The sequence below is a fragment of the Luteibacter sp. genome (assembly GCF_035539195.1).
GTDB lineage: Bacteria > Pseudomonadota > Gammaproteobacteria > Xanthomonadales > Rhodanobacteraceae > Luteibacter.
Genome location: NZ_DATLIW010000031.1, coordinates 1 through 84,480, shown reverse-complemented (window position 1 = coordinate 84,480; position 84,480 = coordinate 1). Strand labels below are relative to the sequence as shown.

82 protein-coding genes and 2 tRNA genes are annotated in these 84,480 nt (G+C 65.1%); 41 read left to right on the top strand and 43 right to left on the bottom strand.

What is annotated here, in order from left to right; all coding sequences use genetic code 11:
• Positions 1-324: 324 nt before the first annotated feature.
• Both VM621_RS12235 and VM621_RS12230 read right to left on the bottom strand, forming a co-directional pair.
• Positions 325-400, bottom strand: a tRNA-Ala gene (locus tag VM621_RS12235).
• 133 nt (positions 401-533) lie between these two features.
• Positions 534-1,334, bottom strand: a complete 801-nt coding sequence (locus VM621_RS12230; RefSeq protein WP_325469240.1) for an SDR family oxidoreductase — start codon at positions 1,332-1,334, stop codon at positions 534-536.
• A gap of 114 nt (positions 1,335-1,448) precedes the next feature.
• Between VM621_RS12230 and VM621_RS12225 the strand changes: the two genes are divergently transcribed.
• Both VM621_RS12225 and VM621_RS12220 read left to right on the top strand, forming a co-directional pair.
• Positions 1,449-2,003: a MarR family winged helix-turn-helix transcriptional regulator gene (locus VM621_RS12225; protein ID WP_325469239.1), complete on the top strand. Its 555-nt coding sequence runs from the start codon at positions 1,449-1,451 to the stop codon at positions 2,001-2,003.
• A gap of 338 nt (positions 2,004-2,341) precedes the next feature.
• A complete protein-coding gene (locus VM621_RS12220) occupies positions 2,342-4,753 on the top strand; it encodes a TonB-dependent receptor (RefSeq protein WP_325469238.1) in 2,412 nt (803 codons plus the stop codon).
• 776 nt (positions 4,754-5,529) lie between these two features.
• Here the strand turns inward: VM621_RS12220 and rnd are convergent.
• Positions 5,530-6,648, bottom strand: coding sequence for a ribonuclease D (rnd, locus tag VM621_RS12215; RefSeq protein WP_325469237.1), 1,119 nt, complete (start codon positions 6,646-6,648; stop codon positions 5,530-5,532).
• Positions 6,649-6,759: 111 nt separating this feature from the next.
• Here rnd and VM621_RS12210 point away from each other — a divergent pair, with 111 nt between their 5' ends.
• Both VM621_RS12210 and VM621_RS12205 read left to right on the top strand, forming a co-directional pair.
• Positions 6,760-8,715 (top strand): formylglycine-generating enzyme family protein, encoded by a 1,956-nt coding sequence (locus VM621_RS12210; protein WP_325469236.1) that lies wholly within the window; start codon positions 6,760-6,762, stop codon positions 8,713-8,715.
• Between the two features lie 105 nt (positions 8,716-8,820).
• Positions 8,821-9,141, top strand: coding sequence for a hypothetical protein (locus tag VM621_RS12205; protein WP_325469235.1), 321 nt, complete (start codon positions 8,821-8,823; stop codon positions 9,139-9,141).
• Between the two features lie 26 nt (positions 9,142-9,167).
• On the opposite strand, the gene VM621_RS12200 is transcribed toward VM621_RS12205, so the two are convergent.
• A complete protein-coding gene (locus VM621_RS12200; protein ID WP_325469234.1) occupies positions 9,168-10,373 on the bottom strand; it encodes a GAF domain-containing sensor histidine kinase in 1,206 nt (401 codons plus the stop codon).
• An 87-nt stretch (positions 10,374-10,460) separates the two neighbouring features.
• Between VM621_RS12200 and VM621_RS12195 the strand changes: the two genes are divergently transcribed.
• Together VM621_RS12195 and VM621_RS12190 are read left to right on the top strand one after the other, a co-directional pair.
• Positions 10,461-11,042 (top strand): TetR/AcrR family transcriptional regulator, encoded by a 582-nt coding sequence (locus tag VM621_RS12195; protein WP_325469233.1) that lies wholly within the window; start codon positions 10,461-10,463, stop codon positions 11,040-11,042.
• Positions 11,043-11,178: 136 nt separating this feature from the next.
• The gene (locus VM621_RS12190; protein ID WP_325469232.1) at positions 11,179-11,919 is read left to right on the top strand and encodes a 3-oxoacyl-ACP reductase family protein; all 741 of its coding nucleotides are present in this window, start codon (positions 11,179-11,181) and stop codon (positions 11,917-11,919) included.
• 60 nt (positions 11,920-11,979) lie between these two features.
• Here the strand turns inward: VM621_RS12190 and VM621_RS12185 are convergent, their stop codons facing one another.
• The 20 genes from VM621_RS12185 to VM621_RS12090 all read right to left on the bottom strand — a co-directional run bounded on the left by VM621_RS12185 (position 11,980) and on the right by VM621_RS12090 (position 29,380).
• Positions 11,980-12,561 (bottom strand): hypothetical protein, encoded by a 582-nt coding sequence (locus VM621_RS12185; protein WP_325469231.1) that lies wholly within the window; start codon positions 12,559-12,561, stop codon positions 11,980-11,982.
• A gap of 216 nt (positions 12,562-12,777) precedes the next feature.
• A tRNA-Leu gene (locus tag VM621_RS12180) sits at positions 12,778-12,864 on the bottom strand.
• Positions 12,865-12,888: 24 nt separating this feature from the next.
• Positions 12,889-13,467 (bottom strand): cysteine dioxygenase family protein, encoded by a 579-nt coding sequence (locus VM621_RS12175; protein ID WP_325469230.1) that lies wholly within the window; start codon positions 13,465-13,467, stop codon positions 12,889-12,891.
• 124 nt (positions 13,468-13,591) lie between these two features.
• On the bottom strand, positions 13,592-14,695 hold the full coding sequence (gene metX / locus VM621_RS12170) for a homoserine O-acetyltransferase MetX (protein ID WP_325469229.1): 1,104 nt from the start codon (positions 14,693-14,695) through the stop codon (positions 13,592-13,594).
• 40 nt (positions 14,696-14,735) lie between these two features.
• Complete coding sequence (locus VM621_RS12165; protein WP_325469228.1) at positions 14,736-15,398, bottom strand: tetratricopeptide repeat protein; 663 nt, start codon at positions 15,396-15,398, stop codon at positions 14,736-14,738.
• The gene (locus tag VM621_RS12160) at positions 15,395-15,835 is read right to left on the bottom strand and encodes a cytochrome c-type biogenesis protein (RefSeq protein WP_325469227.1); all 441 of its coding nucleotides are present in this window, start codon (positions 15,833-15,835) and stop codon (positions 15,395-15,397) included. Before VM621_RS12160 ends, VM621_RS12165 begins: the two co-directional genes overlap by 4 nt.
• Positions 15,835-16,377, bottom strand: a complete 543-nt coding sequence (locus tag VM621_RS12155; protein ID WP_325469226.1) for a DsbE family thiol:disulfide interchange protein — start codon at positions 16,375-16,377, stop codon at positions 15,835-15,837. The genes VM621_RS12160 and VM621_RS12155 overlap by 1 nt, the downstream gene beginning before the upstream one ends.
• Complete coding sequence (locus VM621_RS12150) at positions 16,374-18,356, bottom strand: heme lyase CcmF/NrfE family subunit (RefSeq protein ID WP_325469225.1); 1,983 nt, start codon at positions 18,354-18,356, stop codon at positions 16,374-16,376. The genes VM621_RS12155 and VM621_RS12150 overlap by 4 nt, the downstream gene beginning before the upstream one ends.
• The gene (gene ccmE, locus VM621_RS12145) at positions 18,353-18,820 is read right to left on the bottom strand and encodes a cytochrome c maturation protein CcmE (RefSeq protein WP_325469224.1); all 468 of its coding nucleotides are present in this window, start codon (positions 18,818-18,820) and stop codon (positions 18,353-18,355) included. The genes VM621_RS12150 and ccmE overlap by 4 nt, the downstream gene beginning before the upstream one ends.
• A complete protein-coding gene (gene ccmD, locus VM621_RS12140; protein WP_325469223.1) occupies positions 18,804-19,004 on the bottom strand; it encodes a heme exporter protein CcmD in 201 nt (66 codons plus the stop codon). The genes ccmE and ccmD overlap by 17 nt, the downstream gene beginning before the upstream one ends.
• Positions 19,001-19,768, bottom strand: coding sequence for a heme ABC transporter permease (locus tag VM621_RS12135; protein WP_325469222.1), 768 nt, complete (start codon positions 19,766-19,768; stop codon positions 19,001-19,003). The genes ccmD and VM621_RS12135 overlap by 4 nt, the downstream gene beginning before the upstream one ends.
• 62 nt (positions 19,769-19,830) lie before the next feature.
• Positions 19,831-20,517 (bottom strand): heme exporter protein CcmB, encoded by a 687-nt coding sequence (gene ccmB, locus VM621_RS12130; RefSeq protein WP_325469221.1) that lies wholly within the window; start codon positions 20,515-20,517, stop codon positions 19,831-19,833.
• Positions 20,514-21,149 (bottom strand): cytochrome c biogenesis heme-transporting ATPase CcmA, encoded by a 636-nt coding sequence (ccmA, locus tag VM621_RS12125; protein ID WP_325469220.1) that lies wholly within the window; start codon positions 21,147-21,149, stop codon positions 20,514-20,516. Before ccmA ends, ccmB begins: the two co-directional genes overlap by 4 nt.
• Before the next feature lie 237 nt (positions 21,150-21,386).
• Entirely contained in the window at positions 21,387-22,766 is a 1,380-nt protein-coding gene (locus VM621_RS12120; protein WP_325469219.1) for an NAD(P)/FAD-dependent oxidoreductase, read from the bottom strand.
• Between the two features lie 91 nt (positions 22,767-22,857).
• Positions 22,858-23,361, bottom strand: a complete 504-nt coding sequence (gene phaR, locus VM621_RS12115) for a polyhydroxyalkanoate synthesis repressor PhaR (protein ID WP_325469218.1) — start codon at positions 23,359-23,361, stop codon at positions 22,858-22,860.
• A gap of 107 nt (positions 23,362-23,468) precedes the next feature.
• On the bottom strand, positions 23,469-25,037 hold the full coding sequence (locus tag VM621_RS12110) for a DHA2 family efflux MFS transporter permease subunit (RefSeq protein WP_325469217.1): 1,569 nt from the start codon (positions 25,035-25,037) through the stop codon (positions 23,469-23,471).
• A complete protein-coding gene (locus VM621_RS12105) occupies positions 25,034-26,233 on the bottom strand; it encodes an efflux RND transporter periplasmic adaptor subunit (protein WP_325469216.1) in 1,200 nt (399 codons plus the stop codon). The genes VM621_RS12110 and VM621_RS12105 overlap by 4 nt, the downstream gene beginning before the upstream one ends.
• A complete protein-coding gene (locus VM621_RS12100) occupies positions 26,230-27,690 on the bottom strand; it encodes an efflux transporter outer membrane subunit (RefSeq protein WP_325469215.1) in 1,461 nt (486 codons plus the stop codon). The genes VM621_RS12105 and VM621_RS12100 overlap by 4 nt, the downstream gene beginning before the upstream one ends.
• A complete protein-coding gene (locus tag VM621_RS12095) occupies positions 27,687-28,214 on the bottom strand; it encodes a MarR family winged helix-turn-helix transcriptional regulator (RefSeq protein ID WP_325469214.1) in 528 nt (175 codons plus the stop codon). The genes VM621_RS12100 and VM621_RS12095 overlap by 4 nt, the downstream gene beginning before the upstream one ends.
• Positions 28,215-28,612: 398 nt before the next feature.
• Positions 28,613-29,380 carry a TatD family hydrolase gene (locus tag VM621_RS12090; protein ID WP_325469213.1) on the bottom strand — a complete coding sequence of 256 codons (768 nt, stop codon included), beginning with the start codon at positions 29,378-29,380 and terminating at the stop codon, positions 28,613-28,615.
• A 142-nt stretch (positions 29,381-29,522) separates the two neighbouring features.
• Between VM621_RS12090 and VM621_RS12085 the strand changes: the two genes are divergently transcribed.
• The gene (locus VM621_RS12085; protein ID WP_325469212.1) at positions 29,523-30,134 is read left to right on the top strand and encodes a glycine zipper 2TM domain-containing protein; all 612 of its coding nucleotides are present in this window, start codon (positions 29,523-29,525) and stop codon (positions 30,132-30,134) included.
• A gap of 26 nt (positions 30,135-30,160) precedes the next feature.
• Positions 30,161-30,628: a glycine zipper 2TM domain-containing protein gene (locus VM621_RS12080; protein ID WP_325469211.1), complete on the top strand. Its 468-nt coding sequence runs from the start codon at positions 30,161-30,163 to the stop codon at positions 30,626-30,628.
• A gap of 214 nt (positions 30,629-30,842) precedes the next feature.
• Here the strand turns inward: VM621_RS12080 and VM621_RS12075 are convergent, their stop codons facing one another.
• Together VM621_RS12075 and VM621_RS12070 are read right to left on the bottom strand one after the other, a co-directional pair.
• Complete coding sequence (locus tag VM621_RS12075) at positions 30,843-31,277, bottom strand: cell wall hydrolase (protein WP_325469210.1); 435 nt, start codon at positions 31,275-31,277, stop codon at positions 30,843-30,845.
• Between the two features lie 490 nt (positions 31,278-31,767).
• Positions 31,768-32,586 (bottom strand): folate-binding protein, encoded by an 819-nt coding sequence (locus VM621_RS12070; RefSeq protein WP_325469209.1) that lies wholly within the window; start codon positions 32,584-32,586, stop codon positions 31,768-31,770.
• A 126-nt stretch (positions 32,587-32,712) separates the two neighbouring features.
• Here VM621_RS12070 and VM621_RS12065 point away from each other — a divergent pair, with 126 nt between their 5' ends.
• From VM621_RS12065 to lolD, 9 genes are all read left to right on the top strand, one after another.
• The gene (locus tag VM621_RS12065; protein ID WP_325469208.1) at positions 32,713-32,880 is read left to right on the top strand and encodes a DUF1674 domain-containing protein; all 168 of its coding nucleotides are present in this window, start codon (positions 32,713-32,715) and stop codon (positions 32,878-32,880) included.
• Positions 32,881-32,939: 59 nt separating this feature from the next.
• On the top strand, positions 32,940-33,332 hold the full coding sequence (gene sdhC / locus VM621_RS12060) for a succinate dehydrogenase, cytochrome b556 subunit (protein ID WP_325469207.1): 393 nt from the start codon (positions 32,940-32,942) through the stop codon (positions 33,330-33,332).
• Positions 33,329-33,715, top strand: a complete 387-nt coding sequence (gene sdhD / locus VM621_RS12055) for a succinate dehydrogenase, hydrophobic membrane anchor protein (protein WP_325469206.1) — start codon at positions 33,329-33,331, stop codon at positions 33,713-33,715. The genes sdhC and sdhD overlap by 4 nt, the downstream gene beginning before the upstream one ends.
• 3 nt (positions 33,716-33,718) lie before the next feature.
• A complete protein-coding gene (gene sdhA / locus VM621_RS12050; RefSeq protein ID WP_325469205.1) occupies positions 33,719-35,503 on the top strand; it encodes a succinate dehydrogenase flavoprotein subunit in 1,785 nt (594 codons plus the stop codon).
• Between the two features lie 21 nt (positions 35,504-35,524).
• Entirely contained in the window at positions 35,525-36,310 is a 786-nt protein-coding gene (locus tag VM621_RS12045; RefSeq protein WP_325469204.1) for a succinate dehydrogenase iron-sulfur subunit, read from the top strand.
• A gap of 196 nt (positions 36,311-36,506) precedes the next feature.
• Entirely contained in the window at positions 36,507-36,755 is a 249-nt protein-coding gene (locus VM621_RS12040) for a succinate dehydrogenase assembly factor 2 (protein ID WP_325469203.1), read from the top strand.
• Entirely contained in the window at positions 36,727-37,137 is a 411-nt protein-coding gene (locus tag VM621_RS12035; protein ID WP_325469202.1) for a hypothetical protein, read from the top strand. The genes VM621_RS12040 and VM621_RS12035 overlap by 29 nt, the downstream gene beginning before the upstream one ends.
• A 99-nt stretch (positions 37,138-37,236) precedes the next feature.
• The gene (locus VM621_RS12030; RefSeq protein ID WP_325469201.1) at positions 37,237-38,478 is read left to right on the top strand and encodes a lipoprotein-releasing ABC transporter permease subunit; all 1,242 of its coding nucleotides are present in this window, start codon (positions 37,237-37,239) and stop codon (positions 38,476-38,478) included.
• On the top strand, positions 38,471-39,163 hold the full coding sequence (gene lolD / locus VM621_RS12025; RefSeq protein WP_325469200.1) for a lipoprotein-releasing ABC transporter ATP-binding protein LolD: 693 nt from the start codon (positions 38,471-38,473) through the stop codon (positions 39,161-39,163). The genes VM621_RS12030 and lolD overlap by 8 nt, the downstream gene beginning before the upstream one ends.
• A gap of 211 nt (positions 39,164-39,374) precedes the next feature.
• On the opposite strand, the gene VM621_RS12020 is transcribed toward lolD, so the two are convergent.
• Both VM621_RS12020 and VM621_RS12015 read right to left on the bottom strand, forming a co-directional pair.
• Positions 39,375-40,136, bottom strand: a complete 762-nt coding sequence (locus VM621_RS12020) for an anti-sigma factor (RefSeq protein ID WP_325469199.1) — start codon at positions 40,134-40,136, stop codon at positions 39,375-39,377.
• The gene (locus VM621_RS12015) at positions 40,133-40,645 is read right to left on the bottom strand and encodes a sigma-70 family RNA polymerase sigma factor (RefSeq protein WP_325469198.1); all 513 of its coding nucleotides are present in this window, start codon (positions 40,643-40,645) and stop codon (positions 40,133-40,135) included. The genes VM621_RS12020 and VM621_RS12015 overlap by 4 nt, the downstream gene beginning before the upstream one ends.
• Before the next feature lie 133 nt (positions 40,646-40,778).
• Between VM621_RS12015 and VM621_RS12010 the strand changes: the two genes are divergently transcribed.
• Genes VM621_RS12010 through VM621_RS12000 form a run of 3 tightly spaced genes read left to right on the top strand, consistent with a single transcriptional unit; the run spans position 40,779 to position 43,448 of the window.
• Complete coding sequence (locus tag VM621_RS12010; RefSeq protein ID WP_325469197.1) at positions 40,779-41,858, top strand: catalase family peroxidase; 1,080 nt, start codon at positions 40,779-40,781, stop codon at positions 41,856-41,858.
• Entirely contained in the window at positions 41,855-42,394 is a 540-nt protein-coding gene (locus VM621_RS12005) for a cytochrome b (protein WP_325469196.1), read from the top strand. Before VM621_RS12010 ends, VM621_RS12005 begins: the two co-directional genes overlap by 4 nt.
• Before the next feature lie 25 nt (positions 42,395-42,419).
• The gene (locus VM621_RS12000; protein WP_325469195.1) at positions 42,420-43,448 is read left to right on the top strand and encodes an aminopeptidase; all 1,029 of its coding nucleotides are present in this window, start codon (positions 42,420-42,422) and stop codon (positions 43,446-43,448) included.
• 268 nt (positions 43,449-43,716) lie between these two features.
• Here the strand turns inward: VM621_RS12000 and VM621_RS11995 are convergent, their stop codons facing one another.
• A complete protein-coding gene (locus VM621_RS11995; RefSeq protein ID WP_325469194.1) occupies positions 43,717-44,523 on the bottom strand; it encodes a cytochrome c in 807 nt (268 codons plus the stop codon).
• Between the two features lie 105 nt (positions 44,524-44,628).
• On the opposite strand from VM621_RS11995, the gene VM621_RS11990 reads away from it, so the two are divergent.
• Both VM621_RS11990 and pncB read left to right on the top strand, forming a co-directional pair.
• Positions 44,629-45,012 (top strand): thioredoxin family protein, encoded by a 384-nt coding sequence (locus VM621_RS11990; protein ID WP_325469193.1) that lies wholly within the window; start codon positions 44,629-44,631, stop codon positions 45,010-45,012.
• The gene (gene pncB / locus VM621_RS11985) at positions 45,009-46,211 is read left to right on the top strand and encodes a nicotinate phosphoribosyltransferase (RefSeq protein WP_325469192.1); all 1,203 of its coding nucleotides are present in this window, start codon (positions 45,009-45,011) and stop codon (positions 46,209-46,211) included. The genes VM621_RS11990 and pncB overlap by 4 nt, the downstream gene beginning before the upstream one ends.
• Here the strand turns inward: pncB and VM621_RS11980 are convergent.
• The 3 genes from VM621_RS11980 to VM621_RS11970 all read right to left on the bottom strand — a co-directional run bounded on the left by VM621_RS11980 (position 46,181) and on the right by VM621_RS11970 (position 48,748).
• Complete coding sequence (locus VM621_RS11980; protein ID WP_325469191.1) at positions 46,181-46,993, bottom strand: MetQ/NlpA family ABC transporter substrate-binding protein; 813 nt, start codon at positions 46,991-46,993, stop codon at positions 46,181-46,183. The two genes, pncB and VM621_RS11980, sit on opposite strands and share 31 nt — an antisense overlap.
• Positions 46,994-47,072: 79 nt before the next feature.
• Complete coding sequence (locus tag VM621_RS11975) at positions 47,073-47,747, bottom strand: methionine ABC transporter permease (RefSeq protein WP_325469190.1); 675 nt, start codon at positions 47,745-47,747, stop codon at positions 47,073-47,075.
• A complete protein-coding gene (locus tag VM621_RS11970; protein WP_325469241.1) occupies positions 47,744-48,748 on the bottom strand; it encodes a methionine ABC transporter ATP-binding protein in 1,005 nt (334 codons plus the stop codon). The genes VM621_RS11975 and VM621_RS11970 overlap by 4 nt, the downstream gene beginning before the upstream one ends.
• Before the next feature lie 104 nt (positions 48,749-48,852).
• Here VM621_RS11970 and VM621_RS11965 point away from each other — a divergent pair, with 104 nt between their 5' ends.
• Positions 48,853-49,335 carry a glutathione peroxidase gene (locus tag VM621_RS11965; protein ID WP_325469189.1) on the top strand — a complete coding sequence of 161 codons (483 nt, stop codon included), beginning with the start codon at positions 48,853-48,855 and terminating at the stop codon, positions 49,333-49,335.
• Positions 49,336-49,345: 10 nt separating this feature from the next.
• Here VM621_RS11965 and VM621_RS11960 read toward each other — a convergent pair whose 3' ends face one another.
• Positions 49,346-50,131, bottom strand: a complete 786-nt coding sequence (locus VM621_RS11960) for an enoyl-CoA hydratase-related protein (RefSeq protein ID WP_325469188.1) — start codon at positions 50,129-50,131, stop codon at positions 49,346-49,348.
• 134 nt (positions 50,132-50,265) lie between these two features.
• On the opposite strand from VM621_RS11960, the gene VM621_RS11955 reads away from it, so the two are divergent.
• The 3 genes from VM621_RS11955 to VM621_RS11945 are packed head-to-tail and all read left to right on the top strand — an operon-like array spanning position 50,266 to position 52,645.
• On the top strand, positions 50,266-50,511 hold the full coding sequence (locus VM621_RS11955) for a FeoA family protein (protein WP_325469187.1): 246 nt from the start codon (positions 50,266-50,268) through the stop codon (positions 50,509-50,511).
• The gene (feoB, locus tag VM621_RS11950) at positions 50,508-52,355 is read left to right on the top strand and encodes a ferrous iron transporter B (RefSeq protein WP_325469186.1); all 1,848 of its coding nucleotides are present in this window, start codon (positions 50,508-50,510) and stop codon (positions 52,353-52,355) included. The genes VM621_RS11955 and feoB overlap by 4 nt, the downstream gene beginning before the upstream one ends.
• Positions 52,352-52,645: a DUF6587 family protein gene (locus VM621_RS11945; RefSeq protein WP_325469185.1), complete on the top strand. Its 294-nt coding sequence runs from the start codon at positions 52,352-52,354 to the stop codon at positions 52,643-52,645. Before feoB ends, VM621_RS11945 begins: the two co-directional genes overlap by 4 nt.
• 53 nt (positions 52,646-52,698) lie before the next feature.
• On the opposite strand, the gene VM621_RS11940 is transcribed toward VM621_RS11945, so the two are convergent.
• Positions 52,699-54,207, bottom strand: a complete 1,509-nt coding sequence (locus VM621_RS11940) for a phospholipase D-like domain-containing protein (RefSeq protein WP_325469184.1) — start codon at positions 54,205-54,207, stop codon at positions 52,699-52,701.
• Positions 54,208-54,531: 324 nt separating this feature from the next.
• Here VM621_RS11940 and ispG point away from each other — a divergent pair, with 324 nt between their 5' ends.
• The gene (gene ispG / locus VM621_RS11935) at positions 54,532-55,791 is read left to right on the top strand and encodes a flavodoxin-dependent (E)-4-hydroxy-3-methylbut-2-enyl-diphosphate synthase (protein ID WP_325469183.1); all 1,260 of its coding nucleotides are present in this window, start codon (positions 54,532-54,534) and stop codon (positions 55,789-55,791) included.
• A 68-nt stretch (positions 55,792-55,859) separates the two neighbouring features.
• The gene (locus tag VM621_RS11930) at positions 55,860-56,690 is read left to right on the top strand and encodes an aldo/keto reductase (RefSeq protein ID WP_325469182.1); all 831 of its coding nucleotides are present in this window, start codon (positions 55,860-55,862) and stop codon (positions 56,688-56,690) included.
• 1 nt (position 56,691) lies between these two features.
• On the opposite strand, the gene VM621_RS11925 is transcribed toward VM621_RS11930, so the two are convergent.
• Entirely contained in the window at positions 56,692-57,057 is a 366-nt protein-coding gene (locus tag VM621_RS11925; RefSeq protein WP_325469181.1) for a peptidase C13, read from the bottom strand.
• A 113-nt stretch (positions 57,058-57,170) separates the two neighbouring features.
• Between VM621_RS11925 and VM621_RS11920 the strand changes: the two genes are divergently transcribed.
• Together VM621_RS11920 and VM621_RS11915 are read left to right on the top strand one after the other, a co-directional pair.
• A complete protein-coding gene (locus VM621_RS11920; RefSeq protein ID WP_325469180.1) occupies positions 57,171-57,503 on the top strand; it encodes a hypothetical protein in 333 nt (110 codons plus the stop codon).
• Positions 57,504-57,589: 86 nt separating this feature from the next.
• Positions 57,590-57,904: a hypothetical protein gene (locus VM621_RS11915; protein WP_325469179.1), complete on the top strand. Its 315-nt coding sequence runs from the start codon at positions 57,590-57,592 to the stop codon at positions 57,902-57,904.
• A 51-nt stretch (positions 57,905-57,955) separates the two neighbouring features.
• On the opposite strand, the gene VM621_RS11910 is transcribed toward VM621_RS11915, so the two are convergent.
• Positions 57,956-58,666, bottom strand: coding sequence for a YdcF family protein (locus tag VM621_RS11910; protein WP_325469178.1), 711 nt, complete (start codon positions 58,664-58,666; stop codon positions 57,956-57,958).
• 154 nt (positions 58,667-58,820) lie between these two features.
• Here VM621_RS11910 and VM621_RS11905 point away from each other — a divergent pair, with 154 nt between their 5' ends.
• The 11 genes from VM621_RS11905 (at position 58,821) to VM621_RS11855 (ending at position 71,046) form a co-directional block, all read left to right on the top strand.
• A complete protein-coding gene (locus tag VM621_RS11905; RefSeq protein ID WP_325469177.1) occupies positions 58,821-59,444 on the top strand; it encodes an XrtA/PEP-CTERM system exopolysaccharide export protein in 624 nt (207 codons plus the stop codon).
• 12 nt (positions 59,445-59,456) lie between these two features.
• Entirely contained in the window at positions 59,457-60,989 is a 1,533-nt protein-coding gene (locus VM621_RS11900; RefSeq protein ID WP_325469176.1) for an XrtA system polysaccharide chain length determinant, read from the top strand.
• 2 nt (positions 60,990-60,991) lie between these two features.
• Positions 60,992-61,774: a polysaccharide biosynthesis protein gene (locus VM621_RS11895; protein WP_325469175.1), complete on the top strand. Its 783-nt coding sequence runs from the start codon at positions 60,992-60,994 to the stop codon at positions 61,772-61,774.
• Between the two features lie 63 nt (positions 61,775-61,837).
• Positions 61,838-63,202, top strand: a complete 1,365-nt coding sequence (locus VM621_RS11890) for an outer membrane beta-barrel protein (RefSeq protein WP_325469174.1) — start codon at positions 61,838-61,840, stop codon at positions 63,200-63,202.
• Positions 63,203-63,204: 2 nt separating this feature from the next.
• On the top strand, positions 63,205-63,981 hold the full coding sequence (locus VM621_RS11885; protein ID WP_325469173.1) for a serine aminopeptidase domain-containing protein: 777 nt from the start codon (positions 63,205-63,207) through the stop codon (positions 63,979-63,981).
• The gene (locus tag VM621_RS11880) at positions 63,978-64,823 is read left to right on the top strand and encodes an alpha/beta hydrolase (protein ID WP_325469172.1); all 846 of its coding nucleotides are present in this window, start codon (positions 63,978-63,980) and stop codon (positions 64,821-64,823) included. The genes VM621_RS11885 and VM621_RS11880 overlap by 4 nt, the downstream gene beginning before the upstream one ends.
• Positions 64,820-65,824, top strand: coding sequence for a UDP-glucose 4-epimerase GalE (gene galE / locus VM621_RS11875; protein WP_325469171.1), 1,005 nt, complete (start codon positions 64,820-64,822; stop codon positions 65,822-65,824). The genes VM621_RS11880 and galE overlap by 4 nt, the downstream gene beginning before the upstream one ends.
• The gene (locus VM621_RS11870) at positions 65,821-67,455 is read left to right on the top strand and encodes a hypothetical protein (RefSeq protein WP_325469170.1); all 1,635 of its coding nucleotides are present in this window, start codon (positions 65,821-65,823) and stop codon (positions 67,453-67,455) included. Before galE ends, VM621_RS11870 begins: the two co-directional genes overlap by 4 nt.
• Positions 67,452-68,999 carry an oligosaccharide flippase family protein gene (locus VM621_RS11865; RefSeq protein ID WP_325469169.1) on the top strand — a complete coding sequence of 516 codons (1,548 nt, stop codon included), beginning with the start codon at positions 67,452-67,454 and terminating at the stop codon, positions 68,997-68,999. Before VM621_RS11870 ends, VM621_RS11865 begins: the two co-directional genes overlap by 4 nt.
• On the top strand, positions 68,996-70,141 hold the full coding sequence (locus VM621_RS11860; protein ID WP_325469168.1) for a GNAT family N-acetyltransferase: 1,146 nt from the start codon (positions 68,996-68,998) through the stop codon (positions 70,139-70,141). The genes VM621_RS11865 and VM621_RS11860 overlap by 4 nt, the downstream gene beginning before the upstream one ends.
• Positions 70,142-70,212: 71 nt before the next feature.
• Positions 70,213-71,046 carry a TIGR04325 family methyltransferase gene (locus VM621_RS11855; protein ID WP_325469167.1) on the top strand — a complete coding sequence of 278 codons (834 nt, stop codon included), beginning with the start codon at positions 70,213-70,215 and terminating at the stop codon, positions 71,044-71,046.
• Positions 71,047-71,062: 16 nt separating this feature from the next.
• Here the strand turns inward: VM621_RS11855 and VM621_RS11850 are convergent, their stop codons facing one another.
• The 7 genes from VM621_RS11850 to VM621_RS11820 form a co-directional block, all read right to left on the bottom strand.
• A complete protein-coding gene (locus VM621_RS11850; protein WP_325469166.1) occupies positions 71,063-71,629 on the bottom strand; it encodes a hypothetical protein in 567 nt (188 codons plus the stop codon).
• 232 nt (positions 71,630-71,861) lie between these two features.
• Entirely contained in the window at positions 71,862-74,972 is a 3,111-nt protein-coding gene (locus tag VM621_RS11845; protein WP_325469165.1) for a CusA/CzcA family heavy metal efflux RND transporter, read from the bottom strand.
• On the bottom strand, positions 74,972-76,105 hold the full coding sequence (locus tag VM621_RS11840) for an efflux RND transporter periplasmic adaptor subunit (protein WP_325469164.1): 1,134 nt from the start codon (positions 76,103-76,105) through the stop codon (positions 74,972-74,974). Before VM621_RS11840 ends, VM621_RS11845 begins: the two co-directional genes overlap by 1 nt.
• Positions 76,102-77,373, bottom strand: a complete 1,272-nt coding sequence (locus VM621_RS11835) for a TolC family protein (protein ID WP_325469163.1) — start codon at positions 77,371-77,373, stop codon at positions 76,102-76,104. The genes VM621_RS11840 and VM621_RS11835 overlap by 4 nt, the downstream gene beginning before the upstream one ends.
• 73 nt (positions 77,374-77,446) lie before the next feature.
• The gene (locus VM621_RS11830; protein WP_325469162.1) at positions 77,447-77,830 is read right to left on the bottom strand and encodes a hypothetical protein; all 384 of its coding nucleotides are present in this window, start codon (positions 77,828-77,830) and stop codon (positions 77,447-77,449) included.
• Positions 77,831-78,174: 344 nt separating this feature from the next.
• Positions 78,175-79,050, bottom strand: coding sequence for a hypothetical protein (locus VM621_RS11825; protein ID WP_325469161.1), 876 nt, complete (start codon positions 79,048-79,050; stop codon positions 78,175-78,177).
• Between the two features lie 914 nt (positions 79,051-79,964).
• Positions 79,965-84,215: an RHS repeat-associated core domain-containing protein gene (locus tag VM621_RS11820; RefSeq protein WP_325469160.1), complete on the bottom strand. Its 4,251-nt coding sequence runs from the start codon at positions 84,213-84,215 to the stop codon at positions 79,965-79,967.
• Positions 84,216-84,480: the final 265 nt, after the last annotated feature.

Sequence of the window (84,480 nt, the reverse complement as noted above, 5' to 3'; positions counted from 1 at the left end):
CGTATCGAATGGCCTTCGGCCAGGATCAGATGCACGGCCTCGTCCCGCTGAGCCTGCGTAATGTCTTTGCGTCCCATGGTTCACCTCGTTCTGGCTGCGAATCCCTTTGGGATGTCCAGAAAAATTAGACCACTTCAGGGCGCCAAGGTCTCCCCGCGAAGCGCCCAAGTGTACAAAGCGATGGCGAAGCCGAGCCCTGGGCGAAGTGCGAGGTGCGAACGAAGGCCCGGCATGCCGAGCGCCAGGCCCCCCGGTAATCCGTGAAGAACCAAAAAAAAAGCCTCGAGGACCGGTGGTCTTCGAGGCTTCAGTTCGTTCGATAAGTGGTGGAGCCTGGGGGGATCGAACCCCCGACCTCGTCATTGCGAACGACGCGCTCTCCCAGCTGAGCTAAGGCCCCACGAGCCGGTGATGTTAGCAGGGGTTTTTGGCCTCGCCAAGAGCCGGGGCCACGCCGCCATCCAGCTCTGGCGGATGCCCCCGGTGTTCCGGCCACGTCGTCGCTGGCGGTCGTCACCGCCGCTGCGATGGCCTTACGCTTTGATATAACGCGGAGCTGGGGTACCCGTCTGGGTGGCGGCGAACAGCGAGGCGCGCGCGTTGTCGTAGGCGGTCCACAAACCTTCGTCGGCGACCGAAGGCCAGGTGACGGTCTCGCCGCTGTCCAGGCCGACGAGCGACGCGTCAACCATATCTTCGGCACTCATGATCGACTCTTGACGCAGCGCGGACAGTGGGATGCCGGAGACCTCTTCGGACCAGATCTCGGTGGCGGTCGACGCCGGCAGGACCAACTGCACCTTGATGCCGGTCTCGGCGAGTTCGGACTGCAGGCCGCGGGTGAAGGCGAGTACATAGGCCTTGGTACCGCTGTAGACGGCGCTGATCGGGAGCGAATGCACGGCGAGCACGGAGGCCACGTTAACGATGGTGCCTTCATTGCGTGCAACGAAGCCCGGCAGGACAGCCTGCGTGAGACGGGTGAGGGCGGTGATGTTCAGGGCCACCTGCGAGTGCGCATCTTCGACGGACGTGTCCTTCAATGGACGGAAGCGTGCCAGGCCTGCATTGTTGACCAGCATTTGCACGCTGCTATCGCTCCCGAGGATGGTTTCGACCTTGGCAATGTCCGCATCCTTCTCGAGATCGGCGGCCAGCACGCGCACGTCGATGCCATGGGCCTTGGTGAGTTTTTCGGCCAGCGAAGCGAGGCGGTCGGCACGTCGGGCGACCAGGACGAGGTCGTAGCCCCGGGCAGCGAGGCGCTGGGCATAGACGGCGCCGATGCCAGAGGAGGCACCGGTGACAAGGGCGGTTTTCTTGGAAGAGGACATGATCGACTGCTCCGGGGATATAGGTTGAGGGCTCAAGCAAAAGGTTGAGTGCTCAGCTTTATAGGGGCGGACGGGTCACTTGTCAATGCTTCGGTGCTCAACCATTCTTGCGCCATGGCGAAGACCTCCAAGAAAGCGAACGCACCGACCACCGTGGTCGACAAGGCGGCGGCGGACGCCAGCGCCTTCCTGGCGCTCGCCTGCACGAACACGGCCCTGCGGCGGGCCGCCCGGCGCCTCGGCAATCTCTACGACGACGCGCTCGCCCCGGTGGGCCTGAAAGCCACCCAGGTCGGCATGCTTGCGGACATCGAGCGTCTCTCCGTCGCCGATGAGGGTCGATCTCCAACACTGCAGGACCTGGCTACCAAGCTCGGCCTGCAAATCTCCGCGGTGACCCATGCCCTGAGACCACTCGTCAGGGATGGACTGATCGTCTTGTCACCTGATGAAGAGGACCGGCGCGCCAAGCGCGCCTCGTTGACCACCAAGGGCGTGACCCTGTTGCATCGGGCGCTCCATCTCTGGGCCGCCGCGAACCGGCAGGTCGAGGACGTGCTCGGCAGCGACTCCGCGAACGCTTTACGGACACTCGCTGACTACGTGTCGTCCGACGCATTCCTTGCCGCCTACAGCGGCGGTGACGATGAAGGCGGCAAGCCGAGCTGAGTCACTGGCGAGTGGGCGATATTAATAGTGCCCCGAATTCGTCCTAATGGCGGCGTTGTAAATATGCTGTAAAATAAGCATGAGAATCTTCTGCGGTGGCGAAGGCGTATCGATTATTTCGTGCGTTTGGCCGCAATAAAAAACTGATTTCGCAACATTCGCCCGGTCAATGTCGACTGGGCTTTTTTATGCCCACGAAACACGTGTGAAATTGCGTGTTTCAGCAAGTATTACGCAGTAATGACAGCAGGAATCGCACTTGCCTTCGATTATCGAAAGATAACGTCGAGTGGGGAAGTGCGGGCAACGATTCAACCCTTGCATCTCAGGAAACTCCAGTGAAAAGAAACCATCTCTCCTTGGCGATCGCGGTCGTCTTTTCCATGACCGCGGCTTCGGTCTGGGCACAGGACGCGGCAAACCAGTCCGACACCACGACGACCGCGCCGGCGCAGCGCAGCGCCTCCAGCACATCGAACACGACGGCCTCGAACGACACCCGTCGCGTGCAGCAGATGAGCAGCGTGCAGGTCCAGGCGGACAGCCTCAGCCTGGGCTCCGGCCTGATGTCGGTGCAGACGGCGGCCAAGGCGGTTTCGACGATCACGCGCGATGCCATCGTCAAGGCTTCGCCAGGCGCGAACTTCACCCAGATGATCGGCTCGATCCCGGGTGTGAATGCCGCGACGGATGACGTCACCGGGCTGGCCAATGGCCACTACACGATCCGCGGCTTCGACTCGTCGGATATCGGCATGACGCTCAATGGCGCCCCGATCACCGATTCGGGCAGCTATTCGGTGTACGCCACCGAATACGGCGACAGCGAGAACATGGGCGACATCACGGTGTTGCAGGGTATCCCGGATATCGACATGCCCGATTCCGGCGCCAGCGGTGGCCATATCGGCTGGGCGACGATCGACCCCTCGCACAAGGCCGGCGTGGACTTCACCCAGAGCCTGGGCAGCAACGATTACCGCCGCACCTTCATCCGCCTGAACACCGGCGACACCGGCCCGGTGCGTTCGTGGATCTCGTACTCGCGCAACACGGCCGACAAGTGGCGCGGTCCGGGCGACATGGAAGTGACCAAGGTCGATGGCAAGTCGGTGTGGACGATCGACGACAACAACTCGATCAGCGCCTCGCTGCAGTACAACCGCGAGAACAATATCAACTACCGCTCGCTGACCAAGGCGCAGGTGGCCCAGAACGGCTATCACTACGACTATCTCAATACCTGGATGCCTGGTAGCTCGACCGCCGCGATCAACAACAATACGTACTACTACGGCCTTCGCACCAACCCGTTCAAGAGCTACCTGGCCAGCCTCGACGGCGAGTTCAAGTTCAGCGACAGCCTGCGCCTCTCCGTCGTGCCTTACTTCTGGTACGGCAATGGCGGCGGCGGTGCCGGCGCCACGGTGAACGAGAGCCCGACGGGCGCGGATCGCTTCGGCTACGCCAACCAGGACGTCAACAACAACGGTGTGGTCTCCGCCAACGACAAGGGCGTGGTCTATTCGTATTCGGCCGCGCTCACGTATCGTCCGGGCATCATCGCCAAGTTCAACCAGGACCTGGGCCAGGACAACAGCCTCGAATACGGTGTGTGGTATGAGCGTTCGCGCAAGAGCCAGTCGGACCTCTACGGCCTGGTGAACGGCGAAGGCACCCCGGCGTCCATCTGGGGCGACGACAGCTTCGTGACCTATCCCGGCAGCGGCCTCGGCCAGAAGGTGTACAACGAGTACACCAACACCGAGATCAAGAAGGGCTTCGTCACCGACAACTGGACACCGAACGACTTCTGGACCTTCACCGCGGGCGTGAGCTACCTGTGGACGAACCGTACGGGCTTCGCGCAGGAATACCCGGGTTCGATCGCCGGTGCCGTGACCAAGCGGCAGTTCACCACGGACGTGGACAAGAACTGGCACAAGGTATTGCCGACCGCCGGCGTCAAGTTCCAGATGGACGAGCGCAACCAGTTCTACATCGGCAGCGGCAAGACCTTCCGCGCGCCGCCGAACACGGTCCTCCTGTTGAATTCGCTGGCCAACCAGGAAGCTGCGAACAAGCCGGAAACGGCGTGGAATACCGATCTTGGCTGGCGTTTCTACGGCGATGCGCTCTCGGTCAGCGCCGATGTCTACCGCAGCAACTACAACAACAAGCAGGAAAGCGCGTTCGACGAGACGACGGGGTACACGTATTACACGTCGATCCACCGCATGCACATGCAGGGCTTCAGTTCCGAGGCGAGCTACAAGCTGAGCCAGGACTGGACGGCGTATGCGTCGTATACGTACACCCAGGCCAAGATCGTCGGCAACATCGATGGTGGCGGCGACGGTATCTATCCGGCCAACGGCAAGACCATGCCCGATACCGCCCGCAACATCGGCAACGTCAGCATCGGCTACGACGATAACGCTCACCTTTGGGCCACGTTGTCGGCGCGCGTCACCAGCTCGCTTTACGGTGACTACCTCAACACCGAGCGCGTCGGTGGCTTCACCCAGTTCAACCTGGCCGGCGGCTATCGCTTCGGTGACTGGGATGCGCTGAAGTCGCCATACATCAAGGTCAACGTGAGCAACCTGACCGATCGCAAGGCGTTCTCGTATGTCAGCTCGGCACAGTTCCTCGCCACGACCCAGGGCTCGCTATACACCAGCTCGCCGACCTACGGTCTGCTGCAGCCGCGCGCGTTCATGGTGACGTTCGGGGCTTCGTTCAACTGAAGCCGCTTGTGGAAGAGGTCGGTCCCGCGAGGGGCCGGCCTCTTTTGTGTTCATCGTGGATTACTGGGGGCCGGGCGCTCGGCATGCGGGCCATTCTTTCGCACCTTGCGCCTCGCTCGCCTTCGGCCTCGCGGGGCTCGGCTTCGCCATCGCTTTGTACACTTGGGCGTTTCGCGGGGAGACCTTGGCGCCCACCCTCGCTGCTCAGACAGGTCCTCCGCGTTCGGTGCGGAAGGCCGCTGCGCGGCGTGTCTTATATGGCCTACGGCCGCTCACTTGTGCGGAACTCGCCTCGAGGGTGGACGCCAAGGTCTCTCACGACGATACGGTCGAGTGCAAGGAGAGCCGGTGCGGGATGCGTCGTCGGCCCCGGCCGCGCCCGGAACACCCGGGCGAAGCGGAAGCGGTTGCTGGTATACGGTTGCCAAACACCTTCGTCGCGCTTGTGTCGGCGTGCTTGCCGGCGATGCCGTGGCGCGCTTTGGCTCGACCACGAGAGCCTCACGGTTCGGGAGAGCCTTCGGTGCCCACCCTCGAGGCGAGTTCCGCACAAGTGGAGCGGCCGTAGGCCAAATAGATACATGGGCCGCGCAGCGGCCTTTCCGGTACGAAACGCGGAGGACCTGTCTGAGCAGCGAGGGTGGGCACCGAAGACTCTGCGCCGCAACGTCCCAGCCCGCTGCCGCGGCATCAGCCGCTGAGTGGACCGATGCCTTCGGCGTCCCCGGACCTCCACGAAGAACCTCTTTTTTACGTAGGGTCGCGGAGTGTGATCTTCAGTCCGGCAGGAGGCCTGCGAGGCGGTCGTGCAGGACGCCACGACGCCAGCCTTCGAGGGCTTCGGGCCACGCGCCTGTCATCACGTATTCCTCCATGGAGCGGCGCGAGCAGAGCAGGCCGGGCGGGAGGTCGAGCTGGGTGGCGAGCTGGTCGATCACGCTGCGCATTTCGTTGATCGCGCGCTTGGCGTCGCCGACAGGATGGCCGACGACGGGAGCGGTGGATTCGATCTCATCGGCGCCCAAGGGACGCAGGAGCAGATCGAACAGTTCCTTGCGCTGGGGCGCACGCAATGCGCGCGTACCGCGCACGCGCTCGTCGAGGTTGGCGGCATCGCGTGGCAGGCTGCTGGTGAGGTCGAGTGCCTGCGCGTCCTCGAGCAACCAGGAGCGGGGTTTGTCGAGTTCGCGCGCGGTGGTTTCGCGCCAGCGCAGCACGCGGCGCAGCAGGGCCTGCTTTTCGGGCGCCCATTCCGCGGCGCTCTTGAAACTGCGCTGCGGCTGCAGATCGCCTTCGCGTTCACTGGCGCGGCGTTTCATGCGGGCGCAGTCTTCGGCATGCCAGGCAGTACGGTCGCGCTCGGCGAGGCGTTCGCTGAGGATCGCGTGAACTGGGTGCAGATGGACGACATCGAGCGTGGCGTAGAGTTTCTGCGATTCGGTGAGCGGGCGTTGCAGCCAGTCGCTACGTGTCTCGCCCTTGTCCAGCTCGGCGCCGACCAGCTCCGCGACGAGCGCACGGTAGCTGATGCCCAGGCCCATGCCGACGAAAGCCGCGGCGATCTGCGTGTCGAACAGGGTATGCGGGCCCTCGGGCAGGAAAGGCGACATGGCCTCGAGGTCTTCACCGGCGCTGTGCATCACCGTGACCACCGGGTGATTGGCGAAGGTGGGCTGCAGCACGTCGCCGAGCGGGAAGGCGACCGGGTCGATCAGGGCGTAGCGGTTGTCGTGAGCCAGCTGGAGCAAGGCGAGCTGCGGGTAGAAGGTATTGCGCCGCATGAACTCGGTGTCGAGGCCGACGATGGCCGTCGGGCCGACAGGGGCCAACCAGGTGGCCAGTTCGTCGTGGTTGTCGATCCACGGTGCGGCGGGAGCGAGGTCGCTCGATGTCATTCCTGCTTCCTTGTGCATGCATGGAGCACGTGCGACGTTCGTGTTGCCCTGCCGCACGCGATTCTCTAAGGTGGCAGCGCACGATAGCAGGCCCGCACGGAACAGCCCACCATGCCGAACACCGAAACCGTCCGCCGACAGCGCGCCATTGGCGGCGCCTTGGGTGTGGCCGTGCTCGGTTTTGCCTTGTTCTATCACTTCTTTCCGCAGCTGCTGCACGTCCAACCGGGCCAGAACACGCCACGCTCGCCGATGCGGGGGCAGCCGACGACGATGGGTTTCGATCAGCGCCCGCAGGCCGCACCGGGGGCCATCGTGTCGGAAATCGATGCCGGACCCCCGATCATGCTCGCCCCCGCTTCGGTGATAGCCGCGCGCCGCCGCGAGAAAACCAACGAGGTCGATCTGCCGGCACAGAAGACCCCCGATTCGCCGGAGCTGACCGCCTTGCTCGACCGCGCCGACAAGGCCCTGCAGGCGGATCGCCTGGTGGGTGGCAAGGACAGCGCCGCGGCGATGTTCCTGGCGGTGCTCAAGCAGAAGGCCGACAGCCAGCGCGCACTCGGTGGCATGGATGAGGTTCGCGCGCGGCTCGCCGCGGAGATCGAGCAGGACATCGCCCTGGGCGATGCCGACGCCGCACGCGATGGCCTCACGGCACTCAAGGCCTTGCCGGGGAACACCACCCAGGTCGCTCCGTTGCAGGAGAAGCTCGCGGTGCTGGACAAGGTACGGCCGATGCTGGGCAAGGCAGCCAGCCAGTTGCAGCAAGGCAAGGCCGAACAGCCGCGCGGCGACAGCGCGTTGGATACCTATCGCGAAGTGCTTCAGCTCGATCCGGACAACGCCGTGGCGGAGCAGGGCATCATCCAGGTCCAGCGCGCGGTGCTCGACAAGGCGCTTGCCGCCGTGGCCCAGAACGACTTCACCGCGGCGGATGCCGCCCTGGCCGAGGCCGCGACGATCCTGCCCGAATCGCAAGCCCTGCAGGACACGCGCGGTCGCATCGAAGGCATGCGCCGGCAGAGCGGCTCGGCGATGCTCGCGCAGGCCCGTTCGGCGCTGGACGCAGGCAACCTCGAACTGGCCCAGCAACTGGCGACCAAGGCGCAGCAGATCAGCCCCGATCTCGCGGGCATCGACGACTTCAACGAGCGCGTGACCAATGCGCGTCTTTACGCGAGCTATAAACCCGGCCAGGTCTTCGCCGACCGCTTCGTCGACTCGACCGGACAGGCTCCCGCCCTTGTCGTCCTGCCGACCGGGCACTTCATGATGGGTTCGCCGGATGGCGAACGCGGGCACGATACCAACGAGGCGCCGGCGCACGAGGTCCAGATCGAGAAGGGCGTCGGCATAGGGCGCAGCTCGGTGACGATCGGCCAGTTCCGCGACTTCGTGCGCTCCAGCGGTTACGTGCCGCAATCGCAGTCGCTCGGTGGCGGGAGTGTCTACGACGAGCAGAGCGGTGGCCTACGGGACGAGGCCTCGGCCACCTGGCAGGACGACTACGCGGGCAAGCCGGGACAGGAGCGCCTGCCCGTCATCAATGTGTCGTGGAACGATGCCAAGGCGTATGCGGACTGGCTGTCGCAGCGCACCGGCAAGAAGTACCGGCTGGCCAGCGAGGCCGAATTCGAATACGCCTTGCGTGCCGGCAGCACCACGCGCTACTGGTGGGGAGACGACAATCCCACCGCGCGTGTGGAAAACCTGACCGGCGGCAACGACCGGTCCGGATCGGGCCGCCGTTGGAGCAATGCCTTTGCCGGTTACAAGGACGGCTACTGGGGGCCGGCACCGGTGATGAGCTTCACGGCAAATCCATTCGGTCTCTACGACATGGGTGGCAACGTGTCCGAGTGGGTCGGCGACTGCTGGCACGACAACTACATCCGCGCCCCGCGCACAGGCGAAGCCTGGGTCAACCCGGGTTGTTCCCGGCGCGTGATCAGGGGCGGTTCTTGGGGTAGCGCGCCGGACATGGTCCGGTCCGCCTATCGCCAGGGAGCCGACGCGGACCTGCGCAGCGCACGTGTCGGCTTTCGCGTGGTCCGCGAACTCTGACGTTGCCTCGCAGGTTTGCCGAAACCGCTCCATGTAACGCTTGACGCCGAACCGTTACTGGTTACAAATTCGGTTTCAACGCCCCGACGCCATGAGGGTCCACGCGTGTCTACCTCTATCATCGTTGGCTACCGCCCGTTCCCCGGTCGCACGGATCTGGTCGTTTCGATCCTGCTGGAGATCTACGAAGCGATGCAGCGCGCCGGATTGATCACGGCACGACGGCCCTGGATCATGCGTAGCGAAGAGGGCAACGTGGTCGCGGCTTTCGAGATGACCGACCAGTACTCGTTCGCGGCGTCGGAGAAGCTGCGCGATGTCAGCGTGCTGCGTGCCCGTCTCATGGGTGTCGCCGAGCGCCTGCCGCTGGCCAGTCTCGTGGAGAGCGGCGAACCCTACGCCGAGTTCGAAACCACCACCCACTGACGGCGGGCGCGGGCGATCCGCCGAACTCAGGCACCGATGAGCGGGAGGCGAAGCGTGAAGCAGGTGCCTTCGGCGGCGCTCGAGCACACCGTGAGCGTGCCGCCGTGTGCCCGTGCGATTTCCGATGCGATATACAGGCCCAGGCCGAGACCTGGCCTCGGCGTCGCACTTTCCGGGCGGTAGAACGGCTGGAACAGCATGCCCTGCGTGGCAGGGTCGATCGGGGTGCCGAAATTGGTTACGGCAAGGACGATGGCGTCGTCTTCGGCGCGTCCGTCGACACGAATCGCGCGGCGTGTGTCGCCGTGGGCGATCGCGTTGTTGAGCAGGTTGGCGAGCAGTTGCTGCAGGCGCACCGGATCGAACCGCAAGTTCCCCGGCATGTCCACTTCGCTGACGATCGTGGCAGCGGGATGCGCCGCGGCGACCTCGGTCACGACGCGGGCGACCAGCGCGCCGAGATCGCCCTGGTCCAACTGGGCGACCGGGATGCCCGAGGCAAGACGCGCCCGGGCGAAATCCATGATGTCGTCGATCAGGTCGGCCATGCGCCTGGCACTGGCCGTGATGACTTTCGCGAGCCGCCCCGCTCGCGGTGGCAGGTCCATGTCGGCCAGCGACTCGGCCGCCATGCCAGCAGCCTGCAAGGGGCTGCGCAGGTCGTGGCCGACTACCGCGAGGAACTGTTCACGCAGCACGCCTTCGTCCATGGAGCTGCGCAGGGCGCGCTCGGCATGTGCAAGCCGACCTTCGAGGGCCATGTGCGATGCGATGAGCTCTCCGTAGAGAGTCATCTCCGTGGCCAGCTTTTCCTCGTCGACGGCGAGGGGGCGCGAATCGATAGCGCACAGCGTGCCGAAGAACTCGCCGCCGACCGTGTAGATCGGTACCGACGCATACGATTGGAGGCCGTAGTGCTGCGGCGTGTGATGCTGTGAATAGATCGCGTGCGCACTGGCGTTTCCGAACACGACCGGTTGACGGTGCGAACGGATGTCGTTGCAGATCGTGGTCTCGAGCACGAGGTCCTCGCCGGGCTGTAGCCCGAAGCCTAGCTCGTCGCGCACCGCGCAGGCCGTCCAGCGGTTTTCGGTGACCCGGGCGACGGCGGCGAAGCGCATACCCGTCGCGCGGACGACGGCATCGAGGATGCGAGGCACGACGGACAGACGCGCAATGGCCGCGACCGACTCATCGATATCCGTTTGCAGTATGTCTCCAGGGCCGCCCATGGTCGTGAGTTTAGCCGTTGCGCCCCGTCGACGGCCATGATTCGGTGCTACGCTTTTGTGGACTTTTCGATCCAGAAGTGATGATCCATGGCACGTCCACGTGAATTCGACCGCGATACCGCGCTGCAGCGTGCCATCGAAACCTTCGCCTCGCATGGGTTCGAGGGGACGACGACGCCGATGTTGCTGGAAGCGATGAAGATTGGTCGGCAGAGCCTCTACGACACCTTTGGCGATAAGCGAAGCTTGTACCTGGAAGCGTTACAGCGCTATTCGGAGGAGAGCACCGGGGTCACGCTGTCCGCCATGTTCGCCAGCGACGCCGTGCCGCTGGGTATCGAGCGAGCCTTGCTGGGTTTCGTGGACGACGCGACAACCGGCGCCAGCCCGGCTTGCCTGGGCATTCATGCCATCGCGGAATTCGGCATATCCGAGCCGGCCGTGCGCGCCGTCACCGATGGCGTAGGACATCGGACCCTGCTGGCGTTCGAGAGTCGCCTGCGCGACGGCATCGAACGGGGCGAGTTGGCCGCGGATCTCGACGCGGCGGCGGCGGCGAGATTCCTGCTGGCCACCCTTTCAGGATTGAAGATCGCGGCTCGTGGTGGGGCTTCCCGGGCGGATCTGGAGGGCGTGGTCCGGATCGCCCTGCGGGCGCTTGCGCCATAGCGAAGTAATTGTGGAATGATCAGTCAAGAACAACGTATACTCGGAGCAGGGCGATGACATCCGGCCCGTTGACTGGGTGTGCAGCCTGTTTTTTTTGCCCATTAATTGACTAATCAATCCATAATAGGAGAATTCAATGCACGTGCGACCCTTGGAAGGAAAGACCGCCTTTGTTACCGGTGGCTCCCGCGGTATCGGCGCCGCCATCGTGCGTGGTCTTGCGCTGCAGGGTGCGACGGTGACGTTCACGTACGTGGCGGCAGGTGGCGCGGCTGATGCTCTCGTGGACGACATCAGACTCGCAGGCGGCCATGCCGAAGCCGTGAGGGCGGACAGCGCCGACGCCGAAGGCCTGGCTCAAGCCATCGATGTTGCGGCAGCGGCGCACGGACGTCTCGACATCCTCGTCAATAACGCCGGTGTCATTACCCACGGGCCTGTCGACGACCTGCCGGTGGAAGAGTTCGACCGGGTCTTCGCCATCAACGTTCGTGCCGTTTATGCGGGAACACGGGCGGCCGCGAAGCACATGGGGGAGGGTGGTAGCGTCATCACGGTGGGCAGCATCGTCGCCGACCGCAGCGGCTTCCCGGGCACGGCCATCTATAGCGCCTCAAAGGGCGCGATCAAGTCGATGACGCGCGGATTCGCGCGTGATCTTGGCCCTCGCGGGATCACCGTCAACAACGTGCAGCCCGGGCCGATCGCCACGGATATGAATCCTGCCTACGTCGAGGAACTGGTGCTTCCGCTGATTCCCCTGGGCCGCATGGGCAGGGCGGAAGAAGTTGCGGCCCTGGTCGCTCACCTTGCCGGCCCCGAAGCACGCTTCACCACGGGCGCGAGTTTCACGGTGGATGGTGGCTTCATGTCTTGAGCCCGAACCGCGGTGACGAGGAGCCGAGACAAGGACTAGCGCGCCGATGTGGGCAGGGCCTTAGTCGCCGACCGAGTCGACTAAGGCTGCGGCGTCGTTATGACCGGCGAGGCGGAGAAGTACGGCGATTATCGAAGCGGCGACGCCCAGGAGCGCGACCAACCCGGCGCAGGCCCATGCGCTGAGCTGGAGCTTGGTGGGGAAGCGGTCCAGTTTCTCCGAGATACCCACGGTCAGGGTGTCCATGCGATCGGTGAAGTTCGCGGACATCGTGTCCATGCGATCGGTGAAGTTCGCGGACATCGTGTCCATGCGCTCCGCGACGTTCGCGGCCATGCTGTCCATGCGTTCGGTGAAGTTTGCGGACATGCTGTCCATGCGTTCGGTGAAGTTCGCGGACATGCTGTCCATCCTTTGAGTCAGGCTGGCTGTGGAGGCATCCGTCCTCTCGGACAGAATACCCAGCTTGGCCTCGACCGAACCGACACGTTCGCGAATGTTGCGCACATCGACGCGTACTTCGCTCAGGTCTCTGCGTACGAACTTCATGTCGGTCTCGAGCGCTGCGACGCGCGCGTGGATACGTGCGCTGCCGTTGAGCCTGCGGCCTGGGGGAAAGGCTGGATCGTCGGGCAGTTGCATAGGGTCGTCCGGTTGCCGTAGCGAGTTGAGTCGGCATCGTACGCCCCAAGAATGCGCGTATCTGTAGGCGTCCGCCCGCGGAAGGCGCTAGCCCTTGGGCTGCCTGATGTCGGAGCGGTTCCTGACGCAGGTTCGCGACGACAAAAAACCCGCCGGATGGGCGGGTTCATTGAGAACAATCGAAAGGCCTGCACGCGGCCATCGAGGGTTGTTATGTGGTGCCGAAAGAGGGACTCGAACCCTCACTGTATCACTACAAACGGATTTTGAGTCCGCCGCGTCTACCGGTTCCGCCATTTCGGCATGGGGCCACGCATTATGCGTGAATCAGTGCACCCGGTCGAGACCCAGCTGGCGCTCGGTGCGCTGGTACCAGTCGTCGCCTTCCGGCTTGAACACGGCGCACTGGGTCATGCGACCGGAATAGATGTGCAGGCTGACCGCCACCGCGTCTTCGCTCGGATTGCGAATGGTGTGGTACTCGTGCGGCGGAATCAGACTGCCGGCGGAGCCGGGGCCGGCCTGGATCGAACCGACCGGACGGAAGTGGTAACGCTCGGCTTCGTGCTCGCCCAGCTCGTACTGGACGATCTCCAGCGAGCCGGCCCAGACGCCTTCGACGCACCACATGCCGCTGTGGTCGTGGATGAGGGTGCCCTGGCCGGGCCCCCAGGTCATGGCGATCACACTGTAGCCGTGCTCGTCGCTGCGGTAGAGCTCACGACGGGCGTAGTGGTCACCCGCCATTTCGAACACGCACTGGGGCAGTTTCACTTCTTCGGAACGGATCAGTCGACACAGCGCATTGCGCAGGGCGTCGGTAATCGCCGGAGTGCTTGCCTGGGCCACCGAGGCGTCGATGGCCTGGATGAGTTTGTTGCTGCCCGGGAAGTCGACCGTGATCATGGCTGGAACCTCTGGATGGGATGGCGTGGGGACGCCCGTCGACTCCAATGATAGCAAAAGGCGGGTCGTGTCCTCGAAGGCGCCGATCCTGCGGTCCTTGCAGAACGGGAGCGTTCTGTGGACTTCAGATTGTCCGCAAAAACCCACCGATGGCACGGCTGTAGTTCTCGATGTCGACCAGGAAGGCATCGTGGCCCTGGGGGGAATCCAGAGCCACGAACTCCACCTTGGCGCCCGCCGCTTCCAGGCCCTTGGCGATGGTTTCCTGCTGTTCCAGCGGGAACAGGATGTCCGTGCTGACGCCGATGACCATCGCGCGTTCGACCCTGATCCGGCCAAGCCCCCGCATCACGTCGCCTTCGCCATATTCGGAGATATCGAACCAGTCGCTCGCGCGCGAGAGATAGAGGTAGCTGTTCGGGTCGAACTGCCGGTTGAAACGCCGTGCGTGGCCTTCGAGGTAGGACTCCACCTGGAATTCGAATCCGAAGGGTGCGTTTTCCTCGCGCTGATCCGGGTCCAGGCGGATACGCGCGAAGCGGCCGTTCCACTCCATCGCCGAACGGTAGGTAATGACGCCCAGCTTGCGGGCGATGCTCATGCCGTGCTCTGGCCAGTGCTCGTCGTCGTAGCGGCCTTCGTTCCAGTGCGGATCCAGACGAATCGCCTCACGCTGCAGCGAGCGGATGGCAATGGCGAAGGGCTGGGCCTGCGGTGCCGTGTCGACGCTGAGATGCGTGCGCACCGAGCCCGGATGCAGGAGCATATATGCCAGTGCGCTCATGCCACCCATGGAGCAGCCGACAAGGCAGGCCAGCTCGGTGATACCGAGGCCGCTGACGGCTTCGTACGCGGCGTTGGCGACGTCTTCCAGCGACAGTTCGGGGAAGCTGAGTCGGTAGGCTTCGCCCGTGGCGGGGTCGATCGAGGCGGGGCAGGTGGAGCCCTTGTCGCTACCCAACGAATTCACACAGATGACGAAGTGACGATCGGTATCGAAGGCTCTGCCCGGGCCGATCATCTCTTCCCACCAGCCGGGTGTCGGATCTTCGGCGTTCGCGGCGGCATGCGCGCTCGGCGACAGGCCGGTGAGGATCAGCACGGCATTGGCGCGATCGCTGTCGAGCGTTCCCCAGGTTTCGAAGGCGACACGAGCGCCGTGCAGTTCGCCGCCGCGTTTCATGCGGAACGGAGAGGTAAGCGAGTGGTAGCGGCGTGCGTCGCCCATGGCAAAACCCTTTAACGGATACCCGCCATGGTGCCACGGCTCACTTGGCTTGCGCGCGTTTGTCCGCCTGGGCGATCTGTTCGGCAACCGCGTGGGCGACGTTGGAGTCCGGGTCGAGCATTGGCTGCAGCTTCTTCCAGGTCGCCGATGCGGCGGCATACTGCTCGTGCTGGAACTGGCTGATGCCGAGCAGCCACAGGGCGCGCTGGTTTTCCGGGTTCGCGGCGACCGCCGCCTGGAGCAGGTCGAGCGCACGCCCTTCGATACGGTGGTCGTCGCGTGCCAGCGAATCGGCTTCGGCCCAGCCGACCATGGCGGCGCCGTTGGCAGGGTCTGCCTTGAGTGCGCCGTCGTAGGCGTCACGTGCGTCGGTCGGCTGCTTGAGCATGGTGAACGTCTGGCCGAGCAGGAGCCAGCCTTGCGCGTCCTCGGGATGATCCTTCAGGCGCACACGTAGCGCGGCGATCGCCTCGTCGACGTTCATTTCCTTCGGCGGCTCGACGCCGCCGAGCGTCGACGGCGTGCCGACCAGGGCGTAGAGGCCGACGCTGGTCAGCGGTACGACCACGGCGATCGCAACGAGCAGCGCGAAGACACCGCGCGAACGCCCGTGGCGACGGCCATGGCGAACGATCGGGACGAGCAGCAAGGCCAGCGCGAGGGCGAGCATGGCCCCGGCGGCGAGATAGAACGCGTAAGTCACCAATCGTCCCCGGTGTCGTTGATCGGCGTCGTGTCGGCAGGAGCCTGGCGGGCGCGGCGGCGCACCTGCACGGCGACGACGATGCCACCGATGGCAAGCAGCACGAGGGGGCCGAACCAGAGCAACCAAGTGCTCGGCTCGACCGGCGGTTTGTAGAGCACGAACTGCGAATAGCGGTCGACGAGGAAGGCCTTGATCTCGTCGTCGCTCTTGCCCGCCTGGATCATCTCGAATACCTGGCGGCGAAGGTCGTGCGCGATCGGCGCGTTCGAGTCGGCCAGGGTCTCGTTCTGGCACATCGGGCAACGCAGTTCGGCGCTGAGATGCTGGAAGCGGACTTCCTCGGCGTGATCGCGGAACGGCAAGGGCTGGATCGCCTGCGCGCAAGCCAGCGCGGGCAGTAGAGCCAGGGTGACGACGAGAAGCCAGCGGTGCATCACGGCGTTTCCTTCGCCAGCGCGGCGAGTGCCGGACGGATTTCCTTGTCCAGCACCTCGGGCGTGATCGGACCGATGCGCTTGTAGCGGATAACGCCCTTCGCATCGACCAGGAAGGTCTCCGGCGCCGCGTACACGCCGAAGTCGATCGCGCTGCGACCTTCGCGGTCGGCGACGATGACGTCGAACGGATTGCCGTGTTCGGCAAGCCACGCCGTGGCGGCCTGGGGATCGTCCTTGTAATTGAAACCGACCAGCGGCAGGCCGAGCTGCTTCATCTGGGTCATCAGGATCGGATGCTCGTGCACGCATTCGATGCACCAGCTGGCGAACACGTTGAGGAAGTACGGCTTGCCGAGCAGGGAAGTCTTGGTGACAGTGCGAGCGGCATCGTCGAGGACGGGCAAGGCAAAGGCCGGCGCCGGCTTGTCGATCAGCGGCGACACGATCTCGTGCTGGTCGTGCTGGGTGTTCCACCAGATGCCGAAGCCGAACAGGCCGACCAGGATCAGGAAGCCGAGCAGTGGCAGGAGGCGACTCATGCCAGCGACTCCTTCACCGGCGGTGTCGACGTCGTCGTTACGGCGTCGGCGGCCGGCGCGCGTTTCGCACGGAAACGACGCTCCGCCGCGGCGACGAAGCCACCCGCCATCATGAAGAGGCCGCCCAGCCAGATCCAGCGAACGAAAGGCTTGTGGTACAGGCGCAACGCCCATGCGCCGTTCACGTTGGTCGGCTCCATCGGCTCGCCCAGGGCGACATAGATGTCGCGGAACAGGCCGGCGTCGATCGCGGATTCGGTCTGCACCTGGCCGCGCGAATAGGTGCGCTTCTGTGGATGCATCGTCGCCAGCGTCCTGCCGTCGCGAAGAATGGCGACGATGCCTTCGTCCGCGCGCCAGTTCGGGCCCGTGGTTTCTTCGACGCCATCGAAGCGGAAATCGTAGCCACCGACCGATTCGGTCTGGCCGGGTGCGAGGCGCACGTCGCGTTCGACGCTCAACGATTCCGACAGCATGACGCCGATCAGGAAGATCGCGACGCCGGTGTGCGCGAGCAGCATGCCGGCCATCTCGGCCGGGTAGCGGCGGCCGCGTGGCATCTCGCGCCAACGCTTGATCACATACGACAGCGTGCCGGCGCCCACCCATACCGCGCCGGCGATACCGGCGATCGCACGCAGGTGACCCTGGGCGAAGAAGCTGGCGACGATGGCGCAGATCACGGCGGCGATGCCGGCGCGCAGCGCCATCGTCGTCAGTTGATGTCCTTCGGCGCGGCCCCAGCGCAGGTAGGGCCCGAACGGCAGCAGCAGCACCGCGGGCGCCATCAGCAGCACGAACAGGAAGCCGAAATAAGGAGGGCCGACGGAAACCCGACCCAGGTTGAGCGCGTCGCCGATGAGAGGGAACAAGGTGCCCAGCAGGACCATGGCCGATGCCGTGGTGAACAGCAGGTTCGCCACCATGATTCCGGTCTCGCGCGACAACGGCGCGAATGGCTTGCCGGTGGCGACCTTCGGCGCACGGATCGCATACAGCAGCAGCGAACCGCCGATGACGACGATCAGGAAGCCGAGGATATACAGGCCGCGACGTGGATCGGACGCGAACGCATGGACCGACGTCAGCACGCCCGAGCGGACGAGGAAGGTGCCCAGCAGCGACAGCGAAAATGCGAACAGCGAAAGCAGGATGGTCCACGCTGGCAACGACCCGCGTTTCTCCGTCACCGCCTGCGCGTGGATCAAGGCGACGCCGACGAGCCACGGCATGAACGACGCGTTCTCCACCGGATCCCAGAACCACCAGCCGCCCCAGCCCAGTTCGGCGTAGGCCCACCAGCTGCCGGCGACGATGCCGAGGGTGAGGAAGGCCCAGGCCACGTTCGTCCACGGGCGCGCCCAGCGCACCCAGGCCTGTTCCATTCCGCCACCGAGCAAGGCGGCGATGGAGAACGCGAAGGCGACCGAGAAGCCGACGTAACCCATGTAGAGCACGGGTGGGTGGAAGGTCATGCCCGGGTCCTGCAGGACCGGGTTGAGGTCGCCACCGTCGGCGGGCATCGGCAGCTCGCGCAGGAAGGGGTTCGAGGTGAACAGGATGAAGGCCAGGAAGCCGACGCCGATCAGCCCGAGCACGCCCAGCACGCGGGCGAGGAAGGCCGGCGGCAAGTGGCGACTGAAGGCGGCCAGGGCCACCGACCAGACGTTGAGGATGAACACCCAGAGCAGCATCGAGCCTTCATGGGCACCCCACACGGCGGTCACGCGGTAATACCAGGGCAGCGCGAGGTTTGAATTGTCGGCGACATAGGCCACCGAGAAGTCGTAGGAGAGAAAGGCGTAGATCAGGATCGCCATCGCGGCGAAGACGAACACGCCCTGGCCGGCCGCCGCGGGCCTGGCGACGGCGATCAGCGCGGCGTTGTTGCGCCAGGCGCCGACGATCGGCAGTACGCCCTGGGCGATGGCCAGCAGCAAGGCGAGGACAAGGGCGAACTGGCCGAGCTCGGGGATCACTTCGGTGTGTCCTTCATCGCGGTGTCGTCGATCTTCTTGTTCTGGTGCGCCTTGGCCATCGCGTCCTTGAGTTCCTTCGGCATGTAGTTCTCGTCGTGCTTGGCAAGCACCTCGCTGGCGATGAAGCGTGCGCCGTCCATCCGGCCGGTCGCGATCACCGACTGGTTGTCGCGGAACAGGTCGGGAAGGATGCCGGTGTATTCCACGGGCATGGCGCCGTCGGCGTCGATCACGATGAAGCTCACGCGCAAGGTATCGGCGGCGCGCTGGATCGAGCCGGCCTTGACCATGCCGCCGAGGCGGAAGCTCTTGTATTGCGTGGCCTGGCCTTCCTGCACCTGGCTCGGGGTGAACAGGTAGCTCATGTTCCGCTGCAGCGCGAACACAGTGAGGCCGATCGCCACGACAGCGGCGACGACGACGGAGATGACGATGGCGAGACGACGTTTACGCGTTGGATTCATTGCTTGGCGGGGTTCCGGGCCGGCGGCGGTTTTCCTGGCGCGCGAGCCGCGCGCGAAGATCGCGCAGGTTGCGGCGGCGCCGGGCGAGCGGGGCCAGCGAATCGATGAGAAGGACGATGAAGAAGGCGGCAAACGCGGGCCACACGAAGGAGGCGTAACCGCCCATGGCGAAAAACTGACTCATGCGGCGTCGTTCCCCGGCTGGCCAAGCGCGATGTCGCGCACCCAGGCCTTGCCACCTTCCGACGCGATGAGGTCGGCGCGCACGCGTGCGAACAGGCTGGCCACGTAGTAACACTTGGTCGCGAGCATCATGGTCAGCAGCGGCCACAGCATGCTCGCCTCGATATGCGAAGGACCGAGCAGACGAACGGTCGAGCCCTGGTGTAGCGTGTTCCACCAGTTCACCGAGAAATGCACGATCGGCACGTTCACCGCGCCGACGAGTACGAGGAAGGAGGCGGCGCGCGCTCCCTGGCGACGATCTTCGAACGAGTGATACAGGCCGACGATGCCGAGGTAGATGAAGAGCAGGACAAGCTCGGAGGTCAGCCGCGCGTCCCAGGTCCACCAGGTGCCCCACATGGGTTTGCCCCAGAGCGAACCGGTCACCAGGGTGATCAGGGTGAACGCGGCGCCGACCGGTGCCGATTCCATCGCTACGACTTCGGCGATCTTGATCCGCCAGACCAGGCCGATAAACGCTGCCACGGCCATCGCGCCATAGATGAACAGACTCATCCAGGCGCTCGGCACGTGGATGAAGATGATGCGATAGGCGTCGCCCTGCTGGTAATCGGCCGGCGCGACCACCAGGCCGCCGTAGAGCGCGACGGCGCCCAGCACCAGTGCCAGGCCGAGGGCCCACGGGCGCACGGCACCGGCGAACCGGTAGAACAGCGGCGGCGAGCCGAGGCGGTGAAGCCAGAGGGGAACCCAGTTAGCCATCGTTACCTGCTATGCGTTCGGACCCCGTGAGTCCGCGAATCGGCCCCCACGGTTGCGTGCGTTCATGTGTCCATGGCGATGCGTAGCGCGGCGGCGCAAGCCAGCGGCGCAAGAACGAGCGCCATGGCCAGGCCAGCGCCCAGCCAGGCGATCGGCGCGACCCAGGGCAATCCTTCCTGCGCGGCGGCCAAAGCCCCGGCGGCGAAGATCACGACCGGTACGCACAACGGCAACAACATGAGCGCCAGAAGCATACCAGAGCGTCTCGACCCGGCCGTCAGTGCGACCAAGACCGCGCCCAGCAGGCTCAGCAGCGGCGTGGACAGGACCAGAGCGACGATCAGCACCGGCATCGCCTCGGTCGGCAGCTTCAGCATGCTGGCGAGCACCGGCGCGACGACGATCAAGGGTAACGACGAGGTGATCCAGTGCGCGAGGATCTTCATGCCCACCAGCAGGGCCAGCGGCTGTGGCGCCAGCATCAGCAGTTCCATGGAGCCATCCTCGATATCGCTGCGGAACAGGTGGTCCAGCGACAGCAGGATCGCCAGCAGCACGATGACGAAGACCACGCCACCGGCGATGCGGGCCAGGAGAGCCGGTTCGGGACCGATCGCGAAGGGGAAGAGTGTGGTGACGATGACCGCATACAGCACCGGCATCGCGATATCGCCGCGTCGCCGCCAGGCCAGCGTGAGGTCGCGTCGCAGCAGGGCGGCGCAGGCGGCGGACGTGCTGCCGGGCGTCATGCGTGCAACCGGATGCGGCGCGGCTCGCCACCGGCGAAGCGGACGGCACCGTGGCTGGTCACCAGGGCCGCGCCACCGCGCGCCGCATGCTGTTCGAGCAGGCGATTGACCAGCGCGATGCCGTCGCGGTCGAGATTGGCGTAGGGCTCGTCCAGCAGCCAGACACGGGCCGGTAGCAACAGCAGGCGAGCCAGCGCGGCGCGCTTTTTCTGCCCGGCGGAGAGCTGGCGGACGGGCTCGTCTTCATACCCGGCCAGACCGACCTCGCGAAGCACGGCGTTCTCATCCATCCCGCGACGCAGCCCATAAAGGCCCGCGGCGAGACGTAGGTTCTCGCGCGGCGTCAGGTCGACTTTCAGGCCGAGATGGTGGCCGAGGAACACCACCGCACCGGCGACGGTATCCAGCGAGAAGGGCGCACCGTCCAGCAGCACCTCGCCCTCGCCGGGCCGGAGCATGCCGGTGAGCACGCGCATGAGGGTGGTCTTGCCACTACCGTTGTCACCCTCGACCAGTGCGATTTCGCCGCCTTGCAGGGCGAAGTCGATCGGCCCGAACACCGGCTCGTCCTGGCGCAGGAAGCACAGGGCGCGCGCTTCAAGCAGGGCGGTGGCGTGCGGCGCGGTAGTCATCCAGTCGATTGTCCTGCTCGGGCTTCTGTAGGTGCCGATTCCTCGGCGATAGGTGCTGGCAAATGCCGAGCACTGGTGGGTACTGCGCGATGTGTGAGTGCCGAGCGATGTATGGGTACTGATCGATGCATGGGTACTGAGCGATGCATGGGTACTGATCGATGCATGGGTACTGAGCGATGTATCGGAGCCGCGCTCTGTGTGGGAGCCGCTTCAGCGGCGAATGGCTGCCAACGACTACCCCCGCTCGAACGCCTGCTCCGGCAACGGCGGCAACGTCGCTTCCAACGTCCGCACGGCCGATTCCAGGTCCACCGAAGCCACCGAATCGTGCCCCTTCAACAACTGCTCGACCAGGACATCCTGGGCCTGTCCACGCTCCAGCGCATAGCGATAAGGCAGATGCGTGAAGGTAACCATGCGATAGCGAGGCAGGTAATGGGTCGGCGACCGTTCGGCGAGCAAACCGCCCAGTTCGCGCTTGCGCAGGTAGTGCGGATCCGCGACGGAATCGCGCATCTCCACGTAGTTCTCCAGCGCCATGCGCGCGATCGCGTCCGCGTTCGGCTTGCGGCGCTCCTCGAAGGCCGCGAACACCGCCGCTGCGTCGTCCGGCTGGGCGGCGAACAGATCGGCCAGTTCGGCCGCGTCTTCGAAGCCGCAATTCATGCCCTGGCCGTGGAACGGCACCATCGCATGGGCCGCGTCGCCGATGAGCAGGGCGCGGCCGCCGATGTGCCAGCGGTCGAGATAGAGGGTCGCCAGGGTGCCGACCGGATGGGCGGCCCAGTCGGTGGCGAACTCCGGCATGAGAGCCAGCGCGTCCGGGAAATCGGTGCGGAAGAAGGCCTCCGCGGCGCCAGCTCCCGCGATGCTGCGGAAGCTGGGATGCTCGCCTTCGTTCGGCAGGAAGAGGGTGACGGTGAAGCTGCCTTCGCGGTTCGGCAGGGCGATGCACATGTAGTGCCCGCGCGGCCAGATGTGCAGGGCGTTGCGCTCGATGGCGAACGGGCCGGACGCGTCCACTCGCGGCGGAATCTCCAGCTCCTTGTACCCGTGCCCAAGTTCTTCGATGCGCTCACCCAGCGGCGAGTGCAGGTGCATCGCCGCACGCAGGGCGGAGCCTGCGCCATCGGCGCCGATCACGACCGGCGCCTCGACGGTGCGCAGGCTGCCGGTGCCGTCGCCAAGGGTCAGCGTGCCGGCGTCGAGGTCGGCAGAGGCCAGGCCCTGGTCGAAGTGGACCGTGGCGCCGGCGGCTTCGGCGGCATCGAGCATCAGCGTGTTCAGGCCACCGCGCGACACCGACCAGATCACCTCCGAATCGTCCACGCCATAGCGCTGCAGCCCGCTATGGCCGGCGGGATCGTGGACCATGCGCCCGCGCATCATCACTGCCTGCTCCAGCACCTTGTCGGCCAGGCCGGTGGCGCGCAAGGCGTGCAGGCCGCGTTCGGCGAGGGCGAGATTGATCGATCGGCCACCCTGGAACCCCGCACGGCGCGGATCGGAGCGCTTCTCGTACACCGTGACGCGGAATCCGCGCTGGGTCAGCAAGGTGGCAACCAGGGCGCCGACCAATCCGGCGCCAACCACGGCGATGTCGTTACGGGGCATGGGCGACCTGGTTCGGGGGCGCGATATTGCAGGGCAGCGCATCGTGCGCCGCAGCGCCGCCGGGAGCAAGCCTGCGGCGGAGCGTCAGGAATTAGCTGGCTTTCTTGCCGGTCGGGCGCGTGGTCCGCGTGACGGGATCGGCTGGCTTCGCCGTAGCCGCGTCGAGGAAGCCCCGCTGCATCGACTTCCAGACGTCGAGGTTGCGCTCGGTCATCTCGTTGAGCATGGACCAGGGCGTCTGGCCCATCAGGCTGTTCAGCTGGTTGCGGAATTGCTGCTGCTGGTCGAGGAACACCTGCAGGCTGCGCTCCAGGTACGGGCCCATGAAGCCCTGCAGGGAGTCGCCGTAGAAGCGGATGATGTGCGACAGCAACTGCGGGGAGAGCATCGGCTGACCGTGCTCCTCGTGCTCCGCGATGATCTGCAGGAGGACGGAGCGCGTCAGATCCTCGCCCGACTTGGCGTCGCGGACTTCAAAGTTTTCCCCGTCGAGGACCAGCTGGCGAACTTCCTCCAGCGTGATGTAGCTCGAGATCTCCGTGTCATAGAGACGGCGGTTCGGGTACTTCTTAATGATGCGTAGGGTTTGTGCCATGCGGCGAAAGCTACCACGAGGTATTGCGCCGCACCAGTTGCCGAATGGGGACGTAATCGTTTTCCGATTTCACGTTTGTTCTTTAAATCGATTCAGATAACGGCAATTTAATGCGCCGCGGCACCACCGGCATTTCCAAACGGGGGTTTGGCCAGCCAAAGAACCGGAATCAGGGCAAGGAAAAGGATCGCGCAACCGAAGAAGACGTCGTTCACCGCCAGGGTGAGCGCCTCGCGATTGAGTACCTGGTCGATCACGGCCAGCGCCGGTTTGCCCTGGATGCCCAGGCTCGCCAGATGGTTCGTGTAGGTCGCCGTGGCAGGCGAGGCCTGGGTCACGTACTCGGTGAGCGAGGCGTGGTGCGACTCGCCACGATGCGTCCACAGCGTCACCGTCAGGGCCGTGGACACGCTGGAGGCCAGGGTGCGGCAGAAGTTGGCCAGGCCCGATGCACCGGCGATCTGGTCCGGATTGAGCCCGGACAGGAAGATCTGGTTGAGCGGGATGAAGAAGCAGGCGATGGCGATACCCATGATGAAGCGCGGCAGCACCAGGGCGGCGAACGACGCGCCGCTGTTGAACCCGGCAAACCAGAACGAGGTGAAGGCGAACACCATGAAGGCGAAGGTCACCACGGCACGCAGCTCCAGCCTCTGGATGTTCTTGCCGATGAAGGGCGAAACGATGAAGGCGAGGATGCCCACGGGAGCCGTGGCCAGACCGGCCCAGGTCGACGTGTAACCCAGTGTCGTCTGCAGCCAGAGCGGAAACACCACGTTGATGCCGAAGAAAGCGAGCATGCCCAGCGACAGGGCGGTCACGCCCACGGCGAAATTGCGCCGGCCGAACAGCGAGAGATCGACTACCGGATGTTTCGCGGTGAGTTCCCAGATCACCAGGAACACCAGCGCGACCAGCGCGATCAGGCCCAGCGTGAGAATCAGCGGCGAGGCGAACCAGTCGTGGTCGTTGCCGTTGTCGAGCATGAACTGCAACGAGCCGATGCCGATCACCAGCAATGCCAGCCCCACCGTATCGATCGGTGCGCGGACGATCTTCGTCTCGCGGCTGCGCAGCAGCGTCCAGGTGATCAGGCCGGCGAGGGCACCCACCGGTACGTTGATGTAGAAGATCCACGGCCACGAGAAGTTGTCCGTCAGGTAGCCACCGAGAATAGGCCCGAAGATCGGCGCGACCACCACCGTCATCGCCCACATCGCCAGCGCCATGCCCTGTTTGGTCTTCGGATAGCTCGACAACAGCAGGGACAGCGACAACGCCACCATCGGTCCCGAGCCCGCGCCCTGCAGCAAGCGGAAGATCACCAGCATCGGCATGCTGGTCGCGAGGCCGCAGAGCATCGAGAACAGCACGAACAGCATCACCGAGAAGACGAACGTCTTGACCTCGCCGAAGCGCTTGGCCAACCAGCCCGTCAACGGCTGCATGATCGCGCTGGCGAGGGAGTACGAGCTGATCGCCCAAGTGCCCTCGCTGGCGCTGACGCCGAGGCTGCCGGCGATATGCGGCACGGCCACGTTGACGATCGTCGTATCGAGGATCTCCATGAAGGTGGAGAACGCGACGGCGATCGTCAGCAGGACCAGCGGCCCACCTTGCAGCGGCTTGGGGCCGCTCGCAGGCGCGGCGTCGGGGAAGGCGGCGGCGTCGCTCAAGGCACGCTCGCCCCGAGGTTCTTGCGCACGATCGCATCCGCCGCGGCATCGGCCTTGGCGGCCACCTCGTCATATACGTTGGTCTGGGCCACCGGCGTGGTCGACGGCGACTTCGCCAGTACGTCGCCTTCGTCGTCCGTGATATCGACCGTGACGGCCGTGGACAGGCCGATACGCAGGGGGTGCTTGTCGAGGTCCTTGGGCTCCAGCGCGATGCGCACCGGAATGCGCTGCACGACCTTGATCCAGTTGCCCGTGGCATTCTGCGCGGGAAGCAGGGAGAACGCGCTGCCGGTGCCGGCGCCGAGACCGATCACCTTGCCGTGGTACTCGGTTCCGCCGCCGTAGATGTCGGCTTCGATCTTCGCCGGTTGGCCGATGCGCACGTGGCGCAGCTGGCTTTCCTTGAAGTTGGCGTCCACCCAGAGGTCGTGCAGCGGCACGACGGTCATCAGCTGCTGGCCGGGCTGCACGCTGTTGCCGACCTGCACGCTGCGCAGCGCGACATAGCCGTCGATCGGCGCGACGATGGCATTGCGCTGGGCGGCGATCCAGGCCTGGCGGAAGCCCGCGCGTGCCTGCTCCACGGCGGGATTCGTCGCCACGTCGCTGCCGTCGATCAGGGCTCGCGAGGCGTCGGCCTGGCGCTGGGCGGATTCAAGCGCCGACTCGGCGCTGTCCACGGCATCGCGTGCGTGCTGCACCTCTTCCGGTGCCACGGCCTTCTCGGCGAGCAACGGGATGCGGCGCTTGAGGTCGTCCTGCGCGCGCTTCAGATCCTGGCGGCGGGTGCCGAGGGCGGCGTCGGCGCTGGCGGCGGACTGCGTCTGCTGACGTACCTGGCGCACCGCCTGGGCGAGGGCGCTGCTGGCTTTGCGCAAGGCCACGTCGCCATCGGTCGGGTCCAGCTTCACCAGGACCTGACCGGCGTTCACGCGCTGGGTGTCGTCGGCATAGACGCCCACGACGATACCGGGGACCTGGGCGGAGATGCCTACCTGGTTGCCACCGACGTAAGCGTCGTCGGTGGTCTCGCGCTTGGAGAACACCAGGAGCCAGAGCAGGAACCAGGCGAGCGCGGCGAAGGCGAAAACGAGGACGGCGATGAGCAGCGCACGGTTCCGCTTGCGCTTGTCCTTGGGCGCGTTGCCGCTGTCGTCCTGCGTGCGCGGCGTGTCGGTCGTGGTGGCGCTCATGGGCTCTGGGTTCCGTCGGTGCTGTGCGTGGAAGAGGAGTCGGTCGTTTCGGCGCGGTAGCCGCCGCCGAGTGATTTGATCAGTGCGACGTCGGTGGACAGGGCCTGGCCGCGCAGGTCGGCGTCCATGTCCAGTTGTTGCGCGAGGGAGGCCTCGGTTTCGAGCGATTCGCGATCGTCGCGGACGCCGCGCGCGGCGCGGGCCTTCGCACTGGCGAGCAGCGTCCTTGCCGAATCGATCTGTTCCGCCTGCTGTGTACGACGCGCGGCGAGTTGCTGTGCGCCGAGTGCCTGGGTGGCGACGTCGCGCGCGGCGGAGGCCACGGTGGCGTTGTACTGGGCGACCGCGGCACCGAGTTGCGCCTGGCTGACCCCGTGGTTGGCTTCGAGCGCACCGCCTTCGAAAATCGGCAGGTGCAGCGCCGGGGTCAGCGAGAACACCCGGCTGCTGGCGGAGAACAGCTTGTCCATATCGATGCTGGACAGGCCGGCCATGCCGGTAAGGCTCACGTCGGGAAAGAACTGGGCGCGCGCCGCATCGGTCTGGCGTAGTGCCGCTTCGACCTGCCAGCGACTGGCTGCGATATCGGGGCGGCGAGCCATCAGGTCGCTGCCGACATTCGCGGGAAGTCCGGTGCCCACCTCGGGTAGCTCGCGCGGCGCGAGCGGAGGCAACTGCGCCGGTGAGACACCGACGAGCGTCGCCAGCGACGCACGGCGGATATCCGCGGAGCCTTGCAGCGCGACACGTTGCTGACGTGCACCGGCCAGTTCGGCCCGGGCCTGCTGTGCGGTGTCGGGCACGTCCACACCTTGTTTCACACGAAGCTCGGCGATGCGCAACGTGCGCTCGCGCACGGCGACAAGGCGATCGGCGATGGCCACGCGCGACATGTCGGCAAGCCAGCCGAAATACGTATCGGCAACGACCGCCTGGATGGCCAGCGAAGAAGCCGATCGCTCGGCCTCGGCGGCGCGCGCGCTGTCGATCGCGGACTCGAGGGTGAAGCGCTTCTTGCCCCACCAGTCGAAGTCATAGCTGACCTGGACGCCGATGTCGGCCTGGTTGTACCAGGTGAATCCGAGGAACTGCGCGGGGATCAGGCCGTGCTCGCTCATGCGCTGGCGGGCCACCTGGGCGCTCCCGTCGACACGAAGACCCGCCTGTGCGGCGGCGACACGGATGTTCTGCTGCGCGGCGTCCACACGCGTTTTCGCCTGGGCGAGGTCGGGCGCGCCGCGCAGGGCCATGTCCATGAGCGTATCGAGCTGCGGATCGCCGTAGGCGCGCCACCACGCCGCGGCCGGCCAGCCCGGGCGTTGATCCGTGACGAGGCCGGCGAGCGGTACGTCGTCGCGCAGGGCGGGTCGGTCGATCTTCGCGGGGATGTGGCAGGCAGCGAGCAGGGTGGCGACCGCGGCGGCGAGCAACGCGGGGCGAAGAAGGGCAGGTGTCATGGGGTGTCGTCCGTGTCGACCGTGGGGTCGATATGCAGGGCGAGCTTCTTCAGAAGCTTCTCGAAGGTCTTGCGCTCGGTGGAACTGAAGCAGGCGAAGTTCTCCATCAGTGGTGGGAACATCGGCGGGAGCATCTTGTTGACGAAGCGACGTCCGGCAGGGGTGATGCGGAGCAGCACCTGGCGGCGGTCGTGGGTCGCATGCGACCGCGAGATAAGGTCCTTCTTCGCCAGCGCGTTGGCGATGCGCGTCATGTTGGTCGGCTTCTGCTCGGCCAGGACACAGAGTTCGCCAGGCGTCGCGCTACCGTCCTCGCTGCTGTACAGCATCATCAGCGTGCGGAAATCGCTGTCGTTCATCCCATAGGGCTTGAGCTTGCCTTCGAACTCGCGCAGCAAGACGCCGGCGGTCAGCATGAGCAGCCGGACAAGGAAGACCTCGGACTTAGGCAGCCCGGGGATGCTTTGCGCAACGCGGTCGACACCCTCGTAAAGGGCGTCGACGCATGGCTTGAGTCTCGACATTTTGCTGGCTAATAGTTCGCTGGTGAACTATTAGGCTAGCAAGTATCTCCGGGTTCGCGCAACGCCCCGCCCCGGCCGGGCTTCCGCAGGCAAGGCACAACCAAGGCAAGGCACAACCAAGGCAGGACAGGACCAAGGCAAGGCAGGACCAAGGCAAGACAGGACCAAGGCAAGACAGGACCAAGGCAAGACAGGACCAAGGCAAGGCAGGACCAAGGCAAGGCAGGACCAAGGCAAGGCAAGGCAGGACCAAGGCAGGGCAGGACCAAGGCAAGGCAGACCTGTGGGAGCCGCTTCAGCGGCGATAGCCAGTTTGCCGCAGCCCCCCATCGCCGGCATAGCCGGCTCCCACACAAAAACGCATCACCGGCTCCCTCGAGAGCCAGTGGCAGCGCATTTTAAGAAAGCTTGAATAGCTTCACCGCGTTCGCTGTCGTCGCCGCGGCGATAGCCTCTGGCGACTCATCGCGTAACGACGCGATCGTCTCGAGCACGTCCGTCATGAACGCCGGTTCGTTGCGCTCGCCGCGGTGATGGGCGCAGGGCTGGTCGGGCGCGTCGGTTTCCAGCAGCAGCCATTCGAGGGGCATCGATGCCACCGTGCGGCGGATTCGGTTGGCGCGGTCGTAAGTCACCGGCCCGCCGATACCGAGGTGAAACCCCAGGTCGAACAGTTGCCTCGCCTGCTCTTCGCTACCGGAGAAACTGTGCACGACACCACGCAAGCCACCGACGCGTCGAAGGGTATGGATGGTTTCCTCGAAGGCGCGACGCGCATGGACAATGACAGGCAGGTCGTGCTCCTTCGCGATATCCAGCTGGCGAACGAAGACCTCGCGCTGACGTACCGGATCGAGGCCCGCGACGTAGAAATCCAGCCCGATCTCGCCGACAGCGATGGCGCCATGCCCGTCGAGCCAGACAGGCAGTTGGTCGAGGTGTTCGTCGCGATGCGCGTCGATGAGCAAGGGATGCAATCCATACGCAGGAAACGCTCCTTCACGCGACGCACACAAATCCTCGATGGTTTCCCAGTTTTGCCGGTCGATCGCCGGTACGATCCAGCGCCGCACGCCCGCATGGCTTGCCCGCCCGAACATCGCGTCGCGATCGACGTCGAAGGAGCGGTCGTCCAGGTGGGCGTGGGTATCTACCAGATCGAGCATGTCAGTCAGCGGCCGGTTGGGTTGTAGGCTGGAGTCTAAGGCGTCGTTCAGTTTAACGACTGTCAAATGTGAATCGAGGCGACTTCCGGGTGATGGGGCTGTTGCGCCATCGAGTCGCCGACCTTTTTAGGAGAGTAGGGTTATGAGCAGGTTGAAGATTTCCGTCCTGAACGCTGGTTTGGGCGCGGCCCTTGTGTTGAGCCTTTCCGCCTGCAACCGCGACGCGAATGCCGACGTGGCCAACGCCCCGGGGTCCGGGACCGCATCGCTCAGCGCCGCCGCGGCGCCACCGCCGGAGCCGGCTGGTCCGAAATATGGCCGTGTCGTCAGCGTCGATCCGGTGCGCGAGGCGGCATCGGCGCCGCAGCGCCAGTGTCATGACGAGGTCGTGACCCGCCATGTGCCGGTGAAGGACCAGCACCAGATCGCCGGCACCGCCATTGGTGCGGTGGCAGGTGGTCTGCTCGGTAACCAGATCGGTGGCGGCAAGGGCCGGACGTTGGCGACGGTCGCCGGTGCGGTGGGCGGCGGCTATGCCGGTCACGAGATCCAGGAGCGCCGTCAGGAGACGAACACGACCACCAGCACCGTGCGCAAGTGTGAAACGGTGCAGGGCAGCAGCGGCGACAAGATCGTCGCCTATGACGTGCGCTATGAGTACAACGGCGTGACGCGCTCGGTGCGCATGGATCACGACCCGGGCGATCGCGTCCAGGTACAGGAAGGCGTTTCCGTCGTTTCCGACGCGCGTTGATCACATCACCCACCAGGACGTCATTCATGCATAGCTTCGTCCGTAAGTCCGGCCTCGTCGCAGCCGCCGTTGCCACCCTGTCGCTGACGGCATGCTATGAGCCGCCGCGACGGGTCTACCACGAGGATCGCGTGGTGTATTCCGGTCCGCCGCGAGGCTGCGACCAGTGCGGCACCGTGAGTGACGTGGAGCAGGTCTACACGCGGCGCGATTCATCGCCGCTGGGTGCCGTCATCGGCGCGGTGGCGGGCGGCCTGCTCGGTAGCACGGTCGGTCACGGCGACGGCCGCACGGCGGCTACCGTCGGCGGCGCGGTGGCGGGTGGCTTCGTCGGCAACGCGGTGGGCGAACGCAACGGTGCGGACGAGGTCGCGTTCCGCGTGCGAATCCGCCTGGATGACGGGCGGGTCGCGACGGTGACGCAGCGGGAGGATCCACAGTTGCGCCGTGGTGACTATGTCGTCATCCAGGGCGACCACGTTTATCGCAGGTAAGCGGCTGCGTACGGAAGTTTCTTCATCGACGAGGTCGATGGATGTCACGATGTAAAGACGTCTAGACGGCTAAAAGAAAAGGCCCGCTTCATTGGCGGGCCTTTTCTTTGGGCAAATGCAAGGCAAAAAAAAGCCCTCGTCCGAGGGCCCCTTTTCCCGGGAATCCCAAGCTGCCCGCCTGGATTCCTTCTCCCCCGCGCGTTCTTCGCTTACGTCAGTTGACGGCGTAGAACGCGTGGTCACCGATCTTGCGAACGATGCGGCTGGCGGACCAGCTCGGCGCGACCGCGACGGTCGCGAAATGATCAGCCTGTGGAACATAGACCAGGCGTTCGCTTTTCGGCAGGCTCCAGTTATTCAGGGAGTCGCCCGCGATTTTCCACGCCTTGGTCCATGCGACGAGGTCGGTAACCTCGAAGTCCTTCGGTGTGGTGGTGATGGCGAACTGGCGCGGAGCCGAGACGACCGCACACACCTTGTCGCCGCCCATGCCGCGATCGCGGCGCCGTAGGGCGACTTCCGCCACGGCGTACTGGCCGATGGTGGGTTCGCTACGTGCCTCGAGATAAACCGTCGTCGCCAGGCACGTCTGGTCAGCGAGGTGGCTTGGAAGGACGGACGCCATCCATAGCAAAGCGGAAAGTTTCATGTGTATCTGCCTCCAACGAGCTTTTCCGTCACTTGCGGCGTTCTTTGGAGAGGCCATGGGGGACGTATGAGCGGTAGACGGGCGGGCAGGCCGTTACTACCTGGACCAACCGAAGGCACCCGCTGAGAATCAGTTACGCGGATGAGTCGGGCGTCACACACTGTGACTGTACTGAACGGCTGTCCGGAGCCGTCCGGTAATGGGGGTGCGCCGAAAGGGAGCGGCATCGCGCAATGGGCGGCGGCTCCGTCGGCTTACTACGCGCAATCTGATGGTGCGCGCGTTTCGTGCTCCGGCTTTTGCCGGGTCGCGCCAGAACCGTCATCGTCGACGGATCGTCGCGGGCGTCGCTGTGATGAAACACCACAGCCACTTTGTGGATCGGCGGAGCCTAGTGGCGCAATGCATATTTGGCAAGTGCGTGTGCGGTACGGTTCAGCTTTTGCTCACACACACCGTAGAACTTTATTTTGCGAATGCTTGCGAAAGTTCACGCGTCGAACGTCGATACGATGTGCAGACGCATGTCGTCGATATCAAGAGTGTCCGCCTGTACAGCGGTGTCATCCAATACGACAAGCGATATAGGCTTGGTCGATGCTGCGTTGCACATCAACACGATGCCGACAGCCTTGCCGTCAACGCATAGTGAAAGACCTTCCTGTAGCGCGCGCTCCGATGAAACGACGTGCAGATGTTTCTTGTGGCCGCCGAGATAATGCAGGCGCGCTGCGATTTCCTGGCCAGGAAAGCAGCCTTTGTTGAACGAGACCGCGCTCATGCGCTCCATGGAAAGAGCGGGTGGCAACAACGCATCGATCGCCGCATCGGGCAGCCACGCGTAACCCTTCTCGATATGTCGTGTAACCCACGCGCTGTCGTCGTTCGCGGCGTCGATGTTCGTCGTGTCGTCGGAGCGCACGGCGCCGACGCGCAACGATGAATGACCTTCGCCGAAATGAATCGCGCCGCTGTCGTCTTCGCGTATGTGCATGTCGATGACGGCATCGCCGTCGCCGATGTGCAGCACATCGGAGACGATCATCTTCACTTTCGAGCGGAACACGAAACGACGCAGGTCGTTCGCGATCGCTTCGCCGTCACCGCCCCGCGGAACGACCACGAGGCGCTCGTCTTCGGGCCGGGCGATCTGTAGCAGCGCCCGGACCCGTCCCTTGGGGTCGAGCCAGCCGCTCCATTGCCATCGGCCGGGCGCCAGGGCGAGGACGTCGCTGCTGAACTGGGCGTTGGCGAAGGAGGCCGCGTCGGGGCCGGTCAGGGTGATGCTGCGAGTGGTACGGCTCGGCATGGGGAGGCGCAAGGCAGGGCGGAAGCGTAAGATATACGGCCGGGCCAAGGCCAAACCAACCCTCTTCATGATCCTGAAGGTTGTGCTGAGGTGGCACAGGTATTACGCTTTTAGGGCTTTATAACCATGTCCGACAATCCCTCCGAACCCAAAGGCACGAACGGCCCCGCTCCGGCGAAACCGCTCGTCCTGCCGATCGTCCCCACGAACGGCGCACCAGGGGTCGAGAAAGCGCCATTGGACCCCACGCGTTACGGCGACTGGGAAAAGAACGGACGCTGCATCGACTTCTGAGGATCGGAAGGCGAGGGGAGACCGTCGGGCATCAGCGATTCCAATCCAGGATAGCCGCCATGGCACAAACGGGACGACCGCTCTCACCCCATCTTCAGGTCTACAAGTGGCAAGTGCAGATGGCTTCTTCCATCCTGCATCGCGCCACCGGCATCATCCTCGCCGTCGGTAGCCTGCTCATCGTATGGGGTCTTGCCGCCCTCGCTGCCGGTCAGGACGCCTTCGCGACCTTTACCGCCTGCGCCGGCAGTCCCTTCGGCACGATCGTGATGATCGGCTGGACCCTCGCCTTCTTCTATCACCTGTGCAACGGCATCCGTCACCTGGTCCAGGACACCGGCAAGGGCTACGCGATCGAGTCGTTCGTCCGTTCGAGCTGGATGGCGATCATCGTCTCCATCGTGCTCACGGTCGCCGTCTGGGCCTACGTGCTGACCGGGAGCCACGCATGAGCAAGGATCTGCGCAACCCGCTCGCCCGCGCACGCGGCCTGGGCTCGGCGAAGGAAGGCGTCGGCCACTGGATGACCCAGCGCGTCACCGCGCTCGCCCTGATCTTCCTGACCCTCTGGTTCGTCATCACCGTGCTCGGCTTGATGCACGCCGATTACGCCACGGCCCGGGCGACCATCGCGAAGCCCTGGAACGCGGTACTGCTGATCGCTCTGGTCGTCACCCTGTTCAAGCATGCCGTGCTCGGCCTGCAGGTGGTGATCGAAGACTACGTCCATACCCGCTGGCTCGAAGTGGCTTCGCTGGTACTCATCAAGTTCATCGCCGTACTCGCCGCGCTTTCGGGCGTGCTGGCCGTGCTGCGCATCGCGCTCGGAAGCTGATCGATGGAATCCTATAAGATTCAACAACACAAGTACGACGTGATCGTGGTCGGCGCCGGCGGCGCGGGTCTTCGCGCCACGTTCGGCCTGGCCGAAAAGGGCCTCAAGGCCGCCTGCATCACCAAGGTCTTCCCGACCCGTTCGCACACCGTGGCGGCGCAGGGCGGTATTTCCGCCGCGCTCGGCAACATGGGCGAGGACGACTGGCGCTTCCACTTCTACGACACGATCAAGGGTTCCGACTGGCTCGGCGACCAGGACGCGATCGAGTACATGTGCCGTGAGGCCATCCCGGCCATCATCGAGCTGGAACACTACGGCGTGCCGTTCTCGCGTACCGAGGAAGGCAAGATCTACCAGCGCCCGTTCGGCGGCATGACCACGCATTACGGCCAGGGTACCGCGCAGCGCACCTGCGCCGCGGCCGACCGCACCGGCCACGCCATCCTGCACACGCTTTACCAGCAGGCCCTGGCGCACGACGCCACCTTCTTCATCGAGTACTTCGCCATCGACCTCGTGTTCGAGGATGGCAAGTGCGTGGGCGTGCTCGCCCTGGACATGAACGAAGGCACCCTGCATCTGTTCCGCGGCCATGCCGTGGTCATGGCGACGGGTGGCTACGGCCGCGCGTACTTCAGCGCCACCTCGGCGCATACCTGCACGGGCGACGGTGGCGGCATGGTGCTGCGCGCCGGCCTGCCGCTGCAGGACATGGAATTCGTGCAGTTCCACCCGACCGGTATCTACGGCGCGGGTTGCCTGATCACCGAGGGTGTCCGCGGTGAAGGCGGTTACCTGACCAACTCCGAGGGTGAGCGCTTCATGGAGCGCTACGCGCCGAACGCGAAGGACCTCGCCTCGCGCGACGTCGTGAGCCGCGCGATGACCATCGAGATCCGCGAAGGCCGCGGTGTGGGCCCGAAGAAGGACCACATCCACCTCAACCTGATGCATCTCGGCCCCGAGGTCATCAACGAGCGTCTGCCGGGTATTGCCGAGTCGGCGCGCATCTTCGCCGGCGTGGACGTGACCAAGGAGCCGATCCCGGTCCTGCCGACCGTCCACTACAACATGGGCGGTATTCCGACCAACTATCACGGCGAAGTCGTGACCAAGCGCGACGACGATCCGGATTCGATCGTACCGGGCCTGTTCGCGATCGGCGAAGCGGCCTGCGTGTCGGTCCATGGCGCGAACCGCCTGGGCTCGAACTCGCTGCTCGACCTGGTCGTGTTCGGCCGTGCCGTATCGCATCGCTGCGCGGAGCTGATCAAGACGGGCACGCCGCACAAGGATCTCCCGGCCAACGCGCTGGACAAGATCCTCGCCCGCTTCGACGGCCTGCGTCACGCCGACGGTGCCAAGCCGACCGCCGAGATCCGCGCCGAAATGCAGATGACCATGCAGTCCGATGCCGCGGTGTTCCGTACCGGCGACACGCTGAAGGAAGGCAAGGCCAAGATTTCCGAGGTCTACTCGTCGTTCGCCCAGGTCAAGGTCAGCGACCGCTCGATGGTCTGGAACTCCGACCTGATCGAAACCCTGGAACTGTCGAACCTGCTGGCCCAGGCCGTGGCCACGATGCATTCGGCGGAACAGCGCCCGGAAAGCCGCGGCGCGCATGCCCGCGAAGATTTCCCGGATCGCGACGACCATGACTGGCAGAAGCACACGCTGGTGTGGATCGACGAAGCCGGTAACTCCAGCTTCGACTTCCGCCCGGTGCATATGTACACCCTGACGGACGACGTTGAAGTCGTGCCGCCGAAAAAGCGCGTTTACTGATACCGGACCGGAGAGGCAATCGTGGCAGAGTTCACGCTACCGAAGAATTCCAAGATCCAGGCCGGCAAGCATTTCCCGGCGAAGGGCGCGAAGAACGTGCGCACCTTCAAGGTCTACCGCTGGACGCCGGACGACGGCCAGAACCCTCGCACCGACACGTATGAAGTGGATCTCGATACGTGCGGCCCGATGGTTCTCGACGCCCTGCTGAAGATCAAGAACGAGATCGACTCGACGCTCTCGCTGCGCCGCTCGTGCCGTGAAGGCATTTGCGGATCGTGCGCGATGAACATCGACGGCACCAATACGCTGGCGTGCACGCGAGCCATCGACGAGTGCAGCGGCGGTACGGTCAACATCTACCCGCTGCCGCACATGCCCGTGGTGAAGGATCTGGTGCCCGACCTCACGCACTTCTACGCGCAGTTCGCGTCGATCAAGCCGTGGATGCGTACGCAGAGCCCGGCCCCGGCCGACAAGGAGCGCCTGCAGTCGCCGGAGGACCGCAAGAAGCTCGACGGTCTCTACGAGTGCATCCTCTGCGCCTGCTGTTCCACGTCCTGCCCAAGCTACTGGTGGAACGGCGACCGTTACCTGGGTCCGGCGATTCTCCTGCAGGCCTACCGTTGGATCGTCGACAGCCGTGACGAAGACACCGGTGCGCGCCTGGACGATCTCGAAGATCCGTTCAAGCTCTACCGTTGCCACACGATCATGAACTGCGCGCGTACCTGCCCCAAGGGTCTGAACCCGGCCAAGGCAATCGCGGAGATCAAGAAGCTCATCGTGCAGCGTCGCTCGGCCTAACGGCTGAGTTGCGCTTTGTTGGAGCCGCTCTTTGTTGGAGCCGCTCTTTGTGGGAGCCGATTCATCGGCGAATGGGTGCTTGCCGCAAGCCCTCATCGCCGCTGAAGCGGCTCCCACAGTGTTTTGGCCCCCACAGTGTTTTGGCTCCTACAGTGTTTTGGCCCCTACAGTGTCTTTCGCCAGTCTGGTGCTCACGATGGAAGAAGCCCGCCTCAAACGCCTGCGCTGGCGTACCCGTCGGGGTACGCGGGAGCTGGATCGCCTGTTTGGCGGCTGGCTGGATGAGCGCTACGCCGACGCCGATGAGGCGCAGCGGATGGCATTCGACGAGCTGCTCGACGTGCAGGATCCCGATCTCTGGGATTGGGTGATGGGCCATGCCCGTGCCACCCGCGACGACTGGCAGGTCATCATCGATGAGATTCGCTCACGGCATCAGCTTTGATATCCGGCCTTCGCCGCTACTGAGTCGTCTCGTGCTGGCGATGGTCGCACTGGCCACCGTCGCGCCGCTCTTCACCTCGTTGCCCACCGTCGCCCGGCTGGCATTGGCCGGCCTGATCGCGGCAGTCGGGCTGGCGCGTGCGGCGCATGGTCGCAGGCCGGCGGTAAGAACACTGGACTGGGCGTTCGACGGCCTCTGGACCGTGCGCGATCGCAAGGGACGCGCCTTTCCGGCCGAACTCGTCGCCTCGCGCGTGGTCGGAACCTCGGTCTTCCTGCATTTTCGCTGGAACGGCCGGGCGGGGCACGTGGCCCTGCTGCCCGACAATACCGACGCAGGGCATCTGCGTACCCTGCGGGCCAGGCTCTCGGCGGCTCGCTGAGGCCCGCCAGCTTGCCGGAATCGGCGGCATCGGGCACTCTGCCGCGCGGTGCATGCCTTTCGTGGCGGGCTCCCTTCTTACAGGCTGCGATCGACAGGTATGTTCAGACCCCTCGAACTCTTCATCGGACTGCGCTACACGCGCGCCAAGCGTCGCAACCAGTTCATTTCCTTCATCTCCACGGTGTCGATCGTCTGCATCGCGATCAGCGTCACGGCGCTCATCACGGTCATGTCGGTGATGAACGGTTTCGACAGCGAACTGCGCACGCGCATCCTCGGTGCCGTGTCGCACGTCACCGTGTCCGGTATCGACGATACCGTGCAGAACTGGGAAACGGCGGTGAAAACCGCCGAGGGCACCAAGCACGTGCTCGGTGCCGCGCCCTACGTCGAGACCCAGGCCTTCCTCCAGGCCAAGCGACCCAGCGGCGCACTGATCCGCGGCGTAGTGCCGTCGATGGAGCCGAATGTCTCCGACCTCGATAAGCACATGGTCGAAGGCAAGATGTCGGACCTCACCGACCGTAGCTGGAAGATCATCCTCGGCCGCGAACTGGCGCTCACCCTGGGCGTGAACGTCGGCGACAAGCTCACCGTCGTCGTGCCGCAGTTCACCGCCACGCCGATGGGCGCCGTGCCCAAGCTGCGCAGCTTCACCGTCAGCGGGATCTTCGAGCTGGGCATGCAGGAATACGATGCGAACCTCGCGCTCGTTTCCATGCCGGATGCCGAGCGGCTCAATGGTCTCGCCGGCCCCACCGGCATCCGCCTCAAGCTGGACGATATGCGCCAGGCGTGGCCAGTGGCCCAGGAGCTGGTGAACAAGCTCGGCCAGGCGTATCGGGTGGAAACCTGGATGGACACCCACGCCAACTTCTTCCGTGCGATCGACATGGAGAAGACGGTGATGTTCGTGATCCTGTCGTTGATCATCCTCGTCGCCGTGATCAACCTGATTTCGATGCTGATGATGCTGGTGACAGACAAGCAGGCGGATATCGCTATCCTGCGCACGCTGGGTTCGACGCCGCGCAGCATCATGGGCATGTTCATGGTCCAGGGCATCCTGGTCGGCATCGTCGGCATCGGCTTCGGCGTGCTGCTGGGCTCGGTGCTGTCGTTCAACTTGCCGGGCATCGTGAAATGGATCGAACACGTCACCGGGCAGACGTTCCTGTCGCCGGACGTGTACTACATCAGCGAACTGCCGAGCCAGCTGCAGTGGTCCGACGTGGGCTGGGTGGTGCTGGTGACCTTTGTCTTCTCCCTGCTGGCCACGCTGTATCCGGCGTGGCGCGCCTCGCGCACGCAGCCCGCCCAGGCGCTCCGCTATGAATAAGCCCAACGACGACATCGTCCTGCGCGCCACCGGCGTCGCCAAGGTCTACGAAGAAGGCGACCTGCGCACGGGTGTGCTTTCCGACGTGAACTTCTCCCTGCGTCGCGGCGAGACCATGTCCATCGTCGGTGCGTCCGGCTCGGGCAAGTCGACCCTGCTGCACATCATCGGCGGCCTCGACACGCTGACCGCCGGCAAGGTCGAGGTGAACGGTCGCGTGCTGTCCGAGTTGTCGGATGCGGAGCGCGGCCGCGAACGGAACCGGTCGTTGGGTTTCATTTACCAGTTCCATCACCTGTTGCCCGAGTTCACCGCGCTGGAGAACGTGTGCATGCCGCTGCTGATTCGCGGCGTGTCCATTGCGCAGGCGCAGAAGGAGGCCACGGCCCTGCTCGATCGGGTGGGCTTGAGCGCGCGCCTGCGTCATCGTCCGGCGGAGATGTCCGGTGGCGAGCGCCAGCGTTGCGCGGTGGCCCGAGCGCTCGTCACGCGTCCCGCCTGCGTGCTCGGCGACGAGCCGACCGGCAACCTCGATGAAGCGAATGCGGCGGCGGTCTACGAGCTGATGGTCGAGCTGAACCATGAAATCGGGACGAGCTTCGTGCTGGTGACGCATGATTCGCGCCTGGCTGGGAAGATGGATCGGACGTTGGAACTGCATTCGGGCGAGTTGCGTGAGCGGTGAGGTGAGCGGGATTCGCCGCTGAAGCGGCTCCCACAGAGAGCCAGCTACCGGGAGCCAGCTACAGGGAGCCAGGCATAGGGTGCTGGGCATAGGGTGCTGGGCATGGGGAGCCGGGCATAGGGAGCCGGGCATAGGGAGCTGGGCACAGGGAGCTGGGCACAGGGAGCTGGGCATGGGGAGCCCAGGGGGATGGTTTTCAGGGAGCTCGGGGTTAGATGGCCTTGACGACGACACGTTGCGCGGCGGCGCGGCCGGCTGCGTCGGCCAGTGCGACGACGGCATAGTTATGCCAGCCATCCGACCAGTAATTGGCCAGCAGGCCATTGTCTTCACGCTCGCCGCGCGGTAGCAGGCGCCTCGCCGCACCTGGCGGGCGTACGTAGAAACTCACCGTATGCCCCTTGCCATCGTCGTACAGGACCATGGCCGCCGGCCCCTGGTCGGTGGCGAACAGCCGCCCGCCCATCGGCCGGAAACCGGCGTCGGCGAGGTCGGGCAGGTGCGCGGTCGCCCCGACACGCCCCGCCAGCCACGCGCGGAGGTCGCCTTCGTTGCCCGTAGTGATGTCCATGCCGACGCCATGGTCGACGGCGAGCAGCTGATAAGCCTGCATCGCATCCGCCATCGGCGCGGTGCTGCCGGTGCCCATGCCGCGCGCCGCCCAGCCGCCGGCGCCGCCCAGCGCGAGGCACAGGAACAGGCTGGCCGCGATCGCTGCCCGGGTCACCCGCCGCTTGTGCCGACGCATTCGGATGGCGACCGGGTCGAGCGTGGCTTCCTGCGACGGGGTCGCGCCGAGATCGCCGGCAAGCAGGGTGCGCAACTGCTGGGCATCCTGGCGCCAGGCATGGACTTCCTCGGCCCGCTCGGGATGGCGGCTGAGGTAGCGCTCCACTTCGCCACGCCGTGGGCCGTCGAGATGGCCGTCCACGTAGGCGTGGATATCGTGTTCGCTGGGGGGCGTCGTGGTCATTTCAGCAGTCGCAGGGGAGGGATTTCCGCACCGCCGTCGCCAAGCAGGCGCAGGGCCCGACGGGCGCGGGAGAGACGGGACATGACCGTGCCGATCGGGATCTCGAGGATATCGGCCACTTCCCGATAGCTCATGCCCTCCACGGTGATCCACAGCAGCAGGCTGCGCTGCTCCACCGGGAGGTCCGCGAAGGCGGCGAGGGTGGAATGGGCAATGGCGACGCGTTCGGCCGAGGGCCAGGTCGGCTCTTCCTCGTGCAGGCTGCCGATGAAACGGGCATAGCGACTGGCCCGCCGCTTTCCGTCGAGGAACAGGCGGTACAAGATCGCGAACAGCCAGGCGCGCAGACTCTCGTCTTCGCGGCGTGATGCCCACTTGGAAAGGGCGCGTTCAACCGTCGACTGGACCAGGTCGTCCGCCGCGTGGGGATCGCGGGCGAGCCATAGCGCGAAGCGCCGCAAGCGAGGCAGCATCGGGCGAAGGGCTTCGTCGATTCGCGGGTCGGACATGCCGGGTCTCGTACCTGGGCGTTCCATCACTATCAGACGCCCGTCGGAGGAGATTATTCCCCCGCCATGGAATAAAAGTCGTGGACGTACGTCCCACACTGGAAACGCGATCCCGCGAGGAAGGAGCAGGACCATGCAAGAACCCCAAAAGCGACCCCCGCCGGCCAACCTGGCCGGGCGTTGGGCACTGATAGGCCTTGTCGTCGTAGCCGCTGCCGCGGCCTTCGGTTACGTGGGGGGCTGGCTCGCCCCCGGGCGCCTCACCCCTAAACGCATGGTCGATGCGCTGCAGGCCAGCGGAGACGAACACCCCGGTTATCGCCGCAACCATGCCAAGGGCATATGCGTCGGCGGGTATTTCGAGGCCAACGGCGCATTGGCCAAGTATTCGTCGTCGCCGCTGTTCGCCAGCGGCCGCACGCCGGTCGTTGGGCGCCTCGCGATTCCGGGCGGCAACCCTTATGCGCCCGACAGCAGCATTCCCATCCGCAGCTTCGCCCTGCGCTTCGACCTCGCCGACGGCGAGCAGTGGCGCACGGGAATGAACGCCATGCCGGTCTTCCCCGTCTCCACGCCGCAGGCGTTCTACGACCTCACCCGTGCAACCGCCCCGGACCCGGCCACCGGCAAGCCGAATCCCGACAAGGCCAAGGCTTTCTTCATGGCCCACCCGGAAACGGGAGCTTTCCTCGGCTGGATCAAGACGGCCAAGCCCCCGGCCAGCTATGTCAGCGAGACGTACCAGAGCATCAACGCGTTCTACCTGCGCGACGCGAACGGTCAGCGGCATGCGGTGCGGTGGAAGGTCGTGCCGGAGGCCCCGGAGAGCGGCGACGGTAGCCCTGCGGCTGGCGACACCGATTACCTCAGCGCCGACCTGACCCGTCGATTGGCCCAGGGGCCGGCACGCTGGCACCTGCAGATGGTCTTCGCCGCTCCCGGCGACCCTGTCGACGACGCGACGAAGGCCTGGCCGGACGACCGGCAGACCGTCGATGCGGGGGTGCTGGTGATCGACAGTGCGCAACCGCAGGCGAACGGCCCTTGCCGCGACGTCAACTACGACCCAACGATCCTGCCGCGCGGTATCGAGATATCGGGCGACCCGATCATCGTCGCCCGGTCGGCCGCCTATGCGGTGTCCTACCTGCGTCGTACCGGTGAGGAAGGCCATCTCCCGGGCACTGCCCATCCGAAGGAGGATCAGCGATGAGCCGCGTCGACACGTTCCGCCCGTTCGCCCGTGTGCTGCACTGGCTGATGTCGATCCTGATCCTCACCATGCTCTTTGTCGGTGCCGGCATGGTCACCAGCGTCGAGGCGAAGCACGAATGGCTGCTGTCGTTCCATCGGCCGCTGGGCATCACGATCTTCGTCCTGGCGTTGATCCGCCTCGGCTACCGCCTCACGCATCCGGTGCCGCCGCTTCCGGCGGATCTGCCCGAGTGGCAGAAGCTGGCCGCGCACGGTTCGCACTGGTTGCTCTACGGCCTGATGATCCTCATGCCGCTGATCGGCTGGGGCATGCTTTCGGCCGGCAACTTCCCGGTGACACTCTGGTCGGGTTTCCAGTTGCCGCCGATCCTTCCCGCGGGTCCGGCCCTGTACGCCTGGCTTCGCGAGGCGCACCGGTATCTCGCCTGGCTGTTCTTCCTCACCTTCCTGGCGCACATGGGTGCGGCCTTGATGCACGGTCTGATTCGTCGCGACGGTGTGTTGCAGTCGATGACGGGCGGTTCGAACGATTGAGGCGTCGCGCAGGCACAATGCACGCATGCGTTATGCCTTGCTCGCCCTGATTACCGTCCTCGCTGGTTGCCGATCACTCGGCTACTACGCGCACGTGACCCATGGACAGGCGGCGTTGCTCGCGCAACGCCGCTCCATCGACAAGGTCGTCGCCGACCCGGCGACTCCCGAAAAGATCCGCCAGCGGCTGGAACTCGCGCTGGAAGCACGGCGCTTCGCATCGAAGCAGCTGGACCTGCCCGATAACCGTAGCTACACCTACTACGTGCAGCTGGATCGACCCTGGGTGGCCTGGAACGTGTTCGCCACGCCCGAGCTTTCCGTGTCGGCGGTGACGCATTGTTTTCCGGTCGCCGGGTGCGTGGCCTATCGCGGCTTCTTCCGCAAAGACCTCGCCGATCGTGAAGCCATGCGCGAACGGGCGCTCGGCCATGACGTGGCGTTGGGCGAAGTGCCGGCGTACTCCACGCTGGGCTGGTTCGCCGATCCCATCCTGAGCAGCATGCTGCGCTGGGACGACGACGAGCTCGTGGGGACGATCTTCCACGAACTGGCGCACCAGAAGATCTACGTGAAGGACGATTCGTCGTTCAACGAATCCTATGCGAGCTTCGTCGAGCGGCAAGGTGTGCGCGAATGGCGTCGGGCTCGCCGGCTGCCCGCCCGCGACGAGCATGGCGATGCCCTGGATCACGCGTTCACCCGTGAAATCCTCGCGCTTCGCGATCGCCTGAAGGCGATCTACGCCGAGCCCTGGAGCGATGACGCGAAGCGGGTCGCCAAGGCCGAGGAATTCGAGGATTTTCGCGGGCGGTACCTCCTCTGGCGTGCCGGCGAAGCCGGTGGCGATCATCGCTACGACCGCTGGATGGCCCGGCCGCTGAACAATGCCTCGTTGTTGCCGTTCGGTCTCTACGACACGTGGACCCCGTCGTTCGCGGCGCTGTTCGAGCAGTCGGGGAGGGCATGGCCGGTGTTCTTTGCGAAGGTGTCCGCACTGGCGAAGCTGGCGCCAGAAGATCGCACGCGGCAGCTGCAAATGCTGAAGCGCTAGGTTTCCTGCGGAAGGCTTTCTGTAGAAGGCTTTCGTTAGAAGGCACTCTTTAGAAGGCACTCTTTAGAAGGCTTTCTTTAGAAGGCTTTCTTTAGAAGGGCATTCTGTGGGAGCCGATTCATCGGCGATCCCGCGGCAGCGGGCCGGTCTGGCGCGAGCACCCATCGCCGCTGAAGCGGCTCCCACAATCGCCGCTGAAGCGGCTCCCACAGGGGCGGCTCCCACAATCGCCGCTGAAGCGGCTCCCACAGGAGCGGCTCCCACAGGGTTACGGTTTGGCCTTTCGGGTCGCCATGTGCTTGAGGTAGGCGACGAGGTCGTCGAGGTCGGCATCCGAGAGTGTCCGACGGTCGAAGCCGGGCATCTTCGCCTGCGGCCAGTGGCGCAGGTCCTGCGGGTTGCGAACGAGGGTCCGCAGCATGTCGTCGCGGAGGTACTCGGTGGGACTGTGCGGGATGTTGAGGTCGGGGCCTAGCTTTGCGTCGCCCTGGCCGTTGAGCGTATGGCAGGTGATGCAGTTGCGCTGGAACACGGCGAAGCCCCGCATGACCGGATCGTTCGCCGCCAGTCCCGGTGCCGGCCGCATGGCCGGGAAGCGGCTTGCCGGGTCGGCCAGCATGCGAACGGCGGCCACCTGGTACGGCCACTGCTCGGTACCGACATGACCTGCCTCCGGATGCAGCCATACGAGGTAGAACGGCCCGGCGCTGGGCTTGCCGTCGCCAAGGGCGGGCCATGGCTTGCCTGTCGGCTCCACGGCCAGCCAGGCCTCGGCACCGTGGGCGTCGAGGATCAGGCTGGCCGGGATCTCCGCCGTGAAGCCGTCGAGCGCGGTGAACTGCAGATGGGCCGCCGCCGCGACGCCGTCGAGCAGCGCCTTCATCGGGACCGCGCGATACGTCATGCTCCGGTGGTAGGACACGTCGTCGGGCACGGCGATATCGCGCGCATCGGGCCGCGCAAGCAGCTGTTCCGTGGTGAACGTGCGCGTTCCGTGCCCCGTATCGACGGTGAGCGTGGCCGCCTGGCATAACGTGGCGCACAGGGCGAGCAACAATCCGGTCAGCAGGCGCATGGCGGGGTCCTTCTGGCGAGGCGGGGCGACACGGTGTCGCGGTACCCTCGGATTATCGCCTGCGCGGCCCCATCTCGGGGCTTCGACCCGATCACGGATTCACCCATGGCCGACACCACCGTTCCCGATTTCTTCGAGCGCTTCCCGATGGCACGGATCGTCGAAAGGGATCTCGACGCCGAGCTCGCCGCGGACGACAACCGCATCGCCATCCTGTTCCTCTGGGGCCGCGACTGCCCGAACTGCGACATCGCCAAGCGCCAGATACTGCTGACCGCCGAGCGCTTCGTCTGGGCCGAGGTGCGCTGGCTGCACGACAACGTCTACGACGACCCGACGATGGCCACGCGCTTTGGCCTGCATGGCATCCCCGCCTTCTTCCTGTTCCATCGTGGCAAGAAGCTCGGCCGTATCACCGCGTGGCCCGGCACGCAGCCGTTCATCGATGCGGTGGAAAAACAGATCGCACTTACTGGCGCCACCGCATGATCATCCAGTCGCTGCTCGACACCGACCTCTACAAGTTCACGATGATGCAGGTGGTGCTGCATCAGTATCCCGCCGCGCAGGTGGAGTATCGCTTTCGTTGCCGTACACCGGGCGTCGACCTCGTATCACTGATCGCGCGCATACGGGAAGAGCTCGACGCGCTTTGCGCGTTACGTTTCGGTGAGGACGAGCTGGCCTACCTGCGTACGCTGCGTTTCATCGACAGCGATTTCGTCGACTTCCTCGGCCTGTTCCATCTCAACGCCCGCTACGTGTCGATCTCGCCGTCGACCGAACACGAAGGCGAGATCGACATCGTCATCACCGGTCCGTGGTTGCACACGATCATGTTCGAAGTGCCCCTGCTCGCCATCGTCAACGAGGTGTATTTCGCGGCGAACCACCCGGACGCGGACCCCGACGAGGGACGATCGCGGCTGCGCGCGAAGATCGCCCTGTTGCGCGATACGAAGGGTTTCGAGCGTGTACGCATCGCCGACTACGGCACACGCCGACGTTTCTCGCGCGCATGGCACGAAGAGGCCTTGCAGATCATGAAGGCCGAATGGGGCACCCACCTGGCCGGCACCAGCAACGTGTGGTTCGCGATGCGCCAGGGGCTGGTGCCGATCGGCAGCATGGCCCACGAGTACCTGCAGGCCTTCCAGTCGCTGGGGCCGCGCCTGCGCGATTCGCAGACGGCGGCGCTCGAAGCCTGGGCTCGCGAGTACCGGGGCGACCTGGGGATCGCGCTATCCGACGTCTATGGCCTGGACGCCTTCCTGCGCGACTTCGACATGTACTTCTGCAAGCTGTTCGACGGTGCGCGCCACGACTCGGGCGATCCCTTTGTCTGGGGAGACCGCGTGCTCGCGCATTACGTGGCCAATCGCGTGGATCCGCGCTCGAAGACCCTCGTGTTCAGCGACGGCCTCGACATTCCGCGGGTGATGGATCTGTACTCGCACTTCGAGGGACGTTGCCAGCTTTCTTTCGGCGTGGGCACCAACCTGACCAACGATGTCGGGCCGGCGCCGCTCAACATCGTGATCAAGATGACCCGCTGCAACGGCCAACCAGTGGCGAAGCTGTCCGATTCGCCGGGGAAGAACATGAGCGACGACGTGGAGTATGTGTCCTACCTGCGCAAGGTGTTCGGCTTGCCGGCTCAGAACGCCGGCAACACCGCGCCGTTGTAGTTCTTCTCGATGAATGCCTTCACCTCGGGCGAGGTGAGGGCGGCGGCGAGCTTGCGCATGCGCGGATCGTTCTGGTTGTCCGGGCGCGAGACGAGGAAATTCACGTACGGCGAATCCTTGTCCTCGATCAACAGCGCGTCCTTCACCGGGTTCAAGCCGGCAGCCAGGGCGTAGTTGGTGTTGATCAGGGCCAGGTCCACTTCGTCCAGCACGCGTGGCAGCATGGCCGCCTCCAGTTCGCGGAACTTGAGGTTCTTCGGGTTGGTGGCGACGTCCTTGAGCGTGGCCAGGCGATCGTTCGGGTTCTTCAGGGTGATCAGGCCGTGCTTGGCCAGCAGCAACAGTGCGCGGCTGTTGTTGCTAGGGTCGTTCGGGATCACCACGTTGGCGCCGTCGGGCAACTGGTCGATGGACTTGAATTTGCGCGAATACGCGCCGAACGGCTCGATGTGGACGCCGACCACCTTGACTAGGTTGGTGCCGCGCTCCTTGTTGAACGCATCCAGATAGGGTTCGGTCTGGAAGAAGTTGGCGTCGAGCTGCTTCTGCGCCACCTGCATGTTCGGCTGCACGTAGTCGGTAAAGACCTTGATCTCGAGGTTGACGCCCTGCTTGGCGAGCAGGGGCTTGATCTCCTTGAGGATCTCGGCGTGCGGCACGGGCGTGGCCGCGACCGTGAGGGTGGCCTCGGCGGAACCGTCCTTGCCGCCACCATCACCGCCCGAACAGCCCGCGAGAACCATGGCGAGGGCGGCGGCGAGGGGGAGCAGGTACTTCTTCATGGAGGCATCCGTGGCTTATGTTGCGGTGCGCCAGCATAGACGTCCATACCGCCGGATGCAAAGCGGGCCCCGCGGCGGTTCAGCGACGGCTGTAGCGGGTGACCAGGCGGTCGCCGAGCGACTGCAGAATCTGCACCAGCACCACCAGAAGGGCCACGGTGACCAGCATGTAGTCGGGCTTGTAGCCGTTGTAACCGTACTGGTAGGCCAGCGCACCGAGGCCGCCGGCGCCCACGATACCGCCCATCGCCGTATAGCCGACCAGGGCGACGGCGGTGACCGTCGCGCTGGCGATCAGGCCGGCCCGGGCCTCGGGTAGCAGCACGCGTGTGACGATCTGTCCGGTCGTGGCGCCCATGGCCTGGCTGGCCTCGATGACGCCACGGTCCACCTCGCGCAGCGCCGTTTCGACCAGGCGGGCGAAGAACGGTGCCGCGCCGATCACCAGCGGGACGATGGCCCCGCGGATGCCGATGCTGACACCGGTGATCGCCTTGGTCACGGGAATCAGCAGGATCATTAGGATGATGAAGGGTACGGAACGCAGCACGTTCACGACGAGCGAGAGCACGCCGTAGAGCTTCGGCTTCGCATGCAGCTGTCCGCGCGCGGTGAGGAACAACCAGATGCCCAAGGGCAGGCCGAGCGCCATGGTGAACAGCAACGAGCCGCCGAGCATCAGCAGGGTGTCGATGCAGGCCTGGCCGATCTCGGCCCAGTCGATGTTGGGAAACAGGGTCTGCATGGGGCTCATCGGGCCACCTCTTCGATATCGACGCCGGCGTTGCGGATCTGCGTGAGCGCGTCGTCGACCCTTTCGCCGTTCATGGCCAGGGTGAGCTGGCCATAAGGGGTGTCCTTGATGCGATCGACGCGGCCGGAGAGCAGGTTGTACTCGACACCCGTGTCGCGCACGACATTGGATAGCACGGGCGAATACGTGGCTTCGCCGCGGAACGAGAGGCGGAAGAGGCGTCCCGCGACGCCGGAGAACTCGGGACCGTGGCCTTCGCGGTGATCGGCTTCGGCGACGAAGCGCCGCGTGGTGGCATGTTTGGGATGCAGGAAGACATCGGCCACGGCGCCCATTTCGACGACCCGGCCGGCATCGAGAACCGCCACGCGGTCGCAGACCCGCCGGATCACGTCCATCTCGTGGGTGATCAGGACGATGGTGAGGCCGAGGCGACGATTGATGTCCGCCAACAACTCCAGCACGGAGGCGGTGGTCTGCGGATCGAGTGCGCTGGTGGCTTCGTCGCACAGCAGGATGGATGGCCGGCTGGCCAGTGCGCGGGCGATGCCGACGCGCTGCTTCTGGCCACCGGAAAGCTGGGCCGGGTACTTGCGCGCGTGCGCGGTGAGGCCGACCAACTCCAGCAGTTCGTCGACGCGCGCCGTGATCTCGCCTTCCGACACGTTGCCCTGGATGCGCAGCGGAAAGGCCACGTTATCGGCCACCGTGCGCGACGAAAGCAGGTTGAAGTGCTGGAAGATCATGCCGATGCCGGCGCGGAGCTTGCGTAGCTCGCTGCCCGAGGCGTCGGTGACGTCGCTGTCCTCGATGAAGATGCGGCCCGCCGTGGGCCGTTCGAGGAGGTTGATCAGGCGCAGCATGGTCGACTTGCCAGCGCCCGAGTGGCCGATGATGCCGAACACTTCGCCGCGTTCGATGACCAGATCGACAGGTTCGAGGGCGGGAACGAGTGCTCCGTCGACCCGATAGGACTTGGAAGCGGCGGCGAAACGGATCACAGGGGGTTCCGGCGGGACGAAAGCGCTCATGGTAGCCCAAGCCGCGCCACGACCGGCGCGGCGGGCGTAGACTCGGCGAAATCCGCCCACGTATGGAGACGCGCATGACCGCCATCTACGATTTTTCGGCCCGCGACATCGAAGGCAACGAACGCTCGCTCGCCGAGTACCGCGGCAAGGCCCTGCTGGTGGTGAATGTCGCGTCCAAATGCGGCTTCACGCCGCAGTACAAGGGCCTGGAGGCCTTGCAGAAGCAGTATGCCGGGCAGGGCTTCGAGGTGTTGGGTTTTCCCTGCGACCAGTTCGGTCACCAGGAGCCGGGCGACGAGAACGAGATCCGCGACTTCTGTTCGCTCACCTACGAGGTGAGCTTTCCGATGTTCTCGAAGATCGAGGTCAACGGCGAGAACGCGCATCCGCTGTATCGCTGGATGAAGGCCGAGAAGAAAGGCCTGCTCGGTACCGAAGGCATCAAGTGGAACTTCACCAAGTTCCTGATCGACCGCGAAGGGCAGGTGGTCGAGCGCTACGCGCCGACCGACACCCCGGAGAAGATCGGCAAGGACCTGCCCAAGGTTCTCGGCTGAGCCCTGGACCTCAACCCAGCCAGGGCGGCTGGGTCTTGTCGAGGAAGGCGGTCAGGCCCGCCTGACCCTCGGCGGAAACGCGCAGTTGGGCGATCAGCGCGGCGTTGACGGCGTCCACTTCCTGCATGGCTTCCAGCTCCATGCCGCCCATGCCCAGGGCGAGATGCTTGGCCTCGTTCTGGGCGATCGGGCCGCCCTTGCCGAGCAGTCCGACGATACGGTCGATCGCGGCGTCTAGCTCTTCCAGCGGCACCGTTTCGTGGACCAGGCCCATGGCCAGGGCAGCGCCGCTGCCAAAGATTTCGCCGGTGATGAACAGGCGGCGCGCCTGGCGCAGGCCGATGGCGGCGATGACGTAGGGCGAGATCACAGCCGGGACCAAACCGAGCTTGACCTCCGAGAGGGCGAACTTCGCTCCCTCGGCGGCAATGGCGATGTCGCAGCACGCGACCAGGCCTACGCCGCCGCCGAAGGCCGCGCCGTTGACCCGGGCAACGGTCGGCTTCGCCAGGAACTGCAGGCGGCGCATCAGGGTGGCCAGGCGCAGGGAGTCGGCGCGGTTGTCGGCCTCGCTGGCGGCGGCCATGCCGCGCATCCAGTTGAGGTCGGCGCCGGCGGAGAAGCTCGCGCCCGCGCCGGTCAGCACCACCGCGCGGATGGCATCGTCGCCTTCGACCCGGTCCAGCGCATCGGTCAATTCGGCGATCAGGCCGTCGTCGAAGGCGTTGTGGACCTCCGGGCGGTTCATGACCAGGCGGGCGAGGGAACCCTCGCGGATCAGTTCGACGGCGGACATACGGGGTCTCTCTGGCTCGACGTAGGTCGCGATCATACGGGGTGCGCATGGTCGACCGTCAGCGATTTCTTGCTCGTGTGCAGGCCTCCGGGTAAAGGCATATAATGCGAACAGTTCTTATTTGAGTAAGCCCAGTGCGCCTCTCAGACGCGCCGAAAGGTGCAAATGCCGTGGTCCAGGCCGTTACCGATGCCCATCCTGCCGATCCGATCGCCCAGCGCCTGCGCGATCTCGGCTTTGTTTCGGGTGAGCCGGTCCGGCTGGTGGCGCGCGGCCCCCTCGGCGGCGATCCCCTCCTGATCCAGATCGGCTCGACGCGCTTCGCGCTGCGCAAGACGGAAGCGGCGCGGGTGGACGTTTCCGTGGACGGCGTCGCATGAGCGCCACGTCGGTGCGTATCGCCCTGGTCGGCAACCCGAACTGCGGCAAGACCGCCCTGTTCAACCAGTTGACCGGTGGCCGGCAGAAGGTCGCCAACTACGCCGGGGTCACTGTCGAACGCAAGGAAGGGCGCTTCGTCGCGCCCTCCGGACGCACGCTGCACGTGCTCGATCTCCCGGGCGCCTACAGTTTCGATGCGACCAGCCCGGACGAAGCGATCACGCGCGATGTCTGCCACGGCCGCTATCCGGGCGAAGCCGCGCCGGACCTTATCGTTTGCGTCGCGGACGCCACCAATCTGCGCCTGCACCTGCGATTCGTGCTCGAGGTGCGTCGTCTGGGCCGGCCGGTGGTGCTTGCGCTCAACATGATGGATGCGGCCCGTCGACGCGGCATGGTCATCGACGTCGAGGGCCTGTCCCGCCGGCTCGGCGTGCCCGTGGTCGAGACCATCGCGATCAAGCGCGGTGGCGCCGAAGCGTTGGTCAAGCGTATCGATGCACACGTTCCCCGGGTGACGCCCGCCGCGGTGGATAGCGCCAGTACCGAGCAGTTGCATGCGGAAGTGCGTTCGATCCTCGCCGAAACGGTGAAGCTGCCGCGCGATACCGCCGCCATCGACGACGCCCTCGATCGCTGGGCGCTGCATCCGGTGTTCGGCCTGCTGATCCTCGCCACGCTGATGTTCTTCATCTTCCAGGCCGTGTTCTCCTGGGCGCAGCCGGTCATGGACGGCATCCAGGCCGGCATCGCGGGGCTCGGTGCCTGGGTGACCGGCTTCCTGCCCGCCGATAGCGCGCTGCACAGCCTGCTCAACGACGGTGTGTTTGCCGGCCTCGGCGCGGTGCTCGTGTTCCTGCCGCAAATCCTGATCCTCTTCCTGTTCATCCTGGTGCTCGAGGAATCCGGTTACCTGCCGCGCGCCGCCTTCCTGCTCGACAGGATGATGTTCCGTGTCGGCCTGACCGGCAGGGCATTCATTCCGTTGCTCTCCAGCTTCGCCTGCGCCATTCCCGGGATCATGGCCACGCGCAGCATCCAGGACCCCCGCGACCGTCTCACCACGATCCTCGTCGCGCCCTTGATGACCTGCTCGGCGCGCCTGCCCGTGTACACGCTGCTGATCGCGGCCTTCATTCCCGATCGCACCGTCGGCGGCGTGTTCAACCTGCAGGGCGTGGTCCTTTTCGCGCTGTACTTCGCCGGGATATTCAGTGCATTGGGCGTTGCGTTCGTGATGAAGCGCCTGCGGGCGGACAAGAGCGAACACGCGTTGATCATGGAGCTGCCTTCGTATCGCCTGCCCAACGTGCGAGATATCGCGCTGGGCTTGTGGGAGCGCGCCATGATCTTCCTCAAGCGCGTCGGCGGCATCATCCTCGCATTGACCGTGTTGCTGTGGTTCCTGTCCACGTTCCCCGGCGCACCGGAAGGCGCGACCCAGCCTGCGATCGATTACAGCATCGCCGGCCGTCTCGGTCGCCTGCTCGAATACGTTTTCGCGCCGATCGGCTTCAACTGGCAGATCTGCGTGGCCCTGGTGCCCGGTCTTGCCGCACGTGAGGTGGCGGTCGCCGCGCTCGGCACGGTCTACGCCATGTCGGGCAGCGACGACGCGGTCGCTTCGCAGCTGGGTCCGCTCATCGCGCACCAGTGGTCGCTGGCCACCGCGTTATCGCTGCTTGCCTGGTATGTGTTCGCGCCGCAGTGCATGTCCACGTTGGCGGTGATCCGCCGCGAAACCAATTCCTGGCGCAACGTCGCGGTGGCGGCGGGCTATCTCTTCGGCCTGGCCTATCTCGCCTCGTTCGCGACGTACCAGATCGCGAGGGCGCTTTCATGAGCCTGTTCGACGTCGTGCAGGGCGTGATCATCGCGTTGGTCGTGGCGGCCGCGGCGTATGTCGCGTTCCGCAAGCTACTGCCGAAAACGTCGACACGCGTCATGGCGCGGGCCTCGGCCAGTCTCAATCGCGAAGGACGCTCGGCCGCCACGCGTTCGCTGGGTCGTCGCATGCAGCCGGCCAGCGCGACCGGCAGCTGCGGCGACGGCTGCGGCTCCTGCGGCAGTTGCGGTCCGACGCCGCCGGTGAAGACCGAGGCGCAGCCGCTGCATTTCAAACCACGCAACTGACCTGGCTGAGCCTCGAGCTTCGCAAGCCTCGAACGTCGTGTGTGGGAGCCGCTTCAGCGGCGATGGCTCTCACCGTCGACAGGCGCTTCCGCATTGACGGGCGCCTCCGCAGCAGCCGACGAGCGCTTCCGCTTGCGCCGCAGCGTCCACCAGCTCACCGACAGGTTCACCGCGAACCACGCACCGATCAGAGCGAGCGGCCAGGCGATCACCGCCGGCCAGAAGATCGCCACCAGCGTCAGCACGATGGCGGACACGGCACCGGCCAGTAACGGTCCGGTTTCCGTATCGCCCAGGACGCGATGTTCGGTCAGGGCCGCACCGACGGTATTGGCCAGGCGCAGGGCGCCGGCGGCGGCACGACTGGAGCTGCCGCCGGCATGACGCGGCCTGGGCGGTCGTGGCGAGCGGCTACGCATGCGTTCGTTGCCGGAGCGGTACCGGCGTCCGCGCAGGAGGATCTCGGTGGCGTTCTCGAGATCCGCTTCGTACTGGGCCTCGAGTTTCCCGGCGAAGCCGTTGTCCTCGATGGCGACGTCGATTTCGCGGTTGCTGAGCCAACTGGCGATGTTCAGATTGGACGAGCCCACGCGCGCCCAGCGACCGTCGGCGACGGCGGTTTTCGCGTGCAGCATCGAGCCGTTCCACTCGAATACGCGGATGCCGGCTTTCAACAGAGGGCGATAACCCGAGCGCGACACGCCGGCGACCATGGGGATGTCGCTGGTGCCGGGAACGAGAAGGCGGACGTCTACACCATCGCGTGCCGCGGCGGCGAGTGCCTGCACGTACGGCGCGACGCCGACGAAGTACGCGTCGGTGAGCCACAGGGTCTTGCGTGCCATCGCCGCGACCATCTGGTCGAGCCGGTACATCCCGGCCGTGCTCGGTTGCGTGGCGATGAGCCGGAGCGAGACCTCGCCGGCGATCTTGCTTTCGGCGGTGGGCCGCAGTCGTTCGTCGTCGGGCAGGGGCTCGCCGGCCTCGCGCCAGCTGTCGGCAAAGGCGTGTTCGATTTCGGCGACGGCCGGGCCGTGGATCATCACCCCCGTGTCGCGCCATGGCGGCACGTTTCGACCCGGATCGCCTAGCCATTTCTCGCTCAGGCAGACGCCGGAAAGGAAACCCACTTCACCGTCGATCACGAGCACCTTGCGGTGATCGCGACTGACCCAGCCGAACGAGCTGCCGAGCTTGGGCGGGTTGTAGATGCGCACGTGGCCGCCCGCGGCGCGCAGCTCGTTCCAGAACGACGCGCGTGACTGGCCGAGGCAGCCGACCCAGTCGCCGATCACGGCGACGAAGACCCCGGCTCGGGCTCGTTCGACCAGGGCGGCGCGAAACGCCTGGCCGACGCTGTCGTCACGGATGATGTAGTTCTCGAGGAACACGTGGCGCTTCGCGGCAGCGATCGCGGCCAGCCAGGCGTCGAAATGCGCTTGCGCGTCGATGAGCAACTCGACGGCGTTGCCCTCGATCAGCGGCGCGCCGGCGCTGCGGCTGAGGGCCTGCTCGGCGAAAAGACGGTTGGAAAAGCCGGTGCTGCGTTGACGGACGTTCATGGGGCGAGTGTATCGCGATGGGTGTTGCGGCAGGCTGGCCCGCTGCCGCGGGATCGCCGATGAATCGGCTCCCACAGTTCTTCGGGGTCTTGCAGTTCTTTGGGGCCTTGCCGGTCTTTGGGGTCTGGCAGTTCTTTGGGGCCTTGCAGTTCTTTGGGGCCTTGCCGGTCTTCGGGGCCTGCAGTTCCTTGAGGTCTTGTGGGTCTTTGGGGGCTTGCAGTTCCTTGGGGTCTTGTCGGGCTTTGGGGTCTTGCGGGTGGCGGTTTCTATGGGGCTGGCGGGTTGCGGGGAATGCGGTAACAGGAATGCGCTAAAATCGCCGCTATGACCGAAGACCTCCATAGCCGCCCGCGCCCCGCGGAAGCCGCTGCCCGCCGCCCCAGCACCGGGGTGATCGTCGACCGCGTCCAGGTGGGCGGCAGCGCCCCGATCGTCGTCCAGTCGATGACCAATACGGACACCGAAGACCCCGTTTCGACGGCGAAGCAGGTGGCCGAGCTGGCCCGCGCCGGCTCGGAGATGGTCCGCATCACGGTGAACACCCCGGCCGCCGCGGCCGCCGTACCGCGCATCCGCGAGCGCCTGGACATGATGGGTGTCGCCGTGCCGCTGATCGGCGATTTCCACTACAACGGCCACCAATTGCTCGAAGGCGAGCCGGCCTGCGCCGAGGCCCTGGCGAAGTACCGCATCAACCCCGGTAACGTGGGTTTCGGCAAGAAGAAGGACGCGCAGTTCGCCTCGATCATCGAAATGGCGATTCGTTACGACAAGCCCGTACGCATCGGCGCCAACTGGGGCTCGCTGGACCAGTCCATGGTCGCCGCGCTGATGGACGAGAATGCCGCACGCGCCGATCCCTGGGATGCCGGCCACGTGGCCCGCGAGGCACTGATCCGCTCCGCGCTGGATTCCGCCGCGCGCGCGGAAGACCTCGGCCTTGCTCGCAACCGCATCATCCTGTCGTGCAAGGTCTCGGGCGTGCAGGAACTCATCGCGGTCTATCGCGATCTCGCCCGTCGTGCCGACTACGCGCTGCATCTGGGGTTGACCGAGGCGGGCATGGGCTCGAAGGGCATCACCGCATCCAGCGCGGCGCTCGGCGTGCTGCTGCAGGAAGGCATCGGCGACACCATCCGCATTTCGCTGACGCCGGAGCCGGGCCAGTCGCGCACGGCCGAAGTCATCGTGGCGCAGGAGTTGCTGCAGACCATGGGCCTGCGTGCGTTCACCCCGCTGGTCACCGCATGCCCGGGTTGCGGCCGCACCACCAGCGAGTTCTTCCAGGAACTGGCCAAGACGGTGCAGGGCCATGTGCGTGAGCAGATGCCCGTGTGGCGGGTGAAGTACGACGGTGTGGAAAACCTGACCCTCGCGGTGATGGGATGCATCGTCAACGGACCCGGCGAATCGAAGCACGCCAACATCGGCATTTCCTTGCCGGGCAATGGCGAGGCACCCTCGGCGCCGGTGTTCATCGACGGTGAAAAAGCCATGACCTTGCGTGGCGACAACATCGCCGACGAGTTCGTCGCGATCCTCGACAACTACGTCGAAACGCACTACGCCGTACGCGGCGACTGAGCGCCATCACGCCTTGAATGCGGGGTCGTCGGGCATCATGACCGGCGGTTCCCCGCAGGAGACAAGGCATGACCTCTTCCGTTCCGGTCCTCGACCTCAACGATGGCAACAAGGCCCCGCAGCTCGGCTTCGGCGTCTTCCAGATTCCCGACGGCGAAACCGCCGACGCCGTGGCCAGTGCGCTGGCGGCAGGCTATCGCTCGCTGGATACGGCGGCGATCTACAAGAACGAAGCCGGCGTGCGCCAGGGCATCGAACGTTCCGGTGTGGCGCGCAAGGATATCTTCCTCACCACCAAGCTATGGAATGCCGATCAGGGATTCGACAGCACGCTGAAGGCGTTCGATGCGAGCCTGGCGAAACTCGGCACCGACTATGTGGACATGTACCTGATCCATTGGCCGACACCCAAGCGCGATCTCTACGTCGATACCTGGAAAGCCTTCATCCGCCTGCGCGAGGAAGGCCGGATCCGTTCCATCGGCGTGTCCAATTTCCAGCCAGCGCATCTCGAGCGCCTGGTCAAGGACACCGGCGTCGTTCCGGTGGTCAACCAGATCGAGCTGCATCCGGACTTCGCGCAGCGCGACGTGGTCGCCGCCAATACGAAGCTGAAGATCGTCACCGAATCGTGGAGCCCGCTGGGCCAGGGTGGCGAGCTGTTGAAGAACGAGACCCTGGTCGGCATCGCGAAGAAGCACGGCAAGACGACGGCGCAGGTGGTGATCCGCTGGCACGTGCAGCTCGGGCATATGGTGATCCCGAAGTCCGTCACGCCCGAACGCATCGAGGCGAATATCGATGTGTTCGATTTCGAGCTGTCGACGGACGAGATGAAGGCGATCGATGCCCTGGATGCGGGCAACCGCATGGGCCCGCATCCGGATCAGCTGAACTGAGTTACTTGCCCATCGAGACGTCGATCTCGAACGGGTAGGGCGCCGGCTTCTTCGGCGGCGGCGGGAGCGTCCAGACGGCGAACTGGCCGGTGAAGCACTTCGCCACCGGCGTTTCCGGCTGGACCACGACGTCGCTGGAGCGGCCCTTGGCATCGATCGTCGCGACGATCGTGAAGGGCGTCTTGTCGGCGGGCGCGTTGCTGGCCACGCAGTCTTTCAGTGCGTCCGTCGCCGGATTGCCGATCTTGTCCCACAGCGCGCCCTGCCAGGCCTTGCCTTCCGGGGTCTGTTCCAGGGCCTTGGCGGCCTGGACGCGTCCGTCGAAACCGCTGTCGGTGGCGAGGGCGAAAGCGAGGGCAAGCAACATCGGGTGTCTCCGGTATGGAAGGGAAGGAGCCTAGCAGGGACGCGAAGGCTTCACATCCACGGCGCTAGCGTGGTGCCGCAAGCATCGTCTGCGCGATGCATCCGGAATCTGCGATGCGCCTGAGTCCGCCCGGTCTGTTGGCCCTGATCCTCGTCTCGTCGACCGCCCTTGGGCAGAGCGCGCCGAGCGGCAATCCCGCGGCCGCACCGGGTCCTGGGCAGACCAACCCCACTGCGGCCCCCATACGGCCGGCTTCCGACGCCGGCGCTACCGAGCGTGGGCTGGCGCCGGTCCAGCCGGGTAATCCGGGCGTCACGCAGCGTGTGCAGAATGCCAACACGCACGATGTGGATGCGCAAGGGCACGTACTGGATGCACACGGCAAGCCGGTCGGTCAGGCGGCATCGCCGTCGGCGACGCCGGCCATACCCTCTACCGTGCATTGATTTGCGTCGTTCCGGGTAGCCGGTTCGCATGGTTTTGCGCCAGTGCGCTACCATCCGGCAGACGCCGCACCTGGACGGGAGTGAGGATGAAACGAGCGATCGCGGTGGCCCTGCTGACGGCCGGCATGGCCGGTTGCGCGGGGATGTCCTCGAAGATGGCCCGGCTGGACGTTGGCACGCCTCGAGACGAGGTCGTCGACCGCCTGGGCCCGCCCGACTCGGACCGCAACATGATCGGTTTCGAGGTGATGAGCTGGCTCGACCGTCGCCCCGGCCGTTTTTCCTTCTCCCATCAGGACTACACCGTTGTGCTGAAGGACGCGAAAGTCGTCCAGTTCGGCCCCGGTCTGGTTCGCAGGGACGGTAAGACCTCCTTGCAGATCGAAACCGGCAACCCCTAGGCGTCGCCTGGTGCCGCGGCTGTTGGGTACGTCGCGGCGCGTTGGTTGCCGTCACATCCAGCCGCGCCAGCGGTAGACCATCAGGGCGAGGTATTCGCGCAGGCAGCGGGCGGTGAGCGTGAGGGCGTCCCGGCGCGGAAACCATGCCGGCGCGAGCGCCAACGCCGCGTGGCCGTCGTCGGCGGGGACCGGCGACACCTCGATGCCCTCGTGGCGAAAACACCCGGCTGCCCGGCGCATGTGGATGGCCGAGGTGACCAGAAGTATGTCGGACAGGCCATCCGCGCGGAGGATGGCGGCCGAGTTACGTGCGTTCTCGTGCGTATTCAGACTGCTGCGTTCCACGCGCAGGTCGCCGGACGGTACGCCCGACAGCGCAAAGCCGTGGGCGAGTTCGTCTGCCTGATCGACCCCGGACACCAGCAGCAGGGGGGCGAAGCCGTCGCGCCAAAGGGTCAGGCCCCGCCCGGCACGCGTCGTCGTGCGTGACCAGTCGGCCCCGGGCAACTTGCCGCCACCCAGGACGACGATCGCTTCGGCATGGGGCGTGGATGGCGCGGCGACCGTTGCCAGGCCTTCGCGCAGGTGCAGGGCCAGCAAGGGCGTGGAGGCGGTCCAGATCCAGGCCACGGCAAGCGCCGCCGCCAACGCCGCGGCACGGGGGCGTCGCCACAGCACCAGGGCCGTCGAGAGCAGGGCCAACAGCAATCCCTGAATGGCGGGATGAGTGAGTCGCCCGACGATGTCCACCGCTACCGACAAGCCCGGTCTCCTCGTTTCGCGGGGCGACCAGCATGGCGCACTTCGCAAGGTTAGGCGCGTCGGTCGAATGGCATAGGCGGGCTGTTGGAATAGACGTGGACCCCCATCGACACGACGATACCGATCGAGCGAAGTCTCAGGGGGAGTTGTCATCATGAAGCGTTGGAATCGCGTCGCCACACTAGTCGCCACCGTCATGTTGACGGCGTGCGCCACAGGCGGAATCACCTCGGCACCACCGAAGATGGACGCCGCCAACCCGGCGGTCGAATCCTATCTGATCGGTGTCGACGACCAGTTACAGGTCACGGTCTGGCATAACCCGGACCTCAGCGTAAGCGTTCCGGTACGACCGGACGGCAAGGTCACCGTGCCGCTGGTGGGCGATGTCGCCGCCGGTGGGCGCACTACCGACCAGGTCGGTGCCGAAATCCAGCAGAAGCTGGCCCAGTACATCCGCGACCCGCAAGTGGCCGTGATCCTGACGGCGCTACGCAGTCACGAATACCTCTCGCGCGTTCGCGTCACGGGCGCCGTGCGCAGTCCCATTTCGATTCCTTACCGGCAGGGCATGACCGTGCTCGACGCCGTGCTCGCCGCCGGCGGCACGACCGAATTCGCCGCGCCCGACCGTACCGAACTCTATCGGCGCAGCGAAGGCGGCTCGACCCAGGCCTATGCCGTGCAGTTGCAGAAGATCCTGCAGCAGGGCGACCTGAGCAACAACTACCCGGTACAGCCCGGCGACGTGATCACGGTGCCGCAGCGCGCTTTCTGACAGGGGTATGCGATGAGCGGGGAACTTGTTCCTTTTACGGGCCTCCTGCCCGCACTGATCGGCGAAGCGCGCAGGCGCCGCGTGGCGATGGGTGTGATGTTCGCGGTAATTGCGCTACTCGCCCTCGGCGTCGGCATGGTCTGGCCGAAGAAATACGAGGCATCGACGACGATCCTGGCTGAGGAAAGCAGCATCATCACGCCGCTGATGGAAGGTGCGGCATCGGCTACGGGCAACAAGAACCGTGCCGGGATCGCCCGCGACGTGATCTTCAGCCGCCGGGTGCTCGACGAGGTGTTGCGCAGCGGCGGCTGGCTGGCGAACAGCCCGTCGGCGCTGGAGCGCGACAAGATCATCGAGGGGATCAAGGGTCGCACCAAGATCATCAACAATCGTGAAAACCTGATCACGATCACCTATTTCGACTCGGATCCGAAGCGCGCTTTCGAAGTCACCCGCGCGTTCGGCCAGCTGTTCATCAGCGAGAGCCTGGCATCGAAGCAACGCGAGAGCCGCGAAGCCTACGAATTCATCAACAGCCAGGTCGAGGCGTACCGCGCCAAGCTGACCGACGCCGAAGGCAAGCTCAAGGCCTATCGCGACGCCAACGCCGACGCGCGCCCCGGCAATGACGTGGACACCAATTCGCGCATCAGCCAGTTGCGCATGCAGATCGAAAACAACCGCATGGACTACATGCAGAAGCAGTCGCAGGCCGCGTCGCTCGCCGCGCAGATCAATGGCGAGTCCGAGGTCAATGCGGTGCAGACGGTCGGCGGCATCTACACGACACAACTGGGCGATCTACAGGGCCAGCTGGACAAGCTGCTGCTCAACTACACCGAGGACTACCCGGACGTGATCCGCCTGCGCCACCAGATCGAGGACGTGCGCAAGCAGGCCCAGACAGCCGATGCGCAACGTGCCGCCGGCGGGCCGATGCCGATCGACCATTCGACCACGATGAATCCGGTCTACCAGCAGATGCGCCTGCAACTGTCCGCCGTGCGCGGCGACGCTGCCGCCAGCGCGGCCCGGGCCGGCGCGAGCGAGGCCATGTTGCAGACCGAACTCGAACGCAGCAAGCGCATCGCCAGTTCGGAAAACGTCATTGCCGAACTGACCCGCGACTACAACGTCAATCGCGATGTCTACCAGGACCTGCTGAAGCGCCGCGAGAATGCACGCGTGTCGATGAACCTCGATGCCGAGCAGCGTGGCCTGACCTTCCTGGTGCAGAACCCCGCGGTGATGCCGCTGGTGCCCTCCGGCCTGCGCTTCATGCACTTTGGCCTGGCCGGTCTCGCGCTGTCCCTCGCCATCCCGTTCGGCCTGCTGTTCGCGGTGGCCCGCTTCGATCCCCGGGTGCGTTCGGTCGGCCAGCTCGAGCGCGCTACCGGCTTCCCGGTCCTCGCGTCGATCCCGTTCTACCCGACGCCGCGCGACCGTCGCCGCGACCACCTGCAAAACATGGCGCTGGGCCTGATCGTCGCCGGTGTCGGCGCGGTGTACCTGCTGCTGTTCTGGATGAGGATGAAGGGCTGACCATGAACAAACTGGCCGCGGACAACACGGACTTCAGCGAGATGCTTCGTGAGCATCAGGACGATGCCCACCACGGCGAGGCGCACGCCACGCCGAGCCACTCGATCGCGCGGATGCGCGAAGAAGCCGGCGCCCTGGCGCCGATCGACTGCGAGCGCAAGCGCCTCATCCATCGCGAGGAATCGGTACGCCAGCAGTCGGACGCCTTCCGCGGGATCCGCACACGGCTGCTCGAGATGGCTGGGGAAACCAACTTCATCACCCTGGTAGCGGCTGTCAGCCCGCGATCGGGCGGCAGCTTCGTCACCCGCAACCTCGCGGCGGCCTTCGCCTTCGACGAGGCCAAGACCAGCCTGCTGGTCGATTGCAACCTGCGCTATCCGAACCAGCACAAGGCGCTCGGCGTCGAGCCACGTACCGGTGGGCTGATCGACTTCCTCGAACATCCCTCGCGTGGCATCGCTTCGATCATGTACCACACGGGGGTGCCGCGCATGCGCCTCATTCCTGCCGGCAAGTCGCGTGAAAACAGCGGCGAGTACTTCTCCTCCTTCCGCATGCGTGCGGTGCTGGACTCGCTGCGCTGCCGCTACCCGGATCGCTACCTCTTCCTCGACGGTCCGCCGGTCAAAGGTTCACCGGATGCACGCATCCTTGCCGACCTCGCCGACTTCGTCGTCATCGTGGCCGGTTACGGCCGCGACACGCCGGCCTCGATCAACCAGGCCGTGGCCAACTTCGATCCCGCCAAGCTCGCGGGTGTGGTCTTCAATCAGTCGCCGTAAGGACGACGCCCGCATGCGACGACCGGCAGGCGTTGCATGCACACAGGGGCTAAGGGAGGGAATATGCCGGCATCGACAAGGCTCGCCCGTGCGATCGTGATCGGGCTCGCGTCGGCACCCACCATGGCGCTCGCGGGTACCTTCGACTACACGCTCTACGCAGGTCTCGAACACAGCAACAACATCGCTCTATCGTCCAACCAGCCGATCAGCGAGAACGTCTTCACGCCTGGTGCGACCTTCCAGTACACGCAGCTCGGTTCCACCTTCCAGGCCAACGTTGCCGGCACGCTCGAATACCGTAAGTACCTGGAGAACAATTTCGACTCTCAGGTGCAGACGCAGCTGGCCGCCCAGGCCAACTGGACGGCGATACCGGAGCGCCTCGATTTTTCCCTGGAAGATTACGCCGGGGTGCAACCGGTGGACCAACTGGCCGCGAACTCGCCGGGTAACCAGCAACAGACCAATGTGGTCGTGGTCGGTCCCACGCTGCGCATGCGTTTTGGCGACGCCGCGCGCGGCCAGTTCGAGCTGCGCTATATCGACAGCTACGCCTCCAAGGTCAATGAATTCGATTCGTCCCGGGGGCTGGCGGCCTTCCGCGTGTTTCGCGACCTCAATCCCACCGATACGATTTCAGGGAATGTCGAGTTCCAGCGCGTCGATTTCAGCAACCAGCCGAGCAGCGCGAACTACGACCGCAAGGAAGCGTATGTGCGCTATACGAGCAAACTGGCGCATTTCGATGCGGACGTCCTGCTCGGCGGCACCCGACTGAGCTTCGACCAGGGTCGCAGCGCCAGCTCGCCGCTGGCGCGGTTGCAGATCGGCTGGCAGCCCACGCCCCAGCACTCCTTGAGCGTTGCCGGCACCTACCAGTACGCGGACGCGGCGCAGGACATCATCACCACGCCCGGACTGCTGGCGGTCAACGGTTCCACCGCGGATCGTGCGGAAGCGGTCGACCCCTTCGCCAATACGGGCGGCCTCGGCCGCGGTACGGCCACCGGCATCGGCACGGGCAGCGCGGTGATCGGCTCGGATGTCTACAAGGAAAAGCGTTTCGAGGCGAGCTGGGTGTGGCAGCAACCACGGCTCAGCGTGACGGTGTCGCCGTCGTACAGCCAGCTTCGCTACCTCACCGACCATACCTTCGACCAGACGGGCAAGGGCGTCAGCGCGGGGGTGGGTTACCGGATCCGGCCCACATTGACGCTTACCGGCTTCGGCACCTACGAACGCACCAGATACGACTCGTTCGCGCGCAAGGACAACACCGTGCGGCTGGGCCTGGATCTGGGCCAGCAATGGAACCGGCATTGGAGCTGGCATGCGTCCGTGGCGCGCGAGCGCCGGAACAGCGACGCGGTGGGCCAGAGCTATCGCGAAACCGAGTTCTTCGTCGGCGTGGTCTACCGGAGGTAACGATGCGCCAGGATGCAGAAGTACCGTTCTTCTTCGGCCCGGACGCGGCATTGTTCGGCATGTACCACGCGCCGGCCGTGCCGGCGCGCCGCGCGGTACTGATGTGTCCGCCACTGGGCCAGGACCTCATCCGTTGCCATCGGCTTTACCGTCAGCTGGCCCAGTCTCTGGCCGAGCAGGGCCTGGCCGTGCTGCGCTTCGATTATCACGGCACCGGCGATTCCGCCGGTGGTAGTGCGGACGTCGACTGGGAACGCTGCGTCGCCGATGCAACGGTCGCGGCGGCCGAGCTCCGTCGTCGCTCCGGCGCGGATCGCCTCGTCGCCTTCGGTGCGCGCCTCGGCGGCAGTGTCGCCCTGGCCGCGGCGGAGCAGGCGCGTTTCAGTGAGGTGATCGCCTGGGATCCCGTGCTCGAGGGTGAGGCCTACGTCGGCGAACTCGACGCCATGCAGGCAGCCTTGCGCGAGGACGCCAGCCGGTTCAACCAACCACGTAGCCACAGCGACGTCGCCGAGCAGTGGCTCGGTTTCGATATCGGCGAGACCCTGCGCGGCCAGCTGCTCGCGTTGCGCGTGGCACCCGCCAGCGTGCCCACGCTCGTACTGGATTCCCTGCCCGACGCCGCTGGTGCGCGCTGGGATCGAATCGTTTCCCGGCGCGGCAAGGTCGCGACCATCGCGCCGCCGACACCGTGGGCCGACCTCGAACGGCTGGAGACGGCGATTCTCTCCCATCCGCTCATCCAGGCCGTCACCGGGCGTCTGAAGGAGGTCGCGTGACCCGCGAGGAAGCTCATCGTTTCGGCCGGGCGCGACATCTCGTCGGCATCGCGGGCGTGCCCGAAGGGGTACGCGGGGAGACCGGCGTGATCGTGCTCAACGCCGGCCTGGTCCACCGCATCGGCCCGTTCCGTCTGCATGTCGAGTTGACTCGCCAGCTCAACGCGGCAGGGTACCCGACGCTGCGCTTCGATCTCTCGACCCTGGGCGACAGCGCTGCGAGTGGCGGCCAACAGACGCGCACGCAACAGGTCTGCGCCGACCTGGACGATGCCATGAAGCTGCTCGGCGAGCGCGCCGGCTGTGAGCGCTTCGTGCTGGTCGGCTTGTGTTCGGGGGCGCAGAACGCCCACATGGTCGCCGCGACGGATGCGCGGGTATCGGGCGCGGTGTTCCTCGACGGCTACGCGTTCCGCACCCTCGGTTACAAGCTTCGGCACTACCTTCCGCGGATGGTCGACCCGGGACGCTGGGCGCGCCGGTTGATGCGCGGCGCAGGCAATGGTTCGACCGCCGCCGTTCCGAAAGCGGCCCCGCAGCCCGTCTTCGCCGTGGCGCCGGCACCGCGCGAAGAGGTCATCGCCGATTTCACCGGCATGGTCGAGCGTGGCATGAAGCTCTACCTGGTCTATTCGGGTGGCATCAGCAACTACTTCAACCACGCGCGCCAGTTCCGCGAGTGCTTCGGCAAAGTCATGAGCCACCCGGCCGTCACGACGCGCTATGCCGCCGAGACCGATCACACCTACATCCTCACCGGCGACCGTGCCCGACTGCTCGACGGCATCGGCGGCTGGCTTTCGCACAACTTCCCGCCGGCGAACGCCGGGAGGCACCCATGAAGACGGTCCTGGTCACCGGCGGCGCCGGCTATATCGGCAGCCACACGGTGCAGCAACTGGTCGCCCGTGGCGATCGCGTCGTCGTGATCGACAACCTGTCCACCGGCTTTCGCGAGGCGGTGCGCGGCGCCGCCTTCGTCGAGGGCAACGTGGGTGACTGCGAACTCGTGTCGCGGACCCTGGAGACCTACCAGGTCGACTCGGTGCTCCACTTCGCCGCGCACACGGTGGTGCCGGAGTCGATGAGCGATCCGCTCAAGTACTACGGCAACAACACCTGTAACACGCGCAACCTGCTGGCCTGCTGCGCGCAGGCGGGCGTCGACAAGTTCATCTTCTCGTCCACGGCGGCGGTCTATGGCACGACCGACGCGGGCGTGGCGGATGAAGAGACCCAGACCCGGCCGATCAACCCCTACGGTACCTCCAAGCTGATGTCGGAGACGATGCTGCGCGACTGGTCGGCGACCGGCGCGGTGCGTCATGTCATCCTGCGCTACTTCAATGTGGCCGGTTGCGATCCGCTGGGTCGGATCGGCCATTCCACGCCGGAAGCGACGCTTCTGATCAAGGTCGCCTGCGAGCACGCGGTGGGCAAGCGCCGCAGCGTATCGATCTACGGGACGGATTACGACACACCGGACGGCACGGGCGTGCGCGACTACATCCACGTCGAGGACCTCGCTTCCGCGCACCTGCGGGCGCTCGATCATCTGCGCGACGGTGGCGCTTCGTTGACGCTCAACTGCGGCTATGGCCATGGCTACAGCGTGCGCGAGGTCGTCGACGCGGTGGCACGCGTCGGCGGCCATGCGCTCAACGTGATCGAGCTGCCACGCCGTCCCGGTGACATCCCCAAGCTCATCGCCTGTAGCGACCGGCTGCGGCAGGAACTGGGCTGGACACCTCGTTATGACGATCTCGACTTCATCGTGCGCACCGCGTTGACCTGGGAATATCACCTGGCCGGCGCGAACCTGCCCACCGCGTCGGTGGCATGAGCACGCGTTCGCACGTGCTCTTCGTCATCGCCTGCGTACTGGCGCTGGCGGCCTCGCTCGCGTCCGTGCCTGCGCGCTCCACCGCGAGCGGCATGGTCTCGGCGCAGCGTATCGAGGTGCGGCGTATCGCGGGGCAGGGCGACAACCTGCCGCTGTCCGTGGGGATTCCGTTGCCTCCCGGTGTCCTGCGCGACACCGACCACCTGCGCATCCTCGACGCGCACGGGAAGGAAGTCCCTGCCGCGGTGACGCGCATGCTCACCTGGCATGACCGGGACGGCAGCCTGCGCGCCGTGCGTGCGGAGTTCATGGCTGCCCAGGGGACCTACTATTTCGCCCTGGGCGAGCCGCGCTCGGCGAACCTGCCGGTGTGGCCGTATACCCGCGGGATGGTCAAGGACCGCCCGGCAGCCCTGGGCACCTTGACCCCGGAGTGGCTGACCGCGTCGTTGATCGCCGGCCCGCAGTCCGTTGCCACCCGCGACGAACCGTATGCCCGCTATGTCGACGCCCAGTTCAAGTGGGCGGCCGCGCTGCCGGTCAAGGACACCACGGCATGGTTGTTCGACCGGCCATCCACGTTGTTCAAGGCGTACGTGCGTACCGGCCGTGCCGATTACCTCGAGGCGGCCGAAGAGAGCTATCGCTGGTACATGGCGGGCATCAAGCGCGACGGCCCCGCCGTGAGTCCGATCTGTGGTGGCGGCTGGCTTCCCGATGGCAAGCCCTGCGACGTCAAGTACGTCTATATCGAGCCGATCCTGCTCGCCGTGGCGCTGACCGGCGACGACTCGATGCATGACGCCGAAACCGTCGCGAAGATGGCCGACCTCTGGAACAGCGGTGGCTGGAACGGTGCTCCCGGCCCGTACAAACACCCCGACGATTATTTCACCGAGCGACTGGCCGGCCTGGGACTGATCGAGACCGTCGCGGCGTTCGAACTCACCGGCGACAAGCGCTATCGCGAGCGGATCGATGCCCGCGTCGGCTGGCTCAGCGACCAGCAGCGTGCCAATCCGGACGGCCTCGGCAACGACGGTTCCTGGCGCAACAGCTGGAACGTTCACGAGAACGACCCGGGCGGCGCCGACGACGTGCGCGGCGCGTCGCCCTGGATGAGCGAGAACATCGTCGACGGCCTCTGGCACGCCTGGCTGGTGACCGACGATTCGCGCATCCCGCCCATGCTCACCGCCTTCGGTGGGTACCTGGAACGTTACGGCTGGATCGATCCCTCGTTGCTCGTGCACCCGCATGACTGGCGCAACGAGTGCTCCGGATCGGGTGGGCAGATCGCCTGGTACTGGTCCTCGTCGCACGCGAAGAAAGACGCCCTGATGAAGATCCAGGAGTCGGAGGGCTGGTACAGCGACGGTCATACCGTGGAACTCGGCCTGCCGGTCGCCGCCGCGTACTATTTCGAGAAAGATCCGGCCAAAGCGGCCGCGTTGAAGAAACGCTTCGCCGCATTGTCCTCGTCGTACAGCGATGCCTGCGCATCCATCGCCGATACGCTGCGTCGGTTCAACTGGAACAACCGGGGTGCCGGCGTGGCGCAGTGGATGATGAAGCAGCCGGCGGGTTCCGGTCTCACCCGTGCGGCGAACCTCGTCGGTAGCGCGCCATGAATCGCCGTGTCGCCGTGTTGCGCAGCATCGGCATCGTCACGGTGTCTACGTATATCGAGTACGCGCTCGGGCTGTTGATGAGTGTGTGGATCGCGCGCTCACTGGGTCCGGCGGATTTCGGTCGCTATGCCTTCACGGTATGGTTGTGTGGCTGGCTCATTGTCTGCTCGAACCATGCGCTGACCACGTCGTCGACCAAGTTCATCGCCGAGGCGGACGGCATGGGCGACCCCACGCTCGCTTCCAGCCTGGCCGCGCGTTTCTCTCGCATCCAGACCTATAGTTCGCTCGTCGTCATCGGACTGTTCGCCTTGATCGCCGTCTTCGCCAGCCCGGCGGAGTGGGGCACCTCGCTGCTGCCGATCATGGTCCTGGTCGTGATCGCCGTCGTCGCCAAGTCGAACTACGCCGTGCTCGTCGCCATCGGCAAGGGGCAGGAGCGCTTCGAGCCCGAGGCCATCGCCACCGTCATCGCCGGCATCGTCGGCATGGTCTTCGTCCTCGGCGCCATGCTGCTGCACGCGGACCTGATCACCTTCGTCGCCCTGTTCGCGGTCGCCTGCCTGCTGTTGAACCTGATAAACCGGCTTTCCTACCGTTACTACTGCCGCGCGTTCGCCCCCGGTCCCATTCCGCCGGCGACGAACGCGCGGGTGAATCGCCACCTGAAACTCACGGCCGTGCTGGTGCTGATGGGCTCGTTCCGGGTGGGAACCATCGAAGTGTTCCTGCTCAATACGTTTTCCGGGTCGGTGGCGGTCGGCTATTTCGCCATTGCCGGCACGCTGACGCGCGGCGCCGTGCAGCTATTCTCGGTAGGGCTCACCTCCACGCTGCTGCCGTACATGGCGAAGACCTTCGGCGAGAGCGGGACGGCGCGAGCGGCGCGCTTTCTTTCCGAGGCCACCCGCTTCTATTGGGCCGTCGGCGTCGCCATCGCCGGTCTCGGGTTGGTGACCACGCCCGAAATCGTCCGGCTGATGTACGGCAACCGCTACATCGATGCGATTCCGGCCATCGAGGCGACGCTCGTCCTTGGCGGCCTGTTGTTGATCGGCAATGGCATCGCGGCATTCCAGACGGTGGTCGATCGACAGGACGATCGCATTCGTATCGCCACCGTTGCCGTCGTCGCCAATGCCGTGCTCGGTATCGCGCTCATTCCGACGTTCGGGCTCGCCGGGGCGGTCGTCACATACGCGGGCACCCGTATCGTGGAGATGGGCCTGGCCATTCACTACCTGCGCAAGGCGACCAGCGGGGCGCTGCCCGTTGCGGCCATGGCCCGGCTGTTCGTCGTCGGCCTGGTCTCGACCGGCGTGGCCTGGGCCGTCACCGTGGCCACCCCTTCGCGGCTCGGCTTCCTCGTCGGCGCCGCCGTCTTCGTCGTCATCTACGCACCGATGAGCGTCGTCGTCCGCTATTGGACCGGCGAGGACCTGCAGCTGATGGCCGGCATCAGCCGGCGCCTCGGCCCACCCGGCCGGGTGTTCCTGCGCGCCCTCAACGTGATGCAGCCCTCCGCTGCGAAGGCCAGTCCATGACGTACCTGAGCGCGATCCTGCGCAGCGTCGACGAACTGCGCGGCATGCGCGACGAGCTAGCGGCCGTCGCGGAAAAGCCTGGTGCGGCCAGCGGCATCGTGCAGCATCCGGACTGGATCGCCTACGAAGTCGACAGTCGCGACGACGGCACGGTGCCTCATGTGATCGTCGTGCGCGACAGTGCGGGGCACGTCGTCGGCTATGCGCCACTCCTGGCCATCCTGCATACGGCACGGCTCGACCTCGCCGGTCGCCGCTTGCGCCTGTTTCGAGGCGCGGCCCTGCGCCTGCTCGGCGCCGGCATCGTCGCCGCACACGCCGACCGCGAGACCGTCGAACTGGTGGTGAGCCGCCAACTCATGGGCGATGCCGACGTCAGTGTCGTACGCATCCAGGAGGCCGACCTGCCCAATCGCTTCGCCGAGGCGCTTTCGCGTGGGGGCGGCTTTCGCACCGTCGCGGCGCATCTGCTCGACCAGGTGCATTGGTCCATCGACCCGCAAGCATCGTCGGAGGCATGGCTGGCCAGCTTCGACAAGAAGAAGCGCGGCGACCTGACCCAGCGTGTGGGCCGTGCGTATCGCAAGCTCGGCGGCGACGCCGCGCTGCACACTTTCGACCGCCCCGAAGACATGCCGACGTACTGTCGGCTGATGAACGAGGTCTACGCACGCACCTGGCATCACGAGGACCTGCCGACGGATTGGGAAGCGCCCGAGCGTGCCGCCCTGTTCGCCCGGCTTGCGGGCGCCGGGCAGTTGATCGGCCATGTGGTGGTGAGGGAAGGGCGCCCGCTGGCCTACGTGCATGGTTACCTTCTTGGTGGTACCTATCTGGTCGACGACCTCGGTTACGACGAAGATGTCGCCAAGGTGGGTATCGGTTCGGTCGCCACCTTCCAGGCGATACGTGCGCTGATCGATCGCTTTCCCGGCGTACGGATCAGCTTCGGCTATGGCGACAACCAGTACAAACGCGTGCTGGCGAGCCGCAGCGAGGCGTGTGGTTCGCTCTACGTGGTGCGCGGGACCCGTGCGACCGCCGGATTTCACGCCTACGGCCCGGTGCGCTGGCTCTATCAAGGCCTTCATCGGGTTCGCAAGGACATCATTCGTAAGAAGTCGGTAGGTCGGACGACCTAACGCATGGGTCGTATAGGCGGCACGGGGATAGTGGCGCACTCTTGCCGTGTCGAAGCTGCACGAGCTGCCCCATGAACGCCCATGTCGACTCCACCGGTTCGGAGGCGATGGCACGGCTGCCGTTGTTACGCCAGTTCCAGGAAGCCCGCTATACGCGGCGGTTCTTCGCCCACCACGCGCTTACCCACCATTTGTACCGCGGTGTGTTCCCGTCGTTCGAGGCTGCCCAGGCGAGCATCCCGCCGTCGAGCGTGAGCGGTTACGACAACACCGAGTCCGCGGATCTGTACCGCGAACGCACGCGGCGGATCTTCATCAACGACTATCCGATGATCTACTGGCTGGGTCGTTGGTTCGCCGAGGGCGCCCACCGCGTGTTCGACATCGGCGGCCACATCGGCATCGCCTATTACGCGTACCGGAAGTATCTCGTCTATCCGTCGAGCCTGAGCTGGACGGTGATGGACGTGCCCGCGGTGAACGCGGCGGGGGCGCAGTGGGCGATTCAACACGATGCCGCGCGAAGCCTGCACTTCGCGGACGAGGTCGGTGCCGCCTCGGGCTCCGACGTGCTGTTTGCCGCCGGGTCGCTGCAGTACCTGAGCTATTCGTTGGAAGGCGCGCTCGCCGCGATGGCGGAGAAACCGCGGTTCCTGCTGCTCAATTCCGTACCGATCCATATGCGCGAGTCGTACTTTACGGTACAGAACATCGGGACGGCGTGCTGTCCTTACCGCGTCACAGCGGAGCGGGAGTTTCTCGGTGGGCTTGCGGCACTCGGTTACGAATTGCAGGACCGCTGGGAGAACCCGCTGCGGTCCTGCATCATCCCGTTTCATCCGGACAAGTCGCTGGATCGGTATTTCGGGTTTGCCATGAGGCGAAGGGACAATCACCAGGAGTGACCCTTCGCGTCGAGGGTCAGCGTTTGAGCCACTCACGTGGGGACATGCTGCCATCGGCAAGCCGTTTCAGGTTGGCCGTCTGTTCCGGGCTCGGTTCCGCAGACCAGAAATTGTCCATGACGTAGACTTGATTGCCCACCGCCTTCGAAAATTGGATCTCCAGACCCCAGATATCGGGTTCCTTCCTGGCCGTCGTGTTGAACACATAACTCGGCGCCGACTTAGGGCGGAGAGTCCGCGTTTCGATTTCCAGGCCATCGGCCCCAAGGTATCGGAACCTGACCTCGCTTTCCTTGCCGTGAAGCCAACCGCTGTGAACCAACAGGCGCACGCCTGCCTTCAACTTGAACGTTATGGCTCCGTGGCCTCCCAGTTCGAGGTGTACTCCGTCGCCGAACTGGTCCGGGTCGACGCCGGGTGGCGTCGTCGGTACGGGTCCGTCGCCGAACTTATGCAGATCGTTGTCGGTTGCGTCGGTGCTTACCACCATCCAGCCCGTATCGACGTCGCCGTCTGATAGCAACGTTCCGACAGGAACGGCGTTGAAGCTTTCGTTTACCCAGTCCGGGGTCCGATCGTCCATGATGCTCTCCTGCGCGCCTGGCGCGATGTCTGTCGTTAGGCGCCCCGTTAATGAGGCGCACGTCCGATGGTCGTGCGCTGTCGCAAATGTTTCAACGGCGGCTGACAGGAATGATGGGAGAAAATCGGCATGCCGGCGACGAAGTGACTGAGGGTGCCCCCTTTTCCGCAGTAGCAGGCCAGGTTCCGGTAAGCACCCATCGGTCGTCCCGCGATCGCTGCACGTGCTCCTGTCAGGAAAGGGAGGCTCTGGTGACCCTACGCTGCTCCATCCAGTCGTAGAGAACGGGAAGAAGGACCAGCGTGAGCAGGGTCGAGGTGATCAGGCCGCCCACGACCACCGTCGCCAGCGGCCGCTGCGTTTCCGCACCGACGCCGGATGAGAGCAGCATGGGAACGAGCCCGAGGATCGCCACGCTGGCGGTCATGAGCACGGGCCGTAGTCGCAACGCCGTTCCCCGGACCACCGCATCGCGCACACTCAATCCCGCGTGCTGTTGCTCGTTCAGGAAGCTCACCAGGACAATGCCGTTCAACATGGCCACGCCGAATACCGCAATGAAACCGATCGCCGAAGGTACCGAGAGGTATTGCCCGGTGATGAACAGCCCCACGATGCCGCCGATCACCGCGAAGGGCACGTTGGCGAGGATCAGGCCGGCGTAGCGCACCGAGTTGAACGCGGTGTAGAGCAGGATGAAGATGAAGAGAATGGTCGCCGGCACGATGATCGACAGCCGCTTCAACGCGCGCTGCTGGTTCTCGAACGCGCCGCCCCATTCGGTGTAGTAGCCGGTCGGTAGCTTCACCGCCTGGGCCAGCGCCGTATTGGCCTGCTGGACGAAGCCATCGATATCGCGACCGCGCACGTCCATCTGGATCACCGCATACCGCTGCAGCTGCTCGCGGCGGATGAACGAATAGCCTTCCGCCGTGCTGACCTTGGCCACTTGCGACAACTGCACCAGCGCTCCCGACGGCGTGCTGACCGGAATGCGCTCGATGGCGGACAGCGAGGCCTTGCTGGTGTCGTCAAGGCGCAGCGTGATATCGAAGCGCTTGACGCCATCCAGCAACGAGCCCACAGGCTCGCCGCCGATGCCGTTGCGAACGACCGTGAGAATGTCGTTCGCGTTGAGCCCATAACGAGCCAGCGCGTCGCGGTCGACTTCGATGCGAATCTGCGGCTTGCCGATATTCGCTTCCAGGCCAAGGTCGGCGACGCCGGGTACGGTGGCCAGGGTGTCCTTGATCCTGGCGCTCAGCCGATCCAGCTCGGCCAGATCGTTGCCGTAGAGTTTCAATGCCAGCGTGGCGCGTACACCGGAGATGAGTTCCTCGATACGCATCTGGATCGGCTGGGTGTAGCTGACCACGGCGGTCGGCAGAATCGCCGTGAGCTCGGTCTGCATCGCTTCCTGGATGCTCTCCAGGGTCTCGCCCTTGCGCCACTGATCCTTCGGCTTGAGCGGGGTATAGACCTCCATGTAGTTCACGTCGGCGGTCTCGCCTTTCTCTGCGCGTCCGATCATCGCCAGGGTCGTCTCGACCTCGGGGAATTTCGCCTTGATCCGCAGCGCCACCTGGTTGGAGATATCGATCGACTCCTCGAGCGAGGCAGAGGGGATCGAGGTGATGCGCCACATGATCGCGCCTTCGCGGAGGTTGGGCATGAACTCCTTGCCCAGGAACGGGAACAGCGCAAGGCTGCCGACAAGGGCCGCCGCCGCGATGCCGATAACGGCCTTGCGGTGTCCGAGCGCCCAGTTCAGCAGGCGTGCGTAGCCGCGCTTGAGATAGGCTACCAATCGCGTGTCTTTCTCTTGTTTGGGTTTGAGCAAGAGGGCGGCGAGCACGGGAATCAGGGTCAGGGCCAGGATCAGTGAACCGGCCATGGCAAAGCCGATGTTGAAGGCCATCGGCTTGAACATCTTGCCTTCCAGTCCCTGTAGGCTGAACAACGGCAGGAAGACGACGATGATGATGCCGATGGCGAAAGCGATGGGACTGGCCACTTCGCGCGCGGCCTCGAGCACGGCCGCGGTCTTGTCCACGGGTCCGCCCTGCGATTGACGCTCGGCCATGATGCGGAACGCATTTTCGACCATGACCACGGAGCCGTCGACCATCATGCCGATGCCGATCGCCAGCCCTGCCAGTGACATGAGGTTGGCCGAAAGGCCCGCCTTCTCCATGCAGATGAATGCGATCAGCATGGCCAGCGGCAAGGTCACGACGACGATCAGGGCACTGCGAAGTTCGCCCAGGAACAGGAACAGCACGATGGCAACGAGGATCGAGCCCTCGATCAGTGCGCGCACGGCGGTGCCGACGGCCGCGTTGACCAGGTCGGTGCGCTCGTACACGGGTTTGACGATGGTGCCGGCGGGAAGCGCCTGCCTGACCGTGTCGAGTTTGGCTTTCACCGCGTCGACGACGCTCTTTGCGTTCTCGCCGATGCGGGCGAGGGCCTGGCCCATCACCACTTCCTTGCCATCGCGGGTGACCGCGCCGGTACGCGGCGCGCCGGCCTCGGTGACCGTGGCGACGTCGCGCACGTAAACAGGCGTGCCGTCGTCGGTCTTCAGGACGATATTGCCGATATCGGTGGCGTTCTTCACCAGGCCCAGGCCGCGGACCAGATACTGCTCGCGGCCCACGTCGATGAAGTTGCCGCCCACCTGCGCGTTGTTGGCTTCCAGCGCCTGCATCACTTCCTTGAATCCAAGGTTGTGCGCGATCAGCCGCATCGGGTCGACCCGCACCTGATACTGCTTCTCCTGGCCGCCCCACGAGGTCACATCGTCCACGCCGGGCGCTGTGCGCAGGATCAGTCGCACGGTCCAGTCCTGCAGCGTGCGCAGGTCCATGTCCGAAGGGTTGTTCTTCAGTTCTTCATCGGCGCGTTCCACCGTGTACCAGAACACCTGGCCCAGGCCCGAGGTATTCGGTCCCATCTCCGGTTTGCCATAGCCCGCCGGCAGGCGATCGCCCACCTGTTGCAGACGCTCGTTGACCAGCTGGCGAGCGAAATAGATGTCCATATCGTCGGCGAAGTACACCGAAACATAGGACAGCCCGAACAGGCTGACCGAGCGGATCTCTTCCACCTTCGGCAAGCCGGCGAGCGCCGACTCCACCGGCGTGGTCAGCAATTGTTCGACGTCTTCGGCGGCCAGTCCGGAGGCTTCGGTGTATACGCTCACCTGCACGGGCGTGACGTCCGGGAAGGCATCGATCGGCAAGGTGCGAACCGCCTGGAAACCGAGGAAGCCGACCACCACGAAGACGATCAGCACCAGCACCTTGTATTTGAGAGAGAGTTCGACCAGACGTTCGAGCATCAGTCTTCTCCCAGCTGCGAGCGCAGGATGCGAGCCTTCAAGGCGAACGCGCCCTTGCGCACGTACGCTGCGCCGGCGCCAAGGCCCTGCTTGATCTGGGTCCAGCCGTCGCGGGTCTCGCCGACCTCGACCGGGACAGGTTCGAACTGACCGGGCTGCTTGCCGCGAACGAAGACCGTCGGCTGGTTCTGCAGCAGAACGATCGCATCGGCCGGCACAGCCAGTTGCCGCGTGTCCGAAGTGATCGCGATCCGGCTTTCCACCAGTTCGCCCGGATGCAGCACGTCTTTCTCGTTGGCGACCTGGATGCGGACGTCGACGGTGCGCGTCTTTTCATCGGTCTGGTGAGAGCGCTGAAGGACCTTGCCCGGTAGCTCGGTGCCGTGCGCCACGATGGTCACGAGGTCGCCTTCCTTGATCTGTTCCGCCGCCGCTGGCGACAGGCGCGCTTCCACCCATACCGATGCTTCGGTCACCAGGGTGAATAGCGGGCGGCCCGGTTCGATACGCTCGCCGACGAGGAAGGCATCGGTCGTCACGCGTCCGGCGCGCGGGGCGAGCAGCTCGAAGCTGCCATCGGCGGCGGACGATCCGCGCCGGATCAGATGGCTGATCTGTCCATCGGACAGCCCGTAAGCCTTGAGCTTGGCCTTGGCCTGATCGCGCTGGACCAGGGCTTCGTTATAGCGACGTGCCGACACTGCCTGGGCGCCGAGCGACGCGACGCGCTGCCAGTCCTGGCTGGCCACGATCAGCTGGCCTTGCGTCTCGGCCACCTCGATGCTGGACAGCACGACCAGTGGCGCACCGGCGGCCACGACGTCGCCGAGCCTGGCCTTGCGCGCCACGACTTGCGAGGGAACGCGGGGCGAGACCAGTACGGTGTTATAGGCATCGACCTTGACCTCGCCAGGGGCCTTGATCTGGTCGGACACCGTACGAACGGCCAGCGTATCGACGACGATACCGGCCGTCTTGATGGCGGCGGCGTCGAGCACGAGCGGGTTGCTCGCGACTGGCTCGCTGGCGGCCGGTGCCCTGGCGTCTTCCGCGCTGGCGGTCAGGGACAGACCGCCGAACAGCAGGACCATCGATAGGGACCATAGTGTGGGGCGAAAGAGGTGCGTGGTCATCGGGAGATATCCTTGGAGGGGCCATCGATCCAATCGGTGAGGCGACCGGCCGCAGCGAGGTAATCGAACCAGGCCTGCCAGGTCTGGCTTTCCAGAGCGAGGCCCGAGAGCGCGGTATCGAGGCTCTGTTTGAGTTGCACGAGGTAGTCCGAGGTGCCGATCTCACCGGCCTGCCACAGCTTCTCGAGTGTTTGCGCGCGCTCGTCGAAGGCATTCGCACGGCTCTGCCGGAACGACACCGTCGCGTCGCGCAAGGCGGTGTAGGTGACCTGGGTCTGCTTGAGGACGGCGTCCGAGCGCAAGGTGGTTGCCCGTCGCGAAGCGAATGCCGCATCGGCGTCGGCCTGCGCGGCAGCTATCTCCGCCCGACCCGTGTTCAGAATCGGGATCGGAATGGCAACGTTGATGCCGATCACCCGATCGCTACGCGTGCCACTGCGGACGCTGCCTCCGGTCAGGCTGATCGTGGGGTCCGGGCGCCGCGCGCGCTGGGCGACGACGACGCCGGCCTCGGCACGGTCCTGGTCCGCCTGCGCCTGGAGCAGCTCAGGCCGTTCGCTCGCAGCCAGCGGAACGACGGACGCCGCGCTCGGCGGCAAGACACCGGGCAACCCGGGCAAGGCGCCCTCGGCGTCGCCACCGACGGTGGCAAGGGCGGCCAACGAACTCGCTTCCTGTCCTGCCAGCGAGGCCTGTTGGATCTGTGCCTCGCCCAAGGCCAATCCCGCCAGATCGCGCTCGGAGGTGCTGATATCGCCCACCTTCAGGCGCTGGGCGGCCAGTTCGTCGAAGCGTCCCATCAGGGCCAGTCGGCGCTTGCCCAGCTCGCTTTGTTCCCGCGCGAGTACGGCACCGGCCCAGGCTTTCAGCCAGTCCGCAGCGATATCGCGGCGTTCGAGGGCGTAGGCCGCTTGTCTCGCGCTAACCTCGGCCTCGCTCTCGACCATCCGTGCCCGGCGCTTGCCGAACAGGTCCAGCGAAAGGCTCGCGCCGGCCGTCCGCCGATCGACATCGGCGTTCTCGGCTTCCAACTGCACCGAGGGGTTGTACAGCGGCTGCGCCGCCGCGCGGGCACGCGCCTGTGCGGCGCGAAGCTCGGCAGCGGCAACCTGCACCTGTGGACTCTTCGACCACAGGGCGCGAAGGGCGGCCTGAAGCGCAGGGGGAGGGGGCAGGGCCGGCGGATCGCCCTGGTACGGAGACGCGGAAACGGTGGCGGCAAGGAACACGCACACGGCGCCCCAAGGCGCTGCACGCAAGAAAAACATACGGTGAATCTCCTGAAAACCAGCAACGATCGACGTGCCCGCTTTAACGGGCGACCGTCGGAGACGAAGGGTTTCAGGCGATAGGTGGCCGCAGAGGCGAGCGAGCGAACAAGGGACTCGGCGCCACCGGTAGGTGAGTCACGACTACCGGCAAGGAGACGACCGCCGCCAGGGCAGGCATGGCCGACGGCAACGCCGTCGCGTGAGCACACGCACAATGACAGCCACCGGATTCGCCGAGCAGGCAGGCATCGCCATCGCTCGTCGCCGCATCCGCTTGCATGCCACCGATGGCCAACACGCGATCGGCGGACGGTGTATCGGACAACAGCCGAGGGCCGTCCATCATGCAAGCGGTACCCGCCGCGATCTTGATCATCAGTGCCGCGATCAACAGGATCCAGCCGCCCTTATGGCGGCGGAATCGCTGAAGCATCGTGGGCAGGGTGCGGGGCATGGCGTGGATGCTAGGCGATGGTGGGTCTGTTAGACAATTTCATTCGATCCGTCGACCTCCCAGCCTGAAGCCACGCCATGTGGGAGCCTGAAGCCGCTCCATGTGGCAGCCGCTCCAGCGGCGATTCCATGTGGGAGCCCCTCCAGCGGCGTTTCCATGTGGGAGCCGCTTCAGCGGCGATAGCCTCGCCGTCGCCGTCGCCGTCGCCGTCGCCGTACCGTCCAAGATCGTGATACGTCTGGTTATCGATGGAACGTCTGGCCAACGCGTCCTAGCATAGGTCGCAGCTCTGTCCAGGTGATCCGGCTTGACTTCGAGCAGTTAGCCATTGTCGACGACGCCGATCACCGCCGTGCTTTCCTCGTCTGGCCGAAGACATTGGCAGGGAGGTGCCTATCCGCAAAGAAAACGACCTCCTCGTTCTCGACAAAGTAGCTAGCATCCACCCGAATGTAGAAATCTGCACCCGAGAACTTGCAACTTGTCAGGAAGGGCGACGCCGCTACGACCTCTTCCCATGCCAATCGCCGTCCGACGAAGCATTTGCCGCGATCGAATACCTTCAGTTGCTCGAGACCCTGGGCATCCAAGCGGACTGAACTGCATTCAATAAGGCGCTTCGCCCAGGCAATAGAGCCAGCCATGAGCGCGTAGCCCCATATATGCACAGGGATGCCGGAGAGGTGCGCCCTTACGTCGATAATCAGCCATAAGCCGCCCAGGAAGGTTGAAATCAAGCAGACCCATCGCCCTACGACATTAGGCTTGCTAGGTCTTAAACGACGAGGTAACGACGCGGCCAGAGTTTCGACAGGGAGATGTGCTTGCACGAATGCGACGAATTCTTTTTCGTCGTTGAACGACGCGATATTCAAGCTCGCTTCGAATTTTTCGCCCTTGAAGCGGTAGTTCAGGTGCCGCTGCCTGAAGAGCACAATGTCACCCCAAGAAACACGCCCTCGGACAAAGAATTTTCCGTCATAGAAGAATCTTGTTTGCTCGATACCATCTCGATCAAGAATAGCCGATTGGCCCTCAAAGATTGTCGATACGACCATCAAGGTAAAGGCAACAGCGCTCACGCCGAGGAAGAACAAGACGGCGACAAACTCGCCGCGCAGGCTTTCCTCGATCAGCATGGCGCCAACGTAGCCCATGGCGCACATAGCGAACATCAATACAACAGTCGATAGTTGACTCGCTTTCAATGTGTCCTTCATGCGTCAATGGAACAAGTCGCATATTTGTGCGCGGCGCCCATGGTCGCCGCCCAAGAATATCCGTTCACGCTTCTTGCGCCTATGCAGTAAAGTTTCGTCACAAAAAAACCTCGATTTAGTGAAGCCTCAACATAGCGGAATGTCATTGGTGACTTGCAGCTAAGAGAATCGATGAAAAGAAAAGTATGGTGGGAATCCACGATCGAATTGAGGGAACGCTTTCGTCGAAATCGACGCGGCGAACGTGGGGTCCAGTCGCGTCGTGACTCAACGCACGATCGATTTCCGGAATGTAGGTAGTCATCCTTGCCACAAGACGCTTGTAGTCGTCCTCTGTTTGCCGCTCGCGAGCCTTGCCGTGTACAGCGACGTTTCTGCGAAGAAACGTCGAGTCGTAAAGGTTGTACGACTTTCTGAGAGCCGCGGCATAAATCTCGTTGGTCGGGCAATAGGTTTCGTGGTCTGCGGCTTGGATGGCTCTTCGAGGACTGGTGCCAAAACTGATTGAAGGCGCTCCGCCGTTCCATTTATCGATCTTCAGGTCAGATGTTGAGGCGTCGTATCACCAGTGCTTCCGACTCAACGCGACCTCAATGTCGTGGAAGGTCAAGGGATCGTATCGAGCATATACCCGTGTAACGACGTGATCGGCACCGACAGCTCTCAGGAAGTTTCGATATGCCAGGAGGTGTGCATGAAAGGAAAACTCTTCTGGAAAGTGTCGACTGAAGTCGAAATGTTCAAAGGAGACGCCGCACTCGTCCCGCATCACCTCGAGATCATCTTCGGCTCGGTCTCCGTAAATATTGAGGTCATGCAGCAATCTTGTCGTAGGCGTCCATCGAGCGATCTCACGACTTCGGTAGCCGCACAACCTGAGATAGGCCTCGGACAGGGGCTCAATTCGACGGGCCTCATTCACAGTTGTAAGCCTCTATGAGGTCAGTTGCAGCCAAGGCCGCTGACACGTAAGGAAGGCGCTTTGCCACCCCTCGACCCGCATCACGAAGAACTCGTCGTTGCGACTTACTGATGCTCCCCGCCTTACCAAGTTCGTGAACCCACTGACTATAGGGTGAAGTCCTCGAACCGGCCTTTCCGCCACCCGCGATTCCTGAGCGAGGCTTGTCTGCAGTTCTTCCGAAGGCTGTATTTGCTGCACCCAAGGCAGCCGACCGCTCTCTACCGATGAAGGTTTCGTTCTCGCAATCGCAATGATATGCCTTCCACTTTGACACCGCGTAGTCGAAGGCAGCCCCAACGCCCGCACCAATCAGGATGGGTACGAAAGCGACCTCGCCCGTGGGATCGGTATACATCCACGGCGACCCATTCGCATAAAGATAAGGATTAATCCCCCCAGCCAACCCGATCGGATCGACCTGCACATACCGCCCCGATGCCGCGTCGTAATCACGAAAGTAGTTGTAGTAAAGCCCCGTCACCGCGTCATAGCGCTGCCCGGGAAAGCGCAGATCGAACACGAAGCGCGCCCCGTCCGCGTCCGGGTCTTCATCCGGCAAGCCCGTACCAAACGGATCGTCGCTCGGCCGCCAGCGCCACAGTGTGGCTTTCCTCACCGGATCGATCACCGCACGCGGCGAGCCGAGGTGATCCGGCTCGATGTAGAGCAGCTTACCGTTATCGACGAGGCCGACGAGGTAGTTGTCCATCCACACGGCCTGCCGTGTGACCTTGCCTGTGCTGTCGTAGTCGGCGAGCCAGCGTCCGGCTTCGTCGTAGAGGATCAACGAGGTCTTCGCGCCGGCTGTCTCGGTGCGCAGGATGCGTTGGTCGGCTGCATCGTAGCCGTACGTCACCAGCGAGCGGCCTTGTTCCGTCACCGAGCCAAGGCGCCCCGCTGCATCGGGCACGAGCGTGGCATCGCCGATCGCAATCGTATTGCCGGCCGCATCGTATCGGCGTGTCTTGCCATCGGCCGTCGTCAAGTGATGGCTCGCGGGGTCGTAGAGGTAGGTCTGCTTGACACCGCCGACGGTCATCGCCGTGCGGTCGCCGGTGGTGTTGTATTCGAAGCTGCGCAAGACGTTCCCGCTGCTCGATGACGCCACGGACTTCAAGTGCCCCAATCCGTCGTAACCGTAGTCGAAGGCATAGGCGCGCGCTGCTTGCGAGGCGATCTCGCCGCCGGGTGTGTAGCCGAGCGCATACATCTGGTAATCCGGTCCACCCCAGGCGGTGACGCGGCCGCTACTGTCGCGGGTAACCGTCAGCTCGCTCCCGTTGCCGTAACGCCAGCTTTCGATCAGGTCGAAGGGGCGATAGGCCACATAGGTGATGACGTCTGTGTTTGCGCCACCCAGGGGTTGAGCACTGACGCCGGCGATCGATCCATCGGCGTCGTAGCGATAGGTCGTGCGCGCACCGCCGTCGACAGCGACCTCCTGCAAGCGGCCCGCCGGCGAGTAGCGATACGTCACCGCCTTGCTCGTCGTGCCCCAGGTCTGGATCTTGCGCACGATGTTGCCGGGCGCGTCGTAGCAGAACACCGTCTTGCTGCTCGATTGCGTCATGGACGAGAGCCGGCCGATGCCATGCCGTTCGTCGGCCGAGCAAGCCGCCTCTGGTGTGTCATAGGTGAAGCGCGTATCCAGCTTCGCGTCGTTGTAGCGTACGAGCGTCGGCCGGCTCAGGGCATCGCGCGTGACGCTGTAGCTGCCCACGCCACCGGCACCTTCATGACGGCTGAGGAAACCGGCGACATCGTGCTCGTCGAGCGACTCGCCGCTATCCGGACTGTCGACCGCGCCGACGTCGCCCAACCCCGTAGTCAGGTAGTGCGTGGTGAGACCCTTGGGGTCCTTGATCGAAGCCAGCTGGTCCAGTGGGTCATAGGTGGCCGTGGTGCTGGCCTCGAGTCCGCCCGCATCGCGAATGGACTCGCGCAGACGCCCGAGTGCGTCGTAGTTGGCGGTCGCCTTGCGCCCGTCGGCGTCGGTGGTGCCGGTGGGGCGACCCACCTCGTCGTACGTATAGCGGGTGACGGCGTTATTCGCGCCGGTTTCGGTCTCGACGCGGCCGAGCGCGTCGAACGTGCGCTCGATCTGGATCTTCAGCAGCATGCTGTCGTACGCGAGCTCACCGATTCGGTGGCCCGCCGCGTCCAGCTCGAAGCGGAGGCGGTGGTTCGACGGATTGGCGACCTGGATCAGCCGACCGGCCTTGTCGTAATCGAAGCGCAGCGTCACGCCGTCGGCATCGGTGATCGACGCGACATCGCCTCGTGGCGTGTAGGTCAGGGTGGTCGTCGCGACGACATGGTTCGGCCGCGTTTCCTCGACCTCGGTCGTTCGCCCGCGCTTGTCGTAGGTGTAGTCAACGATGGTGCCTTGCGCATCGCGGCGGGAGCGCACGCGACCGGCCACGTCATAGGCGAGGATTTCCTCCGCATGACCCAGTGCATCCTCCGACTTCCACAGGTCACCCTTGCGGTAATCGCAGGGGCCTGTGGCGCAGTTGGATGCATCGGTCGCGCGATAAGTGTGACGGGCCAACGTGCCGATCCTGCCGGTGTCGCTGCGTGGACCTTCCTCGAGAACGAGCCGCCCGGTGGTGTCGTAGGTCATCCGCCAGCTTCGGCTCAACGTGAGAGCCGCGCCGGACTGGGTGGGATCGACGGCGCCCCAGGCTTCGCGCGCCGTCAGGTTGCCCACGGCGTCATAGGTGAAACGCTCCTCGTGGCCCGGCCAGGTGATGCGTGCCGGCAGGTCCATCGTCGGATGCCATGTCGTGACCGTCCTGCGGGCGGACGGCGTACCCGGCGCCTCGGTGCGCTCGATCTCGTTGCCGTTGACGTCGTACTTGTACTCGGTGATACGGCCATCGAAGCCCGTGCGCCGCAAGACCGTGCCATCGGGGTTGTACTCGATCGTCGAGTTTGCCGCACCGCATCCCGCGCCGCCGGGCTGGTCGACGCCGACCAGTCGACGCGAGCCGCGGACCTCGGCATAGCGATAGCGGTGCACGGCTTTAGTGGGCCCGGTGACCGCGACGCTGCCGTCGGTCCCGCGTAACAGCGCCACCGCGTCGACGCCGTTCGCATGCTCGCTGCGGACGGCGCGGCCCTTGCTGTCATACCAGAAGGTCGCGAACAGTTCGCCGGTCTCGTCGACGATGCCAGTGAGAAGGTGCGGAATGCTCGCACCACCTTCGACATAGCCCTGCGCGTTGTAGATGTAGCGCTGTGAGGTGCCGTCGGCATAGGTTGCCGATGCCAGATCGGCGTTGACACCCGTATCGGCCGTTTCGTCGTAGACATACGTCACGGTGACGCTCGCCCCCTCGCTGACGGTGGCGATGCGCCCGGCGCTGTCGTAAGCGATGGTAAGCTTGCGACCCTGCAAGTCCGTCACTTCGACGAGGGCATGCGTGTAGCGAAGGGTGACGTGTCGTGCCGTTCCTGCGGCGATCGACACCAGATGGCCATTCGTGTCGTAACGTTCTGCATCCTGGCCAGCGGCTGGACGGTAGACCCAGCCGTCGCCCTCGCGTGCCAAGAGACCGCGCGGGTCGACGGCGCTCTGGTAGCGACCGGCGGATTCGACGAAGTCGATGCGCTCGCCCGTATGGCGTTGGAGACGGATGCGTTTGCCGTCCTTGCCATCCACCACGCTGAGCGAACGGTCGTAGGTGCCGCGCCAGCGGCTGCCGAGCGCGGCCATGCCCGGCAGGGTCGGGTTGCTTGCGCGCGAGCCCTCGCCGTTGCCGACGACACCACTGTTGTAATAGCGCGACCAGGCCAGCGGCGAGCCGCCGGTGGCGGCGATGTCGACGACTTCCTGGTACTTGTTGTTGAGGCCGACGTTGATCGGGTTGCCGACGTTGGGGCGGGTTTCGCAGTCGCCGGGGCCTAGGTCGGATTGGTGGTTGGCCTCCGGATCGGGATCGGGATCAGGACCCGTGCCTGAGCGGCACACAACCTTGCCCCAGTAGGTACCCACCGCCAATTCGCGATTCGGATACGGTCCCCAGGTCTGGTCGCCCTTCACAATGTAGAGTGACGGCGGATTACTGCAGGCGAAATAGCGGTATCCGTCTGTCGAGGTGCTCCCGTGAGAGCCGCCGGACGTGGTGTAGGTGTGATCGGCGATGTAGATCGAGCCAAGGAACCAGATATGGGTAATGGCGCAACCTGTGTAGGACATTTGTTCGCACCGGTTTGCGACCTGTTTCCCGGCGGCTACGTTTACGTCGGTGTAGTACTCGTTCGGTGAGCCCTCCCTGTTCACTTCGTACTCGACATATGGCGCGACGTCGTCTGCCAGTGCATCGGTCGTTGTTAGCGACAAGGCAAGCGCATACAACGCCCCAGGCGCAATCCTTCGCATACATCCATCCATCGGGTAGGTGAGGGCGCGGAGTCTAGGTAGGCGAAGTGCCGCTGTCTGTCATCCCAGTGCAGAAAGTCGA

What these genes read in the sequence shown, in the direction of transcription:
- VM621_RS12230 (WP_325469240.1), bottom strand. Translation starts at nt 1,334, where the DNA reads ATGTCCTCTTCCAAGAAAACCGCCCTTGTCACCGGTGCCTCCTCTGGC.
- VM621_RS12225 (WP_325469239.1), top strand. Translation starts at nt 1,449, where the DNA reads ATGGCGAAGACCTCCAAGAAAGCGAACGCACCGACCACCGTGGTCGAC.
- rnd (WP_325469237.1), bottom strand. Translation starts at nt 6,648, where the DNA reads ATGACATCGAGCGACCTCGCTCCCGCCGCACCGTGGATCGACAACCAC.
- VM621_RS12210 (WP_325469236.1), top strand. Translation starts at nt 6,760, where the DNA reads ATGCCGAACACCGAAACCGTCCGCCGACAGCGCGCCATTGGCGGCGCC.
- VM621_RS12200 (WP_325469234.1), bottom strand. Translation starts at nt 10,373, where the DNA reads ATGGGCGGCCCTGGAGACATACTGCAAACGGATATCGATGAGTCGGTC.
- VM621_RS12195 (WP_325469233.1), top strand. Translation starts at nt 10,461, where the DNA reads ATGGCACGTCCACGTGAATTCGACCGCGATACCGCGCTGCAGCGTGCC.
- VM621_RS12190 (WP_325469232.1), top strand. Translation starts at nt 11,179, where the DNA reads ATGCACGTGCGACCCTTGGAAGGAAAGACCGCCTTTGTTACCGGTGGC.
- VM621_RS12185 (WP_325469231.1), bottom strand. Translation starts at nt 12,561, where the DNA reads ATGCAACTGCCCGACGATCCAGCCTTTCCCCCAGGCCGCAGGCTCAAC.
- VM621_RS12175 (WP_325469230.1), bottom strand. Translation starts at nt 13,467, where the DNA reads ATGATCACGGTCGACTTCCCGGGCAGCAACAAACTCATCCAGGCCATC.
- metX (WP_325469229.1), bottom strand. Translation starts at nt 14,695, where the DNA reads ATGGGCGACGCACGCCGCTACCACTCGCTTACCTCTCCGTTCCGCATG.
- VM621_RS12160 (WP_325469227.1), bottom strand. Translation starts at nt 15,835, where the DNA reads ATGCACCGCTGGCTTCTCGTCGTCACCCTGGCTCTACTGCCCGCGCTG.
- VM621_RS12155 (WP_325469226.1), bottom strand. Translation starts at nt 16,377, where the DNA reads ATGAGTCGCCTCCTGCCACTGCTCGGCTTCCTGATCCTGGTCGGCCTG.
- ccmE (WP_325469224.1), bottom strand. Translation starts at nt 18,820, where the DNA reads ATGAATCCAACGCGTAAACGTCGTCTCGCCATCGTCATCTCCGTCGTC.
- ccmD (WP_325469223.1), bottom strand. Translation starts at nt 19,004, where the DNA reads ATGAGTCAGTTTTTCGCCATGGGCGGTTACGCCTCCTTCGTGTGGCCC.
- VM621_RS12135 (WP_325469222.1), bottom strand. Translation starts at nt 19,768, where the DNA reads ATGGCTAACTGGGTTCCCCTCTGGCTTCACCGCCTCGGCTCGCCGCCG.
- ccmB (WP_325469221.1), bottom strand. Translation starts at nt 20,517, where the DNA reads ATGACGCCCGGCAGCACGTCCGCCGCCTGCGCCGCCCTGCTGCGACGC.
- ccmA (WP_325469220.1), bottom strand. Translation starts at nt 21,149, where the DNA reads ATGACTACCGCGCCGCACGCCACCGCCCTGCTTGAAGCGCGCGCCCTG.
- VM621_RS12120 (WP_325469219.1), bottom strand. Translation starts at nt 22,766, where the DNA reads ATGCCCCGTAACGACATCGCCGTGGTTGGCGCCGGATTGGTCGGCGCC.
- phaR (WP_325469218.1), bottom strand. Translation starts at nt 23,361, where the DNA reads ATGGCACAAACCCTACGCATCATTAAGAAGTACCCGAACCGCCGTCTC.
- VM621_RS12105 (WP_325469216.1), bottom strand. Translation starts at nt 26,233, where the DNA reads ATGAGCGCCACCACGACCGACACGCCGCGCACGCAGGACGACAGCGGC.
- VM621_RS12100 (WP_325469215.1), bottom strand. Translation starts at nt 27,690, where the DNA reads ATGACACCTGCCCTTCTTCGCCCCGCGTTGCTCGCCGCCGCGGTCGCC.
- VM621_RS12095 (WP_325469214.1), bottom strand. Translation starts at nt 28,214, where the DNA reads ATGTCGAGACTCAAGCCATGCGTCGACGCCCTTTACGAGGGTGTCGAC.
- VM621_RS12090 (WP_325469213.1), bottom strand. Translation starts at nt 29,380, where the DNA reads ATGCTCGATCTGGTAGATACCCACGCCCACCTGGACGACCGCTCCTTC.
- VM621_RS12085 (WP_325469212.1), top strand. Translation starts at nt 29,523, where the DNA reads ATGAGCAGGTTGAAGATTTCCGTCCTGAACGCTGGTTTGGGCGCGGCC.
- VM621_RS12080 (WP_325469211.1), top strand. Translation starts at nt 30,161, where the DNA reads ATGCATAGCTTCGTCCGTAAGTCCGGCCTCGTCGCAGCCGCCGTTGCC.
- VM621_RS12075 (WP_325469210.1), bottom strand. Translation starts at nt 31,277, where the DNA reads ATGAAACTTTCCGCTTTGCTATGGATGGCGTCCGTCCTTCCAAGCCAC.
- VM621_RS12070 (WP_325469209.1), bottom strand. Translation starts at nt 32,586, where the DNA reads ATGCCGAGCCGTACCACTCGCAGCATCACCCTGACCGGCCCCGACGCG.
- VM621_RS12065 (WP_325469208.1), top strand. Translation starts at nt 32,713, where the DNA reads ATGTCCGACAATCCCTCCGAACCCAAAGGCACGAACGGCCCCGCTCCG.
- sdhC (WP_325469207.1), top strand. Translation starts at nt 32,940, where the DNA reads ATGGCACAAACGGGACGACCGCTCTCACCCCATCTTCAGGTCTACAAG.
- sdhD (WP_325469206.1), top strand. Translation starts at nt 33,329, where the DNA reads ATGAGCAAGGATCTGCGCAACCCGCTCGCCCGCGCACGCGGCCTGGGC.
- sdhA (WP_325469205.1), top strand. Translation starts at nt 33,719, where the DNA reads ATGGAATCCTATAAGATTCAACAACACAAGTACGACGTGATCGTGGTC.
- VM621_RS12040 (WP_325469203.1), top strand. Translation starts at nt 36,507, where the DNA reads ATGGAAGAAGCCCGCCTCAAACGCCTGCGCTGGCGTACCCGTCGGGGT.
- VM621_RS12035 (WP_325469202.1), top strand. Translation starts at nt 36,727, where the DNA reads ATGAGATTCGCTCACGGCATCAGCTTTGATATCCGGCCTTCGCCGCTA.
- VM621_RS12030 (WP_325469201.1), top strand. Translation starts at nt 37,237, where the DNA reads ATGTTCAGACCCCTCGAACTCTTCATCGGACTGCGCTACACGCGCGCC.
- lolD (WP_325469200.1), top strand. Translation starts at nt 38,471, where the DNA reads ATGAATAAGCCCAACGACGACATCGTCCTGCGCGCCACCGGCGTCGCC.
- VM621_RS12020 (WP_325469199.1), bottom strand. Translation starts at nt 40,136, where the DNA reads ATGACCACGACGCCCCCCAGCGAACACGATATCCACGCCTACGTGGAC.
- VM621_RS12015 (WP_325469198.1), bottom strand. Translation starts at nt 40,645, where the DNA reads ATGTCCGACCCGCGAATCGACGAAGCCCTTCGCCCGATGCTGCCTCGC.
- VM621_RS12010 (WP_325469197.1), top strand. Translation starts at nt 40,779, where the DNA reads ATGCAAGAACCCCAAAAGCGACCCCCGCCGGCCAACCTGGCCGGGCGT.
- VM621_RS12005 (WP_325469196.1), top strand. Translation starts at nt 41,855, where the DNA reads ATGAGCCGCGTCGACACGTTCCGCCCGTTCGCCCGTGTGCTGCACTGG.
- VM621_RS12000 (WP_325469195.1), top strand. Translation starts at nt 42,420, where the DNA reads ATGCGTTATGCCTTGCTCGCCCTGATTACCGTCCTCGCTGGTTGCCGA.
- VM621_RS11995 (WP_325469194.1), bottom strand. Translation starts at nt 44,523, where the DNA reads ATGCGCCTGCTGACCGGATTGTTGCTCGCCCTGTGCGCCACGTTATGC.
- VM621_RS11990 (WP_325469193.1), top strand. Translation starts at nt 44,629, where the DNA reads ATGGCCGACACCACCGTTCCCGATTTCTTCGAGCGCTTCCCGATGGCA.
- pncB (WP_325469192.1), top strand. Translation starts at nt 45,009, where the DNA reads ATGATCATCCAGTCGCTGCTCGACACCGACCTCTACAAGTTCACGATG.
- VM621_RS11980 (WP_325469191.1), bottom strand. Translation starts at nt 46,993, where the DNA reads ATGAAGAAGTACCTGCTCCCCCTCGCCGCCGCCCTCGCCATGGTTCTC.
- VM621_RS11975 (WP_325469190.1), bottom strand. Translation starts at nt 47,747, where the DNA reads ATGAGCCCCATGCAGACCCTGTTTCCCAACATCGACTGGGCCGAGATC.
- VM621_RS11965 (WP_325469189.1), top strand. Translation starts at nt 48,853, where the DNA reads ATGACCGCCATCTACGATTTTTCGGCCCGCGACATCGAAGGCAACGAA.
- VM621_RS11960 (WP_325469188.1), bottom strand. Translation starts at nt 50,131, where the DNA reads ATGTCCGCCGTCGAACTGATCCGCGAGGGTTCCCTCGCCCGCCTGGTC.
- feoB (WP_325469186.1), top strand. Translation starts at nt 50,508, where the DNA reads ATGAGCGCCACGTCGGTGCGTATCGCCCTGGTCGGCAACCCGAACTGC.
- VM621_RS11945 (WP_325469185.1), top strand. Translation starts at nt 52,352, where the DNA reads ATGAGCCTGTTCGACGTCGTGCAGGGCGTGATCATCGCGTTGGTCGTG.
- VM621_RS11940 (WP_325469184.1), bottom strand. Translation starts at nt 54,207, where the DNA reads ATGAACGTCCGTCAACGCAGCACCGGCTTTTCCAACCGTCTTTTCGCC.
- ispG (WP_325469183.1), top strand. Translation starts at nt 54,532, where the DNA reads ATGACCGAAGACCTCCATAGCCGCCCGCGCCCCGCGGAAGCCGCTGCC.
- VM621_RS11930 (WP_325469182.1), top strand. Translation starts at nt 55,860, where the DNA reads ATGACCTCTTCCGTTCCGGTCCTCGACCTCAACGATGGCAACAAGGCC.
- VM621_RS11925 (WP_325469181.1), bottom strand. Translation starts at nt 57,057, where the DNA reads ATGTTGCTTGCCCTCGCTTTCGCCCTCGCCACCGACAGCGGTTTCGAC.
- VM621_RS11920 (WP_325469180.1), top strand. Translation starts at nt 57,171, where the DNA reads ATGCGCCTGAGTCCGCCCGGTCTGTTGGCCCTGATCCTCGTCTCGTCG.
- VM621_RS11915 (WP_325469179.1), top strand. Translation starts at nt 57,590, where the DNA reads ATGAAACGAGCGATCGCGGTGGCCCTGCTGACGGCCGGCATGGCCGGT.
- VM621_RS11905 (WP_325469177.1), top strand. Translation starts at nt 58,821, where the DNA reads ATGAAGCGTTGGAATCGCGTCGCCACACTAGTCGCCACCGTCATGTTG.
- VM621_RS11900 (WP_325469176.1), top strand. Translation starts at nt 59,457, where the DNA reads ATGAGCGGGGAACTTGTTCCTTTTACGGGCCTCCTGCCCGCACTGATC.
- VM621_RS11895 (WP_325469175.1), top strand. Translation starts at nt 60,992, where the DNA reads ATGAACAAACTGGCCGCGGACAACACGGACTTCAGCGAGATGCTTCGT.
- VM621_RS11890 (WP_325469174.1), top strand. Translation starts at nt 61,838, where the DNA reads ATGCCGGCATCGACAAGGCTCGCCCGTGCGATCGTGATCGGGCTCGCG.
- VM621_RS11885 (WP_325469173.1), top strand. Translation starts at nt 63,205, where the DNA reads ATGCGCCAGGATGCAGAAGTACCGTTCTTCTTCGGCCCGGACGCGGCA.
- galE (WP_325469171.1), top strand. Translation starts at nt 64,820, where the DNA reads ATGAAGACGGTCCTGGTCACCGGCGGCGCCGGCTATATCGGCAGCCAC.
- VM621_RS11870 (WP_325469170.1), top strand. Translation starts at nt 65,821, where the DNA reads ATGAGCACGCGTTCGCACGTGCTCTTCGTCATCGCCTGCGTACTGGCG.
- VM621_RS11865 (WP_325469169.1), top strand. Translation starts at nt 67,452, where the DNA reads ATGAATCGCCGTGTCGCCGTGTTGCGCAGCATCGGCATCGTCACGGTG.
- VM621_RS11860 (WP_325469168.1), top strand. Translation starts at nt 68,996, where the DNA reads ATGACGTACCTGAGCGCGATCCTGCGCAGCGTCGACGAACTGCGCGGC.
- VM621_RS11855 (WP_325469167.1), top strand. Translation starts at nt 70,213, where the DNA reads ATGAACGCCCATGTCGACTCCACCGGTTCGGAGGCGATGGCACGGCTG.
- VM621_RS11850 (WP_325469166.1), bottom strand. Translation starts at nt 71,629, where the DNA reads ATGGACGATCGGACCCCGGACTGGGTAAACGAAAGCTTCAACGCCGTT.
- VM621_RS11845 (WP_325469165.1), bottom strand. Translation starts at nt 74,972, where the DNA reads ATGCTCGAACGTCTGGTCGAACTCTCTCTCAAATACAAGGTGCTGGTG.
- VM621_RS11840 (WP_325469164.1), bottom strand. Translation starts at nt 76,105, where the DNA reads ATGACCACGCACCTCTTTCGCCCCACACTATGGTCCCTATCGATGGTC.
- VM621_RS11835 (WP_325469163.1), bottom strand. Translation starts at nt 77,373, where the DNA reads ATGTTTTTCTTGCGTGCAGCGCCTTGGGGCGCCGTGTGCGTGTTCCTT.
- VM621_RS11830 (WP_325469162.1), bottom strand. Translation starts at nt 77,830, where the DNA reads ATGCCCCGCACCCTGCCCACGATGCTTCAGCGATTCCGCCGCCATAAG.
- VM621_RS11825 (WP_325469161.1), bottom strand. Translation starts at nt 79,050, where the DNA reads ATGAAGGACACATTGAAAGCGAGTCAACTATCGACTGTTGTATTGATG.
- VM621_RS11820 (WP_325469160.1), bottom strand. Translation starts at nt 84,215, where the DNA reads ATGTCCTACACAGGTTGCGCCATTACCCATATCTGGTTCCTTGGCTCG.